This is a genomic window from Sphingobacterium sp. Ag1 (genome assembly GCF_000988325.1).
In the GTDB taxonomy this organism is placed as follows: Bacteria; Bacteroidota; Bacteroidia; order Sphingobacteriales; family Sphingobacteriaceae; genus Sphingobacterium.
Genome location: NZ_LBGU01000034.1, coordinates 1 through 115,343, shown reverse-complemented (window position 1 = coordinate 115,343; position 115,343 = coordinate 1). Strand labels below are relative to the sequence as shown.

The window sequence follows — 115,343 nt, the reverse complement described above, 5'->3', positions numbered from 1 at the left end:
ACAGATCTTAGTAATGCTGTATTCTTTAAAACGATGGTTTCAAATACCCAGGCGGCGCGAAAGGCAACCTTTTTATCCTTCTCTAAGGAGATGTTCAACAGCTCGGCCAGGGTTATCCCTTGAAGGATATCCAAAGAAAAATCCGTTACCTCGAAAGATCTCAAGGTAACGGATAAAAATACTAATTTTTCATCGTAGGTCATGCAACCGTTATTTTTGTGGTTTTTCTCGATTCATTTCAGTCATGTCAACTTCGTTCATCTTGGAATCACCCAACAGATATTGGCTGAAGTAATCGCCCATTTTCCAGAAGAAATACTCCGTCATATCGCCAAAACCATGTCTTTGTCCTGGTAATAGCAAGAAATCAAATCTTTTGTTTGCCTTTATCAATGCGTCCACCATTCGAATGGAATTTGCCGGGTGTACATTGTTGTCAATATCTCCGGTAGCGATAAGCAGTCTGCCTTTTAGGTTTTTTGCAAGCTCTGTATTTTTATTGATTTGGTAGGAGAATGTTGTATCACCTTTAGCAGATACTTTTTCTGTCACCCCATGATGACGCTCACTCCACCAGCGGTTGTAAATCTGATTTTCATGGTTTCCGGCGCCAGACACCGCAACTTTAAAGAAGTCAGGGTAAACAAGCATCGCTGCTGTAGACATAAAACCACCGCCGGAGTGACCAGTTATGCCAACGCGGTTAATGTCGATGTATTTATAACGATCTGCGAGCTGTTCTGCCGCTACTTTTTTATCTTCCAAACCATAGTCACGCAGATTGCCATATCCATAGGTATGATACCATTGCGAACGTGAAGGGTGTCCGCCACGGTTACCAACTGTGATGACGATAAAACCAAACTGCGCTAGCCTGTCAATTCTGTCCATGCTTCTTCCAAAGGATTTATTGACAGCTTCGGTTTGAGGCCCAGGGTATACATATTCCACAATGGGATAAGTTCTAGTACTGTCAAAGTCAAATGGTTTGTACATGACCCCATAGAGATCCGTGGTGCCATCCCCAGCTTTCACTTTAAAAGGTTCTGGAAATTTGTAACCTGCAGCAAATAGTAAGGATAGGTCAGCTTTTTCCAGTGTCATTATTTTCTGTCCATTGCTATTGTATAAGACGGATTCAGGAGTCGTGTTTACTCTGGAGGAATTATTGACAAAATATCGGGAAGATTCGCTCATTTCCACTTGGTGGTCAAAGTTTCCTGGATTTAATAATTTAATTCCGGTGCCATTTGTATTTATACTGTACTGGTGTAGATAATAGGGGTCTTCGTTTTTCTCACGTCCCGATGCTGTAAAGTATAATGTTCCGGAAGCAGGGTCTAAACCGGTAATTTCCTCCGTATGAAAAGCGCCTTTTGTAATTTGATTAATCAATTTTCCATTTGTGTCGTAGAGGTAGTAGTGGCCCCAGCCATCTCTTTCCGACCAATGAACTAATTGCTTTTTGTTTTCGATCAAGAATGGTTTCTGAACATCCAAATATACATTGGAACGCTCCTGGATAATATTGTTTACCGTACCATTTATATTGACCTTTAGGAGATCAATTCGTTTCAGGTCACGGCTAGAGCGCGAAATGTAAAACTCTTCGTTATTGCCCAGCCAGTAGTTGATAAAATAATCCTCTTTATAAGAATTTTTATCCGGGGTTTTTGTCCAGGTAGATACGGTCTGATTTTTAAACGCAGCTATATTGATGCGGCGTGGAGTTTTTGCTGCTGCGTCGAAGATAAATAGTTCAGTTTCTGTTGAATCGACTTCGCCAGGCATTTGGTATTTATAAGTTTCAAGTGTCGGCCGGGATGAGCCAACATTATTGATTACCCATAAGGGCTTTAGGGGACGGTTGTCCTTTCTGGTTAAGGTAAAATAACGTCCATCCGGAGACCAGCTGATCCATATCCGCTTGCGTTTAGTATCGTTGTCTTTATCTTTTTCCTCACCCGTAGTTGTGCTATATTCATCACCGCCCCAAGCATAATATTGTACACCATCTTTTGTTATCTGGTGTTCAACAATGGTGCTGTCTTTTTCATTCTTTACCGCTTTAAGATAGTTGGATTTGTCCATCCAATACAAGTTGTAATCTTTTGCAAAATAGACTGTATTGGTGTCAGGGGAGAATGTGGCCCAACCCAATGGCGGTTTTACCTTTGTCGAGTCGCTGATTTCTACCACAGACTGTGCTGCTAAGTCATATTCCAGATAAAATAGTTTCTTTTTGGTGGTATCGGACTTATTCTTGAGCTTTTGTATTTCATCTTTGGATTTCACCGTATCTTTGGTACTCTGCACTTGGAACCTCAATTTTTTCTCATCTTTGGTAAATCGAAGGCCCTGTAATTCCAAATGTTGGGCATCGACAGGATTTTTAACGATTTTAGTAATTTGAGCGGCGAGGTTGTCATTATTGAAAAGAAGATCTTTCTTTTTCAGCGCAGGGTTTACAATGTACCAGTTTCTTCCCTGCGGACTTGCGTAATCATACCAAAAGCGATCGGAAAAATTGATCCAATTTGGTTTGATGCTCGTCGAAAAAATCATTTTCTTTAATTTTTCAGGGGAGAATTTTGCAGCCAACTGATAATTGGACTTGATAGGCGCTTCCTTTGCCTGTTGTGCAGTGCTCACATAGGGCAATAAGCTCGCCGCTAAGATAAAGTAGTACTTATGCATTAATAATATAGATAATTGTATAATAATGGTTCTGAACGTAAAAATATCTATTATTAGCTTCTTTTGCGAATGATTCGTGTAATAATCCTATGATGGATAGAAGTTTTCATTGAAATTAACCAGGAAAAGTTCCTTTGTTGCCCGGGTAACCCCGGTGTACAACCATCTTAAAAATTCAAGATCCAACATATCATCGTTTATATAGCCTTGGTCGACAAATACGATTGGCCATTGGCCGCCCTGTGCTTTATGGCAGGTAATTGCAAATGCAAATTTAATCTGAAGCGCATTATAATAGGGATCTTTTTTGATTGCTTCGAGCCTGTCCTTCTTGTCCATGATATCGGCATAGTCCAAAGCAATCTCTTCGTATAGTGTTTTTTGGGTTTCGTAAGGCAGATTGGGGCTGTCTGTATAAAGGCTGTCTAAGATAACGCGGCAAGTGATGGGTTCTATTTCGTCGATGTCTACAAATTCAAGTGTCACATCTGCAAATCGAAATCCATGCTGATCGTGGATGTTACTTACTTTTCGTACTTTGGCCATATCGCCGTTTGCAATAAATCCATCGCCCATGTTGTTTTCCTGTAGCCAGAAGTAGTTGTTCTTTACAACCATAATATAATCTCCGCCCGTCAGTTCCTCGTCCCGGAACAAAATCCGGTTCCTTATATTCTGATTGTATAAATTTGCCGATCGATTTGAACGGCAGATAATCATTGTATTTTCGAGTCCATATTTATCATATGCATAGTTTATTCCCTCTATTAACCGTTCACCTGTCATTCTGTAAAGGTCTTTAAATCCTTTTGTTATGAATTTTGGGAAGGGAAAATCATCTTGACCTTCCTCTGCCGAGGTTATCTCCTCACGTATTTTAGTTGCATTATACAGTATGCCAGAGTCTTTGGACTGACGGACAACCGTGGTCAGCTCAAAAGGATAAACGCAAAGATGAAATTCACTTTCGAGATAGCTCGGATTTAAGGCAGGACTATCCAAGAGTCCTACAGGAGGTAGTTGAGCCGTATCTCCAACAAATAATAAGGTACAGTTCTTCCCCGATTGTACATAACGGATCAAATCGTCCAATAGGCTTGCCGAAAATGCATTCACAGGCGCGTTGGATATCATTGAAGCTTCATCGATGATAAATAAAGTGTCTTCGTGCAGGTTCTCCGCCAAGGTAAAATCCAGTTGAAATGATACGGCAGATTTCTTTCGGTATATTTTCTTGTGTATTGTCAGTGCTTTGCGACCAGAATAATAGGTGATCACTTTTGCCGCCCTGCCCGTTGGCGCCAGTAGAACAGCTTTTTTTCGCAAAGCCGGCAGCACTTTAACCAGCGCCGAAATTAACGTTGTCTTTCCCGTACCGGCGTATCCTCTAAGTACAAAACAGGATTGCTTGTCAAAAGCGAGTAGGAATTCTTGCAGTAATTCGAAAGCCTCCAACTGCTGTTCGGTGGCTTGCCATGGGAATTGCTGTATTAACAGATTTTTGATGAACACCCTCAAAGTTATTTAAAAGGTTTGTCTTATCCTCTAGAAAAAGCTATTTTTGCTCTAAGAAGTTTTAATTTTTACAATTCAGCGAATGAATTATATTTCAAAACAATTTAATATTCATTATTTACCGGAGTACAATCTTTTGGTCAAGGCTGGCTTTCAGAAGGATGTCTTGGCGGTGGTCGATAAAAAGTCGATCGCACCGATTTTGATCGAGTATCCGTCAGAGGAGCCGATTTTGGATGCTACGCGGATTATGAGCCTTCCGTTTCGATTTGTTCGGGTTGTGATACCACATCAAACTTTTACGTTTATTCCAAAAGAATTTTTTCTACACGAAAATATCAGCGATTACTTACCGTTTTTAGGGACTACAGATCTTGAAAATACATTTAGCTATTCTTTAGATAATCTTAATTTAGTTGCTGTATATCAGTTTGATGGTCTTTTGTTAAATAGATGGAAAAGGTTGTTTCCCGATGCAGTTATACTTCCCGAATTTGCGGTTGTGCTTGACCGTGCGCAGGAGCGTGTATCCATTAGAGGCAGTGTGCTCGGGCTTCATTTCGTAGCTGAAAATACAGTTGATTTTTATCTGTTTAAAAACGGAGTGTTCCAGCTTTACAATAGTTTTGAAATCCATAATTTAGATGATATCAGCTACTATGTGCTTAATATTTTAACACAATTTAATCTAGGGAGCTCCATCAATAAGGTGCTTCTTTCCGGGGAGATTCCCAATGAATCTTATTATAAACGTATCTCTGCTTATGCGGGAGAAATCGAGATATTGGATTTGAAGACAAAAGTCGTATTGGCGGATAGCGAAATCGAGTCAAATTTGGCACCGTATAATGTATTGTTTGATTCTATACTATGCGAATAATAGGAGGGCGTTTAGGTGGTTTAAGGCTGAATCCACCCACTAATTTACCTGTGAGACCAACCACGGATATCGCCAAGGAAGCGTTGTTTAATATTTTACAGAACCGACTGGAGTTTGATCACTTAAAGTGTCTGGATCTTTTTGCTGGAACAGGCAATATTAGTTTCGAGCTCGCATCGCGGGACGTCGAATCCATAGATGCAATAGATCTTCATTTCAAATGTGTACAATATATCAATGATACCGCCAGAAAGATGAAACTGGAGCAAATTAAAGCGAGGAAAGCCGATGTATTTAAATTCATTGCCAGTTGTAAAAATACGTATGATTTTATTTTTGCAGATCCGCCTTATGATATTCCTAAATTGCCACAATTACCAAAATTAATTTTCGAACAAGAATTGCTGCATGATCAAGGGCTCCTCGTTGTTGAGCATCCGTCAACAAGACAGATGGAAGATCATCCAAATTTTATAGAAACTAGAAAATACGGGTATTCATCATTTTCCTTTTACGCTAAGACTATTTGATATGAAAATTGCTGTTTTTCCGGGCTCTTTTGATCCCTTTACGTTAGCTCATCAAGATCTTGTTGAAAGAGCAATGCCGCTATTTGATAAAATTATTATTGCAGTTGGCTATAACGCCAATAAAAAAGGAATGTTAGACCACGATGAGCGGGTAGATTCAATTAGCCGTGTTTTTAAGGATGTTAATAGTGTTGAGGTGCATAAATATAAAGGCCTTACAGTAGATTTCTGTAAGCAGGTTAAAGCGCGTTTTATATTGCGTGGGCTCCGAAATACCAATGATTTTGAATTTGAAAACGCTGTTGCTCAAAATAATCTGCTGCTCAACAATGATGTTGAAAGCTATTTTTTAATGAGTAGATCTGGAAAAGCTCATATTTCTTCTTCCATTGTAAGAGACGTGTGGTTTAATGGGGGAGATATCAGTGCAATGGTGCCTGTTTCCATTTTATCCTTGCTGAATGAAAAAATAAGATAAGTTGCCTCGGGCTGGGAAAAAGTTGTTGAAAAACAGGTGTTTATATTCGTTTTCTAAATCATCTGTTTTCTTTATTTTAGAACAGCTCACTTTCTTCTATACGGTATGGCCAAATATTATTTGGCAATGTGATTGGTGTATTTTTAACATTCTTATTTTCAATAAATTAAATTGTTTTTTTGTGCTTTTTGGTCTAGTAATCGCTTGCTTTGTTTAGGAGGTAATACTCTTCAGGTGTCAGCTTGATTTCTACAGCTCTGCTAAGTTCTTCGAGCTGCTGGATACTAGTTGCACTCACTATAGGCGCTGTAACTGAAGGCCTGTGTAAATTCCAGGCTAATGCAATAGCTGACATGCTAGCTTGTTGTGTATGTGCTATCTCAGCCAACACATCTAAAATGCGCAGGCCGCGGGTGTTAAACTTGTCTTTTAGTGCGTCATAACGCTTGACACCTTTGATGTCATCAATAGAGCGGTATTTACCCGACAGGAAACCACTCGCAAGTGAATAATAGCTGATGACGCCAAGATGATTATCGAGGGCCAATTGTTCATACTGCTCTTCGTATTTCATCCGGTCGTAAAGGTTATATTCGGGCTGAATAGCGATATAATACGGTAAATTGTGGTCTTCGGCTATACGAAGGGATTCTGAAATCCGTTCTGGACTTAGGTTGGAAGCACCGATCCATTTTATTTTTCCATTCTGTATCAGGTGATGATAAGCATCCAGTGTTTCATCGATTCCAGTTGTCAGATCATCGTGATGAGATTGATAAAGATCGATTGTGTCTACATTCAATCGCAGGAGTGAATCTTCCACAGATTTAATAATATACTCTTTTTTAAGATTAGGTTTACTATTGTCTATTCGACGTCCGCCGACTTTTGTTGCAATCTGAATTTTATCGCGAATATCTCTTTTGCTGATCCATTTGCCAATGATTGTTTCTGATTCTGACCCACTGTGTCCCGGCACCCAATGCGAATAGTTGTTGGATGTATCAATAAGACTGAATCCCATATCGATAAAAGCATCTAACAGGGCGAAAGACTGTTTCTCATCGACGGTCCAGCCAAATACATTTCCACCGAAGACCAGCGGTTTGAATTCAATTTCACTGTTTCCGAGTTTTACTTTTTCCATGATCATTTGATTGTTTCCTGATTAAAATTACGTAAAAAAGGCCGTTTTCAATCCATTGATAGAGCAATGAAAAGTTTTTTTTAAATTTTCTCATTCATTTTCAGTGAGTTTTAAAAATGATCAGTATAGTGATTTGGAATAATAAAAACTTTACTTACTTTTGCATCATCCCAAACGGATATGCCCGGATGGCGGAATTGGTAGACGCGCTGGTCTCAAACACCAGTGGGAAACCGTGCCGGTTCGACTCCGGCTCCGGGTACTAAAGCTTCTCAATCGAGAAGCTTTTTTTATTTACTGGGGGCTTTTTATAGTTAGATTAAGGCACTCTTAAGAGGTTACGTATTCATTTCCAATTTCACTTCCAGAATTAATGGACTCATTCTTTTGGTTTTCGGCTTTTTCCATTAAAATTAAAATGTAGTAGAAATAAAAAACACCACAATACGGTGTATTATGGTGTTACATGAATATGTGGTTTGATTAGTTTTTTGCTAAGACCATTTCTGGTTCTTCTTTTCCACCATGACAGGTTTTACAGGAAATAGCTTTGGCGGGTGAGCTATCCCAGCTACGATTAAAATACTTTTTGTTTATCTTTTGGGTCATCTTAATCATCGCTCGTCCAATTTCTTTTTTGTGGTTATCATCACTCGCAAAATCCATTTTTTTGGGATCTTCCTTCGACGGTGCATGACAGAAACCACATTTTACGCCCAAGGCGACATTAAATTCCTTCATAGTGGAAATCAATTCGTCGTGGGAGATATTTTTGGGAAGAACTTTGAGATTGGTCGGTTTTGGTTCTTCTTTCGGCTTTTCCTGTTGGAAGCCAAATGCACTCAAAGCAAGGGCGATAGTAAAGACAGATACAATTGCACCAAGTTTATTTATTGTTTTCATTTCTCTTTTCCTTTATAGCTTAGCTAAATATAGGGAGAAAGCGATAATTTTCAAACAGAAAATGAAGTTAATATGACAATTTAGATTGATTATTATTTACGTACTGCATCCGTAACATTCCAGCTCTGACTATTGGATTGGTAGTTAATCGCTAATAATTTTCCGGTAATTGTTACTATTTTTAATTCTGTTGTATCGGTGGAGGTCCAAGTACTATCATTGGTTTTATCAAATCGAACGCCTGTGATATTTGGGATGCCTGTGAAAAACTCAATTTTATAGGTATCGGTACCATCACGCAGCACGCGTATCAGGCGATTATCCCGGTCCACTTCAATGGAATTCCCTTGGTATTTAACACGACCGATAAAGCTGCCCGAAGCGTCCGCAGCACCGCCAGTATTTTCATTTTTTTTACACGCGACAAATAAGATAACGAATAAAACGGACAAGACCAAAGACTTAAACAACTTCATGTGTGTATTTTTTTGTGCTAAAATAAGCTTTTTTGCCCAAAATCTCAATTGATTAAGCCAGAAATGATGTTAATGGTCAATGCAACGACAAACGTATTTAAGGCAAAGGAGAGGAGGCCATGAAATAATGCTACTCTTCTTATTTTTTTTGACGATATTTCCACATCAGATACTTGAAAGGTACAGCCCATCACAAATGAAAAATAAGCAAAATCTAAATAATCTGGATGGTCATCTCCTGGAAACTCCAGTCCAGCTCCATTTGCGTGATGTTCGTAGTATAATCGCGCATAATGAAAGGTGTATATGGTGTGAACCAATATCCATGAAGCCAACATGGCCAGCATACAAATAATAATAATATAGGCATCATTGAGCTGTTTATCCTTACTTGATATAATAATCATTAATACGGAAATAAAACAGCCAATGGTTACCAAAATGATCAAAAGGGACACAAAGAGACGGCTACCATCTTCTTGCTGCGCTTTGTGCGCAATGGTAGAAATAGGTGTGGTGTAGAATGTATACCAAGATATAGAAACGTAGGAAAGACAAAAACCAAACCAGCACAACATCAAATTGAGCAGGGGGATGGTTTTAACGGGAGAGATGAAGTAGATCAATAAAAAAATACAGACCGAAATCATTGCCCTATGAATGGATTGCATTCGATGTAGGTAATAGTTTATTTTTTCCATTGCACGTTGTATTAACAATCAAACTGTTCTTCTGCATCAAAAATCAATGGATTGCCATGATTGGAAAGCAGCAGTAATAGCGCCTCTTCCTCATAATTCCTTGGATTGGAAAAAATAAAATCCAGCGCGCCATCCCGGTCAATATCTCCAACAAATAATGTCCTCATAAATACATGGTCATATTGATCTACCTGAAAAATTGTCTTTTCTTTATCTCCGTTAGTTGGGCTATAGTTGAGTTTATAATTGGCAACCTCATGAAATACTTTCTCGTGACCGTTTTCGTCGGTTTGCACTTCAGTCGATCTAATATCACCCACTGCTTTGAGGTTAACTTTTTGGTTTTTAAAAGTATACTGTACAGATTCTTTTGGCCAGATTTCGGCCTGATTTATTTTGACATGTTCAATAAGACCAGGCTTAAGTCCGCTTAACTTCAAGAATAACAATGAATTTCTGCGTGATTCGACACTCTTAGACGGTACCTGAGCACACTCGTCAAAACCATCTTTAATCACATAGTCCGCCTTTGCCAAGTAATATTGTCCACTTTCTTCGTAAAGATCATACCATTCTTTATTTAAGATAACCGTTGGATCTTCCTTTTCCCAGATACGGTAACTACGAACAAGGAAAATCTGACCTTTAGCAGGGTCTGCTTTTTGGTAAATAGAAGATGTTGTGTCATCCACAGTCGATACCGCTAAACTGTCTGATACTATTTTTTTATCAGGTCGATCTTGCTGTTGTTTTGTTGTCTGGTTTGAACATGCCTGCAGGGAGAGCAAACCCAATATCAGGCTGAAGGAAAAAAAAATATTCATATACGGTGAATTTTGCTTAAATATATAAAATTCACCGTATATAAAGTAGTTTGGATTCTTAAGCAAGTATTTCTTTCAACAATGATAATGAATGGAGACACTTTTCATCATCAAAGATATAGGAAGTCGCCATGATCTCGTCCACTTTGTGATCGTTAACGAATTTTTCTATTTCCGGAAGGATTTTAGGGCCATCCCCAATAAATGCACAGGAAGCCATACTTTGCACAGCTTGCTCTATCGCGGGAATGCCTTTGTAGATAACTTCTTGAGTAGGTTCTGAAAGTGGTCTTCTGGTATTTGTCACAATACCAGCGAATAGATTATAGAAGCTTGTTGCTAAGAAATTGGCTTCTTCCGTACTATCGGCGGCGATAACATTGACACAGGAAATGAAATATGGTTTCTCCAATGCATTGGAAGGAACAAAATTTCGATGATAGATCATGCTTGCTGAGGCAAACTGTGCCGGAGCAAAATGCGTTGCAAAAGCATAGGGAAGACCTAAGCTAGCAGCTAAATAGGCACTATCAGTACTTGACCCGAGGATATAGAGTGGGATGTCCAATCCTTCTCCTGGAAATGCACGTACTTTTGCGTCGTAGTTGTCTCCACTGAAGTAGCGCTGTAAGTCTTTTACCTCTTGCGGAAACTGAAAGGCTGTATTCAAGTTGTTTCTGCGCAAAGCCATTGCGGTCAATTGATCAGTGCCCGGTGCACGTCCCAAACCGAGGTCAATACGCCCGGGGAACAAGGTTTCTAATGTTCCAAATTGCTCTGCAATAACTAAAGGAGCGTGATTTGGTAACATAATCCCACCAGAACCCACGCGAATAGAACTGGTATTTGATGCGATATGTTGTATGAGGAGTGAGGTTGCTGAACTGGCAATATATTCCATATTATGATGTTCGGCAACCCATATCCTTTCAAAATCTAATTTTTCTACATGTTGGGCTATTTTTACGGTGCGAGCCAACGCGCTTGCTGTATTCTCTCCTTTTTTGATCGGAGCCAAGTCCAATGCTGATAACGCTATTTTATCCATGCATTAAAATTACGGAGAAGTTATTCGACAATTGTAATGAAAATGTCTATTCTAAAATACGTTGTGTATGTATGACACTAAATTGATCATTCACGGTTGTCGTGAAAAATGTGAACGAGTCACCAGCGTCTTTGATTTTAAATTTCTTTTTGATCTCTTCGGTCTTCAAGGGAAAATTTTTGGCGATGATATCGGAATTCAATGCTCTTTTATTTTTCTTAAAATCTGCAAATGATTCCACCTGTTTGATGATGAATGTTTTACCGGGAAAATTTTCGATCTTTTGATCGGAGGTGTAGAGATGGGTGTTTTTATGGAGTTTTTTTACCTTGAATACTTCGGCAATAGTCTTAAATGCTCCGGCTTTGGAAAGAGCTACATCCGGTTCGTATAAATAGGATAGCGGCCTACTGTAGTCATTTGAAATTGCACGTTCATTTTCGTAAGTGAAAGATATAATCTGCTGTTGTTCTTGATATAACCTGACCGCGTGGATGCAAGGTTCAGCTTCGTATCCTTTCTCCTGCACGAAGATAAGTTCTTTGCAGTCATTTTGCAAAGAGACGACATAAACGTCCTTAACATGTTGCAGCATGTGTATTGCTGCAGAAATATCCAATAGTGGAGCTAGCTTACTTATTATTTTGTTGGCATGTTTGAAAAATTCATCCTGCAAGGCAACCAAATTAGGCTCACATTCATCAAGTAGAAACACTTTTTTGTTTTGAACCCTTCTAGAAGGATCCAAATAGATATAATCAAATCTTCTGTTTGGATCGTTTAGTATATATTCAACTCCATTTACCGCAATGATCTGAAGATTTTCTGCTTTCAGTATCTTTGCATTATGTTGGGTGATCGCTGCGAGTTCGGGATTGAGTTCGCAGGATGTTACTTGCTTTGCCCGTTTAGAGAAGTAAAAGCTATCAACACCGAAGCCACTGGTAGCATCAATTAAATGGCTGTTGTTTTCGATGAGTGAACTTTTAAATAATCCGGTTTTCTCGGAAGAACATTGTTCGAGATTGAGTTTGGTGGGGAAGTAAATCCCTGCTGTTTCGGCCCATAGTGGAATTTTGCCGCTCGCCCGTTGTCTACCATCGAGTTGTGCTGCGAGCTCGGAAGATGATATTCCTTCAAAAGGAGATTTTTTTAAAGCGATTTTAGTCGGAGACTCCAGTTTGTTTCGTTCTAAAAACTGTTGAGCCTCCTCTTGAAGGATTAATGTGTTCATTTATATTTTCTTAACGAGAAGTTGGCAAGTATAGGTATCCTTTAGTTCGCTAATAACTTCTTTATCAACCAAAACGCGATCAATGGTTTCTTGATTATAATAACGGATTGTAATGAGTTCTAGCCCAGATTCATACCTGACTTTGAATTTTTGCTCTAGTTCGTTAATTAAGTCAACTAGATTTTTTCCAGTATCATCGACGGAAACCGTAAAGTTGATCGCCGTATTATGCATCATATTAATTTTAATACGATGTTCATGAAATAGGTTGAAGATGTCTCTCAGATTGTCTTCAACGATAAATGAGAAATCCCTCGGGGAGATGGAAATAAAAATCTGGTTCACCTTAAAGATGAAGGAGGGCACAGGTAAAGTTTGGTTTGTACTCTTTATCATTGTTCCAGGTGAGTCAGGGTCTACAAACGATCGCACATTTAATGCGATCTTTTTATTCTGAAGCGGCTTGATTGTTTTCGGGTGAATAACCGTAGCCCCATAATAGGTAAGCTCGATAGCATCGGTATAAGATAGCTCAGGAATCAACTCGGTTTTCTCAAACCACTTCGGATCCGCATTAAGTACACCTGGAACGTCTTTCCATATAGTTACATTTTCGGCATTTAGACAAGAAGCAAAAATTGCCGCAGAGTAATCGGAACCTTCACGGCCCAAAGTAGTTGTGAAATTTTCAGAGGTAGAACCTAAAAAACCCTGTGTAATCACAATAAACTCGTCTAGGATGGCTGGCAGTTCGGCACGGATTTTTTCTTCTGTTTTGTTCCAGTCTACGACAGCTTCGCGATAGGTGTTGTCCGTAAATATGTAATCTCGTGCATCTAGCCATTTTACCTTTTCACCAATGAACGCAACGTAGGCTGCAACAATCTTGGTGGAGATAAGTTCACCCATCGAAACAATTTGATCGAAAAGATAATCATATGAATCTTGAGGTTCTTCCTCTAAAATCCACTCGATCTCCACAAAGCAGTTGGAAATCTCATCAAATATAGGATGTTCAGCTTCAGGAAATAATTCTTGAAGAATTTGAAAGTGAAATGCTTTCGCCTCTTCGAGTGTGTGAAATTGATTCCCCGTGTTGTTAAAATATTCTTTGGTCAATTTCTCTAGAAGGTTCGTTGTCTTTCCCATGGCGGATATGACGACTAACAAGGCGTCGCCTTTGTATTTAGAAATAATCCGCGCCGAATTTCTGACACTTTCAGCATCTTTTACTGATGCACCCCCAAATTTAAAAACCTGCATTTATTTATTAGTTTAGTTGATTGCTAGTTGATACTATTAATATAGTGTAATCCTTTTTCTGAAATCAGATGTTTAAATGTTGTATAGGGAATACGTAATTCAGTATTTCCTTCAGCATAAGATTTGATTTCGTATACGTTGTAGTAAAAGAGGATGTCGTTTTTTTCAAAAGTGAAGTTATCGGCCAAAGAAAATTTACCGTCTTCAAAAAAGTACTTTCCATTTAGGGAATCATCAGCACTTAATCCTTCTTGCTTACGGAAGTATTGCTCGGCGATTTGAACGAATTTATTTTTGTTCTCTTCCTGAATGATATCATTGATTGTAATTGCACTGTTAGATTGACGATCAAAATTGGAGTACAGCGTGAAATGGTCCCCATGCGCTCCACCAGTATATTCCTCTTGTTTGGTTCTTATACCCAAGAAAACAGGTGTATTGACGATCACATCAATCTGTAGATCCCGACTCCAGGTTGATGTAGATTTGCCATTATTGTCTTCCACATATTCGTTGTATGAATTTATAAAACGATGTGCTGCATCTGCCATGCTTGTGTCGCCTTCAAGATGAACGATACTTGATATGAGGGTATTGATTTTATTTTCTCGGAAAATCGGGTATTTTGCGCGAAAATAAGTTGTGTCCAAGCGATCATCTTCTTTTAGAAAATAATTGCTATGCTCATCGATGATTTTTTGATTATAGGAAAGTGTGTCTGTGGGCTGTTTCGCTATAGCGGCCTTTTTGTGGTCACTGCAAGCGGACAGAACGCAGCTAATAAATAATACTATTAAAAAAAAGTAAAATCGCATTGAATTGATGATTCTCGTTATTTAATACGTGATTGACACATTAATCCATTCGGCATCGAAGTTTGCTTTATATTTTTCATAAAACTTTATAGCTGGCTCATTCCAATCGAGGACCTGCCACACCATGCCATGAAATCCACACTGTTTGCCGTAAGCTAAAGTTTTATCAAAAAGCAGCTTGCCTATCCCTAAACCTCGCATTCTTTCGGTAACAATCAAATCTTCCAAATAGAGTCTTCTACCTTTCCAGGTTGAATATCGGACATAATATAATGAAATTCCGACAATTTCGCCATCCACTTCGGCAACAAATGCACCCCAAACGGGATTCTTTCCAAATCCTGCATCTTTAAATTCTTCAAGCGACACGGTGACCTCGTCCGGTGCTTTTTCAAAAATAGCTAATTCTTTAATTAGCTCAAGCATTTGGGTGCAATCACTTTCAATTGCCTCTCGTATCGTTGTTTTAATCATTGTTTTTGAAGTGTTTGATTACTCTTTTGCCAAATATTGTGCTTCCAATCCGTACCATTGTCGAACCTTCTTCAATCGCTAACTTATAGTCTGAAGACATTCCCATGGATAGGATATTAAAATACTCTTCCTTCCGGTAGAAACTTACCTTAATTCCATCGAATAACATTTTTAACTCATAAAATTCGGCTTTAATTACCTTTTCATTATCTGTATTGGATGCTATGCCCATTAAGCCACAGATCCGAATATTTTTTAATTCAAGAAACTCGTCGTCGCGAAGAAGTTCGATTAGTTCAGCATGGTCGAAACCGAATTTTGTTTCTTCTTCTGCAATATATACTTGCAGCAAACAGTCGATTGTGCGGTTCGCTTTCTGCGCATGTTTGTTAATTTCCTTTAATAATTTTAAAGAATCAACTGACGCAATTAAGCTCACGAATGGTGCAATATATTTGACCTTATTTGTTTGAAGGTGACCAATCATATGCCACTGAATATCATTAGGTAAAAGAGCGGCTTTTTCGACTAATTCTTGAACATGATTTTCACCAAATATACGCTGTCCCGCCTCGTAGGCTTCCATAATGTCCGAATTGGATTTTGTTTTTGAAACTGCTACAAGTTGTACGCCAACAGCCTCGGTTTCCAATCTTAACGCTTCTAAATTACTAGCAATACTCATTTCCGATATAGTTTTGATGATGTAAAAAGTGCCAAATGTCGGTGCTTTTTGTAAATTTGTACAAAACTACAAAATGCTACGATTAATACTGAATCTACTTGCAGTGATTTTTTTATTTGGTTCTTGTATCGGAACTGGGGAGAAAGATATTATCTCCCAAGGTAAGTTTGTGGATGCATTGACCGAAATTCAACTGACAGACTCCTATCTTAATATTTTACCCATTGATAGCGCACGTAAAGTGATGTTGCCTTTGTATCAAGTGACCTTTGATAAATATGGATTGGATTCGATTTCCTTTCGAAAGAACTTAGACTATTATGGTAAGGATGCTGAAGTGATGTCTGCGATATATAAAAAAGTGGGGGATAATTTAACGAAGGAAAATAAGATTTACGCCGATATAGAACGGAAAAAACAAGATTCAATTCGAACGCGCGATTCAATCCAGAATATGCGTATTCAAGATAGCACCAATCGCGTTATGCGTGCACAGCAGGCGTATCAGGAACGAATTGCAGCACTTGTCCATTATCTGCCAAATAAGGCGAAATTCAACTTTAGAGAAGCTTCTTCCTTGTTTAATACCGACTTTCAAACAAAGACCGGTATGAGCATGAACACTTATCTCATGAATCAATTGTCGGTCGGTAATTCAAATTTACCAATTGAATCGCCTTCTTTACAGAAAGACACGACTTCCCAACTGAAAACACCTGGTACTTCAGTCAAGGATACTGTTGTGACACAAAACCATGTGGAGCCACAATTACCAACAAATGAATTGGAAAAAAGACCAATTCTTACGCCGCCGCGGCACATCAAGCCACCGACGGAACTTTAACCATCAAAGAATATAATTTCTATGGTATATCCAATAAATGCAATTGATAAACTCGGGTTTTCCGAGATAAAAGATAAAATAAAACAAAAATGCCTAAGCGAATCTGGGCGTGAATTAGTTGAAAAAATTCAACCTCAAACCCGGTTTGACCAAATCGACCGATTTCTAAGACAGACCAGCGAGTTTAAGGATCTTCTGATGAATGATGGCGCATTTCCAGTTGAAAATTTCTTTCCGCTTAAATCCATTATTGAGAAAGCTCGGGTGGAGGGCGCGTTCTTATTTGAAGATGAATTCTTTCGGGTATTGTTATCCCTCAAGACTGTTTACGCTATTATCCGCTATTTTAATGAACGGGAAGGTCTCTATCCCAATTTAGAGGTATTGTTTGAGCATTTACCGATCGAGAAGGGGATTATTCGCGATATCGAAATGGTCATTGACGAGCGTGGAAAGCTTAAAAATAATGCTTCCCGATTACTTTTGGAAATAACCCAACAAATTCAACGCGCAGAACAGGAGGCCCTAAAACGTATCAATAGTATCTTTAAGAGCGCACAGGACAGCGGATGGACAGCGGATGGGAATTTGACCATACGGGATGGAAGGCTCTGTATTCCTATTCTTGCGGAAAATAAAAGAAAGCTCAAAGGTTTGATTCATGATGAGTCCGCTACGGGACAAACTGCTTATATAGAGCCTGAAGAAGTATTTCAGTTAAATAATAAAATTAGGGACCTAGAGTTTGAACGTAGGCGTGAGGTCATCCGTATTTTAGTCGAACTAACGGACAAGGTCCGGCCACATATTCCGCTCTTGCTTTCCTATCACAGCCTATTAACCAAAGTAGATTTTGTGCGAGCGAAAGCACTTTTTGCCTTGGATATTGAGGCAGAAATGCCTGAATTATCGAAGGAGGCTGAGATTAATTTGGTCAATGGTCGACATCCGCTTCTATTGCTGAATCAGCATCATACTGTTGTTCCATTGAACATTCAAATTGATCATATTCAACGTATTATTGTTGTATCGGGGCCGAATGCTGGTGGGAAATCTGTGTGTATGAAAACGGTTGGTCTTTTGCAAATCATGGTGCAATCGGGCTTATTAATACCAGCGGAACCAACAAGTAAAGTCGGTGTTTTTAAGCAGATATTTGCAGATATAGGGGATGATCAATCCATTGAAAGTGACTTAAGTACCTACAGTGCGCATCTGTCCAAAATGAAATATTTTACGGAATTTGCAAATGGACGTACTTTGGTACTGATCGATGAGTTTGGAACCGGTACCGACCCTTTGTTTGGCGGACCTATTGCTGAGGCTGTATTGGAATCCCTTAACAAAAAACAAATCAGGGGAGTTGTGACCACCCACTATTCAAATCTCAAAGTTTTTGCCAGCAATACTACAGGTCTGGAAAATGCTTCAATGTTATTTGATAATCGCGAAATGAAACCGATGTATATCCTACAAATTGGTAAGCCAGGAAGCTCTTATGCTTTTGAAATCGCACAGAAAATAGGATTAGGTAAGGATATTTTGGAGTCTGCTAAAAGTAAAATTGGTGTTCAGCAGAAGAAGGTAGATACATTATTGATCGATCTTGAGCGAGAAAAGAAGGAGGTGTTTGATACAAAAGTTGCTATTAATAAGCGTGAAAAGGAACTGGAGTCAATTAAATCGGATTATTTGGAATTACAAAGTTATTTAGAAGAAAATAAGCGTGTAATTTTGAAGAAGGCGAAAGAGGAGGCGCAGCAAATTATTAAAAGTTCGAACAAGCTAATCGAAAATACGGTAGCGCAGATCAAATCTGCAAAAGCGGATAAGGAGAAAACTCGTGAGTTGCGCAGCAATTTGGATAAGGCACTTCAAGCTGTTCTTCCCAAAGAGCAAAAACCAGTAAAACAAATCGTCAAAGAGAAAACACCGGAATCCACTGTATTAAATATTGGGGATTGGGTGCAAATTATTGATAATGGAGCTGAAGCGCAGATTGTCGAAATTGCGAAGAACAACCTTATTCTTGCCATGGGTGAACTGCGTACTGTTCAAAAGCGAAAGAATGTGATTAAACTCGAGGGACGGGAAGGGAAGAAGTCTGCAAAAAGTCTATCAAAATCATTATCTTCTAGTAGTGTAGCTGATTTCAAGCCAGAACTTGATTTAAGAGGCATGCGCACAGAAGACGCACTGCATGAATTAGAACGTGTTCTGGATCGGGCCGTCATGATAGGTTACCCGTCCTTAAAAATTATTCATGGTAAAGGTGATGGTATTTTGCGCAAATTTATTCGCGACTACCTTCGTAAATATAGCCATGTAAGTCGTTTTGAGGATGAACACCAAGATCGTGGGGGCGATGGTATAACTTACGCTTATCTATAGTCTAAATTGCATGGAGCTGAGCATGTTCGAAGCTCCGTGTTTAATCTTTCTGTAAAGTTCGGCATGGAGAATATCATTAACTTTTTGACTAGTGAGCCTTTGTTAAACGCTTTCACTTCAATTCTGTGTGGCAGTTTAATTGGTTTTGAACGTGAGTATAGGAATAAATCTGCTGGATTTCGGACGGTAGTGCTTATTTGTTTCGGTTCGGCAATGTTTACGATTGTTTCCTGTTTGTTTATTGGCAATAGTACTGATCGCGTTGCTGCAAATATTGTGACTGGTATAGGCTTTATTGGTGCTGGTGTGATCTTTAAGGGCAAACTATCGGTCAGTGGTCTCACAACAGCGGCCGTTATTTGGGCGACAGCTGGTATAGGCATGTTTGCCGGATTGGGGCAACTGGTTTATGCGATTTCCTTTGCTGTTTTTATGGTAGTAATACTCGCGCTTTTTCAGCGGATCGAAATTCTTCTGGCTCGTTATTACCTAGTTCGTTCTCTACATGTAAAATTTAGTTCCAATGAGTTTTATCACTTACATGAGTTTGAACAATTGGCATTGGATTTTAAGATTAAAGCTACCAGGCGTGTTATTGAAAAGATCAATGGAAAGTTGGAAGTTATGTATGATATTTCTGGTAAAATGACTGATTTAGATCGTTTTAACCAACAATTGGCAGGCTCATTAGTTATAGATGAGTTTTACTATAACAAATAAACACATCTATAACTAACCACATGGTAGCTTAGGTCGTTTCTTTACCCCCGAAAGTTATCAAAACCATGCCTGAAATAATGACAAACATACCCAGTACCTGCTGCCAGCTCAATGAACTTTTAAAATATAGCGCCATCGCCAATTGGACTGTCAAGAATGTACCGCCTGAACATAGGGCAATTACGATAGGTTGAGAGACATTCTTAAATAACTGCACAAGAAACCAACTTGCTGATAAAAGAATAATGTTTCCAATAATTAAAGTAGTCCATTTATATTTTGGATGTATCCCGCCAAGTTTAAACAGGATAGATGAAATAATTTGACAGGCCCAAAATGCCACAAAATATATATAGTTCAGCATGGCTTTCTTATTCGTATCTACTGTAAGCACTATTAAAAGATTGGCGCATCAATGCGAATTGGTCGATCACACTTTTCAGAAATTCTTCGTCAAGTAAATCAAAGACACCATTTACACCGCCAATTATATCCATTTCTGCGATTTTATAGGATTGTTCTAAGTTTCCTTGTTCAAATTTAATAATGAATTTTTGATTCATACCAAAGATTGAAATCTTGCAATCGGGATGGGGGAGTTCAGCTATTAATCTCATGTAAATTTCGTGTTTTTTAAAATTAGCATAAAAGTATAAAAAAACGCCCAAATGCAATGCATTTGAGCGCTCAGGATTATGATATGATTAGAAAAAGGCGTGTTATACGATACCTTGTGCTTTCATCGCGTTAGCGACTTTTATAAAACCACCAATATTGGCACCTTTCAAATAATTAACAAATCCACTGTCTTGACCATATTTCAAACAAGTTTCGTGAATGCTTTCCATAATGGTTTTTAAGCGATTGTCAACTTCTTCTGTACACCATTGTGTACGGATTGAGTTTTGAGACATTTCCAAACCGCTGACAGCAACACCACCAGCATTCGCAGCTTTACCAGGCGCAAAACTAATTTTTGCGTCTAGAAAAACTTTAATAGCTTCAGCAGTAGAAGGCATATTGGCGCCTTCAGCTACGCACGTACAACCATTTGCAACAAGCGCTTTAGCATCCGATTCTTCTAATTCATTTTGTGTTGCACACGGCAATGCGATATCACACTTAAACTGCCATGGCTTTTGACCAGGTAAGAATTGGGCGTTCGGATAGCGCGCTGGGTACTGATCGAGGTTTCTTCCCAAAGTAGCCCCAAATGCCATTTTTTCAGCGTCAAAACCATCGGGGTCATAAAGTGTACCCAGACTATTTGATACCGTAATTACTTTGGCTCCAAGTTGAACGGCTTTTTCAACAGCGTAAAAGGCTACGTTGCCAGCACCAGATACTGTAGCTACTTTACCTTGTAAAGATTTTCCCTGATATTTGAAGATACAGTCAACAAAATATAGGAGCCCATAACCGGTCGCTTCAGGACGAATATATGATCCACCCCATAATTCACCTTTACCTGTTAGAACACCTGTAAAATTGTTTTGAAGTCGTTTAAATTGACCAAATAAGAAGCCTATTTCGCGTCCGCCAACGCCAATGTCGCCCGCAGGAACGTCTGTATCCGCGCCAATATGACGATAAAGTTCGGTCATAAAGCTTTGACAAAAACGCATAATTTCATTGTCTGATTTACCTTTAGGGTCAAAATCAGCCCCCCCTTTACCACCACCAATTGGTAGTCCTGTTAAGCTATTTTTAAATACTTGCTCAAAAGCGAGGAATTTTAAAATACTTTGGTTAACAGAAGGAGCGAAGCGGAGACCACCTTTATATGGGCCGATTGAACTGTTCATTTGAACACGATAGCCACGATTTACCTGTACTTGGTGGTTATCATCCAACCATGTTACGCGAAAAGATATAATACGCTCAGGTTCAGTAAGTCTCTCAAGAATTTTTTGGTCGAAAAAATCGGGATGATTTTCAGTGATATAAGGAAATAAATCCTCAGTAACTTCCTTTACAGCTTGTAAGAATTCTGGTTCATTTGGATTACGTTTCTCAACGATTGAAATGAACTCGTTAAAGTTTTTTGACATGTTTTAATTAGTAAAATTTCCCTTTGGCTGGCACTAATTTATATAATTTTTAACGAAAAACCAATATTTGTTAATTATTTACAATTATTAATGTGTTTTGATGAAATTTCATATTTTATTATAATTATTCAAAACCGATTAATTAAGAGAGAAATGAAGGAAAAATGAACATATAACAGTATTTTATTCGAGTTATTATTAAAAAAATAGAAGCATTTTCGTTTTTTACAAAATAACTGTAAATACTGATGATCATTGATAAATATTTAATAGTTGATAGTTTTTTCCGATTATTTGATAAATATACCAAACCCCTATTTTTCTCTTATATAGTATTTATAATAAATATTATGTTAAATAATGAATTACCGGACGTACCCTATTTTACAGTTGATCTATATCAACCTGGTTCTTTGGTATTATAAGCTAAACTTCATAAAAAAAGGAACCCAGATATTGCTTGAGTTCCTTGAAAAATATTTAGGTTGAATATTTACGTTTAAAAAAAATATTAATCGACTGCCTGAATCATTAAAGCACCAACGGTTAGATTTGTCCGTGGATCAATAACAATCGCTTGAGAATTTGCCGGATTTTCCTGCTGCAGATCAAATACTAGATTCTCAGCGGACTTAATGGCTATTCGACCAATATCATTTAGTTTGATTGGATCATTATATATTTTTTCCTGTGTATTGATATCAAATTTGTATAACACATCTAAAATCTTAACCTTGGTTAATTTACTGTGGCTTTGGACAAGATAAACTTGCGCAGTATCCAAAGGTTTATTGTCGAACCAACATAAGTTTGCTTGAATATTGCGCTCAAACTTTGGCGGCTGTTCTACACTTGCAATGGTATCGCCGCGACTAATGTCGACATCGTCACTGAGGTGTACAATGACAGATTGTCCGTTTTCAGCCCGTTGAAGTTGTTGCCCGTTTAATTCAATCGCTTGAATTGTGCTATATGTTTCTGCTGGATAAACAATAACCTGGTCACCAACCGTGAGCCCCTCTCCTAGTACTCGACCTGCATAACCTCTATAGTCGTGTAAATCATCGGTTTGTGGTCTTACAACCCATTGGACGGGAAACCTCCAACTGGCTGCTTCCTGTTCGTGAATTTCTACATTTTCCAGGTAATCCAATAAGGATTCGCCTGCATACCAGCTCATTCTTTCGGACTTATGGACAATATTGTCTCCTTTTAAGGCTGAAACAGGTATGAAATCAATATCCTTAAGTCCGAGATTGTTAGCTAAAGTTAAATAATCAGCCTTGATCTGTTCGAAAACAGAAGCGCTATAATCGACCATATCCATCTTGTTTATGCAGACCAAAACTTGTTTCATGGCCAATAATTTGGCTATGAAAGAATGACGTTTTGTTTGCTCTATTACGCCTTTGCGTGCATCAACCAGAATGATTATGAGATCTGAATTGGAAGCTCCAGTTACCATGTTTCTGGTGTATTGGATATGTCCTGGAGCATCGGCTATAATATATTTTCGGTGTTCAGTCTGGAAATATTTATAGGCTACATCAATTGTTATGCCTTGTTCACGTTCAGCTTTAAGTCCATCAGTCAATATGGCCAAGTCTACCGTCCCATCGTCATTTTTCCGGTTGGCACGCTGTATAGCTTCCAATTGGTCGTCCAAAATGGAGTTTGTATCATATAGTAATCGGCCAATCAAGGTACTTTTACCATCATCTACAGAACCGGCCGTTATAAATTTCAATATATTCATTGTTGTCAATATCAGGTATGTGATTTGAATTAAAAGTATCCTTGTTTTTTACGCTCTTCCATGGCTGCTTCCGATACCTTATCGTCCATTCTAGCGCCACGTTCACTTACTGTTGAAGCCTTGATTTCGGCGATAATATCATCTAGCTCCGTTGCTGTTGAATCTACGGCTGCTGTACAGGTCATGTCGCCTACAGTTCTGAAACGTACAGATTTGCGTTCTATGATATCATCAGCATCGATATTTAAGAATGAGGCAGCAGCCATCAGTTGCCCATTGCGGGTAATAACATCCCGCTCATGGCTGAAATAAATCGATGGCAATGCAATCTGTTCACGTTTAATATAGTTCCAAACATCGAGCTCAGTCCAGTTTGAAATAGGAAACACCCGTACATTTTCGCCTTTGTTTATTTTGCCATTAAAGATGCTCCACAGCTCAGGTCTTTGGCGTTTCGGATCCCATTGTCCAAATTCATCACGCACGGAGAAGATTCTTTCCTTAGCACGCGCTTTTTCTTCGTCCCGACGTGCGCCACCGATACAGGCATCAAAACCATGTTTAGCGATTGTATCGAGTAAGGTAACTGTTTGCAAGGCGTTCCGACTTGCATTTTTTCCTTTTTGCTCAACGACTTTTCCTTGATCAATGCTGTCTTGAACATAACCAACGATAAGTTTTTCTCCTATGTCTTTAATCAATGAATCCCTGAAAGTAATTGTCTCGGGAAAATTGTGACCAGTGTCAATATGAACTAGTGGAAAAGGAAATTTACCAGGTCTAAATGCTTTTTTTGCTAGGTGAACAAGTGTAATGGAGTCCTTACCACCAGAGAATAATAGCGCTGGTTTTTCAAATTGTCCGGCTACCTCCCTTAAAATATATATTGCTTCCGCTTCTAAATGATCTAAATAGTCCATTCTCTGAAATAATAAAATTTGATTTTAATGAATTTGGGTTTCTACTTCGTTATTTTATGATTTAACGGCGTGCAAACCACATTCTTTTTTACTTTGATCTTCCCACCACCATCTACCAGCGCGGAAGTCCTCTCCTTCTTGTATTGCTCTTGTACAAGGTTGACAACCGATACTTGGGAAACCCTTGTCGTGTAGCACATTGTACGGGATATATTGCTCTTTACAATAATTTTTAACTTCCTCAAAAGTCCAGTCAAATAAAGGATGGATTTTGATGATTTGGTTTGTTTCATCGTATTCGATAAAGTCCATGTCGTGGCGATTGATGGATTGATCTGATCGGATGCCCGTTACCCAAATTTTTTTCCCTTTAATCGCGCGTTGTAAAGGTTCAATTTTCCTTATCCTACAACATTCCTTCCGATTCTCAACCGACTCATAAAAGGAGTTTGGACCTTTTCTGCTGATAAAATCTTCCAACGATGTTGTATCCGCAGTATATGTTTTGATACTCAACTGATAACGCTCTAAGGTGCGGCTCCAAAGGGAATAGGTCTCTTTGAATAGCCGTCCAGTATCCAGCGTAAATATTTCGATATTAATATTATTTTTACCGATCCATTCCGTGATTACTTGATCCTCAATACCGAAAGAGGTTGAAAAAACTACCTCATTAGGAAATAGTGAGGCTATTGTTTGTAAGAGCTCCACTCCTTTTTTTTCGCCAATAATTTCTTTAATTTCCTTAACGTTCATAACGTAATATATTTTTTGTATGCTCGTTCAACTGCTTTACTTTGTATTCAAAATCTCCTCGGAGCTGCTCTCGATAAGCACTCATGAGTGATAGTGTTTCGTCAATTTCCTCCGGTAACAAGTCATTCAATAGTTCCTTCACCCTTTTGGCAATCGTCGGTGATTTGCCATTGGTGGAAATAGCTATTTTCAAGTCGCCTTTCTTTACGATGGACCCCAGGTAGAAGTCGCATAATTCGGGTTTGTCCGCGGCATTAAACAGTATGTTATTTTGCCTGGTTAAATTACGCAGCTGCTCGTTGAGCTCCATGTTATTGGTTGCTGCAATAACAAGTTGTTTGTCCGTAAGGTCGTCTGGTCTAAACGGACGAATGTGGAGCCGAATTTGTGTGTAATTTTGTAATAACTCCTTAAATTCCGGGATGATTTCCCGAGTCACAATGGTCAGTTTTAATCCCTCATCATTGGAAATTAAAGCTTGAAATTTTTCCAATGCAACTTTCCCGCCCCCAACAAGTAAGGTGTCAATTTGATTCAATTTGACGAATATTGGAAATAGCTGGTTCATATCTATAAAGCTAAAGCTTTTTCTTTAATGTGTTGGAATGAACGATGCTTGGCAACGACCTCGCCGATTACAATAATCGCTGGGACACCGACCCTTTTCTCTTTTGATTCATCAAGAATATTATCGATAGTACCTAGTACAACTTTTTCATTAGGCAATGAACCATTTTGAATCAAGGCTATTGGTAAATTATGAAGATTTCTTTGGCGGTAGATTTCCACGATCTCTGCCAATTTTCCGTAGCCCATCAAGACAACGACAGTGGCCTTGGATTCTGCCGCCAGATAAAGATCTGTTGAAAGTGAACCGTCCGATTTGGAGCCTGTGATGACCCAAAAGCTCTCACTGATTCCCCGGTAAGTTAATGGAAGTTGTTGTAGTCCGGTAAGTCCAATTGCGGAGGAAATACCTGGCACAACGGTAGTTTCAATACCATATTGCTGTACGTAGTCAATTTCTTCGCCACCACGGCCAAAAACAAATGGATCACCACCTTTTAGACGTACAACATGTCCATAGTTTAAGGCATAATCCACCAAAAGGCGATTGATTTCATCCTGTGAAGTAGAGATTTGTTCGGCTCGTTTTCCAACATATATCTTGATGCATTCAGCCTGTGCATAATCCAGTAGTTCATCATTCACCAAGGCGTCGTATAAAATGACATCTGCTTTTTCTATTGCTTTGATGCCCTTTAGGCTGATCAGATCCGGATCACCGGGGCCTGCTCCTACCAATGTTACTTTTGCTTTTATTGACATACCTATTCCCTCCTATACCAATACTGGTTTTAAATTTTTCCGTTGATAGACTTCATTGATAAACTTCGTTGCTTCCTGAAGGTAGTTGATTGCAAAATGCTCCGTTGGTTCATTTTTACTAATCTGTAGAACTAATTCTGGAAACGTTTGGTCAAAATTATATTCACCTGTTTCCACGAAATGTGTTTGGAATTCGTTGATTACGATATTTTGTGTGCTGGCGCTAATCCCTTTATCCAATAGTAGGGCTTTTGCTGCTTGTACAAAGGCATTATAAGCGTGATAAATCGCATCCGAGAATTTGGATTCCTGAAATGTTTCATTTGCCCATTGTAACTTTTCTTCCGCCTCATAGATCAACGTAGCAACCAAGTCAATCACGACACCTGCACACTCGCCAACTCCGATTGCCGTTTGGAAAGTTCCTTCATGTCCCCAGTCGACAAATTCGTCCTCAGCAAGATTGGTCAAATCCGATAGAGGCTTTAAAAGATTATAAAAGTAATTTTTACTTTGTCTGTCGTAGTAAGCATGGAAGTTTTCATTTGCTTCAGCATTTTTTTTATAATCATTCAGCACCCATTCTACAACATGCAAGACTCTTTTTGTCGGCACTTTAATAATACGCTCGGCAACACGTCCTTCACCATTACCAATTGTCCCGCCGCCAAGCATAACTTGGGCTGCAGGGACCACTTTGCCCTCCGCTTTAACCGAACTACCATGAAAGCCGATATGTGCCAGACCATGTTGGCCACAAGAATTCATACAACCCGAAATTTTTATTTTTAAATCCCGATTAAAGACAAAATCCTGATGAAATTCGGCGATATAAGATTCGATAACCCGCGCCATTTCAGTACTGTTTGAGATGCCTAGATTACAGGTATCCGTACCAGGGCAAGTTGTTACATCAGCAGTACTATCAAAACCTACCTGCGCTAGATCCAACGATTTAAGTAGTTGATAAATATGTGGCAGTGACTTTTCTGTTGCGTATTTTAGCAGTAGGCTTTGGTTTTGTGTGATACGGATATCGTCCGCGACCAAATCCTTCAGACCTGCAACCAACGCGCGTGCTTTATCTGTACCTATATCACCGGTGGATACCCGCACATAGACACCGTAATATCCTTTTTGTTTTTGTTCGAATGTATTGGTGCCCTTCCAAACTTGATAGTTTAGATCACTATCTAGATTAATCGTTGATAGCTGATTGTCGTCCGGTGGTATTGGCTGTTCGATTTTGGTTCGGTCGATCGGATAGCTTTTCACCTTCGTGGCGATTTTCTCGGCTTCAATTAAACTTAGCACTTCCTCTAACCCTAGTTTCTGAATAAGGTATTTGAATCGAGCTTTATTTCGGTTATTTCTTTCACCATAACGATCAAAGACACGAAGTGTCGCTTCGATATAAGGGATCAATTCATCTTCTGGTAAAAACTCGCTTGTCACTGATGCTAAGAAAGGCTGAGATCCCAATCCCCCACCCAATAACACTTTAAAACCACGAATTTCCACACCATCAACAATTTTTAGTTTTGGAATAAAACCAAGGTCATGAATATAGGAAAACGCAGTGTCTTCATCACTGGCAGAAAATGACATTTTGAATTTTCGTCCCATTTCCGCACATACTGGATTGCGCAAAAAATATTCAAAGGTCGCCTGAGCATATGGCGAAACATCAAAAGGTTCCTTTGGATCGATTCCCGAGCTTGGGGAAGCGGTGACATTACGGACTGTATTTCCACAAGCTTCGCGTAATGTAATATCGTCTTCAGCCAATTTGGACCAAAGTTCTGGTGTACGGTCAAGACTAACGTAATGAATCTGTATATCTTGACGTGTGGTCAGGTGCAGATTACGGCTTGCGTATTCGTCTGATATTGCTGCAATTTTGTTCAATTGCTTAAACGTAACCTTTCCAAATGGAAGTTTTATACGAACCATTTGAACTCCAGGTTGTCTTTGTCCATATACCCCCCTAGCCAAACGCAACGATCTAAATTTCTCGTCGGCAATTTTGCCCTCGTGGAACAATCGAATCTTTTTTTCAAGTTCTATAATTTCCTTCTCCACGATAGGATTTTCTAATTCTGTGCGGAAGCTTTGCATATAACAAATAAAATCTATTGATTTAGTATTCTTTTCTCGATGTCAAATGTAAAAATATTTTTTTAATATTCTATAATATCTACCAAATTAATATATATTTGCCCTATAAAATTTAATATATAAAACCTGTAGACTTTTAGGTGTAATGATGAGAAAGTTTTTTATAATCTTGATTTTAAGCTATGTAATCGTATTTAAAATGACTTCCTGTGCGCCAAAAGTCAAAAATGGTTATAGTAAGGAACATGGTTTTGAAGGTAATATTTCTTTGTCCGGTGCCTTTGCCCTTTATCCTTTAGCTGTAGTTTGGAGCGAAGATTTTAAAAAAATACATCCAAATGTTCGCTTCAATATTTCAGCTGGAGGTGCTGGAAAAGGAATCGCCGATGTTCTGACAGGTATGGTTGATATCGGAATGGTATCGAGAGACCTACACGAGCAGGAAATAAAAAAAGGGGCTGTTCCAGTTATTGTTGCTAAAGACGCTGTTATCTGTACGATTAATCCTGGTAACCCTAATTATTCCGCTATTTTGAAGCGTGGTCTGAGCCGCGAAGAATTGCTGAATATTTTTGTAAATAGAAAGTTTAAGACCTGGAAAGAAATTGATCCTCAGTTTACGGCGGATCCTATCAACGTGTATGTACGTTCGGATGCTGCAGGAGCGGCTGAAACATGGGCTAAATTTTTTGGTCATAAGCAGGAGGATCTGCAAGGTATTGGCATTTTTGGTGACCCTGGGATTGCTCAGGCCATTAAAGATGATACTCACGGGATTGGATTCAATAACATTAACTACGTCTATAATCTGAAAACCAATAACGTGTTTGATCGTATTGCGGTTGTTCCTTTGGATCTCAATAAAAATGGGCACATTGAGGATGATGAGCAGTTTTATGGTACTCTATCTAATTTGACAGAGGCCGTCGCTACAGGAAAATACCCAGCTCCACCCTCAAGAGAGCTAACCTTTGTAACGCGCAATAAGACCGAATCCCTTCTCTTGAAGGAATTTATTTCTTTTGTGCTTCAAAAACAGGCCCAATCGCAACTCCTTGAGAATGGCTATGTCCCACTAGATGAAACATTGATAAAAGAAGAACTTAATAAGTTATAGCATGCTAAATACCCGTCTCGTTAAAGATACTCTGGTCAAGCGATCCACCTTGCTCCTGCTGCTGATTTCACTTTCGGTTGTGGTGATTATTGCGGTTGGCTTAACTATAAAATCGATTCCGTTATTTGAATACAGTAATATCTTTCAACTGTTAACCGACAAGGTTTGGTCACCAATGAAAGGATCGTTTGGCTTTTTGCCTTTTATTGCAGGTACGCTTGCTGTTACCTTGATTTCTCTTGTTATTGCGATTCCGCTTTGTATACTGACTGCGGTTTATTTGACTGAATATGCTTCGGATGCCTTAAAAAATATGATGTTTCCGTTGGTCAATATTTTAGCCGCGATACCCCCGGTTCTCTATGGTGTTTGGGGGGTATTGTTTATTGTACCTTTAATTCAGCTGTATATCGCTCCCATCTTTGGGGTTGTTACATCGGGATATTCAGTGCTTGCCGGTGGAATTGTATTGGCAGTGATGATCTTTCCCATTATGATTTCCATTATGGTGGAGGTGCTGCAAACGATACCTTATGAGCTAAAAGCGGCTTCGCTATCTTTAGGTGCAACAAAATGGGATACCATTAAGCATGTTATTCTGAAGAAGGCTAGACCTGGCATTGTTGCTGCAATCGTTTTGTCAACATCGAGGGCATTTGGTGAAACAATAGCGGTATTGATGGTCTGTGGCAACGTTGCAAAAGTCCCTACTTCGGTATTTGATGCCGGATACCCAATTCCAGCATTAATAGCCAATAATTTCGGGGAAATGATGTCAATTCCACTTTATGAATCTGCGCTAATGTTCTCTGCGTTGTTGCTGTTTGTGATCATATTTGTTTTTAATTTAATATCTCGTCTTATATTGAGACGACTGGAAGGAGCTCAGCATGGATAATACAAAAAGACGGTTATTGAGTGAAAAAGTAGCGAAAGGTTTTATGCATCTCTCTGGGATAACCGTGACTGCTTCCTTGTTTTTTATCGTAGGAACCATCTTGTATAAAGGGCTTCCTTATCTCAGTTGGGAGATGGTTAGCCAGTTGCCAAAAGGTGGATTTTATATTGGAAAGGAAGGTGGGATTTTGAACGCAATCTTGGGCTCCCTCTATCTAGCAGGTGTAGCGACAGCCTTGTCCGCAATTATAGGTATTCCGATTTCGTTGTACCTTAACGTTTATTTGGGGGCGAAATCAAAAGTGACACAGCTTGCTAAATTGTTGTTTGATGTCTTGTATGGTGTTCCTTCTATTGTTTATGGAGCGGTTGGTTTTGGTATTATGGTTTATTTAGGTATTCGAGCATCGTTATTGGGGGGAATTATTACAGTGACACTGTTAACCATTCCAATTGTGGTTCGCACGGTTGATGAATTGATAAAAACAATTCCTGACGATTTAAAGAATGTCACTCTTTCCCTTGGGACCACACGCTGGGAATTGGCTAAGGTCATGCTAAGAAGCATCCGATCAGGGCTTCTTACCGCGATTTTGCTTGCTTTTGGGCGTGCTATTGGTGATGTTGCGGGCGTTTTATTGACAACAGGTTTTAGTGACAATCTTCCAAAATATATTGATGAACCAGCGGCAACGTTGCCATTGTCCATTTTTTTTCAGCTAAGTAGTCCTATTCCTGAAGTTCAGGGGCGCGCTTATGCTTCAGCTTTAGTTTTAACAATCATTATTTTAATTATTGTAGTATGCACTCATATCCTTCAATCGAAACAAAAAAATCGTCGATAATAAGTCCTTTGAGCAATCCCCACATTGAAATCAAGGATCTTAATGTCTATATTGACGGCCGACATATACTTAAAAATATTAATCTCGCCCTTCCTAACAATAGTGTAACTTCGATTATTGGTCCTTCAGGTTGCGGAAAGACGACGCTTTTAAAGACACTCAATAGATTAGTAGATGATACCAAGGGGGTTGAAATAACGGGATCTGTACTTGTTAATGGTGAGGATATTTATGGTAGAAATGCTGAAGTAACACATATCCGTAAGAAAATGGGACTTTTATCCCAAAAACCTTATCCTTTACCAATGTCGATCTATGATAATGTGGCTTACGGTCCTCGCATACATGGTACTCGAAGCAAAAAGGAGTTGGACAGAATTGTGGAAACGCAATTGCGAAATGTGGCGTTATGGGACGAAGTCAAGGACCGTCTCGGACATTCGGCTAGCGGATTGTCCATCGGTCAGCAGCAAAGGCTTTGTCTTGCAAGAGGTTTGGCTGTAGAACCTGAGATTATACTTGGAGATGAATCGACATCAGCGTTAGATCCGCTTTCAACTGCTAAAATTGAGGAATTACTAATTGAATTGAAGAAAGATTATACCATCGTATTGGTAACGCATATTTTACGGCAGGCAAGACGGGTGTCTGACTATATTCTGTTTGTCTATGGTGGAGAAATTCTTGAGTTTGGACCGACGGAACAGGTTTTATTGAATCCGCAGAATGAAATCACAAAACAGTATGTAAAAGGATTTATTTCCTAGAAGCTTAAGAAACATCGACACTGGATTAGGTTTATGGGAAAGCGATAAGGATTGGCTGATAAAAAGAATAAGCCAAAGGCTTAATTTCTACTGTGGGATATCTTCCCTATAATTGTGAAGACGATTGCTTTGTTGGGATAAACATTAGCAAAATCAGCATATGACCGATATTGTTTCCATCAAATCAGTCCGTAACTTCGTTTAAGAAATTATGCGGGAGCATTCAGGTTTAAAATAGGAATACTCCCGCATTTATTTTATCATGGTATCAGATAGACTCTATTCCCTACTTCAGGTGGAATAAATCATCAACGCCAAGTATCTTCTTGGAAGTAAATCCTTCGGCATATTTCGCTTGGATATATCGTCCAAATTCTCGGGCTCTGGCAGCAGTTGATTCCATGAAATCCGGATTGGAAATGTAGGTTTGTGGTTCATCAGGATTTACGTTTTCTCCTGTGTAAAATTGAGTTTTATAGGCTAAAACGGATTTTTCTTTAACATGGTAATAATCTGTTATATCGATAACAACATCTGGTTTTATATAATAATCCTGTACAAATTGCAGTACCAATCGGGGGCGGTGGGCCTCCTGAGGAACATTGTCCTGATCAAAAGTTTCCACTCTTCTCAAGCCAGCAAGAAAGCAAGCTTCACTGACCATCTGCCCCGCTCTTCCATGGTCCGGGTGGCGGTCTGTGATGGCATTTGTAATAATAATTTCGGGTTGATATTTGCGGATAGCTCTTATTACTGCCATTTTCTCTCTTTCGGCATTTTCAAAAAAACCATCTCTTAAGCCCAGGTTCTCTCTAGCGGCCAGTCCTAGGATTTCGGCAGCATCTTTTGCTTCCTGAGCCCTGGTTTCTGCTGTGCCGCGTGTGCCAAGCTCGCCTTGAGTCAAATCAACAATTCCAACCTTTTTTCCTTCAGCAACATATTTTGCCATTACTCCACCTGCGCCTAATTCAGCATCATCAGGATGTACAGCAATGATAAGTAGATCTAATTTTAACATATGATATCTCTCTTTTTATTTGGCTCTTCAATGACAAATCATTCCATTTAATCAACGAACAATTTTACTGAGATGCTATAGACAGCTTCAATATACTATTGTTCCTGAGTCGATATACGATTAGATTGACGTTGTGAAAGCCGCGGCAAAGGTAAGCAGTTTATGGGTTACTCTTGTAAAAGACGCTCGATATTGCGGCAAATTTTACTTGATAATGGCGAAGTAATCGGATAATAAAAATCAATCACCTCTCCTTTTTTGTTTACCAAGTATTTGTGGAAATTCCAGGAAGGTTTGCTGTTGATATGGCCATTTTGTTCTTTGTTTGAAAGAAAACGGTATAATGGTGTTGTGTATTCGCCGATAACATGGCTACGTTTAAAAATAGGGAAACTCACTTGTTGATTGATTCGGCAGAATGTTTCCAGTGTACCGCCTGTTAGAGGTTCCTGATTTCGGAAATTATTTGCCGGAAATGCCAGAATTTCGAACCTTGGTCTTTATATTTTTGGTAGAGTTTTTCGAGCGATTTAAATTGTCTGGTAAAGAGGCATTGACTAGCAGTATTGACGATGAGTAAAACTTTACCTTCAAAATCAGCGAGAGATTTTTTTTTACCATTAAACTGAAGTGCGTCAAAGTCGTATACTGTTTTCATCTAGTTTTAGTTTGATTGGTCACATGACAGGTTGGGGTCTCGATTTCTCAAATTCTCTAATGATATTTTCAATGGCAAAGTCTTCTTTTGGATCATAAGTTGACTTTAGGTTGTGACCGAATATTTTCGCGACTCCCTGATAAAAAAAAGCGGAAATCCCACCCTTCATTTCCTTTACCATTTCATAGCCGGTATGTCCCGTATAACGATCGATCAATTTAATGAGTATTTTGCCTTGTGAGATAGTCATATTTTTGATTTCTCGGTCAAACATCTGTTTTACGTCACTTTCACATTTTTCGACCAAAGCTTTATGTTCCTTCTTGTCCGAAGTCAGTGCTAGATCTCTGTCCAACTGATCATATCTTTTTTGCGCATAGATGGCATAGGGAAGAACCTTGAGGACATTTCTTCTAAAGCGGAGATATTCTCTTCGCGCTTCTTCACTCGACCAAGTCCTTTTGGCCACTACAACAACTTCTCGAATAGGAAACCAAGGCAATACTTCTCCATTTGCCAAGGTTGTTGTCATATAACTGTTTACGGTTTCCTGTGCCCCTTCTCCATACAAAGGAAGCGTGAGAGGTTGAGACTGCGCCCAGCTGGACAAAGTCCCTGTTAGAAAAAGTAAACAAAATAATATTGTCTTCATCTGGGCAATTATATAACGCTTTTTAATTTGTCAATGCTATAATATTTTGGTAGATTTATTACAAAATAAGTTAGCTTGAAAATAGTATTCAAGAATTCATTAACTAAATTACACAAATTTACTCAAAAAACATCATTTACCTGCAACGTTTATGAAAGATTATGTGATTGATATTGAAGCAGAAAACAAAGAGATAAGGAAACGTTACCGTGCATTGTTACGCGCCTGTAAACCAACTTTACAACGCGGGGACAAGCAAGAGATCCGCAAGGCATTTGATTTGGCGTTGGACAGTCATAAAGAGATGCGACGTAAATCAGGGGAGCCATACATCTATCACCCAATTGCTGTTGCCCAGATTGCCGCTGAAGAGATTGGCTTAGGGACGACATCTATTGTATGCGCGTTGCTCCATGATGTAGTTGAAGATACCAATGTTACATTGGATGAAATTGAAGAAATGTTTGGTAAAAAAGTTCGCCGAATTATCGATGGGCTTACCAAAATTTCAGGGATTTTCGATCCAAACAGCTCGATGCAAGCGGAGAACTTCCGGAAAATGTTGCTCACACTTGCTGATGATGTCCGTGTGATTCTCATAAAACTTGCGGATCGATTGCACAATATGCGTACCATGGAATTCATGGCCAGGGATAAGCAGCTGAAGATTGCTTCGGAGACAAGCTACCTTTATGCACCATTGGCACATCGTCTTGGACTTTACGCGATAAAATCCGAACTGGAAGATCTGTCCATGAAATATACCGACCCGGATACCTATAAATTTATCGCCCGAAAACTGAATGAGAAAAAAGCGGAACGGGAAAGATTTATAGGCGACTTTATCGGGCCTATCAAAGATATATTGGAAGAACAAGGTATTAAGGCATCCGTATTTGGACGGCCTAAATCAATTCATTCGATTTGGAATAAGATGCGTAAAAAATCGATTCCTTTTGAAGAAGTTTATGACTTGTTTGCAATACGGATCGTTATCGATGCTGTGGATGAAAAGGAAAAGACGGAATGTTGGAAGGTCTATTCTATTGTCACAGACTTATATCGCCCTAACCCCGACCGCCTTCGTGATTGGATTTCTTCACCTAAAGGGAATGGTTATGAATCATTACATACGACTGTAATGGGACCTAAAGGGCAATGGGTAGAAGTTCAGATCCGCACCAAACGGATGAATGAGATTGCCGAAAAAGGGTTCGCAGCGCATTGGAAGTACAAAGAATCAAATTCAGATTCTGGCTTGGATCAATGGATTAAAAAAGTACGTGACGTCTTAAGCAGTCCAGATCAGAATGCGATGGATTTTGTGGATGATTTTAAGATGAATCTCTTCTCCGATGAGATTTTTATATTCACCCCCAAAGGAACACTGATTCAACTCCCCAACAATGCCACTGCTTTAGATTTTGCCTTTGAGATTCACTCTGATATTGGGGCGAGTTGTATTGGCGCTAAAGTAAATCACAAACTTGTTCCTTTGAGCCATATTTTGCAAAATGGAGATCAGGTGGAGATTATTACTTCAAGCAAACAGTCGCCTAAAGAGGATTGGTTGAATTTTGTTGTGACTGCGAAAGCCAAATCTAAAATCAGATCTTCTTTAAAAGAAGAAAAGAGAAGAGTAGCGGAAGATGGGAAAGAAATTTTGGAACGTAAGTTGAAATCGCTAAAGGTTACTTACAATACGGATAATATTAACAAAATTGCCAACTTTTTAAAATATCCAAGTTCGCAGGATCTCTTCTACAATGTTGCTAAGGGAATCGTTGATATCAGGCAGTTAAGAGAGTATGTCGCCCATGAAAAAGCAGTTGAAATTAATACCAGTTCTTCGTCTGGAAATCAATTTAATACTCATATAGGTGGTCTAGTCGAAAAAATCAATAAAAAGGAATTCGATACGATCTTGATTGGCGATGACATGCAGAAAGTGGACTATACGTTAGCACCATGTTGTAATCCTATTCCAGGTGATGATGTCTTTGGCTTTTTAACTGTTAATGATGGTATAAAAATTCACCGTACGAGCTGTCCAAATGCCTCCAAGCTGATGGCAAATTATGGCTACAGAATTTTAAAAGCACGCTGGGCTTCTACAAAAGATTCTGCATTTTTGACAGGTTTACACATTGTTGGTATAGATGATGTAGGATTAGTGAACAAGATTACAACTGTTATCTCGCAAGAATTTGCTGTTAATATTCGATCGTTGTCAATCTCCAGCAACGACGGTATTTTTGATGGTAATATCATGGTGTATGTAAATGATACTGCGCAATTGGAAAGTCTGATGAAAAATTTAAAGCAAGTCAGGGGGATAACGGGTGTCAATCGATATGAATCGGAAAGTTAATACCCAAGGATTAGATTGAAAACTGCATTGCAGCAGCTACCATTAACCACTATTTTTAATAGAGGAAATATCAATCTTAATTGGTAAATTTGTACAAGAATATTTTTACTATGAATCAAGCTGAAAATTTTGCAACTGTAAAAAAAATCTTTGAAGCCTACTTAGAAAATAAAAATCTAAGAAAAACACCAGAGCGCTATGCGATTTTGGAAGAGATTTATTCACGTACTGATCACTTTGATGTCGAGTCTTTGTATATCCATATGAAGAACAAGAAATATCGTGTCAGTCGTGCTACAGTTTATAATACCCTAGAACTTTTGGTCTCTTGTGACTTGGTTACAAAACACCAGTTTGGAAGGAACATGGCACAATTTGAGAAGTCATATGGGTTCAAACAACACGATCACGTGATCTGTATTGAATGTAATAAGGTTGTTGAATTCTGTGATCCACGTATCAACCAAATTCAGAGTCTCATGGGAGATCTTTTAAAATTTGATATTAAGCACCACTCACTCAATTTGTATGGTGTATGTCAAGACTGTCAACTTAAGAACAAAAAAGAAGAGACCGTCGCTCACGAAGCTATTTCAAATTAATCTTATATTTTCTTAAATATAATAGTACATTTGTTCAGGAATGTTCAGGGGAAAATTCCTGAACATTTTATTTTTAAATAGAGTCTATTTTTATTAATAACATTTTAATTACTATACTTTAAAAGCTATGCAAGTTGATGTGCTTTTGGGCTTACAATGGGGTGACGAGGGTAAAGGTAAAATCGTAGACGTATTTTGTCCAAAATACGATTTAATCGCTCGTTTCCAAGGCGGCCCTAACGCCGGACACACGTTGGAATTCGATAACAAGAAATTCGTACTCAACACAATTCCATCTGGTATCTTCAATGAAGGTACACTAAATCTTATTGGTAATGGTGTCGTTATCGATCCGATTATCTTAAAAAGAGAGTTAGACAACCTGAAGACAGCTGGTTTTGATCCGGTGGGTAAAGGCAATTTGGTTTTAGCGCGAAAAGCACACCTTATTCTGCCTACACACCAATTATTGGATGCTGCCTCAGAATCAAAAATGGGTGCAGGAAAAATTGGATCCACACTGAAAGGTATCGGTCCAACTTACATGGATAAAACCGGTAGAAATGGTTTACGCGTAGGTGATACAACACTTCCAGATTTTCAAGAGCGTTACCAAAAGTTGAAAGAAAAACATCTAAGTATTCTTTCGCACTATGGAGAAATACCTGATTTCAGTGAAAAGGAGAACGCATTTTTGGATGCAATTGAATTCATTAAATCTATCCCACATGTGGATTCAGAGCATTTGGTGAATCAATATCTGAAAGAAGGCAAAAGGGTATTAGCTGAGGGTGCTCAAGGTACACTTTTGGATGTTGATTTTGGTTCTTATCCATTTGTAACTTCATCGAATACCACAACAGCTGGAGCTTGTACAGGTCTAGGTATTGCACCAAATAAAATCGGCAAGGTATATGGTATCTTTAAAGCTTATGCGACTCGTGTAGGTGGTGGTCCCTTCCCTACTGAACTTCATGATGAAACTGGCGAAAAATTACGTCAATTAGGCCATGAATTTGGAGCAACTACTGGTCGTGCTCGCCGTACAGGTTGGATTGATATCCCTGCCTTGAAATATGCTATTATGCTTAATGGCGTAACAGACTTGATTATGATGAAGGCTGACGTTTTGGATACCTTCGACAAAATCTATGCATGTACACATTATAAATATAATGGTGAAGTGATTGATTATATGCCTTATGAAATCATCACACATCAAGCCGAACCTATCTTGGAAGAAATTGATGGGTGGAAACAAGATTTGACTGGTATAACGTCTGAACAGGAGATACCTGAAGCATTAAAAAATTACATTTCTTATTTAGAGAAAGCTCTTGAAGTACCTATCACAATCCTATCGGTAGGTCCTGATCGTAAACAAACATTAGCTTTATCAAAATAAACTATGCGGATCGAAAGTTTTGATCTTCTCGATTCTAAAGATAAATTTCATCAAAAAGCCCTGCATTGGTCGGGGCAATTTGATGAAATTTCTTTCTTTAATAGTAATGGGATGTCCGATCAATGGGGCAAATTTGAGCAGATATTGGCTGTCAAGGCATTATTCTCCTTCCGTGCAAATGAAAATGTATTTGATCAGCTCGATACATTTTTGAATTTACATCAATCGCAGTTTATCCCTGGATTTCTATCCTACGACCTGAAGAATGAGATAGAGGAATTACAGACAACAGGTAAAGATCAGCTCGAATTTCCGGAAGCTTATTTCTTCGTGCCAGCGATTACGCTCCGATGGACGGCAGATCAAGTGCATATAGAGGCTGAAGATCCAGTTGACATATATCAAGCTATTTGCGACACGAAGATCCCTTTAGCAGCTCCAATTGCGGTGCAAGTACAATCGCGTTGGACAAAAAGTGAATACGTCAAAGCATTTGAAGATGTGCAAGCGCATATTCAACGTGGAGACATTTATGAAGTTAACCTTTGTCAAGAATTTTTTGCTGAGAACGCCGACATCTCGCCGCTCGAAGTTTATCACCAATTGAATAGCCTATCACCTACCCCATTTAGTTCGTTCTTCAGAGTAGGACATCATTTTATCATGTGTGCTTCTCCGGAGCGATTTTTAGCGAAAAGGCAGGGAAAGCTGATTTCTCAGCCGATTAAAGGTACGGCGAAAAGGGGGGCAAATCCAACAGAGGACCGACAGATTATAGCTGATATGTTGAGGTCAAAAAAGGAGATTGCTGAAAATGTGATGATCGTTGATTTGGTGCGTAATGACTTGACACGAAGTGCTCTTCCTGGAACGGTTGAAGCTACTCGCCTTTTTGAGATTCAATCCTTCGAACAAGTGCATCAAATGATTTCTACGATTACCTGCATGCAAGACCCAGAAGTCGCCAATGTGGATGTGTTTAGAAATACCTTTCCTGCAGGTTCGATGACGGGGGCTCCCAAAATTGCAGCTATGCAAATTTGCGATCAGCTTGAAGCTCAAAAGAGAGGTGTCTATGCAGGGTCTATCGGATACTTTGACACTGTACATGATGAATTCGATTTTAATGTTGTCATCCGCTCACTGCTGTATAATAAACAAAAACTGTACCTTTCCTTTCATACTGGAGGGGCGGTCACCAATCAGGCAGCTGCAGATCAGGAGTATCAAGAATGCCTTTTGAAAGCTTCAGCCATCCTTGAAGCCCTAGATGCAAGATTGGAAGAATAAAACTATACTAATTTTGTAGAGAATATTTTTTGCTTCAAGTATTTTTTCGACCTTTGTCCCATTGGTACCACAAGTTCCTTATATCGATCTACATACTCATCGGAATTATCCGATCAAAGAGCGCGCGATTCTCTCGGTGAAGAATATCGCATTGAATCATGCTGAAGAAATCACTGAAACAGATTGCTCCATAGGGTTACATCCATGGTATATAGACGGGAATTCTGAACTTGCTTTAGCCTTAATGAAAGGAGGATTAAAGCAGGATCAAGTTTTGGCGATAGGCGAATGCGGTTTGGATAAAAATATTGCCATTCCCCTCATCCAGCAGCAGCAGGTCTTTGATCGACAGGTTCAACTGGCTCAAGTTTATCGAAAACCGTTGATTATTCATTGTGTTCGAGCTTTTCAGGAGATTGTCGGTTGTTTAAAAAAAGTGAATTTTAACGAAGCTGTTGTTTTCCATGGCTATCGGAAAAATTGGACACTAGCTCGGCAATTAATTGATCAGGGGTACTATCTTTCAATAGGTGGACATTGTTTAAATGGAAGTCAAGACGAGCTTTTGGAAAATATTTCACTCAGTCAATTGTTTCTAGAAACGGATACAGATACGACCGTAGAAATTACTACGCTTTATCAATACGTAGCTCGGATCAGATCGATCGAGTTGGAGGAGCTAAAGCGGGCTTTATACCAAAATTATAAGAAAGTATTTAATAAGTGAGGCCATCATAGTTTGTTTATTCACGTTGTCGGATAGCTATAAGGTTTCATGAAAATATAAAAAAACAAATTTAGATAGATGAAAGATTTAAGTTGGCTGTCACGTACCGAAGCATTGATAGGTCGATCAGCGGTTGAAAAATTGGCAAATTCACATGTGATGGTTTTGGGATTAGGTGGTGTTGGATCATTTGCCGCGGAATTTATATGCCGAGCAGGAGTTGGGAAAATGACCATTATCGATGGAGACACTGTAGATCCATCCAACCGTAATAGACAATTGCCTGCCTTGGCAACCAATCACGGTGAAGCAAAAGCTGAAATTATGCGGGAAAGATTGTTGGCCATTAATCCTGAGTTGGATTTAACCGTAATACAAGATTTTATCATTCCAGAAAAGATACCAGCTTTGTTAGATTTGGCGCCAGATTATTGTGTCGAAGCTATTGATAGTATTACACCGAAACTATTTTTTATTCGGAGAGCTTTGGAAGCCAAAATACCATTTGTAAGTTCAATGGGTGCCGGTGGCAAAGTGGATCCGACAAAAATAAAAATTGCCGATATCGGTAAATCCTATAATTGTAAGTTGGCCCAGCATATCCGTAAGAAATTGCGTAAACATGGTATTCGTGACGGAGTGAAAGTGGCATTTTCAACTGAACTTCCAAACAAGGATTCGTTACTGTATACCGATGGAAGTAATTTTAAAAAGTCTGCCTATGGTACGATGTCCTATTTGCCAGCAGCCTTTGGTGGCGCCATAGCTTCTGTTGCTATACGAGATTTAATAGAAAATGCTTAACTTTGTTTCTAAATAAACATATGAACACATGAAGGAAGCTACCTGTCGATTGATGGGTAACTTCTTTTTTTTAAGCTATCGGCTTGTGACCCCTTTTATATCAATACCTTTGGGTTTGATATGTTCCAATCGTTTCTTGAGTGTATCTATTTTTGATTTTTCAAGATTACCCGTTGCAATTATAATCCCTTCTTTAACCTGTGCTGTAATGGTCGGAAAATCTTCCAGAACAAGGTTAACGTCTCGTGTTAAGGTAGAATCTATCGCGCCACCCAAAATTTCATGATATTTTTCACGGGCATCTTCTGGTTCAGGAAGATTTACGACAATATTGTTGTGAATGGATTTGACATCCTCTCCTCCGGCTAGCTTTGTTTTGTTTTCGATGTCCTGCTTGAGAGAGTCTGAACCTATTTGTCCATTCAAGGTTACATTACCCTCTTCGACATCGACTCCGATGCCCGCAGTAGTTTCCAATGCTACCTCGATTTTTGATCTTAGTTTTTCGTCCGACTCGGGCGATCTACAAGAGTGAATAAATAGTGCTGCACCAAGCAAGAAGATTAAAAGTAAACTATTGAATTTCATGTCATTCTTTGTTTCTGTACTAAATAAGAACAGATGCATCGGCATATTGTTTAATTTTTTGGTATTTTCATCACCTAGTAAATTGCAATAACTTTTTGATTAACGTTGTTAAAAACAAAACTATTGCCTATTTTTTTTCCGATAAGTAACTGTCCAATTGGAGATGCAGGCGAAATGACGAAGATATTGCTGTCCCTTATTTTTACGGCGCCAATACTTGTTGCAATTAAATATAAGGCTACATTCGTTTGCACAAGCGATCCTACCCTAGCGACATCCGTTGCATCATCTATTATAGATTCTATATTGACGACCTGCTGCAGATCTTTATTGGCTTCCACGAGTTGTTTCTGGTAGCGATTAATGTCCTGTTGAATCATTTCACGTGACGTCTCATATTTGTCTCCAGCACTACTTTTTGTATCGTCATTGCTTGAATCCCGTGCGGTTTCCAAAGCAGATTCTATCATTGTAATACGGTCCCTGGTGCGTTTTAGCGCTATGTTAAGGACCTCCCCTTTTATGTCGAAATAATTATTTGTCATTCCGAAAAATAAGGAATAAGTTTTATTCATTAAAAAATAAAAACAATAGGCTTAGACTCAATAGAATATAATAAATTGGATGGTAAATAATACGAATAAGGTTGCAATAAATTAAAAAATTACTACATTTGTGCACTGAAACACGGAAAGGTGTCAGAGTGGTCGAATGAGCAGTCCTGGAAAGACTGTATACGGGATGACTGTATCGAGGGTTCGAATCCCTCCCTTTCCGCAAAACGAACCGTTTTTAACACTGTTAAAAACGGTTTTTCTGTTTTAAGTATTATACCGGCACCAAAAACAGCACTTAGATCAAAGCAAAGAAGTTCATGTTTAATGGGACTGTCTTCTTCCCAATCCCACGTATAATAAGAGCCAAATCAGGTGACAGGAGAGTCGTTATGAATACGAGATTCTGAGGTACACCAATGAGTTCAAAAAAGATCTGCGTTCTATATCTTATTAGTTGCCTCAATTTCATCTTCAGCCCCTTAAGATATTTAAACAGGTATATAACTTTAACAATCAACTGTATAATTCTTTCTTAGGCTTTCTTGATCAAGAGAATAAACAACCAGTCAATTTTTATTAATGGATCTTGTTACCAATCAAAAGTCAATTCATCAAATTATTGGCGTTTTTTATATTAATATTTTTTTATAATATATTAATATATGTTTATATTTAATTAATCGTACAAGCTAATGTTAATTAAGTTTTAAATGAAAAGGATAATTCAAGAAGAAGAACTTGTCAAAACTGGAAAGATGAAAAAAGATCCGCTCACTATGTCTGCGGATGAAAAGATACAATGGAGGCAAGAATTGCAAAAGAGCATTCGTTCCTATTTATTTTCTCGCGAACAGCCATTGGTTTATAACAAGGATGGGCAAATGGTTGAAGAGCATCGCGATGGCACGATTCAAAGTATTTGATCATGGCGACAATATATGTGATAACCGGTCCCCCTTACATTGGGAAAAGTACTTGTGGTCAGTATTTCATCCCAGAAGGGATTAAGATACTTGACCCAAATCTCTTTGTTCAAAGCTATGCTGAACTAGGTTTAAAAGATGGATATCGGAGATTTGAGGAACAGCTGTTGGGGTTGCTGAGTCATGACGAAGATTTTGCTGTTGAGGTCAATATCGTTAATAAGGTGCATCTTCAAATGCTACAAGACATTAAAGCCTTGTATCCTGAAAATAAGATTGAAATGATCTTTTTTTACACCGATAATATGTACATATGCCAAGCGAGGTCTAAGGCTAAGAAAAATAGTAGTTGCGACTCCGACCCTGACAAAATAACCCGTTCATATATTCATACCATGCCGCTTGTGAAAAGGCATCTAAATCTCTTTTCCTCCGTTAAGGGGATCGATATAAGCGAAAACCACATAGTACCTGAAACTGTGTTTAAATACCAAGATAATGTTTTAGGAATCGAGGAGGCTACATCTCTCCCCGTATGGGCTCAATGAAGGAACATCATACCGACTTAAATTTCGATAAAAGGAGAAGTCTAAATTTAAAGGCTCTTGACCTGACTAACTTCTACCTTTGTTCGGCTTTTCCTCAGCTGGACTTTGAGTTGGCTTTGATGAAAACTTTCATATTCATACTTACTGCAGTTCCAAATGGTTGATCCTTTTAAGCGATAGATATTATTACTACCACAACGATTATAATAACGTTGGCCTATTATAATCATTATTTTAGTACAATATCTTTTATATGAGCAAGCCCCTCGGATAAATTGCTAAAGATGATCTTGCCACCTCGGTCAATGACAATAAAGGTTGGAAAGATAGCCCCCCCAATTCTAAGACGATAGAATTTGTTTTTTGCTTCATATCCACATATACCTGAGGCGAGTTTAAACAATAGTGTATTTATTACTATATTTGAGAATAAACCGAACATAAAAAAGCATGAATGCCCTCAACTTTCAACTTACACTTAGGCCGACAGTATACACGGATTTAGAAACACATTATCAGTTTCAGCTTGATGAAGAAGCAAATTATCTCGCCGCATTTACCTCAAGTACTTCTTCAGACAAAGAAGCTTACCTTGAGAAATATGCTAAATTTCTCAATGAGCCAAGTATAAACAATCAAACGATTCTGGTTGATGGGACAATTGTAGGAAGTATTGCGAAGTTTGTTATTGATGGTGATGCTGAGATCACTTATTGGATTGACCGGAAATTCTGGGGACGTGGAATTGCAACAAAGGCGCTTAAAGAACTTCTTTCATTTGAAACAAGCCGTCCGATTTATGGGCGTGTCGCTTTCGATAATATCGGTTCTCAAAAAGTACTGGAAAATTGTGGTTTTGTTAAGGTTGGTACAGACCGAGGTTTTGCTAATGCACGCCAAATCGAAATCGAGGAATTTATTTATAGATTAGATGAATCAGTGATTTGATCAGCCTATTCATTACCAGCTTTCTTCTTAGTACATTTTGCATTTACGTTTCTGGGCCTAACAAGAATATTCCAGTCTTAATACGGCTTATCGGACACACTACTAGACGCATTATTTAGGATCGTCTTTATCGGAAAAGATCGCCTTTAACTTTTCTTCTAAATCTTTTCCCCTGAGGTCGCGGTATATAATTTTTCCTGTGGGATCCAATAAGAAGCTTGCTGGTATGGAATTTATGCCATAACGTTTTGCTGCTTGGCTATCCCAACCTTTTAAATCAGATACTTGTGGCCAACTGAGCTTATCATCTGCAATTGCTTTCATCCATTGTTCGCGTTGAGCCGCCTTGTCCAGGGATACTCCTAAGATCTCGAATCCCGAATCTTTGTATTTATTGTAAAGCGCTACAAGATTTGGATTTTCCTCACGGCATGGTCCACACCAACTAGCCCAAAAGTCTACTAATAGATACTTTCCTCGGAATTCAGTTAGTTTTAGACTCGTACCCATTTGCGTTTGTAGTTCAAGATCGGGGGCAATCTGTCCCACTTTCGTCCTGATCGACGATTCTAATTGCATGGGTATCTCTTTGGCCAAAGGGTAGCTTCTGAGCTCCTCCGCTAAACCGCTGTATATCCCTTTAACCTCTTCTATAAATTTCTCCTGTCCAGCAACAAAGGATAAACTGATTAAACTAAGGTAAGACGATGGATGTTGGCGAGCAAATGCTAAATGAACGCTATACAGGTCATCCATTAATCCCTTTTCCCGATCAATAAAAGCTTCCCGTACTTTAGGATCGCTCTGTTGATTAGCTGAAAGTGCATAAAATTCTTTATTAAGTGCTGTAAATTTATCATCTACAACGCTTCGCATTTTTTTTAAAGCATCTTGGTCGAGATTAATTTGAGACCCGCTAATTACAATGTTCTTCAAGGAGTCGCTTGCTCGCATTTCCATAGTCACAGGCTCAAGGTAAAAACGAAAAAAATCCATTTGCTCGTTGCGAGCTGGTCTATTTACATAAGGATTTTTATTGAGATATAACGATGATGAAACAGGATACTCTACTGTTCCCGAAAATGAAAAATTTCCTCCATTTGAGAAAGTGGAATCCACGACAGACTTACCTTCTATTTCGTAGATCAAAAATACTTTAGCACCATTCTGCAATGGGGGTATTGTGCTATTAATTTGATAGCGATTTTGCCCACAAACTAGAAAAGGAAGCGTAAGAGCCACTACTAGCAATCCTGCCCGAATTCTCATAATATAAAGTCTATTTTCAGTTAAATTACGAACCTAAATATACAGAATTTTTCTGTTCTGAACCAGTCACTATTTAGTGTAATCCATGGTATATGCCCAATAAACGACTTAAAATGTGTTTTCTACATAAAACATATAAATATTATCCCAATGGACTCCCATTACTATCTGTTACCGATTTCCATACGCATTTCCAGAAGATTTGGCTTAAATCCTGCCTTTGCATAGGCCTTTTTTGCACTGGTATTTTCTTCATAAACCTGAAGTCTTACTTCCGAGATATTTCTTTCTTTTGCCCAATCGATCAATCGGTGTAAAATCATCTTGTTGATACCCTGACCTCGATATTCTGGCCTAACGTACATAAAACCAAGATAAGCATACTTTTCATACTTTTGATAAGGTTTTGCATCCAATAATTTCGCATATCCTGATCCGACAAGTTGATCGTCAACAACTGCAACAAGGACTTCAGCCTCCCTAGACTTGATCAATTCGAGGAGATCATAATAATGAATTTCGCCTGGCTTTAATGTGTTATCAAAAGGTCGTTCCGCTTCAACGATCCCTTGTTCAAACTCAATTAACACATTGATTTCGCTTTCTTTTGCTTGTCTGATGATTATTTCCATAATTAATATTCTGCGTGTATTATTCCGCCTCTTTCGGGCTAGATCCACTGTTGGCAAACTACAAATCGCATAGCAACTGTAGTATTATTTTCATATTTTAAGTTCTCATAAGAAGGAACTTCGGAGCCTTTTTCACCTTTTCTACAAGTTACATATTTTATCACTTATAACGGACGGGCTACTTATTAAGAATATGGAACTCTCGTTTTTCCAATAATCCATTTTTGAATAGTTCAGTATAAATCAACGGTCCTCTTTTTCTTGTGTTAATTATTGGTTCCCCCGTTTCTTCATTATATTCCTGCAATAATTTATAACATTTCCATTCGCCATCAGGAAGACCTCCTTTATACTTTGCTTCCACGTACGTATACGAATCTGTAAATGATGGATATTCTTGTAAGTCCACAAACCGATTTGTTTTAAATTCGATCCATTTTCCTTCTTTATGGTGATTTTTAATTGAGCCCTGTTCTTCATCTGTTTTATATAATCCATTCTGATCATAGTATCTGACAAATGTTCCGTTGCTTAAGAGCTGAAATTGATAAACAGGTTTTTGCCTAAAGGGATTCTCATTAAATTCATAATCCCGCAATGAGATTATAAAATTTTTATCGATATAGAATAGTGTATAGTCTGTGAATCCCATTTCTCCCTCATGATGAAGATAAATTCTTCTTATATCAACCGGCTTCCCATTCTTTACTGAAATTAAATATATTTTTTCTATGAATGGTTCACTATAGCGGACAGCGTTATAAATGGCCAGAAAATGAAGCGAATAATCCCCATAACGGAGGAAATTGGAGGCAAGTTTAATCTGATTATATTCTTTGCCGATATCTTGCTCAAATGGAAAAGAAACATCATATGCTTCGGGTATCGTTACGAGATTGTTTTTGATTGATTGATCAAATTTTAATGCATAGCGATTTCCTAAACCACGGTGATCTTGCATAGCCGACAATACGGAATCGACAGGTAGGTGTTTTGAAATATTTGAATACCCAAATGGAGGCGTTATACAATTCCTTTTATCCGTATTAAAAAAGGTAGATCCTTCAACTGATGCAGGTATATTTAAATTCTTATATCCGGTTTGTGCTTTGCTGTAGTTGGAAACAAGTACAAGCACAAGAAGGATAAAGGTTTTATTAATTTTACTAAACATATACTCTTTAGTTGTTCACATTGATCTTAACATTGCTCCATGAGTTTTCAGGCAAACTGAGTCATCATCTCCTATCTAACCTAAAAAGCTATCTCCTTCGCTTTTTTTAATGTTTCTTCGATATTTTCACACAAAATCTTGGGAATAAAATCCTCTCTTGGCATTCCGTTGATATGATACAATCTTTCCGTTGGGAATTGGAATCCAATTTTTGTTTCTGTCAGACGAAAATTTGAAATTGCGCCTAATAGCCCGGCCATAGGTGTGCCAATAACTGTAGCTCTATCAAGCGCGTCAAAACCTATAGCTATCCCTTCGCCCATACTTCCTGTCCAGTGTCCCACGAGGATATACACATTACCCTTGTAGGTTTTCTTACGTGGACTTACATACTCTACCCAATGTCGTTTTGTGTCATAATCCTTCTCATCAAATTCGTGAATCTGATAAGGTAGAACTTTATTGACAAACCGCCCCATAATGGCCCTCGCAACCGTTGAATTTCCACCGCTAGGGGTCTCAGTCAAATCCAAAATAAGGTTTTTATTAGAAATCAAACTGTCAAGCGTCTTATCAAATTCAGCGATCAAGTTGTTATTTCCCAGTGAATTATTGATTTTGATATAGGCTGTGTTTCCATTTATAATTTTATAATACAACAATTCATTCCGATTGCCATAGCTTACCGGTTCAAATGTTTTACGTTCGCCGTTTTCAACGACAGTAATCACCCGCTTTTTATCGTGAGTTCCTGCAAAAAGCATATCTAAAGCATACTGATACATCTTTGGACTGTAATGATCTGTAAATCGAGGTAAGAAACTTTTTAACTGTTCATCGATTGCTTTTCCGTTGAAAAGAGTTACTTGCATACCAATTTTTAACCCCGCTAAATCTGCACCAAAACCTTTTCTTAAGTCTTTTATTAAATATTTGTTTCCATTTTTTTCGACACGTAGGTCGGACCATGATGGAATTATCCTGTTTGATGTATTAAGATTTGTGCTTAACGACGAATGTCCATTGTACAGCTCATTCAACGTATTTTCAAGAAACTGAATAAACTCGTTGTCATTTGTAACTTTTTCTACTTGTGAAGAATAAATTTCTTTGACTTTATTCCAGTTGATATTTTGCCTTTCTAAATAAGCATAATGTTTATTGATGTCAGACCAAAACTCATAAAAATCCTTTTGGTATTTGGTTTGGGCGAAAATATTATTCTTTGTTAAAAATAAGAATACTATAGTAAAAATTGCTTTAGTCAATAGGCTTAATTTCATTGTTGTGTTCTTGAAGTGGTATTTCATTGGTCCAACCGTAGCAAAAATAATAAAACCGGTGTTAAAATACTGAATCTTTTGAAAGCATTACTTTTTTCGTAATCTCTTTGTATAGATTTATAACTTGGAAAATCCTGGTGTTGTGATTCAGCAATTAAGCTGTTAACATCCCATTGGAGTTTTGATAATGATTAATTTGGTAACTTTTTTACCGTTATCTTTAAGACGACATGCGATCCGTAAGAAATAACGGCTTATACCGACTGCTGATGGATATTCAGATGGCGATTTTACTTTAGCCAAAAGTTTAAACCATTCTTCACCACACTGCTCTTTTACTTTTTGTTTCAACTCGTCCATAGATACGCTGGGAAAGGTCCGATGATCCTGATCAGTATATTCTTCACTTAGAAAAAGGCCATTCCCATTTTGTTTTAAAGGCTTCCAGTCTGAGTTAAAATGTTTCCATTCGGTAAGATCACAATGGGGACCTTCATTCATAATAGTTACGCTGGTTTCATAGCGTTGTTCCACCTTCAAGTCACGGACCTGATCACTTAAAATAGAAATATAAGTTCCCTCGATGCTTTCCCCGACTTCTGCTTCGATTTCTACGGTATCACGTTGTAGTCGATCCATCCTTTCTGGATCAAAAATGGCCATACCTTGAATCGAAACGACAAATTCATTGAATTTTATGGATGTTGTAGTCTTAACCTCATTCGTGGTATGTGAGGCGGGGACCGTATCTATCTGCTGCCGGGATATCACTACTTCTCCGTCAATAGGATGTTCTGATTGCTTAACATCCCGTTTTTGTAGGGGTACGCTAGGATTGGTACAAGAGCAAATTGCAGCAACAGTTAGCATGATGATATTTTGTTGTATGTTCATCTCTATACCTTAGTTTGTATTTTCTTTGCTTAACCGGGCAGTGTAGTACGCAAACTGCTTCATATTTTCATTGGCAACTTTTTTAAGCGTATAAGCTTTTATGATAATCGTCATGCTATCGATCCATCTGATGTTTTCCACCGCCCAATTGTCCGTTTCAAAACTGTTGTATTCGGAAAGTTTGATCCGGAAAGGAGCCTTTTCTTTGCGGACAGCAAGTACCCCTATAAAGCAACTATTCGCAGCATAGACCTCATTATAATAATAAGCAAGAAAATCTCCGTTTGGAGATGGAATTGGTATTTCAACTGCACCGTCGCCGACTGAAGCAATTGTATGTTGACTACCATTGATGCTATCGAGTAAAACTAAATCGCTAAAACCTAATGATTCAGCAACATGATTGCTTACGAGAATATGCATTTTCAGTTTGGGAAGATAGCCTTTATACGCCCAACCCTTAAATCCATCGCCATAACCGGCTGAAATACTATATTTCCTGAACTTTAGCTTGCCTTTGCCTGTAGGAATCACAAAGCTTTTCCGTTCAACAGCAGGAGTTTTATTGATAATGTTGGAGCTAAATGCTTTATGATAGTCTTCTGGTGTAGCTGCTTTGATCACTAATTTGGGAAGGCTATCATAGCGATCTCCATAACCTACTGTCAAATTTGGTGCAGATTGACCGTAAACAAGGTTTATCGAAAAAAGAAATATCAATAGCGATTTCATATTTATTTCTGGATTTTAGTAAAAACAGGATTCCATCTAAGATAACCCTCCCTGCGTAGCATGATGAAATAGATCTATTGTTTGTTCAAAAGTGACATCATGAATCGATCATCGTGTAAAGATAGGCCACAAGCCGCAAAAGTTTAAGACCATTTAATATTTGCATGTGGCGATTTATTATTCGCTATTTCTTTAAAGGATGAAGACTTGACGCTGTTGTATAACTATACAACTCTCCTGTTTTATCCCAACATTTGATCCTCTTGAAAACGATGACTTCGACTCGTCGTCACTAGTCCAGCAGAGTGGCAACTAACAGTACAATAGTGGGTTTTTCCAAACAATCGCGAATCAAAATGAGTTTACAATGCTGTTTTATTATGGGATTGACAGATTGATCAATTTCGCTTAAAGACTGTATTCCCTTCTTTGATTGTTTCAATTACTTTGATGTCCCGTAATTTTTGGGGATCAATTGTTAATGGATTTTGATCCAAAATAACCAAATCAGCTAGTTTACCTTTTTTAAGAGACCCTTTATCTTTTTCTTCCTGATACTGATAGGCAGCGTTGATGGTAATTGCTTTGAGCGCGTCCCTGACATCAATACGTTCATCTGGCCCCAACAACATTCCCGAACGTGTCGTCCGATTGACTGCAGCATACACCCCGGTCAATAGATCTGGAGGTGTTACTGGGCTATCATGATGGATGGTAAACAGTATTCCCGCTTTTTTTGCCGACTGAGCTGGACTAATAAACGCCGCACGTTTGGGACCAAAAACACTTTGATAGTGCCAATCTCCCCATAAGTAAACATGGGATGAAAAGTAAGAAGGAATAACACCGATATCTTTTATCTTGGCGATATGATCGGGGCGGCTGTTCTGCACATGTATCAAGGTTGCCCTAAGCTCGGGCTTATAAATTCCTTCGGCTTTCAATTTGCCGATCACACGAAGTGCCTGATCAATAGCCGCATCGCCATTAACATGTAGTTGTGCCGTAATATGATTTGAAAACACTGTCTTTAAATCATTGTAGAGGGTCTGGTCCGAAAAGATTGGAAAGCCTTTGTAATCTGCCGATTGACCTTCTGGTGGAACCAGGTATGGTTCTGTCAACCAGGCTGTCTTCCCCTGAGGCGAACCATCATCCGAAAATTTAAATCCACCAAATTTCAAACGCTTTTCGTATTTCATGTAATTGGGTTTAAAGGATTTCCATTCGGCTTTGTTTGCTTCAAAATCCGGAAAATAAACGACATCTGCCTTTAAAAGATTTTTCGAAGCTGCTTCCTTCAACAGGCCAATCCCCACTCCCATCGAACGTCCGTCACAGATGGTTGTCTGGCCATAACTAAGCCATTCGTCTTGCGCTTTGACAAAATCTTTTAGGGTTTGGGGTAGTTCGTTTTTAGCCTGTTGAGGCCTGGGAATCATATTCGTCAACTTCACCAATGCGGCAAAAGAGGCATTTTCTTCCAGCTTACCGTTTAGTCGATTATCAGGGCTTCGGCCGTAATGTCCCCCCTCCGGGTCTTTTACATTTTCGGCAATACCTAATAACTTCAACATCGCACTATTGGCAACACTTGCATGACCAGAAGCATGAATGACAATAATCGGATTTGTCGTACTGATCGCATCCAATTCCTGACGAGTCGGATGGCGATGCTCACGCATGATAGCATCATCGTAACCATTTCCTAATACAGGAACAGACGTGCCTAATTTTGTTCGCTTAATAACTGATAATATAGTCTTTTGAAGATCTGGTATTGAATTAACGGTACCATATGGACTTGGCGATAAATCTATTGCCTGTTCCATTCCTGCTCTTGAAGTGATATGGCCATGGGCATCGATAAAGCCAGGCAGTAAAGTTTTTCCCTTTAAATCGATCTGTTTCGTGTTTTCCCCTACATAGGGGGCCGCTTCTTTCCGGCTACCGACGAAAAGAATTTTCCCGCCTTTTACTACTAACGCATCTACCTGGGGAAAATCATCTTCCATCGTAATAATATTTCCACCATAATACAACGTATCCCCTTTTTGCTGACTGCTCTTACAGCTTAAAATAAAAAAGGGTAAAAGGAAAAATAGATATTTTGTAATAATTGCCATGTGAGAGGTTAACTGTACTGATGAATAACAACAGAAAACAGTTAATTGTTTCGCAGCTCTTTGCTGGGTAACAGCCGGTAGAAGAAATGCGCATCTAGATGCGCATTTTGGATTAAAGCAGAATCGGTAGCAGTTGATCTAGACTTTCTACCTGCAGGAAATTGCTTGGTTTAATCTCATCACAAGCTTGCTCATGTGTCCAAGTCACATGGTAAGGGACATGTATTGCCTGTCCCCCCAATTCCAGAACAGGCAGAACATCGGAGTTGATTGAATTTCCGATCATGATAAAATTTTCAGCGGGGCATTCAATTTTTCTTAATAATTTTGAGTAATCGTCATTTTTCTTGTTACTCATAATTTCCACATGATGGAAGTACTGTTGGAGACCCGAATTTTTCAGCTTTCTTTCCTGATCCAAAAGGTCGCCTTTTGTGGCTACGATTAGCTTATAATGTGCACTCAGCCTTACCAACGTATCTTCAACACCTTCCAATAATTCAATCGGCATCTTTAATAAATCTTGTCCAATCGCTATGATTTTGTTTATTGTCTTCAGCGATAACTGTCCTGCCGAAATACGGCTGGCAGTCTCTATCATACAAAGAATAAAGCCTTTCACACCATACCCATAGAGGGACAGGTTGTTCATTTCTGTTTCAAATAACTCTTTTGATACTGCATGCTGTGGAAGATAATTTTCCAAAAGTTCGCAAAAATCATGTTCTGCTTTTTGAAAATATGGTTCGTTTACCCATAATGTATCATCTGCATCGAATGCAATGACTTTAATGGCAGTTTTATTGATAATCATTCTAATTTTAATTCAATTTAAGTAGTTTACTTGATCTTGATGCCATTATATTGTTCCCATAACCCGGTCAAGTTTAGGTCTGAATCATATACGGCATTAAAAGCAAACAGTTTTCCCTTAGCCACATAATCATAAATATAAAGATCGGTTAAAGGGGTCGGAATAGATTCCAGTTCGTCTGCAGCGATCCATTCGAGGTCACCCTCATTACAATAGGGGGCCTCTACATATTCGATATCGGATACATATACATAGCTGATCCAATTGTAATTGATCGGTGATGTTTCGGTTAACATGCCACAAAATTGTTTTGACGTGATATGGATCCCTGTTTCTTCCATGACTTCACGAACTACCGCATCATCCGGGTTTTCAAATGGGTCTAATTTCCCACCAACGGGAACATACATATCTTTATTGGGTTCTTTAAGGCGCTTTAGCAATAGAAACTTATCTTTATTTCTTAATATACATAGTGTGGCTACACGCTTCAAACCCGTCAATTCAGTGTTCATTTCTTTTCTGTTTGGAACAAAAATAGAAAATGTTGCGAGAGTCTTCAAGCATTTTAGCGAATTCATTCAGTCTATCTCTCATCAGTAAAGACTTGCATATCTATTGCATCGGCATAAGTCACCTTGGCGATCACTTTTCCATGAAGCGGACCCCATAATCTTTACGCACTCACTCTCATGGGGTACCGAAATTTATTTTTGAGGGAAAGCCCATTATCCAATGAACGATCGGCATAATGGGCTATATCCATAGAATTAAACATTAAATTATGCGGGTCTTAAATGATAGGCTTTAGGCTGAACAAATGCTCGTATACCTTGAGCCGATAAGGTCGAACCTAAGCCAGAATTTCGTCTTCCGGACCAAGGCACATTAGGGCTTACCCTATCACAGCAGTTCCAATACACCGTTCCTGTATCCATTTTGCTAAGGATATTCATTGCTCTATCCTGATCGGACGAAAAGACCGCTGCAGTAAGGCCATAGGTCGTATCCTGCATCAACGTAATTGCCTCTTCGTCTGAAGTGACCTTTTGTATACCTATCAACGGACCAAAAGTCTCTTCACGCATAAGTAGCATGTTGTGATTACAGTGCTCAAATACTGTGGGAGCATAATAATATCCCTTACCTTCTAATACATGTCCGCCCAACCGTAGTGTTGCTCCCTTTGCAAGGGCATCTTTCACTTGATCCTCAAGGACGTCCAGCTGAGCAGCCCTCGTTAAAGGACCGATAAATGTGTCTCCAGCGCATGGATCGCCAACCTGATAGGAAGCTACCTCCTCAATAAATGCCTCGACAAACTCATCGTATATCTGTTCTGAAACATAGATACGTTCAACCGCACAACAGCTCTGCCCATTGTTGTAGAAAGCGCCTTCGGCTGCCGACACCGCCGCCTGTTTTATGTCTTTCACATCTTCTGTTACGTATAGTGGATCCTTTCCGCCTAGCTCAAGCTGGACTGGAACTAATTTATGCGCTACGGCCCTAGCAATATGTACTCCAGTCTTATAGGATCCAGTAAAGAAATAGCCATCCAATGGCAATGATAAGATATGCTCGCCAATCCTCCCATCTCCAACAACACAGTGAAATACATCATCAGGTATACCGGCTTCATAAAGGTATTTTGCAAACTGCAATCCGGTCAGCGTAGCAAATTCAGAAGGTTTATAGAGCACGGCATTGCCCGCAACCAAGGCGTACAGAAAAATATTAAAGCCCACATTATAAGGGAAATTCCATGCAGAAATATTGGCAATGACACCAAGTGGTTCATAGCGAATATGTTCTAGTGTAGCTCCCTCATTTACAATAATTTCTTCTGAAAGCCATCTTTCAGCATTTTTTCGAAGATGCTCAATACGGTTTTGTGCTCCGTTAATTTCATTAAGCGATTGTGTGATGGGTTTGCCCGTCTCCTTGGTAAGGATCTCCGCAAGTTCCTGTTTATTCGCCAAGATCAGCTCCCCAAATTGTATGATGCACGCCAAACGATCCTTCAAAGGAACGTTGGCCCATTTTTGCTGTCCCTGTTTTAGTAAGGAGAGTGTATTTTCCAATTCAACTGTTGTGGTTGAAGGCAACGTTGCTACTACAGCACCGGTTGCAGGATTTCTAATTTCTATGTTGTCTTGCATGTTCGATAAAAACATTAAGAATTAAATTTTCATCTAAAAGTATTCCCTTCTGTGTTTGGGAAAATTCGGGATGCCATTGTACACCCATCACTTTCCCGGCCGCTTCTTTGGTATAACCAAATGCTTCGATAAATCCGTCTTCCGAGCGCGCAAAGACTTCGAGATCATGGCCAAGATCTTTAATAGCCTGATGATGTACAGTGTTGACCAATGGATTGGCAACATGGCCATATAGTCTGTCGAAAAGTGTTCCTGGTTCTATATGTACGGGATGATTGATGGTGTCGTATAGACTTGCTGAACGATGTACAGCCGACTGAGGAAGCAGACTACCGATATCCTGATACATTGTGCCTCCAAAATAGACGTTCATTAACTGAAATCCCCGACAGATACCTAAGACTGGCTTATGATTTCTGATGGCATAATCCAATATCTTTAGCTCATATTGATCCCGATAAGGGTCTCCTTTCCAGGGTCCGATAGGCTCTTCTCCATAATGCTGGGGTGCTATATCGCTTCCACCTTGAAGAACTATGCCATCCATCTGGTGTAAGATGTCCGCTAATAATGATTCTTCAAGATCCGGCAATAATATAGGAAGAACGCCTTTTTTAGTTATCCATCGAACCATATCATTTTCCATATAGCTCAGTGATTTGTGTCCAAAGACCGTCCTCTCGGGGTCTGGATAAAAAAAACACGCACTAATACCGATTTTTAACATATTATTTTCCTTCGTAAGCGGTTTCATAAATTGCAAGAAAATCTGCTTTGCTAACGGGCTTGGGGTTTGATGGGTGACAGAAATCTGCAAACGCCAGTTCTGATAACGGTTGCAGATGTTCCTTTTGCACGCCTATCGCAGATAATTGTGTAGGCAGTCCCAAACGTACATTGAGGTCAAACAGATAGTCTACAACCTTGTCTCCAGCATGACTGCCGAGCCCTAAAGCCATGGCCATTTTATCGAAACGATCTTCAAAACCGACATAATTAAACTGCATGCCATAGGGAAGATTTACCGCGTTGGCCAATCCATGATGGGTATCAAGGAGCGAGGACAGCGGATGCGCTAAACTATGAACGACTCCTAATCCCTTCTGAAAAGCAACAGCTCCCATCAATGATGCCAAAAGCATTTTGGAGCGGGATGGCAAGTCTGATTCTTTCGTAGCACACTCAATAGACGTCGCCACCATGGCCATTCCTTCAAGCGCTATACCATCACACATCGGATGATACCCTTTGGCCAAATAGGCTTCCATATTGTGGGTAAGTGCGTCCATTCCCGTTGCTGCCGTAATAAACGGTGGCAGATCCATTGTAAGCAAAGGATCGGCAAATACAATTTTTGCCATCAATCTGGGACTAAACAGAATTCGTTTTTTCTTGGTTTCATCTTCTGAAATAATAGCACTACGCCCCACCTCACTCCCAGTCCCGGCGGTCGTAGGTACAGTAATCAATGGTGGTATCTCGTTGGTCACATAGATATCGCCACCGATCAGATCGTCGTAATCAAATAAATCACGATGATGATTTGCGCGCAAGGCAATTGCCCGTGCTACGTCGAGTGCTGCTCCACCGCCAACACCAATAATTGAATCTCTATTTTGCCCTCTAAAGACATCTCCTCCCAAGAGGACATCAGATTTTACTGGATTTTTATGCAAATCATGAAAGACAATAACGTCGATCCCTTTGTTCGTCAGCTTTTGTTGGACTCCCTTAAAAAATGGTAGTTGGGCGATAGTCGGATCCGTTACCAGTAAAGGGCGATTAAGTCCATTGGTCAATAAATAGTCTGGTAGCTCGTCGATCACTCCAGCACCAAAACGGATCGGTGTCGGAAAATTAAAACCGTAAATTTTTGCTGTATCCATTGTTCAGTTAAATAATTTCAAAATATCTTTTTGTTTCCCAATCTGTGACCTGCTCAGAAAATTGTCGCCATTCCCATAACCGTGATTTACAAAAATGATCGACAAACTTTTGGCCAAATAGCTCGGAGGCTATTTGCGATTGCGCCATTCGAGCGGTCGCATCGTGGAGGTTTCTTGGTAACACGCCGTGTTGCAGATCTTTATAACCATTACCGCTAGTATGTCGATTATCCAATGGCAATTTATACTTGATGCCATACAACCCGCTAGCCAAACATGCTGCTACTGCCAAATAAGGGTTCACATCTGAACCGACAACACGATGTTCAATGCGTGTGGCTTTGGGGCCGCCTTCGATGACGCGGAGTGCTGTGGTACGATTATCTATGCCCCAAGTCAGGGTTGTCGGTGCCCATGCTCCTTCAGTCAGCCTTTTATAACTGTTAACAGTGGGCGCCAATAACGGTAGAATATCAGGTAAACAATACAATTGCCCAGCAAGAAAATGCTTCATCAACTGGCTCATTCCGAGTTCATCATCTTTATCATAAAAGAGGTTGTTCTGTTTGTTGAGATCCCAAAGACTTTGATGCACATGGCCACTGCAGCCTGGTAAGTCCTTGGTCTGTTTCGCCATAAAACTCGCCGTGATATTATGTTTTTTTCCGATGTCCTTAACCGCAGATTTAAAGAGCGTAGCCCTATCCGCAGCTTCAAGAGCATCACTACATTGGATCGCAGCTTCCAGAACACCTGGCCCGGTCTCCGTATGCAGCCCCTCAAGAGGTACACCGAATCTTTCGAGCATAGCCAAAAGATCCTGAAAAAATCCGTAGTTGTCAGACATCCGTAAGATGGAATAGCCAAACATACCAGATGTTATCGGTGTCATATCTCTAAAACTATTTTGGGGAGCGGCATTATCGGCTTTCACGAAATTAAACCATTCAAATTCCTGTGAAAAAATTGGTTTAAATCCAGCAGTCTCCGCCTGTGCAATTATGTTTTTAAGGAGTGATCTTGGGCACACATTTTGGTCGCGAGAAAGCGGAGATTCAAAATCAGCTAGAAAAAAGGGAATATCTTCTTGCCAGGGAATCTGTCGAAATGTATTTCCATCAATACGCGCCGGGAAATCGCCGTATCCTGTATGCCAGCCTGTAATTTCCACATTGTCATATACCTGATCGTTAACATCCCATCCAAACACCACCGAGCAAAACCCAAATTCATTGTCCAGTGCAGAGATAAACTTATCCCGATGCATAAATTTCCCACGGAGCACCCCGTCTATATCAGCGACGGCAACTTTAACGTGCGTACTTGTGCTTGCTGTTAATTTGGCAATAATTTCATTTTTAGTTATCATAATTTGATGGTTTTGTCCTTGTCAAGGAAGATTAGGAAATAGAGGTATGATAAGATGACAAGCCCAAAGAATAATAGAGCTGTCAAGGGGTTATAATATATCATTGCAATGAGACACACGACAGCAATAATAAATGCAATTGCCGGAAACAGCGGATACAAAGGAACTCTGAATGGGCGTTCCAAATCGGGTTCCTTTTTTCGCAAGGCAAAAAATGACCACATGGATATTATATAAAGACAGATTGCCCCAAAACATGCGATGGTAATAATGCCTGCGGTCTTCCCGGTCAATAATGCTATGATGCCAATAGCCATATTAATTAAGAGTGCATTGGCCGGAGTCTTAAATCGTTGATGCACTTTTCCGAGAATCGACGGTGCATACCCTACTCTCCCAAACTCAAAGGTGGCTCTGCCACCAGCGAGAATGATACCATGAAATGAGGCTATAAGACCCAAAAGACCAACGCCTATAAGTAGTTTATAGAGAATATGGCGATTGTCAATGACATGTGCAATGGCAAGTGGCAATGGTGAATCGGAGGGTTCAGTGCTTCCGACAGGATAAACAACAGCCTCCCAGCCGCCGACACCCACCGCCGACAAAAATGTAATGATACAAAGCACAACTAAAGTTACGATGGCCGATCCAAAGCCGATTAATACATTTTTCTGTGGATTGATCGTTTCCTCAGCAACATTCGCTACACCTTCAATAGCGAGAAAAAACCAGATGGCAAAGGGAATAGCTGCAAAAATACCCGAGAAGCCATTGGGCAATGCGTTGTGCTCAAGGTTGGAAAATTCGAAAGCCGGAAATGTAACACCGGCAAATATCAGTAATTCGATAACCGCAAGAACAGTTACGACCAATTCAAATGATGCAGCGAGCTTTACGCCCAGTATATTCATTGAAGTGAAAATCACATAGGCCCCAATGGCAAAAATAAGATAGTCAACCGAAGGATGCAATAAATGTAGATAAGCACCTATAGCAGCAGCAATGGCAGGCGGAGCAAAAACAAACTCGATATTTTGTGCAATACCGGCGACAAATCCCAAATGCTTGCCCAATCCTCGATTGGCATATTCAAAGGCTCCGCCAGCCTTAGGGATCGCACACGCCATCTCTGTATAGCTGAAGGTAAATGTAAGGTACATGATAATAACGAACACTGTAGCAATGGCCAATCCCAATGTGCCGCCTTCTGCCAAACCGAGATTCCATCCAAAATACATTCCCGAGATAACATAGCCTACACCCAATCCCCATAACATAACCGGACCAAGGACTTTTTTTAATTGAGGCTCACTCATAATTTTATTTAGGTTGGTAAATTGATAGTAATTAATTAATTTAAATTTACTATATATAGTTTAAATGATAGTATTATATATCTGTAATTATGACTATTTTAGTAAAATAATATGGTTGTATTTTATTTACTAGTGTTTGCGATCTAACTACAGTCATAGATATAGTTTTTTTAGATTTAATTTACTACGATAATGAAATTGGATGAGAAAGACCTCATGCTTCTGGACCTTTTGCAACAGGATGCGAACATAAGTAACAAGGAAATAGCTGACCGTGTTAATTTATCCATGACTCCCGTATACGAACGTATTAAGAAGTTAATAGCAACCTCCGTTCTCAAACAGAAAGTCTTTCTGCTGGACAGAAGAAAACTTGATCTTAATCTAATGGTGCTTGTATCCATCAGTATGGAAAAACATTCCAATGAAAGTGCCTTGTTATTTATGGAGGAGATACAAAAATTTCCAGAGGTAGTCGAGTGTTTCCACGTAACGGGTGCATTTGACTATCAAATAAAGGTGATGGTTAGGGATGTTGATCACTATCATGAATTCAATTTTAATAAACTGGCAACAATCAAGGGAATCAGACATATGGAAAGTTATTTTGTCATGAAAGAAATCGTGAATACAACCCGTCTCCCAATCTTTCTTTGATAATTAGTTTAGCATATTTTGGCTTTACTATGCTGCGCTGACGACTCTCCTAATTTAATTTCCCGGAATTGATGGATTTCATTGGTATGGCACCTACACTTAGGCAATGGTTCATACTTGCAGAACCATGTCTTCTATTTGTATCGTGTTGTTTATAAGAGCACAATATTCTCAAGCGATACGCCTACTCCCTTAAGAGCTGCGTAGGTTAATTTGTCCATTGAGGCTCCGTCAAAATCGATTGTTTTAATACTCTTATAATATTTATTGGTAAGCGCAAACGTTGGCCGAAAGGAGACATTTCTAAGAATAACCCCTCTAAATGAACTGTTTGCTAGGTCTGCATTATCGAATTTTACGTCGACAAATACTTGCCCATCAAAGCTTATGCCTTTCATATCACAAGACTTAAAGCAAACACCATTGAACTCACAGTGTTCAAAAATGGTTTTTCTGAGATCCGACGCCGTAAATTTGACATCTGTCAGCTTTATACTATTAAATCTAGCATTGTTCAACTCCGACGCATAAAATTCTGTACGTGCGAGAACGGTCTGGTTGAAATTTGCGTTCGTCATATTACTAGCAGAAAATGTACAGTCCGTAAGGTTCGACGAATCAAAATTAGCATCGCGGATATCACTTCCTTTAAAAATGCTTGCCGTGAAATCTGCTGTACTGAAGTCTGTACCACGCAGCTCACTTCCGAGAAATTTTCTCTTTGGCGCATTTACGCCAGAAAAATCAGTTTCGGCTAGCGTGTTACCACTAAAATCTGTCAGTAGGGGCTTTTGTCCCGTATCAGAAAATTTTGCCTCTTCCAGAGAATTTCCTTTCGTGCCATCTAAAGTGCCAATGACCACCTTTTGACTTGCTACGCTATCTCCTATTTTCGAATTTTCGGCGAAGTAGTTTAGATCGACTGCGAATATTTCAGCAAGTCTATGAAGTGTTAAAAAGTCTGGTAGAGACTCTCCCCGCTCCCATTTTCCAACTGCTTGGGGGCTGACGAATAAAAGTTCAGCAAGCTGTGCTTGCGACATATTTCGCTCTTTCCGCACTTTGGCAATATTATTACCTAATGTTTTGTTATCCATAATTATTGTTTATTGATGATGTTCAACTTTACAAATATATTGAGGCTAATCTGTAATTATCGCGAAAAGGGAAATACCTCTAGTTGTAATTATGCTACTTATCGTTGTATTCGAACAACTTCGGGTTGTTATTTCTAGAGTATTGTCCTATACTGTTATTGAAACTATATTTTAAGTAAAACTTCTCAAAGACGAACCTTTCTTTATAATAATGCCATCCCATATTTTAGATCGTGGGTTATGAGAAAGACAAACTTTAACTAATTTAGCAAGATCTACCACCATGAATACCGCCAAGCTAGTTTAAATATTTCTAGAAATTTGATCTATATTTATATACCTAAAATTTACATATGTTAGAGAATTTTGAGTTTTACCTTTTTTTAGTCCTACTAATTACGATGTTGATCATGCTGGCGAGAAAAATTCAGGTTGCATACCCTGTTTTACTCGTATTAGCGGGACTTGTAATGAGTTTTATCCCGGGAGTTCCCCCTATTAAGATAGAACCCGAATTGATATTCATTATTTTTTTACCGCCGCTCCTCTACGAGGCAGCTTGGTCAACTTCCTGGAAAGAACTCTGGCGATGGCGCCGGATTATCTTCAGCTTTGCCTTTGTTGTGGTCTTTTTTACAGCATTGTCCGTTGCCGTTTTTGCCAACTATTTTATCCCGGGATTCTCCTTAGCTCTCGGTTTTCTATTGGGTGGAATAGTTTCCCCCCCTGATGCGGTTAGTGCCGGTGCAATTTTAAAATTCGTGAAGGTACCCAAAAGGCTGGCGTCCATATTGGAAGGTGAAAGTTTGTTGAATGATGCTTCCTCACTAATAATTTTTCGCTTTGCAATGATTGCTGCTGCTACTGGGCAGTATGTATGGTACCAAGCGGCCGGGAGCTTTATTTGGATGTGTATTGGCGGAGTGGGAATCGGACTTACAATTGCCTTTGTTTTTCTGAAAATGCACAAACTTTTACCAACCGATTCCAATACAGACATATTGCTAACTTTTATTGCACCTTTCTCGATGTATTTGATCGCAGAACAACTTCATGCTTCTGGGGTTCTTGCGGTTGTCAGTGGCGGCTTATTTCTCTCGTATCGTAGTCACGATTTTTTGAGCAGTGCATCCCGGATCCGGACAGTAACCGTATGGGAAAGCTTTTGCTTTCTGCTGAATGGCATTGTCTTTATGCTTATCGGATTGGATTTACCGGAAATTGTATCTGGATTGGGTGATACCAATATCTCCACTGCTATTGGCTATGGCGTCGCCGTTACAATAGTCCTTATTCTTGTACGAATTTTTGCAGGTTATGCTGCAGTAATTACGACCTTGATCATGAGAAATTTTATAACGGTTGCAGATGCTCAATCGCCCGGTTGGCAAACGCCAATGATTATCGGCTGGACTGGAATGCGTGGCGTCGTTTCTTTGGCAGCAGCGCTATCTATCCCATTAACTTTGGCCGACGGAACTCCTTTTCCTCAAAGGAATCTCATTCTTTTCATCACATTTGTTGTGATTCTGTTAACCTTACTTGTTCAAGGGTTGACCCTCCCTTTTATCTTGAGGAAAATCAAATTAGTAGATAGAGATTTTGTAAGAAGTGAAAAGGAGATAGATTATGAAATTCAGAATAGATTGGCTCAAGTCGCCGTTGACAAGATTCGTAATGATTACGCGGACAAAGTTGAAAGTTTTCCGACCTTAAAGGATCAACTACAGAAGTATGAAAATCAATTGCGGAGCTCCGAGATTATCATTAATTATGCCGAATACCGTAAAATCTATATCGATATCCTTGAAACACAGCGTATTTGGCTTATCAATAAAAACCGCGAAGAACTTTTATTGGACGAAGAGATCATCCGCAAACACCTTCGTTTGTTAGATCTTCAGGAAGAAAGGTTGAATATGAGAAGCTAATTTATCCCTAGCTCACCCTACTGCCGTACATTTATGATCGACAATGCAGATTGAATTGTCGATCATAAATAACTAATATATTAGTCTTCATCCAAATAAATGTCGTGAACAACAAAACGAATAGATTTGCTAAACACCAACATATCCGCTACATCTTCAGAATCTATGGCATAGAGTGTTTCTACCCCACCTTCATCCAAAAGTTCGGAATCTGGTATAAGTTCAAAAAAAGTGATTCCTTCAACAATGGATAATTCTTCTACTTTAACATATGATACATCCTGGCTCTTCCAAAGTGAGAGAATTTCTTTGGAAAACAATCGATAATTATTAGCTTGATTTGACATGGTCGCAAATTAACAAAAATATGGCTCATTATATTTGTGTTATAACGTTTCTAAAATCTTACTTACTCTTTCGTTTTTAGGATTAATTTCGCGAACTTTTTGATAGTTCTTCTTGGCACTATCTATTTGTCCAGATTTCAGGTAGGCTTCCGCTAAACTATCATAAACATTTTCACTTTTAGGATATAGCACCGTATTCACCTTAAATATATCAATAGCTTGGTTTATTTTATGCTGATTGAGCAATTCATAACCTGCACCGTTCAGGAAACCTTCTGAAAGCAACTCATCGTCACTATCCTGTTCTTTTGCTTTTTGAAAAGCTTTTAATCCATCCTCGAAATTTCCTTCTAAAATAAGCTCTAGTGGAGTCCGGTCATTTGCATCGACTTTCGGATTTTTGGAATAAATCTTTTTATCACGCAAAACCTGTATAAGTTCATATTGACCGCTTTCGGTATCCTTTGAAAATACTACGTTCACGTTTCGATCTCGCATAACAAAAGTATTTGCCGACACTTTAACCAACTCTACAGGCTTGTCTAGATTTTGGACTGACATAAGCTTGCCACTCTGACTATAGACCCTTATAACACCGTATTTGCCAGATCGATAACGTCCACTATTGACATTCAGTTCTTGAGAACTGAGCGGCAAAATTTTATTTATTGGGGCCAGATAATTGGGCCATTGATAGGTTAATGCAACCGCTCGGACAAGTTCGTTGATAAATTCAGGTTTGTTTGTATTTGTAAGAATAACTACGCCATCACCGCTTGTTTTATTTCCAACAAAATAGGAGCTAAAGCCTTCGTTCCATCCACCATGGCAAAAATAAGATGAACCGTCGTAATCTTCCAGAAAGACACCTAATCCTATAATAGGTTCAATATAGGGGCTTGTGAATTCTTCGGCCATCTTCTTGGAAATAATAGTACTACTTTTGCCATTTAAGGTCCGTTGAATATCGATCACGAATCTAGCGTAATCTTCTGCTGTTGACCACAAGCCAGCAGCCGCCTGCTCTGGGTAGACATGATATCTTCCTTCGACTTTTTTACCATCTACAGTATAAGCCGTCGCCGCAAATTGTTTTTTCAACTCAGGAAGAGGCTGGGCAAAAGTGCTGTTTTTCATACCCAAAGGTGAGAGTACCTTTTCTTCCATTATGCTACTATAATCTTTCCCTTCAATATCAACGAGCATCTGTTGAAGTACGGTATAGCCACCGCCTGAATACCGAAAATTTAAGCCAGGAAGTTTATCAACATACACCATAGGTGTATTAGCAGGCTTTAGACCACTCAGTACTTCTACCGCTGTAGGAATTGGGTCTGTTGTCCGATAGCCCGGGAAACCACTTACAGTAAGTCCCGCAGTGTGGCTAAGGATATTTTTGAATGTAACAGTTTTCGCTCTGGTCCAATTATTTTCGGGTATTTTCCAGGATTTCAGGTATAAATTCACATCGGCATTGGATGCCAACTTGCCAAGCTCCACTTCCTTCAATGCAGCGTATGCACTTACGGGCTTGCTCATGGACGCCACCTGAAATAAGGTGTTTGACCTAACTGGTGTTTTCGAATCGAGATCGGCAAAACCATACGTTTTGCTCCATAATATTTCAGCGTTTTTTATCACGGCGATGCTTACACCTGGAACCTGATAAAATTCCATGCGCGATTTAATATTCCAGGCCGGCTCACCCTCAAAACGAACAGGCGGTATGAGACTGGATTCGACATGAGAAATCTCCTTTATTTTTTGAGGGGCCGTTTGAGCACATGCGGTTGACACTAGTATCGCAAAAATTCCAGTAATTGGTAAAGCTTTCATTTTATTTATGATCGTTTAAGTGATGATACGAAGCGCCTCTCCTATCTCTTGCTGGCTTCTTTGTAATTCTTCATTGACAGCTGATGCCAATTTTATTGCCAAAACCATAAATCACTGTAAAACAATGTTATGCAATAGTATTCCAAAATAAATTGATCGTATTCGGACAATAAATGTCCGAATACGATCAATTTATTTTTACTAAGCGGTATCTCGCTTTTCTAACATCATCAGCGGTCAGCCCCATAGCATGTTCGCATACAGTAGCATCTTCATTGTCGTATTAGGATCGTCAATAGAAGTTTCCTTTTGGCTGAATTGTGGAAAAATGAAAACGGGGCATACTAGCCCCGTTACATTGTTTGATTAATTGATACTTAATGATTCGGATTACCATAATAGTTTTGATAATTCTGAATGGTAGCACTAAACCATGCTCCACAGCTGCTATAATACATATCATTGGCTCCATAGCTGGTGTACGTGAGAACCTGAGTTTCGATCAACTGACCGCTTGTATTATAGATACTCATCGTCAATCTACATAGCGTACGAGACTTTCCGAGCTTGATCTCTTTGGCTTCGCTCACGATATTCAAATTAGCTTTTCCAGTTTGTGATTTGTAAATCGTTGATTTTTCAACAAGGCTGTTGTCGGCCGCTTTTGGCCCCGTTTTCGCAAAAGTAGCAGATGACATTAAAGCCAAGGCTACGGCGCTCATCATTAATTTTTTCATGTTACTAAGTTTTAGATAAATACATTGGAGGACCAGCCTCACTGTTAATTAACCTAAAACTGCCAATAAATTTGGCACTGTAAACACTGTAATAAATATCTGATGTAGTCGTAACAATATTCGGTTGGTTTGATCAAATTTTTGAAAATAACTAAGAATTCAAAAAATTCTACTACCTTTGCAATCATCAGATGATATGACTATATGAAGACTGAAGCTATCGTACGAAGATCCTTGGCAGAGGAAGTTGCCGCGGCAATAGAAGAAAAAATAAAATTAGGTGAATTCCCGGTAGAATCTAAACTTCCTACGGAACCAGAATTGATGAAACAATTTGCTGTGGGCAGATCCAGCATTCGTGAGGCGGTCAAATATTTAAGTCAATCAGGCTATCTCAATGTACAACAAGGTCTTGGTACTTTTGTTAAAAGTAGCACGGGTCATCATGCTCTTGATTCAAAAATTGAAAAAGCCAATTTTAACGATATTTTTGAAGTTAGACACGTATTGGAATTGCGAATTATTGAAAAAGCAGCCTTAAATCGTACTTCGAAAGGCCTCAAGGATATGGCTCAAGCGCTCAAAAATAGAGCAAAATATGCCGAAATGGGAAATTTAATGGCGTGCGTGGATGCCGATATTGCCTTTCACAGTGCAATTGCTGAATCATGTGGAAATAGTATTTTGACCGCTTTATATACAACTTTATCTGAACATGTCAATAAGTTCTTCATGACTATTTATAAGGATACAGTACCCTTCTTAACTTCACAACAGCAACACGAGGAACTGATGTTGGCAATCAAAGATAAAGAAGTGAAAAAAGCTGTTGATATGGCTAACCGAATTATCCAACAGCTGTAATTTTCCTATAGCATATGCAAATTATCAATCTCAATATACTCTATTTTTATCAATTAAAACATCAGATGACCTGATGAATATTTCTTTTATGAAAACACAATCATTAAACCCGAGTGGATCTTGGAAAAGCTCCGAAACCGTCTATCCGATTTTATTTGCGATTAGTCTTTCACACTTGCTCAATGACTTGATTCAGTCGGTCATCCCGGCAGTATATCCCATGTTAAAATCAAATTATGCACTTAGTTTTACCCAAATTGGTATTATAACGTTGGTTTTTCAGCTTACTGCTTCTATTTTGCAACCCTTCGTTGGTTTGTATACAGATAAAAACCCTACATCACGATCACTCGCTGTCGGTATGCTTTTCTCTTTAGCAGGATTGATATGCATTTCTTTTGCGTCAAACTTTATCTACATTCTCCTTTCTGTAAGTCTTATTGGCATGGGTTCGTCTATATTTCATCCTGAAGCTTCTCGAGTTGCTCATTTAGCTTCCGGAGGCAAAAAGGGACTCGCCCAGTCTATCTTCCAAGTCGGTGGTAATGCTGGTGGTGCGATAGGTCCCCTTCTTGTAGCGCTTATTGTGATCCCTTTGGGCCAACAATACATTGGTGTATTTGGCGTATTGGCCATTGTAGCCGTTATGATTCTTACTTATGTCGGTAATTGGTATCAAATACATCTCAAGCCTAAGACACAAACAACTACTGTTGGTGCTTCAAAAGCCGACCTGCCAAAATCAAAAGTAATATTTGCACTTGTAATTTTATTGGTACTCATTTTTTCCAAATATTTTTACATGGCTTCCATGACCAGTTATTTCACCTTCTATTTGATCAATAAATTCCATGTTTCGGTTCAGGAATCTCAAATATACTTATTTATATTTCTTGCTTCTGTAGCTGCGGGAACTATATTAGGGGGGCCATTGGGAGATCGCTATGGGCGTAAACTAATTATCTGGGTATCGATTCTCGGAGCGGCTCCGTTCACATTACTATTGCCACACGTTGGTCTAGGGCTAACCATTATCCTCGCTATTTTAATAGGTCTTATTATATCGTCTGCATTCTCTGCTATCTTGGTCTATGCGACAGAACTCATCCCAGGAAAGGTCGGAATGATTGCTGGTTTATTTTTTGGCTTTGCTTTTGGTATGGGGGGAATTGGTTCAGCAGTTCTGGGCTGGCTTGCAGATCAAACCTCAATCGAATATGTATTTAATATCTGTGCTTATCTTCCATTAATCGGAGTAGTTACAGGGCTATTACCTAATATAAGTCAGCAGAAAAAGTAATTATATAATCAGTGTGTCCGAAAAGTTTGTCACTTGTTTTGTGGAAACTATTTTTGAATAGCAGAGAAAGTTTCAACCTGTCCAAAGAGCTATGGTGAAATTCGATGAAAAATACCCAAAATAAGCGAGTGGGAAGCCCTTTGCTTCGTACCTGCTTCGTACTTTCTTCGGATCATCAATAGATTCCGTACAGGTGCTGAACAGTCATTGACCAGTCTCCGAACAGGAAAATACTGGTCAGGAACTGGCCAATAGCTAATCCTTATCTGGTGAGCTCTGAAGCTTGTCCGAAGCAGGTACGAACACAATAGGTATCTAAGGCATATTGCCGCCACTAGCAGCATATACTGAAACTTATTCCTGTCGCTTATCAATACAGCATAGTTACTAAAATTGGACCTATTCAAAACGTATTAAAAATTAGCCGCAAAAAAAGCTGTCCAAAAAAATGCAGTGCCCCCAAAAAGTTAGACATTTTCCGGGGGCACAGCACATTTGGACAGCTTCTTTAAATACTAGTAACCTGGATTTTGGATCAATTTTGTATTTCGATTAACCTCATCGCGATGCAAAGACGTGTAGTACATCTTGTCATCCCAGTTCCTATTTTCGATACCTGGATCAATATTGGATACCGTATAGGTATAGGTGTAGTTATCGGGATTATATTGATAAAGAGTTACATTTTTACCCGCCTTAAGGGTTCCCGTGATGTTTATAATATTTGCTTTACGACCTATAGTTTCCGCGGCTATCATCCAGCGTCGCGCGTCAAAGAAGCGATGCTCCTCGTAGGCTAATTCAATACGGCGCTCGTTTCTATAACGTGCTTTTAGAGCCGCTCCGGTTTCGGCGGTTGGAATTGCAGGCATTCCAGCTCTAAAGCGGATTTTGTTTAACCATGTTTTAGCTTCATTCTCTTCTCCTAATTCAAGACATGCTTCTACATAGTTCAATATCGCCTCTGTATAGCGAAACATTGGCCAGGGAATGCGCTGTCTTGTGTTTTGATCCTGCATTGTAGGGTCCGGATCTGTAAATTTACGAATATAATATCCTGTCCGTGAACCATTCCAATCTTCAATCGGGCTTTTTCTTGTGTCAAGGCCAAATTGGATAACCTTTTGTCCTTTGGCATTCATTATTTCGTATTGACCTGTTTGGATTTGATTCGCCTTATCTCTTTCAGCGACATCGGCTGTCCTAGGTTTCCAATCCGCACCGTCGTATAAAATTGTTGCCTTTAAACGTGGGTCACGATTTTGATAAGGGCTGGCTGCCATAGTAGGATTTGACCAGCTGAATTTTTGGCCATCAATAGTCTCGTAGTCGTCTACCAAGAGTTGTATCGGTGTATTTCCGGCCCAGTTATGATAGCCATTTGGACCGTTGTCTCGCCCTACCCAGCCACCACGTTCATCCTTTTCGTCAATAAAGAATCTCCCCAGAATAATATCTTTTCCTGCTGTAAAATCAACTGTCTTGCTCCCCCCTCCTAACGATACGGCCATATAGTTGGCGGTACCCTCATTAGGCGAAGCGGGCTGAGTTAGGTCTAACTTATAGGCGAATTCTGTATGATCCAGTACGGCTTTTGCTGCGGCTTTTGCTTTTGTCCAACGCTCCACCTGATTGCCACTCGTGTACATTAGATATTCTGGATTTTTATACCCTGCCAATAATGTTGATTTTGCTTTGGCTTTACCCGCATCATGGAGATCGCTGGCAGCATAGAGTAATACCCTTGATCTTAAGGCCAATACTGCAGTTTCATTTGCACGTCCCTTTGTTGATGAACTGCCCTTTAACAAAAGAGCTGCGCTGTCTAGATCTTTCACGATGGCATTGACACACTCCTCATAGCTATTCCTCGGAACCATATAGTCTTTATCGTTCAATGTATATATCTTATTATCGATGGGGATGCCACCATAAAAGCGTAAGAGCTGTTGATAATAATACCCACGCAGGAAATAGGCTTCGCCTAACAGCTTATCGGCTTTTGCTTTGTCAAACTTGGGTGCACTCAAATTGGAGATGGCAATGTTAGTTGCCCGGATGCGCGTATACATGCGACCGTATTCGTAAGTATCCATAATATAGCCTTGATCAGCTGGATTTGATCGAGATTCGGTCACGGTATTTATGCCCCGATTAGGGTGTGTAAATAAAGCTTCGTCAGTCATGGATGCCATTTCTTGCTCATAAAAGCCTCCTACCCCAAAACCGTTATAGATTTCTGTCACGAAAGCCTCAGACAAACCTGCATCCGACCAAACGATCTCCTGTGGAACTTCACTGAGTGGCTTCGTGCTCACAAAATCATCATTGCAAGCTTGTAATGATGCAGAAAGTACAAGTAGTATAAGTGATATATTCTTAATTTTTTTCATTTTTCTTCTTCGTTAAGTTCTTAATATGACAGTTGGTTAGAACGATAATAATGCGCCAAAATTAATCAATCTTGCCTGCGGATAATATTGCCCTAATGCATTAACGGCTTCTGGATCATACATTTTGATCTTACTCCACGTTATTAAATTCATGCCATTTGCATATAGACGTAAAGAACCAATGCCAATTTTACTACAAATGCTTGAGGCTAGATTATATCCTATTTCCACATTTTTAAGCCGCAAATAATCGGTACTCCGCATCCAATAGGTATTGTTATAAGAATAATATTGATTGCCACGGTCTGTCAAACGTGGATAAACGCTACTTGGGTTACTGATGCTCCAGCGTTTATCATAGAATTCTTCCACAAAATTTCCGATAGATCCAGATTCATCCGTTCCTACACGTATCTCTCCTCCTGTAGCTCCTTGAAATAGTACCGATAAGTCAAAATCCTTATAGGTCAGACTAAAATTGAAACCTCCCTGAAATGTTGGGTCACTATTCTTGTCTCGCCTTACTTTGTCATCCGGGGTAATCTTTCCGTCACCATTGAAATCTTTATATTTCATATCTCCAGGGCGTAAAGTTTTCGTAATGGCACTATAGTCCAATTTATTGTTGGCAATATCTTCCATGTCACGGAATACGCCGTCATAGACATAATAGATATCCGTTTTGATAGGTTTACCTGTACTTTGCTGCCATGCAGGGGCGCCCGGGGCTTCATCCCAGAAGATAATTTTGTTTTTAGCATAACCACCATTCACACCTACCGTGTACCCCAAATCTCCCACCTTGCCACGATAACCTAAGTTAAATTCCCAACCCTTGTTATCCACTTTACCAATATTTTCTGCCGGTAATGTCATCCCTGTACTTTGTGGTATTGATGCATTTTTTCTCCACAGAATGGAATTACGGCGATTTTTAAAAATATCAAACTCGAAATTCAGCTTTCCTTGTAAAAATTGAAAATCAAACCCTAAATTATAGTTATTGGCAACCTCCCAAGTAATCATCTCGTTAGGAACACGGCTTTCAAAAAGGGTTTTGGCTAGCTTATCATTGACGATATAAGTACCAAAGGAATAGGTTGAAAAATATTGATATTCTTGTAACTTATCATCATAGTAGATGTTGTCATTACCCATCTGGCCATATGACGCACGGATCTTGAAATAATTAATCACAGGGACATTTTCCTTCCAGAAATTCTCTTCCGACACGACCCATCCCGCCATGGCACCTGGAAAGAAACCGAACCGTTCACTTTCAGGGAACATATACGATCCGTCATAACGCCAAAGGAATTCTGCGATATACTTGCTTTTATAATTATAGCCAAATCGCCCAAAGTAATTTAGCCGCGCTCTTTTCCATGCAGATCCATCGTTATTTTTTTCCTGTTCTCCACCGGCAAAAAGATAGTCGATCGCATTTGAAAGAAAATAGCGACGATACGCGCTGAATTTATCATTATCAATTGTTTCTCTGTTGATACCGGCTATAGCATTTACCTGATGGTCACCAAATTTCCGCTCAAAGCTTAAGATTCCACCAAGTAAGATATTCAGTTGATCTTCATTGCTTTGGTTTAAATTTGGATCGGCAGGCCCACGTCTTCCAGGAACCAGTTGTGGTGTGCTGCCATCGGCCTCATAAGCGCCCTGCCAAGAATACAAAGTCCAGGGTGTAACCCATGTTTTTTGATTTTTTACATATTTGTCAACAGAGGCATTAAGTGTTAATTTAAGACCATCTATCCAGGGATTTGTAATCTCAACCTGACCATTTGTTTGAAAATAGTAGCGTTTATCGTGATCGTAACCTGTCGCATTGGTCGTAATTACCACGGGGTTTTCGCCATTTTCGATATCTGGTCCCGGCATTCCATTCGGCCATATTGCTGGTTGTGTTGGATTTCCCCGCATCAGCATTCTAAAGACAGTGCCGGCACTCTTGGTGGGGAAATTTCGGTTTTCCTGTCTTCCTAAAACACCAAATTGTGTTTTGATATACTGACTTATATTGGCGTCCAGATTAATCCTTAAGTCATACTGTTTATAACCTGTAGCCGAATTTTTATAGTAGGCATCCTGATTTTGATACCCCAAAGACATCAGATACTTGACATCCTCAGTACCGCCATTGATTTGGAGGTTGTGGCGCTGTTGAGGTGACCAGTTTTTTAGCGTAGCTTTATACCAGTCAGTATTGGGATGCCCCCAAGGATCGGATCCGTCTTTGAACTTTTGGATATCTTCTGGTTTAAACGGCGCATCCAAAACTCCTCCACCTTGTTTATCGTAACTGCCTTTCTCGTTGATCGCTGTATAAGCAGCAGACCATTCTTCAACAGGGAGGTTATAAATTTCGAGTTCATTTCTAATTGCCGCAAACTGGGAGGCATCTGTTAATTTAGGAATAACGGTAGGTTGGGAATACCCTTGGTTGAACGTATAAGAAAACTGCGGTTTTCCTGTTTTTCCTCTTCTTGTCGTAACGAGAATAACCCCATTGGCTGCCCTGGCTCCATAAATAGCAGCAGAAGCATCTTTTAGAACCGAGATATTTTCTATATCTCGGGGATTAATACGATCAATTCCTCCTTCACGCGCAGGAACTCCATCAATAACGACTAAGGGACTGCTATTACCCAGTGTATTCGTTCCCCGGATTTTGATATTGGAACCATCGTAGCCAGGCTCGGCGCTTCCGTTGGTTGCTGTAACGCCCGGGACGCGTCCTGTTAATGCATTGGAAACGTTCAATGCCGGTGATTGTGCTAGATCGCTTCCCTTCACAGTGGCTACGGCACCGGTGACAGTCTCTTTGCGTTGCTTTCCGTAACCAACAACAACGACTTCTTCGAGATTCGATTCCGAATTAAGAAGTGTGATATCGATGGTCTGTCTTCCTTTTACAGCTTCATCCATAGATTGTTTGCCAACCATCCGGAAATTAATAATCGCACTTGCGGGGACTTTGTCTAACTTGTATCTACCTTGAACGTCGGTTTTAGTTACTAGCTTTGTTCCATTGACGGAAACTGTTACTCCAGGAATTGGCATTCCAGATTCATCATGCACCGTTCCAGAAACACTTTGCTCCTGCTGAAAGAGAATTCCATAGCTTGCGAGGGTTGTAGCATCGACGATTTGGGGACTCAAGGCCACTAATGAGCACAATGATCCAGTCCAAAACGCTCTCTTCCATTGATTTGAGAAATAATGGCAGTTAATCATAAAAACTGTTTAATTGTTTAAATTTTGTGTTTAATTAGTTATTTTTTTTACCTCTAAGACGTGTCGGTTTAGGTGTCTACTGGAGGCGATTTATAATTGTTTATTTAATATGAAAATACGAAAATAAATATACATTGCAAGTGTTATTTTTACACTATTTAACACTCATATTATTAAACTATTGATAACCAGCCTATTGGTTGTAAACAAATCAATTGTAATTCATTTTCTCAAAATTGTTTCCAGCGCTTTTGCTACTCAACGCAAGATCAAAGAACTAGTAAAACACTGCAAATAGAGAGTCCTGAAGAAAAGTACTTTTTATCATTTAGAAACTATATTATCAATTTTTCAAATATTAATACGCATATTTATCCTATATAATTAGATCTATAATTGATTTTTTCTAAACAACTATGTATCTACAAACAACGGAGCCAAAAACGGCCTTATTAATAGCAAAGAAATAGTTGTATCTACAAACAAAACTATGACTATAAATATTAGGCCAGAAAAGTCAAGTGACACAACGATTGTATTCGAACTGATCCGACTCGCTTTTGAAAACGAACAGTATAGCGATCATCAAGAGCACATTTTAGTAGAAAAACTAAGAAGGACAGCAGAATTTATACCACAACTGTCAATGGTAGCAGAAGTTGAAGGAGAAATAGCAGGCTATATACTCCTGACAAAGGTGAAGATTATCAATAAAGAGAATCAAAAAACATCCGATTCTCTTGCCTTGGCTCCTGTCGCTGTGCTACCTCAGTTTCAAGGACAGGGAATTGGCGGTAAATTAATTCTTGGTGCTCATCAGATTGCAAAAGAAATGGGTTTTGATGAGATGACAGCTGACGAACCTATCTAATACTTAATTGGATAATCTTGCATCAATTCAAACTGGTAGCCTTCTTTTTTTAATGCATCAATTAAAGTGGATAACTCCTGCTGCCCTTTTCGCGTTTGAAACATATCATCATGCATTAAGAAAACAACATTATTAGGTACCATTGAGCTTTTGTTGTTCATATAATTTCGGATATGAGACAAGGTAGCCTCTTGGCTCTGTATGGGCGTACCAGTAACGCTATTAAGCCGCCACTCAACGTCCCAGCCATAAATTGTATATCCGTTCTTGTGCAATAGATCGGCTGTGCTGGATCCATTCTTAAGGTCAATCTTACGAACATTATCATATATCCAAATATTCCTTCCTGGAAGCCGAACAATTTTATGTTTTAAATGGAGATCTTTTTCATTCTTTTCAAAATCAGCAAAAGCATTTTGGGGGTTACTATAAAATCTTGAATATTGATTGTTTGCGTGCGTATAGCTGTGATTATAACAGGCTATAAGTGGATTGGATTCATAACGGGCAAGATCGCGTTTCCTTCCTTTGCTCATATTCGCATGTTTACCAATCAAGAATACACTCACTTTAATGTTTTTTTCTTTCGCAATAGAATCAATAAAAGCACTACCAATTAATGGTCCATCATCAAAAGTCAAATAAATATGTTTTGGTTGCTTATCAAATGCTTTCCGCAGGGAGTCCTTTAGCTCACGTTTTTGTTGTTTGATCGGAACAGGGTGTAGACTATCTACTGTAAAGTGTATCTGATTTTTCTGAAGCGAATCCCACCTATTCAACAAATGTGGTATTTTTTCCTTGACAACCAATTTCTCCGTAAGTGTGTCCTTCAGTTCGCCTTTTCCCAAGACTTTGTTTGAAAAATCCTTACATGCGGTTACACTAAACACTATACTACAAATGAAAAGTACCACAAACAACCTACTACACTTCATATCAATCGCTATAACTTAATGAATTTCTTTTTTCAAAATTACTACAAAAACCTATTTATTAACCATAAAATCTTACAAATCCCTACTTTCAGGGATAAGGTGAGTCATCTTCAACAATCCGGTATAGCTCTTTTTATGGCTTCAGTCTTTATTATAAATCCGATATAAGAAACTATCGTGCCACTTTTTTCGACCGTTGGTCTTTATTTCTTTTTAAAAAATAGTGCCTTGTTATACTCAAAATTCATCCGTGCGATATTCAGTACTGATATACCTTGTGGACACTCTACCTCGCACGCTTCTGTATTTGAACAATGACCGAAGGACTCCTTATCCATTTGTTTGATCATATTTAATACCCGTTGACTACGCTCTTCCTTTCCTTGTGGTAATAGTGCCATATGGGTGATCTTTGCTGAGGTAAAAAGGGCCGCGCTGCCATTTTTGCACGTCGCCACACAAGCACCACAACCTATACAGGCTGCCGAGTCAAAGGCCGATTCAGCTAGTTCATGAGAAATAGGAATGGCTGTTGCATCTGGAGCCTGTCCTGTATTGATAGAGACAAATCCACCGGAAGAAATAATTCGATCGAATGCGGAACGATCCACTTTCAGATCTTTTTTTATATGAAATGCGGCTGAACGAAAAGGTTCTATGGTAATGGTATCCTTGTCTTTAAATGAACGTAAATGTAACTGGCAAGTCGTCGTATGTTTAAGGGGCCCATGTGCAATGCCGTTAATCATCATTCCGCACTGTCCGCAAATTCCTTCACGACAGTCGTGATCGAACTCGACGGGCTCTTCTCCTCCTGTTATCAACTGTTCATTTAAAGTATCCAACATTTCCAAAAAAGACATATGCGGATTGAGGTCAGTTAATGTGTACGTCACTAATTTGCCTGTAGCATTGCGATCCTTTTGTCGCCATATTTTAAGATATAAATCCATAATCATTCATTTTATTTATAGCTCCTAACAGTTGGTTGTATTTCTTCAAAGGTCAACGGTTCTTTGACCAACTCAGGTTCTTCATTTTCTCCCTTCCATAACCAAGCGGAAATAAATTGGTATTCGGCATCATTGCGTAGCGCCTCTCCGTCTGCAGTTTGATATTCTTCCCGAAAATGCGCTCCACAGGATTCATTTCGCGTCAATGCATCATAACACATCAGTTCTCCAATCTCAAAATAGTCTGCTACGCGTCCGGCTTTCTCCAGTTCGCTATTTAAAGTATCGGCCTCGCCGCTGACAATAACGTCCTTGAAAAATTCTTGTTTTAGCTTTCTAATTTCTTCAATAGCATAGCGAAGCCCTTTTTCATTACGCGCCAGCCCACAATAGTCATAGAGTATTTTGCCCAGTGTTTTATGGAAATAATCCACAGTTTTACTGCCTTTGATTTTCAAAAATACGTCGATTTGTTTTCTAACATCCTCTTCAGCACGTTCAAACGCAATATGATCTGTGGAAATTTTCCCCGTATGAATATCGTTTGCCAAATAATTGGCAATCGTATAGGGACCGATAAAATAGCCATCGACAGATGCCTGAAGCAGTGAGTTTGCCCCAAGTCTGTTTGCACCATGGTCCGCAAAATTAGCTTCGCCAAGCGCAAATAAACCTGGCAGACTCGTCATCAACTCATAATCGACCCATAAACCGCCCATGGAAAAGTGTGCAGACGGTGAAATCATCATCGGTACGCTATAAGCATCATATCCCGTAATCTTTTCATACATGTCAAATAGATTACCATATTTTTCCTGTATTTTCTGTTTCCCCTGTTCTCTGATAGCCTTCGCAAAATCAAGATAAACAGCATTTTTGAGTGGACCAATCCCAAAGCCGGCATCGATCCGTTCCTTTGCCGCCCGAGAGGAAATATCCCGTGGGGCAAGATTTCCAAATGCGGGATACCGTCGTTCTAAATAGTAATCCCGTTCTTCCTCCGGAATAGCGTTGGGTTCTCGCGTCTCACCTTCCTTCATGGGGACCCATATTCTTCCGTCATTGCGCAAAGACTCCGACATTAAGGTTAATTTAGACTGATAACTGCCCGATTGTGGTAAGGACGTCGGGTGAATCTGAATCCAGCTCGGAGAAGCCATTAATGCGCCCTTTTTATGTGCGCGCCAGATTGCCGAACCGTTACATCCCATGGCCAAGGTCGATAGGTAATATATTTTACCATAACCTCCTGTTGCTAATACAACTGTATGGGCCGCATGCCGTTCAATATCGCCCGTATCTAGATTACGTACGATAACACCACGTGCCTTTCCATCGATAACAACAACATCAAGCATCTCATGTCGTGTAAAAAGTTGCACGGTTCCCTTCCCTACCTGGCGCATAAGTGCCTGGTAGGCGCCCAAAAGAAGCTGCTGCCCGGTTTGGCCTCTTGCATAGAACGTCCGACTTACCTGTACGCCGCCAAAAGAGCGATTATTTAAATAGCCGCCGTATTCTCGTCCAAAAGGAACTCCTTGGGCTACAGCTTGATCGATCAAATTAAGTGAGCATTCTGCCATGCGGTATACATTTGCTTCACGTGCACGGAAATCCCCTCCTTTTAAGGTGTCAACAAACATCCTGTAGACGCTATCTCCATCATTTTTATAGTTCTTTGCCGCATTTACACCGCCCTGCGCTGCGACGGAATGCGCCCGTCGCGGACTGTCCTGAAAACAAAATGATTTCACCTGATACCCCATCTCGCCAAGGGAGGCTGCAATAGAACTACCCGCCAACCCTGTACCAATCACGATAACATCCAATTTTTTGCGATTGGCGGGATTAACTAATTTGGCAGTCTTCTTATAGCGTGTCCATTTTTCATCCAATGGCCCTTCTGGTATTTTTGAATTTAATATCATGATTTATCCGCTTTAGTTTACTGTAAAGAATATATAAATGGGCATCATGGCAAACCCCAAACTAATGATAACCGAATAGCCAATGCCAAGGATCTTAAACCATTTGACAAATTTTGGATGAAATAATCCTAAGGTTCGGATTGCGCTATGAATCCCGTGAATAAGATGATAACACAAGGCTATCATAGATAATACATAAATAAGGACGTACCACCATTGTTGGAAGACAGCGATCACCAATACATATAAATCCTTGTTCCCCCGCTCATCAAGCGGGGTTGCACCAAATTTGTATACATACCAAAAATTCTGAAAATGGATAACTAAAAAGATGAGAATTATAGTACCTAAAATTCCCATATTACGCGAATACCATTTGCTTGCTCTTCCGCGATGATCCGATTTATAAACAGCTCCCTCCTTTTTATTTTTTAAGGTAATAACAAGGCCATCCAAGGCATGAAGGATAATGCTGGCATAAAGTACATAAGAGATAATCTTGATCAAGATATTGCCCGCTAGAAAATGTGAGTAGGCATTAAATTGTAAATGTGCTTGTTCCTGCGGCAAGAATAGCTGTAAGTTCCCTAGGAAGTGAATCAGCAAAAAGAACGCTAAAAACAATCCAGTCAGGCACATGAGCATCTTTTTTGACAAAGTAGATAACATAATAAGATCCTAATTTTTAATAATAACCTATAACCTTCATCCACAATCCACCAACACCCATGTAAATCACCAATAATACGATACCGATTTCCAATCCACGCAACCACCATGATTTTAAATCAACATAGCCACTTCCGAAAAATACCGGTGCAGGGCCATGGCCATAATGTGTTAATACACCATAGATGGAGCCTAGAAATCCAAGCATCATCGCAAGCAGCATTGGTGGAATGCCTAAAGAAACACCGACACCCAACAAAGCGGCATACATCGCTGCTACATGGGCAGTTGCACTAGCGAAAATGTAGTGACTAAAGAAGTAAACAAGAATAATGACAGGAAAGGCTATTTGCCAGCTCAAATCACCAATCTGTACTTTAATCAAATCACTAAACCAGCCGATGAATCCCAATTCGTTTAATGAACTGGCCATCATGACCAACACAGCAAACCAAACAATCGTATCCCATGCTCCTTTTTCTGCTTTAACATCCTCCCAGGTCAACACAGAGGTTAGTAACAGTAGCGTTAAACCTATAAAAGCCGTCGTTGTAGCATCAATTGAAAAGGATCCACCAAAGATCCATAATGCCAATAAGATAAAGAATGCCAAAAGCATTAACCACTCATTCCTCGAAATAGGCCCCATCTCTTTTAGTTTCTGTGCCGCCATCTTCGGCGCATCGCCTGTTTTTTTTAATTCAGGCGGATATAATTTGTAAAGAACAAGCGGTACCACAAAAAAGGCGACAATACCAGGTATGAATCCCGCAATGGCCCAGGACATCCAAGTAATGTCGATTCCCAGGTTCGCAGCAAATTTTTGACACATTGGATTACTGGCCGTCCCCGTCAAAAACATCGAAGATGCGATAAGATTCATATAATAGCTATTTAAAGTAAGATAGGATCCCAATTTCCGATGTGTCTCTGGTTTATCGGGGACGGAATCAAAACTAATAGCCATGGATTTCATAATTGGATATATAATTCCACCGCCTCGAGCCGTATTGCTCGGGATTGCTGGAGCTAAACAGACGTCTGCCAGTCCCAATCCATAGGCTAACCCGAGCGAACTTTTTCCAAAAACACGAATGAAAAGAAATGCAATCCGATTGCCAAGACCGGTTTTTATGAAACCGCGAGCAATAAAGAAAGATATGCCAATCAGCCAGATAACTTTGTCGCCAAAACCGGTCAAAGCTTTGGTAATGGATTTACCAGCATCTCCGGGGGCCAATACTTGTGTCAGCGCGGTAAATGCTATGGCCATCATACACATGGTACCCATCGGCGCTGCTTTTAAAATAATCCCAAGAATAGTTGCTGCGAAGATAGCAAAGAGATGCCAAGCCTCTGGGCTGACTCCTTTCGGTATTGGGATAAACCATAAAATGAGTGCCACAAGAAAAGTGATGGCAATATTTTTAATACTGATTTCTTTCATAATAAGCGAGGTTTAATAAATTAGAATCGACTTTGTACTTGAATAATAAATAAATTCTTATTGAATTCACTGGTATTTTCGGTCTGCTTTTTATACCGGTCTAACTGGAGACCAAGCTGAATCCTTGCACCATAATTTTTTAAAAATTCTAGACCAAACATCGGTGTGTATGTTTGACGTCCATTTGCATTTAGTTTATAATTAGGATCAATGTATTCATATCGGCAAGATAGCTCGAAAGCGCTTAGGTTGAAATAATTTACTTCGTATCTTAAGTTTGGAAGAAAATAAATACCCCGTACAAGGTAATCGCTCAATTTGGAGCTACGAGCACTCTCGTCCAACGAATAATACAGGTTATGATTGATCGCCTGTTTTGCTTCCAGCTGCATATCGAGATTCCAGCGCTTGCCAAAGTTCACGTTTCCGGTTAGATCAACACCCAATGCGTGCACCTGTTTTTTCATGACTTCACCAATCCCCCCATTGAGTCCTAAGTTAACACTATACTTCTTTGAGAGGCCAAAGACAAGACGCGTAGCATATTGTTTGCCATTGTCGTTATCGACTACCTGATTTTTTCCATTTCCATTTACCACGGATAACGAGTAGCTAAAAGGCATTTCCCCAAGTGTGGTCTCACCTGTCGCTGCCACGCCGATCTGAAAGCTTGCCCAGCCGAGTTTGCCAAACTCAAGATATTGATTGGACCAATCCAATGATTTGATAATATCAATCGGATAGGTCTCTTCAATACCAAACCAGGGACGGAATTGGCCTACTGTGATCGCCAATTTGGGACTAAATGTATATTTCAAATAAGCATTTTCGAGAACTTTTGTTTTCGGATCGCTTTTAAAATCCGCGAGATTTGCCAAAACTGCCACCTCTGTGCGCTTGCTAATTTGGGCACGCATCTGAACGCGCATATACTTCACCATAAAATTGTTGTCCGTACCAGAACCATCACTGTGATGCAGTCCATTAACGTCTACATCTTTTGTGCCACTCACAAGGTATCTGGCCTGAAATAAACCTTTTACCTGAAGCTTGGGATAAATCGTATCATCCTTGGTTAGTTTTACAGAATCTACTTTGCTTTGTTGTTCGGTCCCTACTTCTTGCCCCTTGGCCAGGTTATTCAATAGTGAGCACGCAATAAGGAGTGGAATGTAATGTTTCTTCATATCAAAACAATTTGGCCTTAGCGAGTAGCCCGGCCTACTTTTCGTTGTTAATAATGTTACTTCTTCGATTTGGTATTGTAGTAACAACAGATAACATTAGAAAATGTTTTGTTATTTTAATATAATTTAATAACTGTAAGAAAACCAGTCCGATTCTAAAATGGTGCCGTGTAAATTCCATGTTTTTGTGTAATTTCACGGACGAACATTAAACTAATCTAATTTTCAAATTCGCAGATTGATCTTTTAAGGAGCCATTGAACTCACTGAAAACTTCGCGCGTAAATTATGGTATGCAATTTTTAGAATCGATAAATATTATGAAAGAAAAATTAATCAAGACATGTTTTATTTGCCTGCTTCTCCTGATCATTCAGGGTTTTTCAATAACCACAAGCCACGCTGCTGACAAAGAAAAACCCGCCATGTTTTGGACTTGGCTAGATTACAACGCCAAAACAAACTTTGATTCAATTTGCCGTGAGATGAATTATTTAGGAATCGATGGCGTAATGTTAAATGCCGCCAGTCCAGACGAGTATCGGGTAGCAATTCCCATTGCAAAAAAATATGGCATCCAAGTTATCGCGTGGCTTTGGACGATGAACTTGGAACATGACAGGGATAAAATACTCCGAGAACATCCGGATTGGTTCAGCGTCAATCGAAATGGTAAAAGTCTGGCAGATACCACTGCATACGTTGGTTATTATAAATTCTTGTCACCTGTTGTGCCCGGAGTAAAAGAGTATATCCGTAAAAAAATCGAATCCTATTGTGAAGTCGAGGGATTGGAGGGGATTTCTATTGACTATAATCGCTACGTGGATGTTGTCCTCCCTACAACCCTTTGGCCTAAATACAATATTGTTCAAGATCGTGAATACCCAGCTTGGGATTACGGTTACCATCCAATTGCAATAGCGAAGTTCAAGAAACAGTATGGTTATGATCCGAGAGCACAAAAAGATCCATCGAAAGATCTAAAATGGCGCCAATTTCGTTGCGATCAGATAACCGATATCGCCAATATGATTGCAGACATCGTTCACTCCCATGGTAAAACAATGGCTGCATCCCCATTTCCGACTCCCAAAATGGCTTCTCGTATGGTGCGCCAAGATTGGGGTAAGTGGAATTTGGATGTTGTTTTTCCGATGGTATACAGCAATTTTTATACAGAAGATCCAAGCTTTATTAGAGATTGTACATTAGAAAATGTGCGCGATAAAGGAGCAAATACGACACTATATTGTGGATTGATGGCTAAAAATAATGAAGAAATATTTGCCGATATGGATGAGGCGCTAAATAATGGTGCGCAGGGAATTTCTATCTTTACCATCCATAGCTTAAAAGATCCACAGATAAGGGAAAAATTTAAAAACTATACAGCTGCTGCGAAAGCTAAAAAAGCGCAAAATAATGGAACTTTAACCCATTCGGCACATGTGAAAATCGAAAATAATCCTTTCAAAAAAGAAGGTATTATGAAATTAATCAACCAAAAGATACAAGATTTGGTACGCTCAGAAAATCCTGCTGCCAGCCCGATAGCATTATCAAAATATAAAAAAATAGATGCATACGATGTAACTCAAAAATACCTGGTTACTGATCAGGTGAGCAAAAAGAATTTTTACGTCACCTTCTTTTTCTATGGCGGTATACTTTCCGGTTGGAATGTTGATCCAGCTCCAAATGCATCCTAAAGGATGACCTACTAGATGGAGGTGCTAAAATGTTACTTATTTGGCACCTCTTTTCTTTTAATACACTGTTCCCTATCTTTGGAACAAACAAATACTGAAAAAATGAGAAAAAATGTCAGGTTGGTAGCCTGTATTATAGGTTTGATATGTTCCGGATCAATTACTGTATCGTTTGCTCAAAACAACATTCAAAACCAGCACAGTACTAAGAGCGCGATCATTGATAAAGCGCTATTGGATAAAATATTGGATAAAAATAGGCAATCATTCAAAGAAGGTAAAGTGGCTGATTACATCCCGGAATTAAGTAAAGCCAATGCAGCATCTGTCGCACTTTCGGTGGTAAATAGTGATGGAACAATCGTTAGTATCGGAGATGTACAACAAAGATTTACAATTCAGAGTATTTCAAAAATTGTTTCCTTGATGCTTGCTGTATTGGAAAATGGCGAGGAAGTTGTTTTTAATAAAATGGGATACTATGGAACAGATAAACCCTTCAATCATTTTGCGAATTTGGAAACATCGGGTAAACCGCTCAATCCGATGATGAACGCCGGCGCCATTTTAACGACATCGCTTATTAAAGGAACAGGTGAGGAACCTTTTGTTAAAATAAGGGATATGATTCGCTTTATAACGAATAATGAAAAAATCGATTACAGTAGATCTGTATACCATTCGGAACGGGAGACTGGAAATCGAAACAGAGGCATGTTCTACCTGATGCGCAACAATGGACTCATTGATGGTGAAGGTGAAGACAAACTCAATAATTATTTTAAGCAGTGCTCCATTGAGATAACTGCGGAGGATCTGGCTAAAATAGGTTTCTTTTTTGCCCATCATTGCGTGCGCTATGATGGAAATAAGCAATACTATAACCCAGATCTATCTCAGCTAGTTCAATCACAAATGCTCATTGCAGGGATGTACGAATTTAGTGGCGAATATGCCAGAACTGTCGGACTTCCAAGTAAATCGGGCGTTGGTGGCGGAATCACAGTAAGTGTACCGAATAAAATGGGTATAGGGGCCTACAGTCCAGCATTGGATCAACATGGCAACTCTGTTGCAGCATATCGCATGATATTGGACTTGGTAAAAGAGAAATCGCTGGGCCTCTTTAATTAGATTTTCAACCTTTCAAAATCATATGACACGAACAGAACCAATAATTGCTGTAAAGAGCGTCTCCGAAAGCTCGCTATTCTACCAAAAGCTTTTGGGCTGTACCAGTCAACATGGCGGCGAAACATTTGAAATTCTCACGGATAACGGAACTGTCATTCTCTGTTTACACAAATGGGGTGAGCACGACCACCCTACTATGCGAGATCAAAAACATGCGGGGAATGGATTTATATTATTCTTTAGAGTAGACAATTTACAGCAAATCTTCGAAAACGCTACTTTGTTAAATGCATTCATAGAGAAAGATATACATTACAACGAGAACTCGCTGAAGGATCAATTTATCCTGCGTGACCCCGATAACTACTACCTAATTGTATCAGCCTAGTCTGATTGCTTTGATGGTCAATCGCATGTAGGATTATTTTCATAGGTAAAATCTCCGTTCTTAAACCAGTTTAACTTTTGTGTTGCATGTTTGACGCAACTTTGTCTTATCAAAACTTAAAACAATGAACACACGATTGAATATTGCAAAAGTAGATGCAACGGCCTATAAGGCAATGATGGGATTGGAAACCTATCTCAATGATATTTTTTTAAATCCAATTCAAAAGGAACTCATAAAAATACGTGCTTCTCAAATCAATGGCTGTGCCTTTTGCTTAGATATGCACACGAAGGATGCGCTGAAGTATGGTGAAACGCCACAACGGATATTTTTATTAAATGCCTGGCGAGAAACGGATCTATTCACTAAGGAAGAACAGATTTTGTTGGAGATGACAGAGGAGATCACATTGATACATCAAAAGGGTTTGACAGAAAGCACTTTTCAAAAAGCAAAAGAAATATTTGAAGAAAAGGAGATTGCACAGATTATTATGGCGATCATTACCATAAATGCGTGGAATAGAATTGGCATCAGCACCCATTTAGAACTATTAAAGTAGTGCTACGCTTTGATTACAAAAAAGCCTCTTTCAATATTGGAAGAGGCTTTTTTTCTTTGCTAAATATATTCCTGTTTTTTCCAATAAAAATCCCGATTATCCTTTATCTTTATTAGGAAAACCAATATGAATGCATGATTATGAAAATCCTAAAAAAAATCCTAATTGTTTTGGCGATCATCATCGCTATTCCCTTAATTACTGCAATCTTCGTCAGTAAAGACTTCTCGGCCCAGAGTGAGATAACAATCAATAAGCCAAAGCAGGAAGTGTTCAACTACGTGAAAATGCTTAAGAACCAAGATAACTTTGGTGTATGGCAGCTTTCAGACCCGCAAATGAAAAAAACTGAACAGGGTGTGGATGGTCAAGTCGGCTATAAATCCAGCTGGGATGGTAAGAAAGTTGGTAAAGGTTCACAGACCATTACAAAAATCGTCGAGGGCGAAACAATTGAAACGGCCCTCGATTTCGGTATGGGTGAACCAGCCAAAGGTTATTTCATCTTAAAAGAGATCTCGCCTAATCAAACTTTGGTGACCTGGGGAATTTCAGGAAAATCGCCCTATCCATGGAACTTTATGAACTTATTTATGAATATGAATAAAGACTTCGATCAGGGTCTGAAAAACTTAAAAAATAGACTAGAATAGCGACTATACAATGCAAAAAAAAGTGGTTAAAATAAACTTTACTTTAACCACTTTTTCTCATTTTTAAAAGGAACAAAATTTATCTTCTGCGCATTAAAATTCGTAGAATGTACCAGAACAACAACATGATTGATGAAAATAGCTGCAAGGCTGCCCCTACATATTGTTCGTTGCCGTAACTATACTTCAGATTTTGAGTTTGATAGAGTATGCTTCCGGAAGCAAGTGCAATCATGGCAACCGAAAACCATAATCCAAGTTCAAAACCAAAAATAGCTCCAGCAACAATTGCTCCCAAAGATAAGAAGCCTCCAATCACCAGGATATTTCTGAGAAATGAAAAATCTTTATTGGACACAAATGCAACGACAGTAAGGCCGGTAAACAAGGCCAAAGTCATTATACTTGCCTGATAAATGACACTAATTCCTTCCGTCATAAATACCGCCATAAAAATCATCGGCAGGAAGATGATTGCCTCCAGTACAATATAGAATGCTAGGCCTAAATATTGGGTTTGACGGCTTTGCGAAAGTGTCCATCTTGATGAAAGGGTGGACCCCAACCAAAAACATCCCAATAAGAACAACCAAATAAATTTTCCGCTAACCATCCAAACGATAAAATCATAAGGGATCAATTTGATCAGCAAAGTTTCCAAAACGATAAATGCTAAAATCGAAAGCGCAACATGAAGATAGGTTTTTTTATAAAAAACGCCCCTTTCAGCGTCATCATTGATAAGAATATACTCTTGTGATTCCATAAAACAAATACAATAGATTAAATAAGGACTAAAAATAAGCATTTATTCTATTTTCACAAGAAAGAAGTTTGCATAGGCTTATAAAAAAAGAACCCCGCCTAGCGGGGTCCATTCAAACAAACAACTTATTTCCAGCCTCCTCCCAAATCTTTATAGATATTGACAACAGCGTTAAGCTGCTGCTTCTTTGTTTCTATCAATTCAAGTTTTGAATCCAGTACATCGCGTTGTGTCATTAAAACCTCCATATAGTCTGCCCTTGCTGATTTAAAGAGATCATTTGACACAGACACGGAATTATTCAGGACCTCAACTTCTTTTGTTTTGAAATCGTAGCTGCGCCCGAGGTTTTCAATATTAGAAAGTTGTGTAGAGACTTCTAAGTAAGCATTCAGAATGGTCTTCTCGTAATTATATACCGCCTGTATTTGTTTCGCGTTGGCTGTATTAAATTCCGCTTTAAGCCCATTTTTGTTGATCAATGGTGCTGCAAGCTCCCCTATTAGATTATACAAAACTGATTCAGGCATCTTAAATAGATAAGAAGGCTTGAATGCCTGTAAACCCAGAGCAGCCGAAATCTCCAAAGAAGGATAAAATTCTTTCCGCGCGATCTGTACGTCCAACTTCGCGGCAGCGAGCTCATACTCGGCCTCACGAATATCAGGTCTATTGCTTAGTAGTTGGCTCGGTATACCTGTCTGAACTTTCGCCGGAATCAGATCGACAAAATTGCTTTTGTCACGTTTGATCTCTTGTGGGAAACGTCCCAATAGAAAATTAATACGGTTTTCAGTTTCTTTGATCTGTTGCCGCGTCTCAAATTCCATACCTTTGGTCTTCAACACTTCCGCTTCAAACTTTTGAACCGCCAGTTCTGTTACACGAGCAGCCTGTTTCTGCAATCGGATTACCGCAAGCGCATTGTCCTGAAGCTCGATATTTTGTTTGATAATAGCCAACTGATTGTCCAATGCCAATAATTCATAATACGAACGGGCAACTTCGGCAATAAGGCTACTTAAGACAAAATTTTTCCCTTCTACCGTAGCAAGATAACGGTTCAGTGCTGCTTGTTCGGAGTCCTTCAGTTTTTTCCAAACGTCGATTTCCCAACTGGCATACGCACCAATGGTCAAATCTCCTAGTGGATCCGGCATTTCCTTTCCAGGGGCAATTTCTGTACTGGCATCACCGGCCCCCTGACTGGTGTATCGTCCAACTTTTTCAACACCACCTCCGGCACGTAAACCAACAGTGGGTTTCAATGCCCCTTTTCGTAAAAGAATATCATTCTTTGCGATCGCCAACTCCTGCAAAGTAACATTCAGCTCCTGATTGTTTTTCAACGCTGTATCGATCAATACAACTAAATTTGGATCCGTAAAAAATTCACGCCACTTAACCGACGCTGAATTCGTTGTATCTGATTGAGCTACATCTGTATACTGCTTCGGAACGAATTTATTCTCCTGTATTTGTGTCGCTTTCGGAACCTTACATCCCGTCACTGCTGCTGAAAGCGAAAATGCAATGACCCATTGTATTTTTCTGCGATTAGTCATTATTATCAAGTTCTTCAGTTAATGGATTTTCATCTTCGTGTTTAATAAGCTTGCGTTTGGAGGCAATAGTCCCGAAGATAAAGTATAAGCCCGGTATCACCACAATACCAAAAACCGTCCCAAACAACATACCTCCCGCTGCCGCTGTACCGATCGTACGGTTTCCAATTGCACCCGGGCCAGAAGCCATAACTAAGGGAATCAACCCGGCGATAAAAGCAAAAGATGTCATCAAAATAGGTCTAAACCTAACTTTAGCACCGTCCAAGGCAGCCTCAATAATACTCAATCCCTGCGAATGCCGTTGAGCGGCAAATTCAACAATCAACACGGCATTTTTACCAAGTAGACCGATAAGCATGACCAAAGCGACCTGCGCGTAAATATTGTTTTCCAATCCCAATAACTTCAATAGTAGAAATGCCCCAAAGATTCCGATTGGTAAAGAAAGCAACACCGCAAAAGGCATAATAAAGCTCTCATATTGAGCGGAAAGTATCAAGTAAACGAAACCAAGACAAATTAAGAAAATATAAATTGCCTGATTTCCACGACCTACCTGATCTTTGGAAATACCAGCCCAATCAATGCCATAGCCTCGTGGTAAGGTCTTGGCAGCGACTTCATTAATCACCTGAATTGCTTCACCACTACTATAACCTGGTGCGGCAGAGCCCGAAATTTCAGATGCCATATACATATTGTGCCGGGTGATCTCAGAAAGACCGTAAACCTTTTCCATATGCATAAATGCTGAAAATGGTACCATTTCGTCTTTATCATTCTTTACATATAGCTTCAAGATATCTTCCGGCAAAGCCCTGTATTGCGGCAAAGCCTGAACCATAACTTTATATTGACGGTCATACTTAATGAAATTTGTTTCGTAATTACTGCCCACCAAAGTCGAAAGCGTATTCAGTGCATTATCAATGGTAACACCCTTCTGTTGCGCCAGATCATTATCGATATGCAACATATACTGCGGAAAACTTGCACTATAGAAGGTAAATACAGACGATAATTCAGGCCTTTTGTTCAATTCACGCACAAAATCCTTACTTACCGTTTCCATTTTCTTGTAGTCGCCAGAACCTGCTTTGTCCAGAAGACGAAGCTCAAACCCACCCGCAGCACCATAGCCCGGTACGGCCGGTGGTTGGAAAAACTCGATAGACGCTCCTGGAATATTTTTGGCAGCGGCCTCCAGTTGCTCTATGATCTCCTGCGAGGATTCTTTACGTTCTTCCCAGCTTTTCAAGTTGATCAAACAAGTACCTGTATTTGCCCCGGTTCCTTCAGTCAGGATTTCATAACCAGCCAATGAAGATACCGATTGTACACCATCAATGTCTTCAGCTTCTTTTTGCAATGTCTGGGCCGCTAGATTGGTCCGTTCCAATGTCGATCCTGGCGGCGTTTGAATAATAGCATAAATCATCCCCTGATCTTCATTGGGGATAAAACCTGCAGGAACAGCATTATTCAAAAAATATGCGCCAATACAAAAACCAATTAATACTAAAAATGTAAAAACGCGCTTATCCACTATGCCCTTCAACAAGTAAACATATTTGTTGGACATCTTATCAAACAATCTATTGAAAGAATCCAGGAATTTATCGATAATGGATTTCTTTCTTGCCTTTCCATGGTTATTCTTCAGCATAATCGCACATAAAGCCGGAGTGAGTGTCAATGCCACAACACCCGATAAGATGATGGAAGTAGCCATGGTAATGGAAAACTGCCTATAGAATATCCCTACGGGGCCAGACATAAAGGCAACCGGAATAAAAACCGCCGCCATAAGGAATGTGATCGCAACAATGGCACCACTGATTTCGTGCATCGCTTTTTTGGTCGCCTTATAGGCCGAAATATGAAGCTCTTCCATTTTAGCATGGACAGCCTCAATAACCACAATCGCATCGTCCACAACTACACCTATGGCAAGCACCAGTGCAAACAATGTGATCAAGTTGATGGTAATGCCAAAAAACTGCATGAACAAAAACGATCCCACCAAGGAAACCGGTACTGCAATGGTCGGAATCAATGTCGAACGCCAATCTCCTAAGAATAGAAAAACGACAATAGCAACAAGCACAAATGCTTCCAATAAAGTATGGACTACTTTTTCCATGGATGCATCCAAGAATTTTGATACGTCATAGCTAATTTCGTAATCCAGCCCTTTCGGAAAGGAAGCTTTCAATTCCTTCATTTTGCTTTTAACGTCTTGAATTACCTGAGAAGCATTACTTCCGTAAGATTGTTTTAAGACAATCGCTGCAGATGGTTTTCCATTCAGTGTAGAGTAGATATCGTACATCGCCGAACCGAATTTGATTTCCGCAACATCTTTTAAACGTAACATTTCACCATTTTCACCCGCACGTAAAACGATATTGCCATAACCTTCCGTAGTTGTAAAACGCCCCGGGTATTTCAATACATATTCAAAAGACTGGGAGGTCATACCAGACGACTCCCCGGCTTTACCTGGTGAAGCTTCCAAACTTTGCTCGGATAAGGCTTTCATCACCTCTTCTGCAGAAATCTTGTAGGCTGTCATACGATCAGGTTTCAACCAAATACGCATCGCTAATTCGCGTGTTCCAAGAATATTTGCCACCCCGACACCGTCTACCCGACGTAATTCGGAGACAATATTCATGTCCGCATAGTTATACATAAAATTTCCATCAAGCTCCTTGTCTTTACTGTAGAGATTGATGTACATTAACATATTGGATTCTTCACGTGTAATCTTCACCCCTTCACGGACCACAATTGGCGGAAGCTTGTTAACCACAGAGGCTACGCGGTTCTGTACATTTAAAGAAGCCTGATTCGGATCCGTTCCTAGGTTGAATACGACCTGAATACTTGCTTCCCCGTCATTACCGGCATCGGAAGCCATGTATTTCATTCCCGGAACCCCATTGATCGCCCGTTCCAGCGGAATGATAACTGATTTAATCATCAACTCACCATTGGCTCCAGGATACTCGGCAGTGATGTTCACCTTCGGTGGCGATATTGACGGAAATTGTGTTACAGGAAGCTGTACCATAGAAAGCACACCCAAGAACACAATGATCAGTGATATCACGATCGAAAGTACTGGTCTATTTATAAAACGACTAAACATAGTAATTTAACTGTAAGGGATCTATTCTGTTTTTAACTTCAAATTTGAGATGGCGTCTTTAGGTTGCACAAAGCTGTAGCTGATTTTATCATCCTCTTTTGCTTTCTGAATACCATCCAACAAAAATTTATCATCTTTTTGAAGTCCGCTCGTTACCACATACAGATCTGGTAGGGAGTTACCAATGGTGATATGACGGGCTTTTAATTTGCCCTCCTTATCGATTACATACACATATTTACGGTCCTGCATTTCGTATGTCGCTTTCTGTGGAATAATTAAAACCTGTTTCAGCGGAAAGTTCATCACCACCTTGCCGCTCTCGCCATGTTTTAATAGACGGTTTGGATTGGGAAATTTCGCTCGAAAAGCAATATTTCCCGTCTCACTGTTGAACTCACTTTCTATGGTCTCCACAAGACCATTTTGAGCGAACAACTCATTATTGGCAAGCAACAAGCCGACATGAGTATCTCCACGTTTACTCACGTTAGTTTGATAACTTAAATATTCAGGTTCGGAGACATTGAAATAAACCAGCATCTCACTGTTGTCGGACAGACTTGTCAATAATTCACCTTCATCCACCAAACTTCCCAATTTCAATGGAATCCGATCAATGGTTCCGTCAAAAGGTGCCCTGATTTCTGTAAAGGAGAGATGTAATTTTGCAATCGCAGCCTCAGCTTTGGCCTGCTCAAGTTTTGCTTTAGCCATCGCGAGTTCATTGGGCGATACGACATTTTTATCGGCAAGCGTTTTTGTATTTTGAACTTCAATTTCTGCTACATTAACTTCTGCCGAAGATTTACGGTATTCGGCCTCATACATCTTCGGCATAATCCGAAAAAGTAACTGTCCTTTATGGACAAATTGTCCTTCATCTACGAAAATCTGCTCGAGATAGCCCTTCTCCTGAGCCCGAAGCTCAATATTTCGGAAAGACCTAATCTGGGAAACAAAGTCCTTACGGATAGTTGTGTCCATTTGCACCGGAGAGGTCGCTGTAAATTTCTCTTTTTCTTCCTTTTCTTCCTTTTTGGAAGTACACCCGATTTGGCACAAAGTAATAGCCAAACTAGCGAGCATAAATACTCTTTTCATTTGTAAGCGTCTAATTAAAAAAATAAGTTTGATTGTTTGTTGTCTTGGTTGGTGAAATGACCTCTACTTTGGTTTACGGTCGTTCCGACTTGCTCATAGATTGTACAAATCGATTACGACTAAGCAGAGCATCCCTTAGGATATCCACCAAAGCATATGAAATTTCGAAGGGTATATTTTAAATTCTCCAGTTTTGTTGAAGAACGTATCTTTGAGGGAAAAGATAGGCTATGAAATTGCAAAAAGGTATCTTCTTTGCAAATCGAAAAACGAAAACAAAAAGGACAATTGCAAAAAGTAGCAGCGCAACAAATTGGGATGTCACCTGCAAATCCTTGGTCAGTTGAAAATTTTCGGCATCAAATTCCTCGATAACTGGATTATCACTGTGAATATTACCGTAAAATAGCGGATCGATGTGGTCAACTGATGCGTCAATATACTGCTGTACATCAGCATGATTATGCTGATACATAAAACTAACAGTTGGTCGGTCGGATTCAATGAGCACGGCATGGCTATTACTGCTTCTGATAAATAAGAAGCATAGGAATAAGAATATGGTAACAACCGCTTTCATTGCGGAGCAAATATACTAGCGTACAACTAATTTTAACGATCTTTAACACATTTTAACAAAACAATTACAATTCGTAAATTTCCGCTAGAAAAGTGACAATTGCAAACCCCGACCATTTGTTCTCAAAGGTTGTGCATCTCCGAAGACTGTTCTGCCACCATATTTCCAAGAATCTCGCCGTTCTTCTGCTATAATTTGTTGAATATCAAATTGTGGCTGAAAATCTTTTTCGCTATCCAAGACAATCTGGTGCAACTTGTTAATCGATTTTAATTTTTCACCGTAACCCAGTTTAGATTTTTCAATACCTTTTTGCAAAATTTGAATACTTTCATCGTAAATGGTTAAAGGAACTGGAAAAGGATGCCCATCTTTCCCGCCATGAGCAAAGGAAAATCGAGCCGGGTCATTGAACCGTGAAGGCGCACCGTGGATTACCTCACTGACTAAAGCCAATGACTGTAACGTACGGGGACCAACTCCTTTTAAAAGTAATAAGTCTTCAAAATGGCTTGGTTGACTTTCTCGGGCCACGTACAACATTGCTCCTAGCCTCTTCAAGTCAACGTCCGAAGCACGGACATCGTGATGGGATGGCATAATAAGTTTAGCGAAGTCTTGCATCACTTGAGTTGAATCCTCCGCTACTATCGTCATAATACCTGCTCTATTGGCCGCCGCTTCTGCAGCTGTCAAGTTGAGGATAATACCTTGTGAAGGACCACTGATACCCGCATGTGGTTCTTCAACAAACGATTTGACCTTTTCAGAATGCCAATGGTAACGACGGGCAGTTCCATCCTTTTCATGCATACCTTGCTGCACAACCGACCAATTGCCATTATCCGTCACGATAAAATTGTGTAGATATAATTGGTAACCATCCTGAATAGCGGTGTTATCCACTTTAGCAACAAGCTTACTGCTGCGAATCAAGTCGTTGCCATCTAGTCCCATTTCGTTCGAAAGCCGAAGTAGTTCCTGTGGGGTCTGCATGGAGAGCTTGCCTTTACCCCCACAGATATAAAGTCCCAACGACTTTGCATCGGGATTAATAGCGCGTTTTAATGCCCCCATAACAGCCGTTGTGATCCCTGAAGAATGCCAATCCATGCCGAGAACAGCACCAAAGCTTTGAAACCAGCGGGGATCTGCCAGTCTTCTCAAAACCTCGTCTTTACCATAATCCATTAATATTACTTCAACAATGGAGCGACCTAGCAAAGCCATACGTTCGTAAAGCCACGCTGGTACTTTTCCATAGTGTAATGGGAGATCTGCGGTTCCGGATCGTTTCATTTCAAACTAAATATATTAGCACAAATCTATCTCTTTTTTAGATAAAATAAAAACGGCTAGATAGCTTCTAGCCGTTTTTATTTTATGATCAATCTATACACTACATCTGAGCATATAACTTAGGGCGCATCGAAGTAGCGGCACAAGTCACAGCTTCACTATTTACCGGTCAACGCTGACAATAATCCAGCCCGGAACGAAGGATCTTTCTCCGAAAACTCGATCGAATGCTTATAGGTGTCTACATTAAAGAAGAGCTCTGCTGGAGCAGCTTTTTTATTGTCCAAAAATAGTTTAAAGCTGTACGCTGTTTTTTTGGACAAATCAGCATTCACCTTATTGGATGAAAACACATTTGGAAGAATTACATCTTTTGTAAAAGAATCAGTGGTAGCTATTTGAAATAAATCACCTAATGCTTTAATTAAATTGTCAGACTGTTGACCCGACGACGAGATTCTAATCTTACCTTTGGTAAAGCCGACTTCATCACTCGGTTGGCCATCTATTATACCTGCGGGTATAAAATCTACAACCTCAAACTTCGCTCCTACAGTATCCTGTTTGTAAAGAGATTTTGTGATATAAATACGGCTTGAATCCGTTTTAATTTCATCTGTAATACGTAGAAAAAAGTTCTTCTTTTCTGCGCCCGGTGAACCATTCGTAAATTGTTCGATTTTTACACCTTCAATTTTGTTCACCGTTGTTGTATCACTTCCATCAGTTTTCTTTTGATTGGAATTTCCGCAACTAGCCATCAGCACCGTAGCGGTCGCAAGAAATGCTATAGATTGAATCTTGTACATATTGAATTGTTTGTTATCAGTTATTAATGAATATTGCTCTTATAATATTACCATTATTACTGATAACAAACAACTATTAGCAATGTTTTTATTTTATTTCAATAAAGCATCGTATAAAATTTCCACAGGATGATAAGATTTTCTTCCTACACCATCTTTAATCTGATGTCTGCAAGAAGTACCCGCTGCGGCAATTAAAGTACCAGGTTCTGTTTCGCGTATGGTTGGTAATAAAACCAATTCCGCAACTTTCATCGAAATATCATAATGTTCAGCCTCATAACCAAATGACCCTGCCATACCACAACAACCCGAAGGAATTGTTTCTACGCTAAAGTTCGTCGGAAATGATAGGACCTGTTCCGTAACAGTAACGAGATGAAAAGCCTTTTGATAACAGTGGCCATGAAGCTTTATCTTTTTCGTTTCCGAGGTAAACTGTTCGGAATGAATACGCCCCGCTTTCATTTCATTCAACAGAAATTCGTCAATCATCAGCGCGTTTTTGGCTATTTTTTGCGCGTCAACACGTAAATCATCATCGACTAAACTTAAATACTCATCGCGAAATGTAATTATCCCTGAGGGTTCGACGCCTAAAAGTGGCGTATCATCCGTAATTAGTCCCTTTAAGAAATGGATATTTTGATTCGCAATCTCCTTTGCTTTTTTCACAAAGCCTTTAGAAAGATAAGTCCGCCCGCTTTGCACATGTTTTGGAATGACTACTTCATACCCCAAGGCAGTCAGTAACTTATATGCGGTAATGCCTATCTCGGCATCATTATATTCGGTAAACTCATCCGAAAAAAGGTAAACCCGACGCTTACTATCACTTGCCATTGCTTGTTTCTTTACCCATTGGGTTAAAGTCGTTCCATTGACTGTAGGTAAGGAACGTTTTGGCGCAAATCCTACCGTTTTTTTGACTATCCCTGACAAGAAATCATTTTTGACCACAAAATTATAGATTGGTGCAACCCAAGATCCGAGTTTCTGAGACTGGGTGAAATTAGCGATTAATTTTGTTCGAAACCCTGCGCCATGCTCATCATAATAGTGCTGTAAAAATTCTGCTTTCATTTTGGCTACATCCACACTCGAAGGACATTCCGTTTTACAGCCTTTGCAGCTTAAGCAAAGGTCCATAACTTCCTTGATCTCCTCATGATCGAAACGATTTTTCTTTGTGGAATTCGTTAAAAACTGACGCAACATATTTGCCCGCGCCCGTGTCGTATCTTTTTCATCGCGCGTAGCCATGAATGAAGGGCACATTGTTCCACCAGTAATTTCAGTCTTTCGGCAATCTCCCGAACCAGAACACTTTTCTGCCAACCGAAGAATAGACTCATCTTTAGAAAAATCGAAATAGGTCTTTATTTCTGTTCGGTTGCTATCGTTGTCATAACGTAAATGAGCATCCATTGGCGGCGTATTGACAATTTTATTTGCATTAAAAACACCCTGTGGATCAAAGATATATTTTACATCTTCAAGCAATTTGTAAACTTTTTCACCAAGCACTTTGCCGATAAATTCGCCACGCAGACGACCATCACCGTGCTCACCACTCAGTGAACCGTTATATTTTAATACAAGGTCGCTGGTTTTTTCGAGGATTGAACGAAATGTACGCTTCCCTGCTGCTGTTTTCAAATTCACAAAGGGCTCAATATGTAGTTCCCCGGCTCCCGCGTGCGCATAATAGGATGCATGCACCCCCTCTTTCACCAAAAGTTTTTGGATATCACGCACGTAAGCAGGTAAATCTTCGGGCGACACCGCACAATCTTCAATCAAATTTACAGGTTGACTATCCCCGGGTAAATTGCGAATTAGCCCCAGTCCTGCCTTGCGTACATCCCAAACCAAATTGGTCTGTTCAATACCCGTAATGTAGGGATAAGCATAACCAAGCCCGCGGGCTACAAGGTCCGCTTTTAGAGCCATCGCTTTTGCCTCTGTTTCGGCAGCTGTATGCCCCCTAAACTCAACGATCAACAGCGCTTGTGGATCGCCTTCTATAAAAAAACGGTTATACTTATAAGTTGGATGCCCAACCGTAAAATCCATGATGTATTTATCTACCAATTCGGATGCTTCCGGCTTGTGCCCTAAGGCTACTACATTACCATGCATACACTCCACCATATCCGCAAAATGAACACAAAGTAAGCCTAGTTCCTGCGGTGGTAAGGGCATCAGTTTGAGTTTCGCTTCTGTAACAATAGCCAGCGTTCCTTCGGACCCTGCCAACAAATTACACATATTGAAAGGTGTCGAGCGATCGGCAAGGATATCCAAAGCATAACCGGTATTTCTGCGCGTGATAGATCGTTTTGGATAGCCCGCTTCAATGGCGCTTAAATGCTCGGGGTCTGTCAATAATGCATTCATATTACGGTAGATATCCCCCTCACGACCAGCTAATAATAATTTCTTAAAATAGGCTGCTTCATCAACTGCTTCAAAGATCACTTCAGAACAGTCGTCCAAAAGTACATTGGCCGAAATCAAATTGTGTCGTGTATCGCCCCAAACAATCGAATGCAGACCCGAAGAGTTATTGCCAATCATTCCACCTACCATCGCACGGCTTGCAGTCGAAGTTTCAGGGCCAAACATCAGTCCGAACGGTTTAAGATAATTATTCAAGTCGTCACGGATCACACCAGGTTGTACCCGAACCCACTGCTCGTCGACATTAAGTTCAAGTATATGGTTAAAATGACGAGAAATATCCATGATAATGCCATTGCCTACTACCTGACCAGCTAAAGAAGTGCCGGCGGTACGTGGTATGATTGTGACACCGTTGTGCCGCGCAAAATCAATTAATTTTTTGATATCATCATGATCGACGGGTATGGCTACGGCCAAGGGTTTTTCTTGATAAACAGACGCATCTGTCGAATAGGCAAGCAACATCGTTTGGTCCTTCGTTTCATGGGTATAATAGAGCTCCCCTTTGAGTTGAGACGCTAATAAGGCTAATTGATTCTGATCTTTCACTTAATCTACATTTATGTATGAAACAAATTTAGTCAAATTTATGCATCGGAAAAAGAGAAGATTGCAAGAAACACCCAAATCAAAAACAAAAAACGCATAAAAACGCAAAATCAAACAAATTACCATAAAAGCCAATTTTATTTCGTTCCTTCAAACAATGCATGTATTTTTGTGGCGCTACATCATTTAAATTAACGATTCATATCCTTATATGCGTAATCTATTCCTTCGCTATACGCTGCATTCTGATTTTATTATATACACCATCCGGGTATTGATTGGCTTCCTTATAGGTTATCCCCTTTTCGTATCCTTTCCCCAATATTCGGTTTCCTGGACACTAATTTCCATTATATTGGTCATTTCACCGCAAGAGAATGAGTCGAAAAAAATAGCCATCGACCGGGCTAAATCCAACTTTATAGGATCAGCAATTGGTCTCAGTCTATATTTCGTTCCCATTTCGCAACTCTATGCCATGATTATCGGTATTGTTGCGTCATTGATTACATGCAAGCTACTCAATATTATGGCTGTGGCACGGACTTCTATGGTTGCGCTAATTATCGTCTACCTTCATGAACAGCAAAGTCGCTCCTACTTCGCCGCTTTGGATCGCTTTGGCTGTGTGTGCTTAGGTTGTCTGATTGGATTGGGCGTCATCCTGTCAACGAGTAATATTATTCTGAAATTAAGAAAAAGGTACAATTGTTGAGTTATACGCCTAACCTCTCTAAAGGCAATACACTTACCTTCAGTACCATAGCCCAACTGGTCAAGATTTCTTTCTGATAAATAAGAATAAAATTCACGCGAATTTCTATTTACTCAGAATTATATTCAGAATTTTATATGCAATTTTGAATTTTATACTTTTTTACCTATCTTTGCAGTCGAAATGACAAAAGTAGAATATAATTTAGACCAGGTCGACTATAAAATCTTGCGCTTAATGCAGGATAATGGACGGATCAACAATGCTGACATCGCAAGAGAATTAGGCATGGCACCATCGGCGATCCTCGAGCGCGTAAAGAAGCTTGAACAAAAAGATGTGATTTTAAAGTATAGTGCCAAGATCAATCCTGCCGCGGTCGATCAGAAACTTTTATCGTTTATTTTTATCAAAGCCAATGATATTATTGGCGAACAGGGTGTAGGGTTGGCACTTGCGGAAATCCCTGAAGTTCAAGAGGTACACGACATTGCAGGTGATGACGGTTATCTTATTAAAGTAAGAACTGCGGATTCTACAGGTTTAGTGGATCTCATGCGAAATACCTTAAGTAAAGTGGAAGGTATTATTTCAACGCGTACAACAATTGTACTTCAGACGGTCAAGGAAGATCAGCAGGTTGTTATACCCGAGTAATAGAAAGGAGGTTTAATCATGTTGCAAGGACAAAAAAAGGCTGCTAGCGCATTAATGGTTGTAGTTGCTTATTTCATTATTTATGTGGTATGGGGCTCGACCTTTTTCTTTATAGAAAAAGCATTGCATAGTTTCCCGCCATTTATTTTGGGTTCGTTTCGATTTGTTGCAGCCAGTGCAATTCTAATGACATATTGTGCTATAAAGGGATATAAATTATTTAACAAGCGTTCTATTCAAGAGGCCGCAATCGTAGGTTTTTTATTGCTCTTTGTGGATATGGCCGGGGTTATCTGGGCGGAGCAGTATGTATCTGGTGGTGTTGCTGCTATTATTGCTGCAGCCGCGGCAATCTGGTTTATTTTATTGGACAGACCCAAATGGAAAGAAAACTTTAGCAGCATTAGCACGGTTGCTGGTGTAGCATTAGGTTTCTGTGGTGTTGTGATGCTGTTTGCCGAACAGATCATGGCAACCAATGATAACACAGACGGTACCCTTAAGGTGATTGCCCTGTCTATCTTAGTATTGGGTTCTATCGCTTGGACTGTAGGTTCATTGATTTCCAAGTATTTTAAAAAATCCGAAAAAGAAGAAAAAGAGGACCTGCATGTTATGGTGAAAACTGCTTGGCAAATGGTTACCGCAGGCGTTCTCTTTAATATCACGGCGCTTTTTACCGGTGAATATGCATCATTTACACTGAGCAGTGTAGCACCTGTTGACTGGTTCAATTTGGGGTATCTAATCACATTTGGTTCCATCCTTGCTTTTAGCTCGTATATTTGGTTATTGCAGGTACGTCCAGCAATGGAAGTAAGTACCTATGCTTATGTAAACCCAATTATTGCACTTATTTTAAGTCATTTTTTCACTTCGCATGTGGTGACCTCATTGCAAATTGTCGGATTAGCGGTTATTCTATTCTCTGTCCTATTAATGAGCTGGAAAGCATATCGTACCAAGCTGTCCTCGCGCAACAAAAGGAAAAAGATCCTTCAGCAGGAGAATAGTTTAGAGCGTTTGATAGCAGCGGATCCCCAAACGGACAACAAACATGTTCCTGAGACGGAATTAGTTCATTAGGTTGTTATTTTTCTAATTATATGGACAAAGCTTAATGTGTAACAATATTAAGCTTTTGTTGTTTTTAAAAATTAGCTAACATTGGATTAGATTTGTTCATATATAATTGGCTAACTTTGCGTAGTATTTGGTTAAATTAAAAAGAATGAATATTTCGAAGCAAATTGCCTTTATTGGTAGCCTTGGTGTCGCTTCGCTTTTGATGGTTACAGGTTGTACAAAACAACTCCATCCAACGCAAAAAGATTTCCAACAATATCATATCAATAGCGATATGCAAGCTGATCCTGCAGTCGTGTCAATGTACGAACCCTTCAAACACAAAATGGAAGCGGAGATGAATCGTGTGATTGGACATGCGGACAAGGCATTGACAAAAGAGAAAACAGCGGAAACATTAATGGGCAATTTTTTTTGTGAAGCCTTGTTGTGGATGAGTGAACACAATGCTCATAACCCTGCGGATTTGGCGTTCGCAACAAAGGGTGGGATCCGAAATGATCTTAAAGCAGGCGATATTACTGTAGGACATATTTTTGAGGTTATGCCCTTTGAGAATACATTGACTATACTCGAGCTCAAAGGTAGTCAGATTCGTCAGCTTGCTGACTATATTGCTACAACACATGGACAACCTATAGCCGGAATGACGTTGACAATTACAGGCAACAAAGCTCAGGACATAAAGATCAAAGGTCAAGCTATTGAAGATAATAAGTTATATAAACTAGTGACCTATGATTATCTTGCCAATGGTGGTGATAACCTCACCTTACTGACACAACCTGTATCGCGGGCTAATTATCCACAACGTATGCGTGAAGGTTTGATTGAATATGTGAGCGAATTAACGAAAGAAGGTAAAAAAGTAAATGCAGAATTAGATGGAAGAATTAAAATCAATTAACCGAAGATCTTTTATCAAGCAAGTTGGTGGATTTTCTGCTGCAGTTGCTTTGGGATCACTTCCTTTTCAAGTCGACGCGAAGAGCAAAAAGGTAAAACTTACAATTTTACATACCAACGATGTTCATAGCCGTATTGAACCGTTTCCAATGGACGGCGGGAAATATCAGGGATTGGCTGGTGTTGCGCGCCGAAGTACACTGATCAATAAAATCCGCAAAGAAGAAGAACATCTTCTATTACTCGATGCAGGCGATATGTTTCAAGGTACCCCCTATTTTAATCTTTTTGGAGGAAAACTTGAACTTGACCTCATGACAAAGTTAGGTTATGATGCCGGGACATTTGGAAATCATGAATTTGACAATGGTCTTGACGGTCTTGTAAAGTACCTGGATCACGCTAAATTTCCGTTCTTAACGGCAAATTACGACTTCAAAGGAACCGTATTGGAGGGCAGAACCCAAGATTATACCATATTCCATAAAGGTGGAATAAAAATAGGCGTGTTTGGACTAGGGGTAGATATTGAGGGATTGGTTGACCCCAATAACTTCAGGGGAATGAAATATTTGGATCCTATTGAAGTTTCCAACAAGGTGGTCCGCACATTGAAAGAAAAACACAAATGTGATTTGGTCATCTGTTTATCGCATTTGGGCTATCAATATGAAAACGACAAGGTGTCGGATCTGATCCTTGCCGCCAAAACCTCAGATATCGATCTCATTATCGGTGGACATACGCACACCTTCTTAAATGAACCAACACTGGTTACAAATTTAAAAGGAACAAAGACCGTTGTGAATCAAGTCGGTTTTGCTGGAATTAATCTAGGGCGTATTGACTTTATTATGGAACCAGGGTCTGACAAGAAACAAATGGTCGCGAGTACCTATCAGGTCAATCCGACAATTCCGGAGTCCATGTTGGCATAATATCAACTAATTTTAACAAATGCCAAGTTGACTAATCAATTTGGCATTTTTTTTACCAATACTATAAGAAGACGTATGAAGTAAAAACTTATACGGTCTATACACGCTGATTCGTCATTCAATGAAAAGAATTTTATCGATTTACCTCGACTCCTTTAAGGGACTGTCTCAAGCAGCATGGCTACTTGCCATAGTGATGCTCATTAATAGAATGGGAAGTATGGTGATTCCCTTTCTTGGCCTCTACATGACTCAGGTTCTACATTTTGACATTAAACAGGTCGGTGTGGTATTGATGAGTTATGGATTCGGCTCCGTTTGTGGTTCCTATATCGGTGGCTGGTTGACTGACCGGATTGGCAGCTTCAAGGTTCAGTTCGGAAGTCTTGTATTGGCGGCCCCTTTATTCTTACTGATCCCACATTTCAAAGAGGTGCAGTCCTTATCCATCATGATTTTTACGTTAAGCTTAATCTTTGATGCCTTCAGACCTGCAAACTCCGTGTCAGTGGCGAGTTACGCTAAACCCGAAAATATCACGCGCGCCTTTTCATTGAATCGTCTTGCCATAAATCTGGGATTTTCAATCGGCCCGGCGGTGGCTGGATTTTTGGCAACCATCTCATTCAATTGGATCTTTTATGGAAATTCTTTTGCCGTCCTTTGCGCTGCAGTGATTTTCTTTGTCTTTTTTCATAAACGAGAAAAAAGAAGCGATATTAAACCTAAAAAAGAGATTACTGCTGAAAACGAATTACCTCAAAAGACACGAAATCCCTATACCGACCTGCCTTTTGTCTTATTCAATATCTTTTGTTGCATTTTCTCATTCTGTTTCTTTCAGTTGATCACAACGTTACCTATTTTCTACCGAGAAGTTCACCATTTGAATGATCACCAAATCGGATTTCTACTCGGCTGGAGTGGATTCGTTATCGTATTACTGGAGATGTTCATTGTCCATATAGCTGAAAAAAGATTCTCGCTTATAAGCACGCTCGTCTTTGGAACATTTTTATGTGCCAGCTCTTATGCCATGTTAAATTTTTCAGGTGGACTCGGGTGGTTATATTTCACATTCTTTATCTTCGGCCTTGGCGAGATGCTGACACTACCCTTTATGGCAACGGTTTCTGTTAACCGTTCGACACCTAAAACACAAGGAGCATACATGGGGTTCAATTCGTTGGCATTTTCAGCTGCAAATATATTTTCGCCGCTTTTAGGGACTAGCATCGTCGATTCCTTCGGTTTTACAACCTTATGGTGGGCAACCGCATTAACCTTATCTGCTACGGCGATCGGGTTCTACTTGGTTCTGAGATGGATGAAGTAGCCTACACTTGATAAATGAAAAACGGGTGTATGCTCATGTGAGATACACCCGTTTTTCATTAAACATGGCTGAAACCTACCAAATTTTGATACGTTTATCGACCGGAACAAACATTTTGTCGCCGTTCTTTGTATCCCAAGCTTTATGGAAAGCATCTAGGTTAATGATCGGGGCAAAAGCACGGTACTGTGCTGGAGAATGTGGATCAGTTTTTACTTGATTGACCACAAACTCATCGGTAGTTTTCGTTCTCCAAATCGTTGCCCAGGAAAGGAAAAAGCGCTGGTCCTGTGTAAAACCATCTATTAAACCAGGATTTCCCTTATCGTTCAGATAGAGTTGCAATGCATCAAAAGCCACTGATGAGCCACCTAAATCCCCAATATTCTCCCCTAATGTAAAGCGACCGTTCACAAAAACACCTGGTACAGGTTCGTAGGATTCAAACTGACGTACCAAAGCATCAGCCGCTGCTTCAAATTTCGCCTTATCGCTGTCGCTCCACCAGTTGTTCAGGTTTCCATTCCCATCGTATTTAGCACCCTGGTCGTCAAATCCGTGCGAAAGTTCGTGACCAATTACCGCACCAATACCGCCGAAATTAACTGCAGCATCAGCTTTATAATCGTAGAATGGCGGCTGAAGAATCGCTGCCGGAAAGACAATCTCATTAAACAGTGGACTATAATAAGCATTCACAGTCTGTGGAGTCATCCCCCATTCAGATTTGTCCACTGGCTTATCTTGTTTCGCTAAATTCTGATAAAATGCCCATTTACTCGAAGCCAATACATTTTCATACAACGATGTCCCAACATCAAGTTTGCTAAAATCTTTCCATTTATCCGGGTAACCAATTTTAACTTTAAACTTAGTCAGTTTGTCCAATGCCTTTACTTTCGTTTCATCCGACATCCAAGTCAATCCCTTGATATGCTGCCCGAAAGATTTAACGAGGTAGCTTACAAGCTCTTCCGCTTCAGCTTTGGCCTTTGGAGGGAAGTTTTCTTTCACATACAATTTCCCTAATAACTCACCTGCGATCGAATTGACAAATTCCACACCGCGCTTGTCCAGAGCACGCTGCTCCTTTTGTCCTTTTAACTTACGACCCCAGAAATCAAAATACAGATCATTTAACTCCTGTGTAGTATATGACGCTGCATTATTTAAAATATGAAATGTCAATAGCTCTTTGATCACCGGTAGATTTTCAGGGTTGAAAACCCGATCCAAATTTTCGTAATACTTTATTTCCGGTACAATAACAGTATCAGCCTTAAAACCGACATCCTTTAGGTACTTTGCAATATCGACGTTTTTCACAATCTTTTTTAGATCGGCTACAGCGATCGGATTATATCGCCCATTTGCATCGCGTGATTGCTCAACGGTTTTAAGGTTTGCCGCCAGCTGCTTTTCAAAGGCGACAATTTTTGGACCTTTTAAATCCTTCGTAATTTGGCCTGATTTAGCATAAAGTGCAGAAATATAATTTGAATAATCCGTTAACGTTTCTTCGTTCTTCTTATCTTTTACTTGATAATAAGAACGTCCAAGCCCCAGACTTCCTCCGCCGAGGTATACTGTATTAACATCGGAATTTTTAAGATGCGCATATACATAGCCACTAAAAAAAGGATTTCCACCAATCGGTGCTACCTCAACAAGATAGTTGTATAAATCATCAAAATTTTTAATTGCTGCAATTTTAGCAAGATAAGGTTTAACAGGTTCTAAACCAAGTTTATTACGTGTTTTCATATCCACAAATGATTTATACAAATCACCTATCTTCTGATTGTCTGTACCCTTTTGGAATTGTCCAGTTAGCGATTCTTGCAAGACCTTCAACGTAGCAATATCGGTGTTTTCACGCAATTCGTCGAAAGAACCCCAACGTGCTTTATCAGAGGGTATTTTGACTGTTTTCATCCAGTGTCCATTCACAAAATTATAAAAGTCATCTTGAGGACGAACACTCTTGTCCATGTAACTCACATTGATTGCGTTGTTTTGCGCTTGGCCCGCCAATGAGCCGCAGGTCAACAAAGCTGCTAAAAGTAGATTTTTCTTCATATAAAAATTTAGTTTGTCTATCGCTATACACAAACTTAAGCAAAGTTCTTCTATTGTTAATGCAACAATTGGGATTCTAATCGCAACTAAAATTAATGGGGATAATTAAGTCTTGGTTTTATTGCGTGTTGATTTACGTAGTACAAGGATAAAAATCAGTAGAAACAGTGCGACACCGGCAATCCAAATCCACGGATTAGCATACCATAACGTCCCATTCGCTTCTTTAAGCTTTTGATTCTCTTCCAGGGTAACCTGTGCTTTCAATAAAAAAACTGAAAAAACAGGACAAACTATTAAAGCAGTCTTTTTCATATTTAATCACTTCATATGAATAGAATACTCTTTTAGCTGTTTTTGTTTGAAGGAATTAAATTATCCTTGTTTGATTTCGCCTAAATAAACCACGTCTTTTAGATCAAAAGGAGTTTCTTGATACACAAAGTAATTCAACCAATTATTGAAAAGAAGATTCGCATGACTTGTCCAGCGCACCAGAGGGCGATTTTCGGGGTTGTCGTCAACATAATAATTTGCCGGCATAGCAATCTCCTGCCCTTTTTCTAAGTCTCTTTTATACTCTTCATCCAGTGTAAAAGGAGCATATTCCGAATGTCCCGTCAAATAAAACTCGCGTCCCCCGCGTGAAGAAACGATAGCAATACCGGCTTCTGGCGATTCTGAAAGAATTTCTAAACCCTCTTTTACCAGGAGATCATGTTTCTCAATTGTTGTATGGCGGCTGTGCGGTATAAAGAACTCATCGTCAAATCCACGGAATAAAGGATGTCTTTTGTTTAACGCAGTGTGCTTAAATACACCAAAAAGTTTTTCCGTTAATGGCTTCTTCTCTACACCATAGAAATGATACAATGCCGCTTGAGACGCCCAACAGATATACAAACTTGATGTTACATGGGTCCTCGCCCAGTCGAAGATGGTCTGAATTTCATCCCAGTAGGTCACTTCCTCAAAAGCAACCATTTCAACTGGAGCCCCCGTAATAATCATTCCGTCGTAGAAATTCTCCTTAACCTCGGTCAAGCTCTTGTAAAACATTTCCAAATGCTCTTCGGGGGTATTCTTTGAAACATGCGTTTCAAGTCGCAAAAATTCCATTTCCACCTGCAAAGGATTATTTGACAGCAAACGAATAAAATCTGTCTCTGTCGTAATTTTAAGCGGCATTAAGTTCAGTACCAAAACACGAAGCGGTCTGATATCCTGCTCATTTGCTCTTAAATCACTCATGACAAATATATTCTCCTTTTTCAACAGCTCAATGGCAGGAAGGTTATTAGGAAGTTTGACCGGCATAGATAATTTCTCCTTATACAATTAGCATGCAAAATTAGCAAGAAAATGCCATAAATGCTAAATGAAACATAAATTATCTTCCATTATATTGTTATAGTCTCCAAGACCAAAAGCTATTCCTTGCTTAAATCCAATAGGGATTTTCTGAATTTCTGCGACCCAAAGTTCATTCCACCTACATGTTTAATGACCAGCTTACCAGCCTTATCCAAAATAATCGTTGTTGGTATGCTTGTGGTACTCAATTCTTTGGGTAAAGCCGAATTTAATTGATAGACCGGTAGACTATATTTTCTTTTCGCCATAAACTTCCGCGAAGCGCTAAGATTTCCATCGATATCGACAGCCAAAATAACAATAGCATCGTTGCCCTTAAATTCCTTATAGAGTTGATCCAAGGAAGGCATCTCAGCAAGACATGGTGGACACCATGTCGCCCATAAATTAATAACCACAACTTTTCCTTTCAGCTGGTTTAGGCTCAATATATTGTTTTTACTGTCCCTAAAACTAAGATTGTATCCTTCGGTTCTGCTCTTATTCTCCTCCTCGACCACACAATGCTTGCTTGCTTTAACCAAAAATGGATTGCAAAACAACAAACTAACCAATAAAAGGAGACTATAATTTACTTTTTTTGTCATATAACACTTTAACTAAGCCTAAACATTACCATAACGTTTGTATCCTAATTTGATTGCTTTTACAGCAGAAAATTAATCGAATTTTTTCACGCGTTTTTTTAACGGATTTTTCAGCGGCAATGGAGGTTTAAATTCGGTGTTAGAATACAAAAGCGAAAAGATAAGTGTAAAAGATATTACAAACAAATTTAGGGATATGTATATTATATAGTATGAAAATAAGTAAATGAATATGAGCAAAGAGAAATCAATACAAGAAATTGAAATTAACGGAAAAGTTTACCAGTATAGTTCTATTAAAGATCTCCCTGAAGGTAATGTTATGCACCTACCGTTCAGCATCCGGATACTACTGGAAAATGTATTGCGTAACCATGATGGATTCAGTATCACGGACGAGCATGTCAATACCCTGATTCATTGGACTCCACAACCTGTTGACAAAGATATCCCCTTCAAACCGGCCAGAATTTTAATGCAGGATTTCACCGGAGTACCTGCTGTAGTCGATATGGCATCACTACGTGCCGAATTTATCCGTCATGGCAAGGATGGACAAAAAATAAATCCTGCTATCCCGGTGGATCTGGTCATTGATCATTCCGTTCAGGTCGACTACTTTGGTACACAGTACTCGTATGACAAGAATGTCGAGTTGGAATATGAACGCAACCGTGAGCGTTATGAACTCCTTAAATGGGCACAGAAAGGATTAAAAAATTTTACCGTTGTTCCCCCAGGTATGGGTATCTGCCATCAGGTCAACTTGGAATATCTTGCCAAAGGAGTCATTGAACGTGACAATTGGCTTTTTCCTGACACATTAGTAGGGACTGATTCGCATACACCAATGGTCAATGGTATTGGTGTATTAGGTTGGGGAGTTGGTGGTATTGAGGCCGAGGCAGCCATGCTTGGACAACCCATTTTTTTCACCTGCCCCGAGGTTATCGGCCTTAAACTTACGGGCAAAATACCAGCGACATGCACCGCGACGGACATGGTTCTTTCCATCACAAAAATACTTCGTGATAAAGGTGTTGTGGGCAAATTTGTTGAAGTATTTGGCGATGGATTAGACAGCCTTTCGGTGACAGATCGTGCGACAATATCCAATATGTCACCAGAATTCGGCTGTACGGTTACCTATTTTCCGATCGATGACCGAACCCTTGAATACATGCATAGCACCAATCGAAGTGCCGAACAGATTAAAATTGTTGAAGATTATTGTAAAAGCAATTTACTCTGGCGGACAGGCAAGGAAGAAATTCAATATTCGTCGGTTGTTGAATTCAATTTATCAAGTCTGGAACCAACTGTATCCGGCCCTAAGCGACCTCAGGATAAAATTCTTGTGAAAGATCTAAAAACTACATTTTCACATCTCTTGGATAGCGAACACCATCGACAGTATGTCCCTGTTCTACAGCGATCGGAATCTGCTTGGCTTGCCGACGGCGGGTCTGGTACGGAGTTTACCTTTGGTAAGGTACCTGTTGAACATGATTCACCGCATGAAGTTATCCAAGAGTCTATTCATGCTGTGCGCATCAAGCACAATCATAAAGAATATATTGTCAGTGATGGCAGTATTGCCATTGCCGCCATAACAAGCTGTACCAATACCTCGAACCCTACTGTGATGATCGGCGCAGGATTATTGGCCCGTAACGCTATCGAGCGTGGACTGCGGACCAAATCCTGGGTAAAGACCTCCTTAGCCCCTGGTTCAAAAGTCGTTACACAATACCTTGAAAGATCAGGACTTAGTGCTGATCTCGATGCCCTGCGTTTTCACACGGTGGGTTACGGTTGTACCTCCTGTATTGGAAACTCGGGTCCTCTTCCACCACAAATAGCAGAGGCAGTGGAAAAAGGTGAACTCATTGTCGCATCGGTATTGTCTGGTAACCGAAATTTTGAGGCGCGTGTGCATCCTCAGGTAAAAATGAACTTTTTAATGTCGCCGATGCTTGTTGTTGCCTATGCGTTAGTCGGAAGAGTTGATATTAATCTCTTGGAGGAGCCGCTCGACTACGACCCAAATGGTGAGCCCGTATATCTGAAAGATATTTGGCCGAGCCGCGAGGATATTATGGAAACCGTCAATGCCTGCGTCAAACAATCGGATTTTCAAGAAGTTTATGATGTCATCTTCGATGGTTCAACAGACTGGCAAGAACTTGAAGTGAATCTGGATCAAAATTACCAGTGGGACAACACGTCTACCTACATTAAAGAATCGCCCTTTTTTGAAAATTTACAGGCTGTACCAAATCCGATACAAGACATCCAAAATGCAAGGGTATTACTTTATCTTGGTGATTCGGTTACAACGGATCATATCTCACCTGCAGGGTCATTCAAAGAAGAAACTGCGGCCGGACAATACCTCAGCGCACATCAGGTAAGTAAAGAAGACTTTAATTCGTATGGATCTAGACGTGGGAACCACGAAGTTATGATGCGTGGAACATTTGCCAATGTGCGTATTAAAAACAAAATTACTGATCGTGAAGGTGGATTTAGCCGCTATTTCCCAAGCAATGAGGTGAAGACGGTGTATGAAACCGCAATGGAATATCGAAAAAACAACACTGCACTCATTGTGCTGGCAGGAAAAGAGTATGGTTCGGGCTCCTCAAGAGATTGGGCTGCAAAGGGAACATTCCTGCTCGGCGTACGGGCGGTTATTGCTGAAAGTTTTGAGCGTATTCACCGAAGTAATCTTGTCGGTATGGGGGTAGCACCACTTGTGTTTATCAATGACGAAAATGCAGAGAAATTAGGACTAGATGGAACAGAAGTCTATAGCATCACGGGACTTGCGAACGATTTAACACCCCATAAACTCCTCTCGGTAAAGGCGGTGCATGACAATGGAAAAACAACCACATTTCAAGTGAAAGCAAGACTCGATTCTGCTATTGAAATCGAGTATTTTAAGAATGATGGTATTCTGCAATATGTGCTACGGCAATATTTAAAAAACAACTAATATTCGGCAAATTGAAGAATCGAAATAGCTAAAAAAGTAAAGGGCACTCTATAGGGTGCCCTTTAACAACTATATTAAAACCTACCAGAGTTCTACAATACTTCAGTCTTGCCCCCAGAATTATGTTTTATGGCTATGCCAAATATAGTTGGAAAAAATTACCCTTTTTATCCCTGAAATCAGGTATTTTGCATACAGGCGGATGTAGCGCATTGACTTCATTTTAAAGTAAAATCATTCGGGAGAATTGTTTATTTTCGCTAAGATCAATGCCAATAGCATACAGAATGGAAGAACTTATCGAACAAACAATCACGAAACAAACATGGACACCTGAACTGAAACAAGTTCAGGAATTTTACAAATGCACCTTTGAGCAATGTGATTTTCAGAGCGCGGAACTGTTAGACCTCATTTTCACAAATTGTGAATTTAAATCGTGTAATCTTTCCAATGTCAGTCTGAAGGGCACACAACTAGATCATGTTGTCTTTAATGACTGCAAAATGCTAGGTATACACTTTAATGAATGTAGTTCATTTTCCTTTCATGTTAATTTCAGCAACTCGGTATTGGATTACTCCTCTTTTTTTGAACGAAATATAAAGAAATTTCAGTTTGATCACTGTTCGTTGCAACATGTGGATTTTGAACGAGCTAATCTGCAACAGGCGGCGTTTAGAAAAGCGAATTTGTTAAATGCCCGTTTTATACAAAGCAATCTCGAAGGCTGTGATTTTCGGTCCTCCATCAACATCCAGCTCGATCCCGAGGCCAATCGCATGAAAAAAAGTAAATTTGGTCGGGAACAGCTGCCTGGACTATTGCTTAAATATCAGTTGGCCATCGATTAAGTCTCAGAATGGGGTTTGATAAGGGCCTGATGATCGTTGCATGAGATCGGCTCGATTTCGATTTATCGTTAAATAACGGATTTCAGGGATAAAACACCTTACATTGAATCAGGATATTTGTCTTTCAAAGTTTAAGAAGATGAAAAAAATATCCCTATCGTTCGCAGCTATCTTGGCGGCCAGCAGCATGTCGTTTGCACAAATCAATAAAGCATTCAAGATCAACTATGCCATTACCTATTCCGTCGATCCCAGCGAAGAAGCGCAAGCAGCTCCAGTTTCTGTCTACGAAGCTTATGTTAACAATGATAAAATAAAAGTTGTATCGGCTTCCGGAGACGGCGAAGAGTCTATATTTCTCGTTAAAAAAAATGAAGAGCAATCGGTTATATTATACCCAGGACTGGCAAAATATGTCGTGAAAGAAAATGAGCTTAGCTCACATGCGATCAAACTCGTCCCAAACCAGACGAAAATGATCGCTGGTTATCCCTGCAAACTAGCGCAGGTAGAAATTCCTATTTCGGAAGATAGCGCGGAAAACAGTACCCTATCGATTTGGTATAGCGATAAACTGCCAGTCGCCTATTGGGAGGGCTTTGATCTGTTCAAAAAAATACCTGGGGCTGTGCTGCAGCTAACAACACCGCTTGGCATGAATATGATTGCGCAGAACATCACCGATAGCCAACTGGACGAAAAGGATTTTATTGTACCCGAGGATTATGAACAAGTAGCATCAATTTATGATGACGAAGAGGATGCGGAAGATAGCAACCAGATTGCTGAAAATCTCTATTTATTTGAAGATGCTGCAACTAACCTTTTGGGGGTAAAAGACGGCGATGAAAAAACAATTGTGCCAGCACAATACCTTTACATTGCTCCATTTGTTGGCGACCTGAGTATAGTGCAATATAAAGATGAAAAATATGGTGCCATTAATCTCACCGGTAAACCAATCCTCCCCTTCCGATACGATTATTTAGGTTACGATGACCATCTTGGCCAACTGGTTTTTGGACTAAACGAAAAATATGGGGTCATGGATAAGTCTGGTAAAATTTTGATCCCGGCAAATTATGATATGATATCATTCATTAACGGGGGCTATGCTGTATTTCAAGTGAAAGATAAATATGGCATATTGAATCAAGCGGGTAAAATAATTGTCCCGGCAACGTATAGCTTTATTTCTGAAAACAATGCAACGCATTTCGTCAGCATCGAAAACGACAAGTATAATCTTACTGATATTAGGACCAATCAAATCGTTGCGCACGACTACGATTTGATTTCAATTACCGAAGAACCCAATCTTTTCCTTGCAAGCAAAGGTGGAAAGTATGGGTATTTAGATGGTCAGGGAAAAGTTGCAATACCATTTATATACAGTGGAGCTACCTCGTTCAGTGATGGCGTGGCTTCTGTTTCATTAGCGGATTCGGACGATGTAATTTTGATTAATACAAAAGGCGAACGTGTGGAAATAGATGCTGCGGCAGAGGCAACAGATATAATTTAAACATCAGCAACCAAAAAAGGCCACAGATCTTTCTGTTGCCTTTTTTCGTTGCTGATCATCAATGATCAGTATAAGGTCATTTTTTCTTTTTAACCAGCATTTTGCCGATCGTAAATAAGACCACCACGATTAGGCCTCCACCTAGGCCAAATAACAGCTCTTTTAGCATGCTTGTCAGAGCGGGTAGCGCGTGATGTAA

General features: G+C 39.6%; 103 protein-coding genes, 2 tRNA genes and 1 pseudogene (1 of these 106 running past the window's edge). 40 read left to right on the top strand and 66 right to left on the bottom strand.

The annotated features are described in order from the left end of the window. The 3 genes from AAW12_RS25420 to AAW12_RS09685 all read right to left on the bottom strand — a co-directional run. Positions 1-203, bottom strand: partial view of a hypothetical protein gene (locus tag AAW12_RS25420; RefSeq protein WP_053003605.1) — the beginning only. 340 nt of this gene lie to the left of the window's left edge; the window shows 203 of its 543 coding nt (coding positions 1-203); the start codon lies at positions 201-203; the stop codon falls past the left edge of the window. Positions 204-210: 7 nt separating this feature from the next. Continuing rightward, positions 211-2,697: a S9 family peptidase gene (locus AAW12_RS09690; RefSeq protein ID WP_046673407.1), complete on the bottom strand. Its 2,487-nt coding sequence runs from the start codon at positions 2,695-2,697 to the stop codon at positions 211-213. A gap of 87 nt (positions 2,698-2,784) precedes the next feature. Continuing rightward, positions 2,785-4,209 carry an ATP-dependent RecD-like DNA helicase gene (locus AAW12_RS09685; RefSeq protein WP_046673406.1) on the bottom strand — a complete coding sequence of 475 codons (1,425 nt, stop codon included), beginning with the start codon at positions 4,207-4,209 and terminating at the stop codon, positions 2,785-2,787. Between the two features lie 85 nt (positions 4,210-4,294). Between AAW12_RS09685 and AAW12_RS09680 the strand changes: the two genes are divergently transcribed. The 3 genes from AAW12_RS09680 to coaD are packed head-to-tail and all read left to right on the top strand — an operon-like array spanning position 4,295 to position 6,100. Then, positions 4,295-5,092, top strand: a complete 798-nt coding sequence (locus tag AAW12_RS09680; protein WP_046673405.1) for a DUF3822 family protein — start codon at positions 4,295-4,297, stop codon at positions 5,090-5,092. Beyond that, positions 5,083-5,622, top strand: a complete 540-nt coding sequence (gene rsmD, locus AAW12_RS09675) for a 16S rRNA (guanine(966)-N(2))-methyltransferase RsmD (RefSeq protein ID WP_046673404.1) — start codon at positions 5,083-5,085, stop codon at positions 5,620-5,622. Before AAW12_RS09680 ends, rsmD begins: the two co-directional genes overlap by 10 nt. 1 nt (position 5,623) lies before the next feature. Next, the gene (gene coaD, locus AAW12_RS09670; protein WP_046673403.1) at positions 5,624-6,100 is read left to right on the top strand and encodes a pantetheine-phosphate adenylyltransferase; all 477 of its coding nucleotides are present in this window, start codon (positions 5,624-5,626) and stop codon (positions 6,098-6,100) included. 193 nt (positions 6,101-6,293) lie between these two features. On the opposite strand, the gene AAW12_RS09665 is transcribed toward coaD, so the two are convergent. Continuing rightward, entirely contained in the window at positions 6,294-7,247 is a 954-nt protein-coding gene (locus tag AAW12_RS09665; protein ID WP_046673461.1) for an aldo/keto reductase, read from the bottom strand. Between the two features lie 182 nt (positions 7,248-7,429). On the opposite strand from AAW12_RS09665, the gene AAW12_RS09660 reads away from it, so the two are divergent. Beyond that, positions 7,430-7,509 (top strand) — tRNA-Leu (locus tag AAW12_RS09660). A gap of 221 nt (positions 7,510-7,730) precedes the next feature. Here AAW12_RS09660 and AAW12_RS09655 read toward each other — a convergent pair. From AAW12_RS09655 to AAW12_RS09610, 10 genes are all read right to left on the bottom strand, one after another. Continuing rightward, positions 7,731-8,150, bottom strand: coding sequence for a c-type cytochrome (locus AAW12_RS09655; RefSeq protein WP_053003604.1), 420 nt, complete (start codon positions 8,148-8,150; stop codon positions 7,731-7,733). A 92-nt stretch (positions 8,151-8,242) separates the two neighbouring features. Next, entirely contained in the window at positions 8,243-8,626 is a 384-nt protein-coding gene (locus AAW12_RS09650; RefSeq protein ID WP_156167605.1) for a hypothetical protein, read from the bottom strand. A gap of 44 nt (positions 8,627-8,670) precedes the next feature. Then, a complete protein-coding gene (locus AAW12_RS09645; RefSeq protein ID WP_046673401.1) occupies positions 8,671-9,327 on the bottom strand; it encodes a DUF1345 domain-containing protein in 657 nt (218 codons plus the stop codon). 11 nt (positions 9,328-9,338) lie between these two features. Further along, positions 9,339-10,151 (bottom strand): hypothetical protein, encoded by an 813-nt coding sequence (locus tag AAW12_RS09640; protein ID WP_046673400.1) that lies wholly within the window; start codon positions 10,149-10,151, stop codon positions 9,339-9,341. 58 nt (positions 10,152-10,209) lie between these two features. After that, entirely contained in the window at positions 10,210-11,199 is a 990-nt protein-coding gene (locus AAW12_RS09635; protein ID WP_046673399.1) for an LLM class flavin-dependent oxidoreductase, read from the bottom strand. Positions 11,200-11,245: 46 nt separating this feature from the next. Continuing rightward, entirely contained in the window at positions 11,246-12,433 is a 1,188-nt protein-coding gene (locus AAW12_RS09630) for a THUMP-like domain-containing protein (protein ID WP_046673398.1), read from the bottom strand. After that, complete coding sequence (locus AAW12_RS09625) at positions 12,434-13,696, bottom strand: aspartate kinase (RefSeq protein ID WP_046673397.1); 1,263 nt, start codon at positions 13,694-13,696, stop codon at positions 12,434-12,436. Between the two features lie 23 nt (positions 13,697-13,719). After that, complete coding sequence (locus AAW12_RS09620; RefSeq protein ID WP_046673396.1) at positions 13,720-14,511, bottom strand: DUF3298 and DUF4163 domain-containing protein; 792 nt, start codon at positions 14,509-14,511, stop codon at positions 13,720-13,722. Positions 14,512-14,532: 21 nt separating this feature from the next. Then, positions 14,533-14,985, bottom strand: coding sequence for a GNAT family N-acetyltransferase (locus tag AAW12_RS09615; protein ID WP_046673395.1), 453 nt, complete (start codon positions 14,983-14,985; stop codon positions 14,533-14,535). Further along, positions 14,978-15,670 (bottom strand): YggS family pyridoxal phosphate-dependent enzyme, encoded by a 693-nt coding sequence (locus AAW12_RS09610; protein WP_046673394.1) that lies wholly within the window; start codon positions 15,668-15,670, stop codon positions 14,978-14,980. Before AAW12_RS09610 ends, AAW12_RS09615 begins: the two co-directional genes overlap by 8 nt. 73 nt (positions 15,671-15,743) lie before the next feature. Here AAW12_RS09610 and AAW12_RS09605 point away from each other — a divergent pair, with 73 nt between their 5' ends. From AAW12_RS09605 to AAW12_RS09595, 3 genes are all read left to right on the top strand, one after another. Continuing rightward, positions 15,744-16,514, top strand: a complete 771-nt coding sequence (locus AAW12_RS09605) for a DUF4296 domain-containing protein (protein WP_046673393.1) — start codon at positions 15,744-15,746, stop codon at positions 16,512-16,514. A 21-nt stretch (positions 16,515-16,535) separates the two neighbouring features. After that, complete coding sequence (locus AAW12_RS09600; protein WP_046673392.1) at positions 16,536-18,905, top strand: endonuclease MutS2; 2,370 nt, start codon at positions 16,536-16,538, stop codon at positions 18,903-18,905. A 63-nt stretch (positions 18,906-18,968) separates the two neighbouring features. After that, positions 18,969-19,625, top strand: a complete 657-nt coding sequence (locus tag AAW12_RS09595; RefSeq protein WP_046673391.1) for an MgtC/SapB family protein — start codon at positions 18,969-18,971, stop codon at positions 19,623-19,625. 28 nt (positions 19,626-19,653) lie between these two features. Here the strand turns inward: AAW12_RS09595 and AAW12_RS09590 are convergent, their stop codons facing one another. The 9 genes from AAW12_RS09590 to AAW12_RS09550 all read right to left on the bottom strand — a co-directional run bounded on the left by AAW12_RS09590 (position 19,654) and on the right by AAW12_RS09550 (position 28,555). After that, positions 19,654-19,989: a hypothetical protein gene (locus AAW12_RS09590; RefSeq protein WP_231585243.1), complete on the bottom strand. Its 336-nt coding sequence runs from the start codon at positions 19,987-19,989 to the stop codon at positions 19,654-19,656. Positions 19,990-19,996: 7 nt separating this feature from the next. Beyond that, on the bottom strand, positions 19,997-20,242 hold the full coding sequence (locus AAW12_RS09585) for a hypothetical protein (protein WP_046673390.1): 246 nt from the start codon (positions 20,240-20,242) through the stop codon (positions 19,997-19,999). A gap of 102 nt (positions 20,243-20,344) precedes the next feature. Beyond that, the gene (gene gdhA / locus AAW12_RS09580) at positions 20,345-21,676 is read right to left on the bottom strand and encodes an NADP-specific glutamate dehydrogenase (RefSeq protein ID WP_046673389.1); all 1,332 of its coding nucleotides are present in this window, start codon (positions 21,674-21,676) and stop codon (positions 20,345-20,347) included. A gap of 511 nt (positions 21,677-22,187) precedes the next feature. Continuing rightward, the gene (locus AAW12_RS09575; RefSeq protein WP_046673388.1) at positions 22,188-23,432 is read right to left on the bottom strand and encodes a sulfate adenylyltransferase subunit 1; all 1,245 of its coding nucleotides are present in this window, start codon (positions 23,430-23,432) and stop codon (positions 22,188-22,190) included. 29 nt (positions 23,433-23,461) lie between these two features. After that, positions 23,462-24,352, bottom strand: coding sequence for a sulfate adenylyltransferase subunit CysD (gene cysD / locus AAW12_RS09570; protein WP_046673387.1), 891 nt, complete (start codon positions 24,350-24,352; stop codon positions 23,462-23,464). Between the two features lie 54 nt (positions 24,353-24,406). Next, positions 24,407-25,108 (bottom strand): phosphoadenylyl-sulfate reductase, encoded by a 702-nt coding sequence (locus AAW12_RS09565; RefSeq protein ID WP_046673386.1) that lies wholly within the window; start codon positions 25,106-25,108, stop codon positions 24,407-24,409. Then, positions 25,098-25,676, bottom strand: a complete 579-nt coding sequence (locus AAW12_RS09560; protein ID WP_046673385.1) for a bifunctional precorrin-2 dehydrogenase/sirohydrochlorin ferrochelatase — start codon at positions 25,674-25,676, stop codon at positions 25,098-25,100. The genes AAW12_RS09565 and AAW12_RS09560 overlap by 11 nt, the downstream gene beginning before the upstream one ends. 2 nt (positions 25,677-25,678) lie before the next feature. After that, a complete protein-coding gene (cobA, locus tag AAW12_RS09555; protein WP_046673384.1) occupies positions 25,679-26,437 on the bottom strand; it encodes a uroporphyrinogen-III C-methyltransferase in 759 nt (252 codons plus the stop codon). Between the two features lie 12 nt (positions 26,438-26,449). After that, entirely contained in the window at positions 26,450-28,555 is a 2,106-nt protein-coding gene (locus AAW12_RS09550) for a HEPN domain-containing protein (protein ID WP_046673383.1), read from the bottom strand. 145 nt (positions 28,556-28,700) lie between these two features. Here AAW12_RS09550 and AAW12_RS09545 point away from each other — a divergent pair, with 145 nt between their 5' ends. Genes AAW12_RS09545 through AAW12_RS09530 form a run of 4 tightly spaced genes read left to right on the top strand, consistent with a single transcriptional unit; the run spans position 28,701 to position 32,181 of the window. Further along, on the top strand, positions 28,701-29,672 hold the full coding sequence (locus AAW12_RS09545) for a PstS family phosphate ABC transporter substrate-binding protein (protein WP_046673382.1): 972 nt from the start codon (positions 28,701-28,703) through the stop codon (positions 29,670-29,672). A 1-nt stretch (position 29,673) separates the two neighbouring features. Then, the gene (gene pstC, locus AAW12_RS09540) at positions 29,674-30,570 is read left to right on the top strand and encodes a phosphate ABC transporter permease subunit PstC (RefSeq protein ID WP_046673381.1); all 897 of its coding nucleotides are present in this window, start codon (positions 29,674-29,676) and stop codon (positions 30,568-30,570) included. Further along, the gene (locus AAW12_RS09535) at positions 30,563-31,414 is read left to right on the top strand and encodes a PstA family ABC transporter permease (RefSeq protein ID WP_046673380.1); all 852 of its coding nucleotides are present in this window, start codon (positions 30,563-30,565) and stop codon (positions 31,412-31,414) included. Before pstC ends, AAW12_RS09535 begins: the two co-directional genes overlap by 8 nt. Further along, complete coding sequence (locus tag AAW12_RS09530) at positions 31,372-32,181, top strand: phosphate ABC transporter ATP-binding protein (protein ID WP_046673379.1); 810 nt, start codon at positions 31,372-31,374, stop codon at positions 32,179-32,181. Before AAW12_RS09535 ends, AAW12_RS09530 begins: the two co-directional genes overlap by 43 nt. A 286-nt stretch (positions 32,182-32,467) precedes the next feature. On the opposite strand, the gene bshB1 is transcribed toward AAW12_RS09530, so the two are convergent. From bshB1 to AAW12_RS09515, 3 genes and pseudogenes are all read right to left on the bottom strand, one after another. Continuing rightward, on the bottom strand, positions 32,468-33,199 hold the full coding sequence (gene bshB1, locus AAW12_RS09525) for a bacillithiol biosynthesis deacetylase BshB1 (RefSeq protein WP_046673378.1): 732 nt from the start codon (positions 33,197-33,199) through the stop codon (positions 32,468-32,470). A gap of 167 nt (positions 33,200-33,366) precedes the next feature. After that, positions 33,367-33,857: pseudogene (locus AAW12_RS09520) on the bottom strand (glutathione peroxidase). Positions 33,858-33,876: 19 nt separating this feature from the next. After that, on the bottom strand, positions 33,877-34,509 hold the full coding sequence (locus tag AAW12_RS09515; RefSeq protein WP_046673377.1) for a DUF4294 domain-containing protein: 633 nt from the start codon (positions 34,507-34,509) through the stop codon (positions 33,877-33,879). Positions 34,510-34,660: 151 nt separating this feature from the next. Here AAW12_RS09515 and AAW12_RS09510 point away from each other — a divergent pair, with 151 nt between their 5' ends. From AAW12_RS09510 to AAW12_RS09485, 6 genes are all read left to right on the top strand, one after another. Further along, positions 34,661-36,880 (top strand): RelA/SpoT family protein, encoded by a 2,220-nt coding sequence (locus AAW12_RS09510; protein WP_046673376.1) that lies wholly within the window; start codon positions 34,661-34,663, stop codon positions 36,878-36,880. A 110-nt stretch (positions 36,881-36,990) separates the two neighbouring features. After that, complete coding sequence (locus AAW12_RS09505) at positions 36,991-37,482, top strand: Fur family transcriptional regulator (protein ID WP_046673375.1); 492 nt, start codon at positions 36,991-36,993, stop codon at positions 37,480-37,482. Between the two features lie 127 nt (positions 37,483-37,609). Then, a complete protein-coding gene (locus AAW12_RS09500) occupies positions 37,610-38,887 on the top strand; it encodes an adenylosuccinate synthase (RefSeq protein WP_046673374.1) in 1,278 nt (425 codons plus the stop codon). Positions 38,888-38,890: 3 nt separating this feature from the next. Beyond that, positions 38,891-40,177: an anthranilate synthase component I family protein gene (locus AAW12_RS09495; protein ID WP_046673373.1), complete on the top strand. Its 1,287-nt coding sequence runs from the start codon at positions 38,891-38,893 to the stop codon at positions 40,175-40,177. A 61-nt stretch (positions 40,178-40,238) separates the two neighbouring features. Continuing rightward, complete coding sequence (locus tag AAW12_RS09490) at positions 40,239-40,904, top strand: TatD family hydrolase (RefSeq protein ID WP_046673372.1); 666 nt, start codon at positions 40,239-40,241, stop codon at positions 40,902-40,904. Between the two features lie 78 nt (positions 40,905-40,982). Beyond that, on the top strand, positions 40,983-41,708 hold the full coding sequence (locus AAW12_RS09485) for a ThiF family adenylyltransferase (RefSeq protein ID WP_046673371.1): 726 nt from the start codon (positions 40,983-40,985) through the stop codon (positions 41,706-41,708). A 75-nt stretch (positions 41,709-41,783) separates the two neighbouring features. On the opposite strand, the gene AAW12_RS09480 is transcribed toward AAW12_RS09485, so the two are convergent. Then, positions 41,784-42,296, bottom strand: a complete 513-nt coding sequence (locus AAW12_RS09480) for a BON domain-containing protein (RefSeq protein WP_197084006.1) — start codon at positions 42,294-42,296, stop codon at positions 41,784-41,786. Between the two features lie 74 nt (positions 42,297-42,370). Continuing rightward, on the bottom strand, positions 42,371-42,766 hold the full coding sequence (locus tag AAW12_RS09475; protein ID WP_156167604.1) for a hypothetical protein: 396 nt from the start codon (positions 42,764-42,766) through the stop codon (positions 42,371-42,373). 219 nt (positions 42,767-42,985) lie between these two features. Between AAW12_RS09475 and AAW12_RS26235 the strand changes: the two genes are divergently transcribed. The 4 genes from AAW12_RS26235 (at position 42,986) to AAW12_RS09455 (ending at position 45,272) form a co-directional block, all read left to right on the top strand. Continuing rightward, positions 42,986-43,073 (top strand) — tRNA-Ser (locus AAW12_RS26235). A 490-nt stretch (positions 43,074-43,563) separates the two neighbouring features. Further along, positions 43,564-43,776, top strand: a complete 213-nt coding sequence (locus AAW12_RS09470; protein WP_046673369.1) for a hypothetical protein — start codon at positions 43,564-43,566, stop codon at positions 43,774-43,776. A 2-nt stretch (positions 43,777-43,778) separates the two neighbouring features. Beyond that, positions 43,779-44,324, top strand: coding sequence for a hypothetical protein (locus tag AAW12_RS09465; RefSeq protein ID WP_046673368.1), 546 nt, complete (start codon positions 43,779-43,781; stop codon positions 44,322-44,324). Between the two features lie 450 nt (positions 44,325-44,774). After that, positions 44,775-45,272, top strand: coding sequence for a GNAT family N-acetyltransferase (locus AAW12_RS09455; RefSeq protein ID WP_046673366.1), 498 nt, complete (start codon positions 44,775-44,777; stop codon positions 45,270-45,272). Positions 45,273-45,383: 111 nt separating this feature from the next. Here the strand turns inward: AAW12_RS09455 and AAW12_RS09450 are convergent, their stop codons facing one another. From AAW12_RS09450 to eat, 14 genes are all read right to left on the bottom strand, one after another. Next, entirely contained in the window at positions 45,384-46,541 is a 1,158-nt protein-coding gene (locus AAW12_RS09450) for a TlpA disulfide reductase family protein (protein ID WP_046673365.1), read from the bottom strand. Positions 46,542-46,705: 164 nt separating this feature from the next. Beyond that, on the bottom strand, positions 46,706-47,173 hold the full coding sequence (locus AAW12_RS09445; RefSeq protein ID WP_046673364.1) for a GNAT family N-acetyltransferase: 468 nt from the start codon (positions 47,171-47,173) through the stop codon (positions 46,706-46,708). 178 nt (positions 47,174-47,351) lie between these two features. Then, positions 47,352-48,347 carry a hypothetical protein gene (locus AAW12_RS09440; protein ID WP_046673363.1) on the bottom strand — a complete coding sequence of 332 codons (996 nt, stop codon included), beginning with the start codon at positions 48,345-48,347 and terminating at the stop codon, positions 47,352-47,354. Between the two features lie 80 nt (positions 48,348-48,427). Then, positions 48,428-49,630, bottom strand: a complete 1,203-nt coding sequence (locus AAW12_RS09435) for a S41 family peptidase (protein WP_046673457.1) — start codon at positions 49,628-49,630, stop codon at positions 48,428-48,430. A 162-nt stretch (positions 49,631-49,792) separates the two neighbouring features. Further along, positions 49,793-50,524, bottom strand: coding sequence for a hypothetical protein (locus tag AAW12_RS09430; protein ID WP_231585242.1), 732 nt, complete (start codon positions 50,522-50,524; stop codon positions 49,793-49,795). A gap of 9 nt (positions 50,525-50,533) precedes the next feature. Further along, on the bottom strand, positions 50,534-51,256 hold the full coding sequence (locus tag AAW12_RS09425; RefSeq protein ID WP_053003602.1) for a hypothetical protein: 723 nt from the start codon (positions 51,254-51,256) through the stop codon (positions 50,534-50,536). Between the two features lie 398 nt (positions 51,257-51,654). Beyond that, positions 51,655-53,382: an amidohydrolase gene (locus tag AAW12_RS09420; RefSeq protein ID WP_046673362.1), complete on the bottom strand. Its 1,728-nt coding sequence runs from the start codon at positions 53,380-53,382 to the stop codon at positions 51,655-51,657. Between the two features lie 112 nt (positions 53,383-53,494). Further along, positions 53,495-54,196: an HAD family hydrolase gene (locus AAW12_RS09415; protein ID WP_046673361.1), complete on the bottom strand. Its 702-nt coding sequence runs from the start codon at positions 54,194-54,196 to the stop codon at positions 53,495-53,497. A gap of 26 nt (positions 54,197-54,222) precedes the next feature. Continuing rightward, entirely contained in the window at positions 54,223-54,711 is a 489-nt protein-coding gene (locus AAW12_RS09410) for an NUDIX hydrolase (protein WP_046673454.1), read from the bottom strand. Positions 54,712-54,978: 267 nt separating this feature from the next. Then, positions 54,979-56,358: an aldehyde dehydrogenase family protein gene (locus AAW12_RS09405; protein WP_231585241.1), complete on the bottom strand. Its 1,380-nt coding sequence runs from the start codon at positions 56,356-56,358 to the stop codon at positions 54,979-54,981. Next, a complete protein-coding gene (locus AAW12_RS09400; RefSeq protein WP_197084005.1) occupies positions 56,336-57,112 on the bottom strand; it encodes a gamma-glutamyl-gamma-aminobutyrate hydrolase family protein in 777 nt (258 codons plus the stop codon). Before AAW12_RS09400 ends, AAW12_RS09405 begins: the two co-directional genes overlap by 23 nt. Beyond that, a complete protein-coding gene (locus tag AAW12_RS09395) occupies positions 57,087-58,244 on the bottom strand; it encodes an iron-containing alcohol dehydrogenase (protein WP_046673360.1) in 1,158 nt (385 codons plus the stop codon). The genes AAW12_RS09400 and AAW12_RS09395 overlap by 26 nt, the downstream gene beginning before the upstream one ends. 7 nt (positions 58,245-58,251) lie before the next feature. Further along, positions 58,252-59,613 (bottom strand): glutamine synthetase family protein, encoded by a 1,362-nt coding sequence (locus AAW12_RS09390; protein ID WP_156167603.1) that lies wholly within the window; start codon positions 59,611-59,613, stop codon positions 58,252-58,254. Then, on the bottom strand, positions 59,610-60,932 hold the full coding sequence (gene eat, locus AAW12_RS09385; protein ID WP_084823121.1) for an ethanolamine permease: 1,323 nt from the start codon (positions 60,930-60,932) through the stop codon (positions 59,610-59,612). Before eat ends, AAW12_RS09390 begins: the two co-directional genes overlap by 4 nt. A 192-nt stretch (positions 60,933-61,124) precedes the next feature. Here eat and AAW12_RS09380 point away from each other — a divergent pair, with 192 nt between their 5' ends. Beyond that, a complete protein-coding gene (locus AAW12_RS09380) occupies positions 61,125-61,589 on the top strand; it encodes an Lrp/AsnC family transcriptional regulator (protein ID WP_046673359.1) in 465 nt (154 codons plus the stop codon). A gap of 152 nt (positions 61,590-61,741) precedes the next feature. Here AAW12_RS09380 and AAW12_RS09375 read toward each other — a convergent pair whose 3' ends face one another. After that, on the bottom strand, positions 61,742-62,686 hold the full coding sequence (locus tag AAW12_RS09375) for a pentapeptide repeat-containing protein (RefSeq protein WP_046673358.1): 945 nt from the start codon (positions 62,684-62,686) through the stop codon (positions 61,742-61,744). Between the two features lie 353 nt (positions 62,687-63,039). Here AAW12_RS09375 and AAW12_RS09370 point away from each other — a divergent pair, with 353 nt between their 5' ends. Next, complete coding sequence (locus AAW12_RS09370; protein ID WP_046673357.1) at positions 63,040-64,617, top strand: Na+/H+ antiporter; 1,578 nt, start codon at positions 63,040-63,042, stop codon at positions 64,615-64,617. Between the two features lie 80 nt (positions 64,618-64,697). Here AAW12_RS09370 and AAW12_RS09365 read toward each other — a convergent pair whose 3' ends face one another. The 3 genes from AAW12_RS09365 to AAW12_RS09355 form a co-directional block, all read right to left on the bottom strand. Continuing rightward, the gene (locus AAW12_RS09365) at positions 64,698-64,964 is read right to left on the bottom strand and encodes a hypothetical protein (protein WP_046673356.1); all 267 of its coding nucleotides are present in this window, start codon (positions 64,962-64,964) and stop codon (positions 64,698-64,700) included. A gap of 39 nt (positions 64,965-65,003) precedes the next feature. Further along, entirely contained in the window at positions 65,004-66,800 is a 1,797-nt protein-coding gene (locus AAW12_RS09360) for a serine hydrolase (RefSeq protein WP_053003601.1), read from the bottom strand. A 377-nt stretch (positions 66,801-67,177) separates the two neighbouring features. Further along, positions 67,178-67,537: a hypothetical protein gene (locus AAW12_RS09355; RefSeq protein WP_046673355.1), complete on the bottom strand. Its 360-nt coding sequence runs from the start codon at positions 67,535-67,537 to the stop codon at positions 67,178-67,180. A 204-nt stretch (positions 67,538-67,741) separates the two neighbouring features. On the opposite strand from AAW12_RS09355, the gene AAW12_RS09350 reads away from it, so the two are divergent. Then, complete coding sequence (locus AAW12_RS09350) at positions 67,742-68,401, top strand: FadR/GntR family transcriptional regulator (protein ID WP_046673354.1); 660 nt, start codon at positions 67,742-67,744, stop codon at positions 68,399-68,401. 88 nt (positions 68,402-68,489) lie between these two features. Continuing rightward, positions 68,490-69,701, top strand: a complete 1,212-nt coding sequence (locus tag AAW12_RS09345) for an MFS transporter (protein WP_046673448.1) — start codon at positions 68,490-68,492, stop codon at positions 69,699-69,701. Between the two features lie 515 nt (positions 69,702-70,216). On the opposite strand, the gene AAW12_RS09340 is transcribed toward AAW12_RS09345, so the two are convergent. Beyond that, the gene (locus AAW12_RS09340) at positions 70,217-72,094 is read right to left on the bottom strand and encodes a RagB/SusD family nutrient uptake outer membrane protein (protein WP_046673353.1); all 1,878 of its coding nucleotides are present in this window, start codon (positions 72,092-72,094) and stop codon (positions 70,217-70,219) included. A gap of 36 nt (positions 72,095-72,130) precedes the next feature. Beyond that, on the bottom strand, positions 72,131-75,346 hold the full coding sequence (locus tag AAW12_RS09335) for a SusC/RagA family TonB-linked outer membrane protein (protein WP_084823120.1): 3,216 nt from the start codon (positions 75,344-75,346) through the stop codon (positions 72,131-72,133). A 490-nt stretch (positions 75,347-75,836) separates the two neighbouring features. On the opposite strand from AAW12_RS09335, the gene AAW12_RS09330 reads away from it, so the two are divergent. Further along, a complete protein-coding gene (locus tag AAW12_RS09330) occupies positions 75,837-76,217 on the top strand; it encodes a GNAT family N-acetyltransferase (protein ID WP_053003599.1) in 381 nt (126 codons plus the stop codon). On the opposite strand, the gene AAW12_RS09325 is transcribed toward AAW12_RS09330, so the two are convergent. The 6 genes from AAW12_RS09325 to AAW12_RS09300 all read right to left on the bottom strand — a co-directional run bounded on the left by AAW12_RS09325 (position 76,214) and on the right by AAW12_RS09300 (position 83,339). After that, positions 76,214-77,155, bottom strand: coding sequence for a polysaccharide deacetylase family protein (locus AAW12_RS09325; protein WP_046673352.1), 942 nt, complete (start codon positions 77,153-77,155; stop codon positions 76,214-76,216). The genes AAW12_RS09330 and AAW12_RS09325 overlap by 4 nt on opposite strands. Before the next feature lie 203 nt (positions 77,156-77,358). Beyond that, entirely contained in the window at positions 77,359-78,108 is a 750-nt protein-coding gene (locus tag AAW12_RS09320; protein ID WP_046673445.1) for a succinate dehydrogenase/fumarate reductase iron-sulfur subunit, read from the bottom strand. A gap of 11 nt (positions 78,109-78,119) precedes the next feature. Further along, complete coding sequence (locus AAW12_RS09315) at positions 78,120-80,036, bottom strand: fumarate reductase/succinate dehydrogenase flavoprotein subunit (protein WP_046673351.1); 1,917 nt, start codon at positions 80,034-80,036, stop codon at positions 78,120-78,122. 12 nt (positions 80,037-80,048) lie between these two features. Then, a complete protein-coding gene (locus tag AAW12_RS09310) occupies positions 80,049-80,705 on the bottom strand; it encodes a succinate dehydrogenase cytochrome b subunit (protein WP_046673350.1) in 657 nt (218 codons plus the stop codon). 16 nt (positions 80,706-80,721) lie between these two features. After that, positions 80,722-82,152: an anion permease gene (locus AAW12_RS09305; protein WP_046673349.1), complete on the bottom strand. Its 1,431-nt coding sequence runs from the start codon at positions 82,150-82,152 to the stop codon at positions 80,722-80,724. Positions 82,153-82,172: 20 nt separating this feature from the next. Further along, the gene (locus tag AAW12_RS09300) at positions 82,173-83,339 is read right to left on the bottom strand and encodes a porin (protein ID WP_084823119.1); all 1,167 of its coding nucleotides are present in this window, start codon (positions 83,337-83,339) and stop codon (positions 82,173-82,175) included. 320 nt (positions 83,340-83,659) lie between these two features. Between AAW12_RS09300 and AAW12_RS09295 the strand changes: the two genes are divergently transcribed. The 5 genes from AAW12_RS09295 to AAW12_RS09275 all read left to right on the top strand — a co-directional run bounded on the left by AAW12_RS09295 (position 83,660) and on the right by AAW12_RS09275 (position 87,791). After that, positions 83,660-85,051 carry a hypothetical protein gene (locus AAW12_RS09295; protein ID WP_046673348.1) on the top strand — a complete coding sequence of 464 codons (1,392 nt, stop codon included), beginning with the start codon at positions 83,660-83,662 and terminating at the stop codon, positions 85,049-85,051. Between the two features lie 102 nt (positions 85,052-85,153). Next, on the top strand, positions 85,154-86,185 hold the full coding sequence (gene glsA / locus AAW12_RS09290) for a glutaminase A (protein WP_046673347.1): 1,032 nt from the start codon (positions 85,154-85,156) through the stop codon (positions 86,183-86,185). Between the two features lie 22 nt (positions 86,186-86,207). Next, a complete protein-coding gene (locus tag AAW12_RS09285; protein WP_046673346.1) occupies positions 86,208-86,573 on the top strand; it encodes a glyoxalase in 366 nt (121 codons plus the stop codon). 124 nt (positions 86,574-86,697) lie between these two features. Then, on the top strand, positions 86,698-87,138 hold the full coding sequence (locus AAW12_RS09280; RefSeq protein WP_046673345.1) for a carboxymuconolactone decarboxylase family protein: 441 nt from the start codon (positions 86,698-86,700) through the stop codon (positions 87,136-87,138). A gap of 140 nt (positions 87,139-87,278) precedes the next feature. Continuing rightward, complete coding sequence (locus AAW12_RS09275) at positions 87,279-87,791, top strand: SRPBCC family protein (RefSeq protein WP_046673443.1); 513 nt, start codon at positions 87,279-87,281, stop codon at positions 87,789-87,791. A gap of 79 nt (positions 87,792-87,870) precedes the next feature. Here AAW12_RS09275 and AAW12_RS09270 read toward each other — a convergent pair whose 3' ends face one another. The 8 genes from AAW12_RS09270 to AAW12_RS09235 all read right to left on the bottom strand — a co-directional run bounded on the left by AAW12_RS09270 (position 87,871) and on the right by AAW12_RS09235 (position 100,086). Beyond that, positions 87,871-88,557, bottom strand: a complete 687-nt coding sequence (locus tag AAW12_RS09270; RefSeq protein WP_046673344.1) for a Bax inhibitor-1 family protein — start codon at positions 88,555-88,557, stop codon at positions 87,871-87,873. Between the two features lie 125 nt (positions 88,558-88,682). Then, the gene (locus AAW12_RS09265) at positions 88,683-90,122 is read right to left on the bottom strand and encodes a TolC family protein (RefSeq protein WP_046673343.1); all 1,440 of its coding nucleotides are present in this window, start codon (positions 90,120-90,122) and stop codon (positions 88,683-88,685) included. After that, on the bottom strand, positions 90,115-93,279 hold the full coding sequence (locus tag AAW12_RS09260) for an efflux RND transporter permease subunit (protein WP_046673342.1): 3,165 nt from the start codon (positions 93,277-93,279) through the stop codon (positions 90,115-90,117). The genes AAW12_RS09265 and AAW12_RS09260 overlap by 8 nt, the downstream gene beginning before the upstream one ends. A gap of 21 nt (positions 93,280-93,300) precedes the next feature. Continuing rightward, positions 93,301-94,383, bottom strand: coding sequence for an efflux RND transporter periplasmic adaptor subunit (locus AAW12_RS09255; protein WP_046673341.1), 1,083 nt, complete (start codon positions 94,381-94,383; stop codon positions 93,301-93,303). A 178-nt stretch (positions 94,384-94,561) separates the two neighbouring features. Further along, entirely contained in the window at positions 94,562-94,858 is a 297-nt protein-coding gene (locus tag AAW12_RS09250; protein ID WP_070564037.1) for a hypothetical protein, read from the bottom strand. Between the two features lie 189 nt (positions 94,859-95,047). Beyond that, complete coding sequence (locus AAW12_RS09245) at positions 95,048-96,262, bottom strand: DUF763 domain-containing protein (protein WP_046673339.1); 1,215 nt, start codon at positions 96,260-96,262, stop codon at positions 95,048-95,050. Positions 96,263-96,420: 158 nt separating this feature from the next. Continuing rightward, entirely contained in the window at positions 96,421-97,071 is a 651-nt protein-coding gene (locus tag AAW12_RS09240; RefSeq protein WP_046673338.1) for a hypothetical protein, read from the bottom strand. 93 nt (positions 97,072-97,164) lie between these two features. Then, a complete protein-coding gene (locus AAW12_RS09235; protein ID WP_046673337.1) occupies positions 97,165-100,086 on the bottom strand; it encodes an FAD-binding and (Fe-S)-binding domain-containing protein in 2,922 nt (973 codons plus the stop codon). Between the two features lie 211 nt (positions 100,087-100,297). Here AAW12_RS09235 and AAW12_RS09230 point away from each other — a divergent pair, with 211 nt between their 5' ends. The 6 genes from AAW12_RS09230 (at position 100,298) to AAW12_RS09205 (ending at position 105,724) form a co-directional block, all read left to right on the top strand. Then, positions 100,298-100,801 (top strand): FUSC family protein, encoded by a 504-nt coding sequence (locus AAW12_RS09230; protein WP_046673336.1) that lies wholly within the window; start codon positions 100,298-100,300, stop codon positions 100,799-100,801. 183 nt (positions 100,802-100,984) lie between these two features. Next, positions 100,985-101,458 carry an Lrp/AsnC family transcriptional regulator gene (locus tag AAW12_RS09225; RefSeq protein WP_046673335.1) on the top strand — a complete coding sequence of 158 codons (474 nt, stop codon included), beginning with the start codon at positions 100,985-100,987 and terminating at the stop codon, positions 101,456-101,458. Positions 101,459-101,476: 18 nt separating this feature from the next. Beyond that, positions 101,477-102,544 (top strand): EamA family transporter, encoded by a 1,068-nt coding sequence (locus tag AAW12_RS09220; protein ID WP_046673334.1) that lies wholly within the window; start codon positions 101,477-101,479, stop codon positions 102,542-102,544. Between the two features lie 145 nt (positions 102,545-102,689). Further along, positions 102,690-103,451: a 5'-nucleotidase C-terminal domain-containing protein gene (locus AAW12_RS09215; protein WP_231585240.1), complete on the top strand. Its 762-nt coding sequence runs from the start codon at positions 102,690-102,692 to the stop codon at positions 103,449-103,451. After that, positions 103,429-104,388, top strand: a complete 960-nt coding sequence (locus AAW12_RS09210; RefSeq protein ID WP_046673333.1) for a bifunctional metallophosphatase/5'-nucleotidase — start codon at positions 103,429-103,431, stop codon at positions 104,386-104,388. The genes AAW12_RS09215 and AAW12_RS09210 overlap by 23 nt, the downstream gene beginning before the upstream one ends. Before the next feature lie 121 nt (positions 104,389-104,509). Continuing rightward, positions 104,510-105,724, top strand: coding sequence for an MFS transporter (locus tag AAW12_RS09205; protein ID WP_046673332.1), 1,215 nt, complete (start codon positions 104,510-104,512; stop codon positions 105,722-105,724). Positions 105,725-105,799: 75 nt separating this feature from the next. Here the strand turns inward: AAW12_RS09205 and AAW12_RS09200 are convergent, their stop codons facing one another. From AAW12_RS09200 to AAW12_RS09185, 4 genes are all read right to left on the bottom strand, one after another. Continuing rightward, complete coding sequence (locus tag AAW12_RS09200; protein ID WP_046673331.1) at positions 105,800-107,803, bottom strand: M13 family metallopeptidase; 2,004 nt, start codon at positions 107,801-107,803, stop codon at positions 105,800-105,802. A 105-nt stretch (positions 107,804-107,908) separates the two neighbouring features. After that, positions 107,909-108,118, bottom strand: a complete 210-nt coding sequence (locus AAW12_RS09195) for a hypothetical protein (RefSeq protein ID WP_046673330.1) — start codon at positions 108,116-108,118, stop codon at positions 107,909-107,911. A 60-nt stretch (positions 108,119-108,178) separates the two neighbouring features. After that, complete coding sequence (gene metA / locus AAW12_RS09190; protein ID WP_046673329.1) at positions 108,179-109,120, bottom strand: homoserine O-succinyltransferase; 942 nt, start codon at positions 109,118-109,120, stop codon at positions 108,179-108,181. A 113-nt stretch (positions 109,121-109,233) separates the two neighbouring features. Beyond that, positions 109,234-109,764 (bottom strand): TlpA family protein disulfide reductase, encoded by a 531-nt coding sequence (locus AAW12_RS09185; protein ID WP_053003598.1) that lies wholly within the window; start codon positions 109,762-109,764, stop codon positions 109,234-109,236. Positions 109,765-109,996: 232 nt separating this feature from the next. Between AAW12_RS09185 and acnA the strand changes: the two genes are divergently transcribed. The 3 genes from acnA (at position 109,997) to AAW12_RS09170 (ending at position 115,144) form a co-directional block, all read left to right on the top strand. Beyond that, the gene (gene acnA / locus AAW12_RS09180; protein WP_231585239.1) at positions 109,997-112,765 is read left to right on the top strand and encodes an aconitate hydratase AcnA; all 2,769 of its coding nucleotides are present in this window, start codon (positions 109,997-109,999) and stop codon (positions 112,763-112,765) included. Positions 112,766-113,052: 287 nt separating this feature from the next. Further along, on the top strand, positions 113,053-113,619 hold the full coding sequence (locus AAW12_RS09175) for a pentapeptide repeat-containing protein (RefSeq protein WP_046673327.1): 567 nt from the start codon (positions 113,053-113,055) through the stop codon (positions 113,617-113,619). 139 nt (positions 113,620-113,758) lie between these two features. After that, on the top strand, positions 113,759-115,144 hold the full coding sequence (locus AAW12_RS09170; protein WP_046673326.1) for a WG repeat-containing protein: 1,386 nt from the start codon (positions 113,759-113,761) through the stop codon (positions 115,142-115,144). Positions 115,145-115,343 lie beyond the last annotated feature (199 nt).

Bases quoted from the DNA above. Each gene is read 5' to 3' on its own strand.
- AAW12_RS09445 (WP_046673364.1), bottom strand. From the start codon at position 47,173: ATGGAAATAATCATCAGACAAGCAAAAGAAAGCGAAATCAATGTGTTA.
- AAW12_RS09620 (WP_046673396.1), bottom strand. From the start codon at position 14,511: ATGCGATTTTACTTTTTTTTAATAGTATTATTTATTAGCTGCGTTCTG.
- AAW12_RS09170 (WP_046673326.1), top strand. From the start codon at position 113,759: ATGAAAAAAATATCCCTATCGTTCGCAGCTATCTTGGCGGCCAGCAGC.
- AAW12_RS09200 (WP_046673331.1), bottom strand. From the start codon at position 107,803: ATGAAGAAAAATCTACTTTTAGCAGCTTTGTTGACCTGCGGCTCATTG.
- AAW12_RS09175 (WP_046673327.1), top strand. From the start codon at position 113,053: ATGGAAGAACTTATCGAACAAACAATCACGAAACAAACATGGACACCT.
- AAW12_RS09380 (WP_046673359.1), top strand. From the start codon at position 61,125: ATGAAATTGGATGAGAAAGACCTCATGCTTCTGGACCTTTTGCAACAG.
- AAW12_RS09230 (WP_046673336.1), top strand. From the start codon at position 100,298: ATGCGTAATCTATTCCTTCGCTATACGCTGCATTCTGATTTTATTATA.
- AAW12_RS09340 (WP_046673353.1), bottom strand. From the start codon at position 72,094: ATGAAAAAAATTAAGAATATATCACTTATACTACTTGTACTTTCTGCA.
- AAW12_RS09550 (WP_046673383.1), bottom strand. From the start codon at position 28,555: ATGCAAAGCTTCCGCACAGAATTAGAAAATCCTATCGTGGAGAAGGAA.
- AAW12_RS09590 (WP_231585243.1), bottom strand. From the start codon at position 19,989: ATGCTGAACTATATATATTTTGTGGCATTTTGGGCCTGTCAAATTATT.
- AAW12_RS09475 (WP_156167604.1), bottom strand. From the start codon at position 42,766: ATGATAGAATCTGCTTTGGAAACCGCACGGGATTCAAGCAATGACGAT.
- AAW12_RS09300 (WP_084823119.1), bottom strand. From the start codon at position 83,339: ATGAAGAAACATTACATTCCACTCCTTATTGCGTGCTCACTATTGAAT.
- AAW12_RS09485 (WP_046673371.1), top strand. From the start codon at position 40,983: ATGAAAGATTTAAGTTGGCTGTCACGTACCGAAGCATTGATAGGTCGA.
- AAW12_RS09640 (WP_046673400.1), bottom strand. From the start codon at position 10,151: ATGAATATTTTTTTTTCCTTCAGCCTGATATTGGGTTTGCTCTCCCTG.
- AAW12_RS09275 (WP_046673443.1), top strand. From the start codon at position 87,279: ATGAAAATCCTAAAAAAAATCCTAATTGTTTTGGCGATCATCATCGCT.
- AAW12_RS09225 (WP_046673335.1), top strand. From the start codon at position 100,985: ATGACAAAAGTAGAATATAATTTAGACCAGGTCGACTATAAAATCTTG.
- AAW12_RS09265 (WP_046673343.1), bottom strand. From the start codon at position 90,122: ATGACTAATCGCAGAAAAATACAATGGGTCATTGCATTTTCGCTTTCA.
- bshB1 (WP_046673378.1), bottom strand. From the start codon at position 33,199: ATGTTAAAATTAGATCTACTTATCATTGCTGTACATCCTGATGATGCT.
- AAW12_RS09355 (WP_046673355.1), bottom strand. From the start codon at position 67,537: ATGAAAAAATTAATGATGAGCGCCGTAGCCTTGGCTTTAATGTCATCT.
- AAW12_RS09650 (WP_156167605.1), bottom strand. From the start codon at position 8,626: ATGAAGTTGTTTAAGTCTTTGGTCTTGTCCGTTTTATTCGTTATCTTA.
- AAW12_RS09220 (WP_046673334.1), top strand. From the start codon at position 101,477: ATGTTGCAAGGACAAAAAAAGGCTGCTAGCGCATTAATGGTTGTAGTT.
- AAW12_RS09390 (WP_156167603.1), bottom strand. From the start codon at position 59,613: ATGATAACTAAAAATGAAATTATTGCCAAATTAACAGCAAGCACAAGT.
- AAW12_RS09645 (WP_046673401.1), bottom strand. From the start codon at position 9,327: ATGGAAAAAATAAACTATTACCTACATCGAATGCAATCCATTCATAGG.
- AAW12_RS09435 (WP_046673457.1), bottom strand. From the start codon at position 49,630: ATGAAATTAAGCCTATTGACTAAAGCAATTTTTACTATAGTATTCTTA.
- AAW12_RS09370 (WP_046673357.1), top strand. From the start codon at position 63,040: ATGTTAGAGAATTTTGAGTTTTACCTTTTTTTAGTCCTACTAATTACG.
- AAW12_RS09425 (WP_053003602.1), bottom strand. From the start codon at position 51,256: ATGAAATCGCTATTGATATTTCTTTTTTCGATAAACCTTGTTTACGGT.
- AAW12_RS09560 (WP_046673385.1), bottom strand. From the start codon at position 25,676: ATGAACCAGCTATTTCCAATATTCGTCAAATTGAATCAAATTGACACC.
- AAW12_RS09250 (WP_070564037.1), bottom strand. From the start codon at position 94,858: ATGTATCAGCATAATCATGCTGATGTACAGCAGTATATTGACGCATCA.
- AAW12_RS09630 (WP_046673398.1), bottom strand. From the start codon at position 12,433: ATGAACACATTAATCCTTCAAGAGGAGGCTCAACAGTTTTTAGAACGA.
- AAW12_RS09415 (WP_046673361.1), bottom strand. From the start codon at position 54,196: ATGATTATCAATAAAACTGCCATTAAAGTCATTGCATTCGATGCAGAT.
- AAW12_RS09510 (WP_046673376.1), top strand. From the start codon at position 34,661: ATGAAAGATTATGTGATTGATATTGAAGCAGAAAACAAAGAGATAAGG.
- AAW12_RS09255 (WP_046673341.1), bottom strand. From the start codon at position 94,383: ATGAAAAGAGTATTTATGCTCGCTAGTTTGGCTATTACTTTGTGCCAA.
- AAW12_RS09535 (WP_046673380.1), top strand. From the start codon at position 30,563: ATGGATAATACAAAAAGACGGTTATTGAGTGAAAAAGTAGCGAAAGGT.
- AAW12_RS09315 (WP_046673351.1), bottom strand. From the start codon at position 80,036: ATGATATTAAATTCAAAAATACCAGAAGGGCCATTGGATGAAAAATGG.
- AAW12_RS09450 (WP_046673365.1), bottom strand. From the start codon at position 46,541: ATGAGAATTCGGGCAGGATTGCTAGTAGTGGCTCTTACGCTTCCTTTT.
- AAW12_RS09410 (WP_046673454.1), bottom strand. From the start codon at position 54,711: ATGAACACTGAATTGACGGGTTTGAAGCGTGTAGCCACACTATGTATA.
- AAW12_RS09605 (WP_046673393.1), top strand. From the start codon at position 15,744: ATGCTACGATTAATACTGAATCTACTTGCAGTGATTTTTTTATTTGGT.
- AAW12_RS09245 (WP_046673339.1), bottom strand. From the start codon at position 96,262: ATGAAACGATCCGGAACCGCAGATCTCCCATTACACTATGGAAAAGTA.
- AAW12_RS09455 (WP_046673366.1), top strand. From the start codon at position 44,775: ATGAATGCCCTCAACTTTCAACTTACACTTAGGCCGACAGTATACACG.
- AAW12_RS09500 (WP_046673374.1), top strand. From the start codon at position 37,610: ATGCAAGTTGATGTGCTTTTGGGCTTACAATGGGGTGACGAGGGTAAA.
- AAW12_RS09595 (WP_046673391.1), top strand. From the start codon at position 18,969: ATGGAGAATATCATTAACTTTTTGACTAGTGAGCCTTTGTTAAACGCT.
- AAW12_RS09530 (WP_046673379.1), top strand. From the start codon at position 31,372: ATGCACTCATATCCTTCAATCGAAACAAAAAAATCGTCGATAATAAGT.
- AAW12_RS09610 (WP_046673394.1), bottom strand. From the start codon at position 15,670: ATGAGTATTGCTAGTAATTTAGAAGCGTTAAGATTGGAAACCGAGGCT.
- AAW12_RS09215 (WP_231585240.1), top strand. From the start codon at position 102,690: ATGAATATTTCGAAGCAAATTGCCTTTATTGGTAGCCTTGGTGTCGCT.
- AAW12_RS09365 (WP_046673356.1), bottom strand. From the start codon at position 64,964: ATGTCAAATCAAGCTAATAATTATCGATTGTTTTCCAAAGAAATTCTC.
- AAW12_RS09465 (WP_046673368.1), top strand. From the start codon at position 43,779: ATGGCGACAATATATGTGATAACCGGTCCCCCTTACATTGGGAAAAGT.
- AAW12_RS09270 (WP_046673344.1), bottom strand. From the start codon at position 88,557: ATGGAATCACAAGAGTATATTCTTATCAATGATGACGCTGAAAGGGGC.
- AAW12_RS09395 (WP_046673360.1), bottom strand. From the start codon at position 58,244: ATGGATACAGCAAAAATTTACGGTTTTAATTTTCCGACACCGATCCGT.
- metA (WP_046673329.1), bottom strand. From the start codon at position 109,120: ATGCCGGTCAAACTTCCTAATAACCTTCCTGCCATTGAGCTGTTGAAA.
- AAW12_RS09325 (WP_046673352.1), bottom strand. From the start codon at position 77,155: ATGAAGTGTAGTAGGTTGTTTGTGGTACTTTTCATTTGTAGTATAGTG.
- AAW12_RS09330 (WP_053003599.1), top strand. From the start codon at position 75,837: ATGACTATAAATATTAGGCCAGAAAAGTCAAGTGACACAACGATTGTA.
- acnA (WP_231585239.1), top strand. From the start codon at position 109,997: ATGAGCAAAGAGAAATCAATACAAGAAATTGAAATTAACGGAAAAGTT.
- AAW12_RS09375 (WP_046673358.1), bottom strand. From the start codon at position 62,686: ATGGATAACAAAACATTAGGTAATAATATTGCCAAAGTGCGGAAAGAG.
- cysD (WP_046673387.1), bottom strand. From the start codon at position 24,352: ATGGACTATTTAGATCATTTAGAAGCGGAAGCAATATATATTTTAAGG.
- gdhA (WP_046673389.1), bottom strand. From the start codon at position 21,676: ATGTCAAAAAACTTTAACGAGTTCATTTCAATCGTTGAGAAACGTAAT.
- AAW12_RS09470 (WP_046673369.1), top strand. From the start codon at position 43,564: ATGAAAAGGATAATTCAAGAAGAAGAACTTGTCAAAACTGGAAAGATG.
- AAW12_RS09345 (WP_046673448.1), top strand. From the start codon at position 68,490: ATGAAAACACAATCATTAAACCCGAGTGGATCTTGGAAAAGCTCCGAA.
- AAW12_RS09665 (WP_046673461.1), bottom strand. From the start codon at position 7,247: ATGGAAAAAGTAAAACTCGGAAACAGTGAAATTGAATTCAAACCGCTG.
- AAW12_RS09400 (WP_197084005.1), bottom strand. From the start codon at position 57,112: ATGAAACCGCTTACGAAGGAAAATAATATGTTAAAAATCGGTATTAGT.
- AAW12_RS09195 (WP_046673330.1), bottom strand. From the start codon at position 108,118: ATGAAAAAGACTGCTTTAATAGTTTGTCCTGTTTTTTCAGTTTTTTTA.
- eat (WP_084823121.1), bottom strand. From the start codon at position 60,932: ATGAGTGAGCCTCAATTAAAAAAAGTCCTTGGTCCGGTTATGTTATGG.
- AAW12_RS09480 (WP_197084006.1), bottom strand. From the start codon at position 42,296: ATGAAATTCAATAGTTTACTTTTAATCTTCTTGCTTGGTGCAGCACTA.
- AAW12_RS09260 (WP_046673342.1), bottom strand. From the start codon at position 93,279: ATGTTTAGTCGTTTTATAAATAGACCAGTACTTTCGATCGTGATATCA.
- AAW12_RS09350 (WP_046673354.1), top strand. From the start codon at position 67,742: ATGAAGACTGAAGCTATCGTACGAAGATCCTTGGCAGAGGAAGTTGCC.
- AAW12_RS09495 (WP_046673373.1), top strand. From the start codon at position 38,891: ATGCGGATCGAAAGTTTTGATCTTCTCGATTCTAAAGATAAATTTCAT.
- AAW12_RS09690 (WP_046673407.1), bottom strand. From the start codon at position 2,697: ATGCATAAGTACTACTTTATCTTAGCGGCGAGCTTATTGCCCTATGTG.
- glsA (WP_046673347.1), top strand. From the start codon at position 85,154: ATGAGAAAAAATGTCAGGTTGGTAGCCTGTATTATAGGTTTGATATGT.
- rsmD (WP_046673404.1), top strand. From the start codon at position 5,083: ATGCGAATAATAGGAGGGCGTTTAGGTGGTTTAAGGCTGAATCCACCC.
- AAW12_RS09615 (WP_046673395.1), bottom strand. From the start codon at position 14,985: ATGATTAAAACAACGATACGAGAGGCAATTGAAAGTGATTGCACCCAA.
- AAW12_RS09285 (WP_046673346.1), top strand. From the start codon at position 86,208: ATGACACGAACAGAACCAATAATTGCTGTAAAGAGCGTCTCCGAAAGC.
- AAW12_RS09565 (WP_046673386.1), bottom strand. From the start codon at position 25,108: ATGAACGTTAAGGAAATTAAAGAAATTATTGGCGAAAAAAAAGGAGTG.
- AAW12_RS09515 (WP_046673377.1), bottom strand. From the start codon at position 34,509: ATGAAGACAATATTATTTTGTTTACTTTTTCTAACAGGGACTTTGTCC.
- pstC (WP_046673381.1), top strand. From the start codon at position 29,674: ATGCTAAATACCCGTCTCGTTAAAGATACTCTGGTCAAGCGATCCACC.
- AAW12_RS09295 (WP_046673348.1), top strand. From the start codon at position 83,660: ATGAAAGAAAAATTAATCAAGACATGTTTTATTTGCCTGCTTCTCCTG.
- AAW12_RS09600 (WP_046673392.1), top strand. From the start codon at position 16,536: ATGGTATATCCAATAAATGCAATTGATAAACTCGGGTTTTCCGAGATA.
- AAW12_RS09305 (WP_046673349.1), bottom strand. From the start codon at position 82,152: ATGAAAGAAATCAGTATTAAAAATATTGCCATCACTTTTCTTGTGGCA.
- AAW12_RS09625 (WP_046673397.1), bottom strand. From the start codon at position 13,696: ATGCAGGTTTTTAAATTTGGGGGTGCATCAGTAAAAGATGCTGAAAGT.
- cobA (WP_046673384.1), bottom strand. From the start codon at position 26,437: ATGTCAATAAAAGCAAAAGTAACATTGGTAGGAGCAGGCCCCGGTGAT.
- AAW12_RS09505 (WP_046673375.1), top strand. From the start codon at position 36,991: ATGAATCAAGCTGAAAATTTTGCAACTGTAAAAAAAATCTTTGAAGCC.
- AAW12_RS09440 (WP_046673363.1), bottom strand. From the start codon at position 48,347: ATGTTTAGTAAAATTAATAAAACCTTTATCCTTCTTGTGCTTGTACTT.
- AAW12_RS09310 (WP_046673350.1), bottom strand. From the start codon at position 80,705: ATGTTATCTACTTTGTCAAAAAAGATGCTCATGTGCCTGACTGGATTG.
- AAW12_RS09280 (WP_046673345.1), top strand. From the start codon at position 86,698: ATGAACACACGATTGAATATTGCAAAAGTAGATGCAACGGCCTATAAG.
- AAW12_RS09320 (WP_046673445.1), bottom strand. From the start codon at position 78,108: ATGGATTTATATCTTAAAATATGGCGACAAAAGGATCGCAATGCTACA.
- AAW12_RS09575 (WP_046673388.1), bottom strand. From the start codon at position 23,432: ATGAATATATTGAAATTTATAACGGCCGGTTCTGTAGATGATGGTAAA.
- AAW12_RS09335 (WP_084823120.1), bottom strand. From the start codon at position 75,346: ATGATTAACTGCCATTATTTCTCAAATCAATGGAAGAGAGCGTTTTGG.
- coaD (WP_046673403.1), top strand. From the start codon at position 5,624: ATGAAAATTGCTGTTTTTCCGGGCTCTTTTGATCCCTTTACGTTAGCT.
- AAW12_RS09655 (WP_053003604.1), bottom strand. From the start codon at position 8,150: ATGAAAACAATAAATAAACTTGGTGCAATTGTATCTGTCTTTACTATC.
- AAW12_RS09360 (WP_053003601.1), bottom strand. From the start codon at position 66,800: ATGAAAGCTTTACCAATTACTGGAATTTTTGCGATACTAGTGTCAACC.
- AAW12_RS09185 (WP_053003598.1), bottom strand. From the start codon at position 109,764: ATGACAAAAAAAGTAAATTATAGTCTCCTTTTATTGGTTAGTTTGTTG.
- AAW12_RS09430 (WP_231585242.1), bottom strand. From the start codon at position 50,524: ATGAACATACAACAAAATATCATCATGCTAACTGTTGCTGCAATTTGC.
- AAW12_RS09240 (WP_046673338.1), bottom strand. From the start codon at position 97,071: ATGTACAAGATTCAATCTATAGCATTTCTTGCGACCGCTACGGTGCTG.
- AAW12_RS09680 (WP_046673405.1), top strand. From the start codon at position 4,295: ATGAATTATATTTCAAAACAATTTAATATTCATTATTTACCGGAGTAC.
- AAW12_RS09545 (WP_046673382.1), top strand. From the start codon at position 28,701: ATGATGAGAAAGTTTTTTATAATCTTGATTTTAAGCTATGTAATCGTA.
- AAW12_RS09420 (WP_046673362.1), bottom strand. From the start codon at position 53,382: ATGGCAATTATTACAAAATATCTATTTTTCCTTTTACCCTTTTTTATT.
- AAW12_RS09405 (WP_231585241.1), bottom strand. From the start codon at position 56,358: ATGCAAGACAACATAGAAATTAGAAATCCTGCAACCGGTGCTGTAGTA.
- AAW12_RS09635 (WP_046673399.1), bottom strand. From the start codon at position 11,199: ATGGATAAAATAGCGTTATCAGCATTGGACTTGGCTCCGATCAAAAAA.
- AAW12_RS09585 (WP_046673390.1), bottom strand. From the start codon at position 20,242: ATGAGATTAATAGCTGAACTCCCCCATCCCGATTGCAAGATTTCAATC.
- AAW12_RS09210 (WP_046673333.1), top strand. From the start codon at position 103,429: ATGGAAGAATTAAAATCAATTAACCGAAGATCTTTTATCAAGCAAGTT.
- AAW12_RS09205 (WP_046673332.1), top strand. From the start codon at position 104,510: ATGAAAAGAATTTTATCGATTTACCTCGACTCCTTTAAGGGACTGTCT.